Origin of the sequence: Flavobacterium magnesitis (assembly GCF_041729735.1) — a bacterium.
Lineage (GTDB): Bacteria > Bacteroidota > Bacteroidia > Flavobacteriales > Flavobacteriaceae > Flavobacterium > Flavobacterium magnesitis.
The window spans coordinates 57672-173014 of sequence record NZ_JBCFQK010000004.1 but is presented as its reverse complement, the minus strand read 5'-3'; the positions used below and the strand labels follow the sequence as shown (position 1 = coordinate 173014).

Annotated in this window: 101 protein-coding genes, 1 tRNA gene and 1 riboswitch (2 of these 103 cut by a window edge); of the genes, 41 read left to right on the top strand and 61 right to left on the bottom strand. The window is 33.7% G+C overall.

Features of this window, described 5'->3' with window-relative positions; translation table 11 throughout:
• The 13 genes from AAGV33_RS04725 to AAGV33_RS04665 form a co-directional block, all read right to left on the bottom strand.
• Positions 1-185 carry the start of a multicopper oxidase domain-containing protein gene (locus AAGV33_RS04725; protein ID WP_373390798.1) on the bottom strand. The gene continues 2338 nt to the left of window position 1, outside the view, so the window shows 185 of its 2523 coding nt (coding positions 1-185); its start codon is at positions 183-185; the stop codon falls past the left edge of the window.
• A gap of 5 nt (positions 186-190) precedes the next feature.
• On the bottom strand, positions 191-2578 hold the full coding sequence (locus tag AAGV33_RS04720) for a heavy metal translocating P-type ATPase (RefSeq protein WP_373390797.1): 2388 nt from the start codon (positions 2576-2578) through the stop codon (positions 191-193).
• Between the two features lie 85 nt (positions 2579-2663).
• Complete coding sequence (locus AAGV33_RS04715; RefSeq protein WP_373390796.1) at positions 2664-3224, bottom strand: AraC family transcriptional regulator; 561 nt, start codon at positions 3222-3224, stop codon at positions 2664-2666.
• A 105-nt stretch (positions 3225-3329) separates the two neighbouring features.
• Positions 3330-3932, bottom strand: coding sequence for a DUF3347 domain-containing protein (locus AAGV33_RS04710; protein WP_373390795.1), 603 nt, complete (start codon positions 3930-3932; stop codon positions 3330-3332).
• 24 nt (positions 3933-3956) lie between these two features.
• Complete coding sequence (locus AAGV33_RS04705) at positions 3957-4760, bottom strand: hypothetical protein (protein WP_373390794.1); 804 nt, start codon at positions 4758-4760, stop codon at positions 3957-3959.
• Positions 4761-5285: a heavy-metal-associated domain-containing protein gene (locus tag AAGV33_RS04700; protein WP_373390793.1), complete on the bottom strand. Its 525-nt coding sequence runs from the start codon at positions 5283-5285 to the stop codon at positions 4761-4763. It lies immediately after the preceding gene.
• A gap of 85 nt (positions 5286-5370) precedes the next feature.
• Positions 5371-5745, bottom strand: a complete 375-nt coding sequence (locus AAGV33_RS04695) for a heavy-metal-associated domain-containing protein (RefSeq protein ID WP_461782327.1) — start codon at positions 5743-5745, stop codon at positions 5371-5373.
• Between the two features lie 151 nt (positions 5746-5896).
• On the bottom strand, positions 5897-6265 hold the full coding sequence (locus tag AAGV33_RS04690) for a hypothetical protein (protein ID WP_373390792.1): 369 nt from the start codon (positions 6263-6265) through the stop codon (positions 5897-5899).
• 91 nt (positions 6266-6356) lie between these two features.
• Positions 6357-6698, bottom strand: a complete 342-nt coding sequence (locus AAGV33_RS04685) for a phage holin family protein (protein ID WP_373390791.1) — start codon at positions 6696-6698, stop codon at positions 6357-6359.
• Between the two features lie 103 nt (positions 6699-6801).
• Positions 6802-8718: a family 43 glycosylhydrolase gene (locus tag AAGV33_RS04680; protein WP_373390790.1), complete on the bottom strand. Its 1917-nt coding sequence runs from the start codon at positions 8716-8718 to the stop codon at positions 6802-6804.
• Between the two features lie 2 nt (positions 8719-8720).
• Entirely contained in the window at positions 8721-9827 is a 1107-nt protein-coding gene (locus AAGV33_RS04675) for a glycoside hydrolase family 43 protein (protein WP_373390789.1), read from the bottom strand.
• A 164-nt stretch (positions 9828-9991) separates the two neighbouring features.
• Positions 9992-10753: an alpha/beta fold hydrolase gene (locus tag AAGV33_RS04670; protein ID WP_373390788.1), complete on the bottom strand. Its 762-nt coding sequence runs from the start codon at positions 10751-10753 to the stop codon at positions 9992-9994.
• Positions 10754-10825: 72 nt separating this feature from the next.
• Positions 10826-11539, bottom strand: coding sequence for a pyridoxine 5'-phosphate synthase (locus AAGV33_RS04665; protein WP_373390787.1), 714 nt, complete (start codon positions 11537-11539; stop codon positions 10826-10828).
• A 115-nt stretch (positions 11540-11654) separates the two neighbouring features.
• On the opposite strand from AAGV33_RS04665, the gene AAGV33_RS04660 reads away from it, so the two are divergent.
• The 8 genes from AAGV33_RS04660 to murI all read left to right on the top strand — a co-directional run bounded on the left by AAGV33_RS04660 (position 11655) and on the right by murI (position 20109).
• Positions 11655-12311, top strand: a complete 657-nt coding sequence (locus AAGV33_RS04660; protein ID WP_373390786.1) for a CBS domain-containing protein — start codon at positions 11655-11657, stop codon at positions 12309-12311.
• Between the two features lie 5 nt (positions 12312-12316).
• The gene (locus tag AAGV33_RS04655; protein ID WP_373390785.1) at positions 12317-13201 is read left to right on the top strand and encodes an NAD kinase; all 885 of its coding nucleotides are present in this window, start codon (positions 12317-12319) and stop codon (positions 13199-13201) included.
• Positions 13202-13369: 168 nt separating this feature from the next.
• Positions 13370-14053 (top strand): type IX secretion system protein PorG, encoded by a 684-nt coding sequence (porG, locus tag AAGV33_RS04650; protein WP_373390784.1) that lies wholly within the window; start codon positions 13370-13372, stop codon positions 14051-14053.
• A gap of 3 nt (positions 14054-14056) precedes the next feature.
• Positions 14057-14797 (top strand): isoprenyl transferase, encoded by a 741-nt coding sequence (locus AAGV33_RS04645; RefSeq protein WP_373390783.1) that lies wholly within the window; start codon positions 14057-14059, stop codon positions 14795-14797.
• Positions 14730-17447 (top strand): BamA/OMP85 family outer membrane protein, encoded by a 2718-nt coding sequence (locus tag AAGV33_RS04640; protein WP_373390782.1) that lies wholly within the window; start codon positions 14730-14732, stop codon positions 17445-17447. The genes AAGV33_RS04645 and AAGV33_RS04640 overlap by 68 nt, the downstream gene beginning before the upstream one ends.
• A gap of 33 nt (positions 17448-17480) precedes the next feature.
• Entirely contained in the window at positions 17481-18698 is a 1218-nt protein-coding gene (locus tag AAGV33_RS04635; protein ID WP_373390781.1) for an OmpH/Skp family outer membrane protein, read from the top strand.
• 25 nt (positions 18699-18723) lie between these two features.
• Positions 18724-19224, top strand: coding sequence for an OmpH/Skp family outer membrane protein (locus AAGV33_RS04630; RefSeq protein ID WP_373390780.1), 501 nt, complete (start codon positions 18724-18726; stop codon positions 19222-19224).
• A 111-nt stretch (positions 19225-19335) separates the two neighbouring features.
• Positions 19336-20109 (top strand): glutamate racemase, encoded by a 774-nt coding sequence (gene murI, locus AAGV33_RS04625; RefSeq protein WP_373390779.1) that lies wholly within the window; start codon positions 19336-19338, stop codon positions 20107-20109.
• Between the two features lies 1 nt (position 20110).
• On the opposite strand, the gene AAGV33_RS04620 is transcribed toward murI, so the two are convergent.
• Together AAGV33_RS04620 and AAGV33_RS04615 are read right to left on the bottom strand one after the other, a co-directional pair.
• Complete coding sequence (locus tag AAGV33_RS04620) at positions 20111-21352, bottom strand: aromatic hydrocarbon degradation protein (protein ID WP_373390778.1); 1242 nt, start codon at positions 21350-21352, stop codon at positions 20111-20113.
• Positions 21353-22678: a DUF4270 family protein gene (locus AAGV33_RS04615; protein WP_373390777.1), complete on the bottom strand. Its 1326-nt coding sequence runs from the start codon at positions 22676-22678 to the stop codon at positions 21353-21355.
• Between the two features lie 263 nt (positions 22679-22941).
• Here AAGV33_RS04615 and AAGV33_RS04610 point away from each other — a divergent pair, with 263 nt between their 5' ends.
• The 5 genes from AAGV33_RS04610 to AAGV33_RS04590 are packed head-to-tail and all read left to right on the top strand — an operon-like array spanning position 22942 to position 26928.
• Positions 22942-23757: a hypothetical protein gene (locus tag AAGV33_RS04610; RefSeq protein ID WP_373390776.1), complete on the top strand. Its 816-nt coding sequence runs from the start codon at positions 22942-22944 to the stop codon at positions 23755-23757.
• A 15-nt stretch (positions 23758-23772) separates the two neighbouring features.
• The gene (locus tag AAGV33_RS04605) at positions 23773-24777 is read left to right on the top strand and encodes a Kelch repeat-containing protein (protein WP_373390775.1); all 1005 of its coding nucleotides are present in this window, start codon (positions 23773-23775) and stop codon (positions 24775-24777) included.
• A gap of 46 nt (positions 24778-24823) precedes the next feature.
• The gene (locus AAGV33_RS04600) at positions 24824-25123 is read left to right on the top strand and encodes a DUF4907 domain-containing protein (RefSeq protein ID WP_373390774.1); all 300 of its coding nucleotides are present in this window, start codon (positions 24824-24826) and stop codon (positions 25121-25123) included.
• Positions 25124-26215: a sensor histidine kinase gene (locus AAGV33_RS04595; protein WP_373390773.1), complete on the top strand. Its 1092-nt coding sequence runs from the start codon at positions 25124-25126 to the stop codon at positions 26213-26215.
• Complete coding sequence (locus AAGV33_RS04590) at positions 26212-26928, top strand: LytR/AlgR family response regulator transcription factor (protein WP_373390772.1); 717 nt, start codon at positions 26212-26214, stop codon at positions 26926-26928. The genes AAGV33_RS04595 and AAGV33_RS04590 overlap by 4 nt, the downstream gene beginning before the upstream one ends.
• Before the next feature lies 1 nt (position 26929).
• Here AAGV33_RS04590 and AAGV33_RS04585 read toward each other — a convergent pair whose 3' ends face one another.
• Positions 26930-27448, bottom strand: a complete 519-nt coding sequence (locus tag AAGV33_RS04585; RefSeq protein ID WP_373390771.1) for a gamma carbonic anhydrase family protein — start codon at positions 27446-27448, stop codon at positions 26930-26932.
• An 11-nt stretch (positions 27449-27459) separates the two neighbouring features.
• Entirely contained in the window at positions 27460-28458 is a 999-nt protein-coding gene (locus AAGV33_RS04580) for a PorP/SprF family type IX secretion system membrane protein (protein ID WP_373390770.1), read from the bottom strand.
• A 147-nt stretch (positions 28459-28605) separates the two neighbouring features.
• Here AAGV33_RS04580 and AAGV33_RS04575 point away from each other — a divergent pair, with 147 nt between their 5' ends.
• The gene (locus AAGV33_RS04575; RefSeq protein ID WP_373390769.1) at positions 28606-29505 is read left to right on the top strand and encodes a NifU family protein; all 900 of its coding nucleotides are present in this window, start codon (positions 28606-28608) and stop codon (positions 29503-29505) included.
• A gap of 77 nt (positions 29506-29582) precedes the next feature.
• On the opposite strand, the gene tsaB is transcribed toward AAGV33_RS04575, so the two are convergent.
• Genes tsaB through AAGV33_RS04560 form a run of 3 tightly spaced genes read right to left on the bottom strand, consistent with a single transcriptional unit; the run spans position 29583 to position 32987 of the window.
• Positions 29583-30254: a tRNA (adenosine(37)-N6)-threonylcarbamoyltransferase complex dimerization subunit type 1 TsaB gene (gene tsaB / locus AAGV33_RS04570; RefSeq protein WP_373390768.1), complete on the bottom strand. Its 672-nt coding sequence runs from the start codon at positions 30252-30254 to the stop codon at positions 29583-29585.
• Between the two features lie 59 nt (positions 30255-30313).
• Entirely contained in the window at positions 30314-31609 is a 1296-nt protein-coding gene (locus AAGV33_RS04565; protein WP_373390767.1) for an efflux RND transporter periplasmic adaptor subunit, read from the bottom strand.
• A gap of 7 nt (positions 31610-31616) precedes the next feature.
• Positions 31617-32987 carry a TolC family protein gene (locus AAGV33_RS04560; protein WP_373390766.1) on the bottom strand — a complete coding sequence of 457 codons (1371 nt, stop codon included), beginning with the start codon at positions 32985-32987 and terminating at the stop codon, positions 31617-31619.
• Positions 32988-33166: 179 nt separating this feature from the next.
• On the opposite strand from AAGV33_RS04560, the gene AAGV33_RS04555 reads away from it, so the two are divergent.
• Entirely contained in the window at positions 33167-34573 is a 1407-nt protein-coding gene (locus AAGV33_RS04555) for a DUF4403 family protein (RefSeq protein ID WP_373390765.1), read from the top strand.
• Here AAGV33_RS04555 and AAGV33_RS04550 read toward each other — a convergent pair whose 3' ends face one another.
• From AAGV33_RS04550 to AAGV33_RS04410, 29 genes are all read right to left on the bottom strand, one after another.
• A complete protein-coding gene (locus tag AAGV33_RS04550; protein ID WP_373390764.1) occupies positions 34574-34729 on the bottom strand; it encodes a hypothetical protein in 156 nt (51 codons plus the stop codon). It lies immediately after the preceding gene.
• A gap of 154 nt (positions 34730-34883) precedes the next feature.
• Positions 34884-35426: a DUF420 domain-containing protein gene (locus tag AAGV33_RS04545; protein ID WP_373390763.1), complete on the bottom strand. Its 543-nt coding sequence runs from the start codon at positions 35424-35426 to the stop codon at positions 34884-34886.
• Between the two features lie 3 nt (positions 35427-35429).
• A complete protein-coding gene (locus AAGV33_RS04540) occupies positions 35430-36116 on the bottom strand; it encodes an SCO family protein (RefSeq protein ID WP_373390762.1) in 687 nt (228 codons plus the stop codon).
• 11 nt (positions 36117-36127) lie between these two features.
• Entirely contained in the window at positions 36128-36769 is a 642-nt protein-coding gene (locus AAGV33_RS04535) for a hypothetical protein (RefSeq protein ID WP_373390761.1), read from the bottom strand.
• Positions 36770-36843: 74 nt separating this feature from the next.
• Positions 36844-37194, bottom strand: a complete 351-nt coding sequence (locus AAGV33_RS04530; protein WP_373390760.1) for a cytochrome C oxidase subunit IV family protein — start codon at positions 37192-37194, stop codon at positions 36844-36846.
• Between the two features lie 19 nt (positions 37195-37213).
• Positions 37214-38191 carry a cytochrome c oxidase subunit 3 gene (locus AAGV33_RS04525; protein ID WP_373390759.1) on the bottom strand — a complete coding sequence of 326 codons (978 nt, stop codon included), beginning with the start codon at positions 38189-38191 and terminating at the stop codon, positions 37214-37216.
• Positions 38192-38233: 42 nt separating this feature from the next.
• Positions 38234-38821, bottom strand: a complete 588-nt coding sequence (locus AAGV33_RS04520; protein ID WP_373390758.1) for a cytochrome c oxidase subunit 3 — start codon at positions 38819-38821, stop codon at positions 38234-38236.
• 2 nt (positions 38822-38823) lie between these two features.
• On the bottom strand, positions 38824-39726 hold the full coding sequence (gene cyoE / locus AAGV33_RS04515) for a heme o synthase (RefSeq protein WP_373390757.1): 903 nt from the start codon (positions 39724-39726) through the stop codon (positions 38824-38826).
• Between the two features lie 116 nt (positions 39727-39842).
• Positions 39843-40994 carry a PepSY-associated TM helix domain-containing protein gene (locus AAGV33_RS04510; protein WP_373390756.1) on the bottom strand — a complete coding sequence of 384 codons (1152 nt, stop codon included), beginning with the start codon at positions 40992-40994 and terminating at the stop codon, positions 39843-39845.
• Between the two features lie 2 nt (positions 40995-40996).
• The gene (locus tag AAGV33_RS04505; RefSeq protein ID WP_373390755.1) at positions 40997-43312 is read right to left on the bottom strand and encodes a TonB-dependent receptor; all 2316 of its coding nucleotides are present in this window, start codon (positions 43310-43312) and stop codon (positions 40997-40999) included.
• A 236-nt stretch (positions 43313-43548) separates the two neighbouring features.
• Positions 43549-45669 carry a gliding motility protein RemB gene (locus AAGV33_RS04500; RefSeq protein WP_373390864.1) on the bottom strand — a complete coding sequence of 707 codons (2121 nt, stop codon included), beginning with the start codon at positions 45667-45669 and terminating at the stop codon, positions 43549-43551.
• An 18-nt stretch (positions 45670-45687) separates the two neighbouring features.
• Positions 45688-46431, bottom strand: coding sequence for a deoxyribose-phosphate aldolase (deoC, locus tag AAGV33_RS04495; RefSeq protein WP_373390754.1), 744 nt, complete (start codon positions 46429-46431; stop codon positions 45688-45690).
• A gap of 149 nt (positions 46432-46580) precedes the next feature.
• Complete coding sequence (locus tag AAGV33_RS04490) at positions 46581-46970, bottom strand: VanZ family protein (protein WP_373390753.1); 390 nt, start codon at positions 46968-46970, stop codon at positions 46581-46583.
• Positions 46963-47343 (bottom strand): glycine cleavage system protein GcvH, encoded by a 381-nt coding sequence (gene gcvH, locus AAGV33_RS04485; protein WP_373390752.1) that lies wholly within the window; start codon positions 47341-47343, stop codon positions 46963-46965. Before gcvH ends, AAGV33_RS04490 begins: the two co-directional genes overlap by 8 nt.
• A gap of 82 nt (positions 47344-47425) precedes the next feature.
• Positions 47426-54649 carry a T9SS outer membrane translocon Sov/SprA gene (sov, locus tag AAGV33_RS04480; RefSeq protein WP_373390751.1) on the bottom strand — a complete coding sequence of 2408 codons (7224 nt, stop codon included), beginning with the start codon at positions 54647-54649 and terminating at the stop codon, positions 47426-47428.
• 21 nt (positions 54650-54670) lie between these two features.
• On the bottom strand, positions 54671-55252 hold the full coding sequence (gene ruvA, locus AAGV33_RS04475) for a Holliday junction branch migration protein RuvA (protein WP_373390750.1): 582 nt from the start codon (positions 55250-55252) through the stop codon (positions 54671-54673).
• 14 nt (positions 55253-55266) lie between these two features.
• Entirely contained in the window at positions 55267-57558 is a 2292-nt protein-coding gene (locus AAGV33_RS04470; RefSeq protein WP_373390749.1) for an NADP-dependent malic enzyme, read from the bottom strand.
• A 154-nt stretch (positions 57559-57712) separates the two neighbouring features.
• Positions 57713-58147, bottom strand: a complete 435-nt coding sequence (locus AAGV33_RS04465; protein ID WP_373390748.1) for a CBS domain-containing protein — start codon at positions 58145-58147, stop codon at positions 57713-57715.
• A 90-nt stretch (positions 58148-58237) separates the two neighbouring features.
• Complete coding sequence (queG, locus tag AAGV33_RS04460) at positions 58238-59179, bottom strand: tRNA epoxyqueuosine(34) reductase QueG (protein ID WP_373390747.1); 942 nt, start codon at positions 59177-59179, stop codon at positions 58238-58240.
• A gap of 2 nt (positions 59180-59181) precedes the next feature.
• Positions 59182-59535 (bottom strand): four helix bundle protein, encoded by a 354-nt coding sequence (locus AAGV33_RS04455; RefSeq protein WP_373390746.1) that lies wholly within the window; start codon positions 59533-59535, stop codon positions 59182-59184.
• 110 nt (positions 59536-59645) lie between these two features.
• Positions 59646-60668: a Holliday junction branch migration DNA helicase RuvB gene (gene ruvB / locus AAGV33_RS04450; RefSeq protein WP_373390745.1), complete on the bottom strand. Its 1023-nt coding sequence runs from the start codon at positions 60666-60668 to the stop codon at positions 59646-59648.
• Positions 60669-60819: 151 nt separating this feature from the next.
• Positions 60820-62616 (bottom strand): cytochrome c oxidase subunit I, encoded by a 1797-nt coding sequence (locus tag AAGV33_RS04445; RefSeq protein ID WP_373390744.1) that lies wholly within the window; start codon positions 62614-62616, stop codon positions 60820-60822.
• A 28-nt stretch (positions 62617-62644) separates the two neighbouring features.
• The gene (locus AAGV33_RS04440) at positions 62645-63799 is read right to left on the bottom strand and encodes a cytochrome c oxidase subunit II (RefSeq protein ID WP_373390743.1); all 1155 of its coding nucleotides are present in this window, start codon (positions 63797-63799) and stop codon (positions 62645-62647) included.
• 19 nt (positions 63800-63818) lie between these two features.
• Positions 63819-65186 (bottom strand): quinol:cytochrome C oxidoreductase, encoded by a 1368-nt coding sequence (locus AAGV33_RS04435; RefSeq protein ID WP_373390742.1) that lies wholly within the window; start codon positions 65184-65186, stop codon positions 63819-63821.
• Positions 65187-65213: 27 nt separating this feature from the next.
• Positions 65214-65759, bottom strand: a complete 546-nt coding sequence (locus AAGV33_RS04430) for a c-type cytochrome (RefSeq protein ID WP_373390741.1) — start codon at positions 65757-65759, stop codon at positions 65214-65216.
• 7 nt (positions 65760-65766) lie between these two features.
• Complete coding sequence (locus AAGV33_RS04425; protein WP_373390740.1) at positions 65767-66291, bottom strand: DUF3341 domain-containing protein; 525 nt, start codon at positions 66289-66291, stop codon at positions 65767-65769.
• Complete coding sequence (gene nrfD, locus AAGV33_RS04420; protein ID WP_373390739.1) at positions 66284-67687, bottom strand: NrfD/PsrC family molybdoenzyme membrane anchor subunit; 1404 nt, start codon at positions 67685-67687, stop codon at positions 66284-66286. The genes AAGV33_RS04425 and nrfD overlap by 8 nt, the downstream gene beginning before the upstream one ends.
• 29 nt (positions 67688-67716) lie before the next feature.
• Positions 67717-70770 (bottom strand): TAT-variant-translocated molybdopterin oxidoreductase, encoded by a 3054-nt coding sequence (locus AAGV33_RS04415; protein ID WP_373390738.1) that lies wholly within the window; start codon positions 70768-70770, stop codon positions 67717-67719.
• A 32-nt stretch (positions 70771-70802) separates the two neighbouring features.
• Positions 70803-72125 carry a cytochrome c3 family protein gene (locus AAGV33_RS04410; RefSeq protein ID WP_373390737.1) on the bottom strand — a complete coding sequence of 441 codons (1323 nt, stop codon included), beginning with the start codon at positions 72123-72125 and terminating at the stop codon, positions 70803-70805.
• Between the two features lie 217 nt (positions 72126-72342).
• Here AAGV33_RS04410 and AAGV33_RS04405 point away from each other — a divergent pair, with 217 nt between their 5' ends.
• Positions 72343-72732, top strand: coding sequence for an SPOR domain-containing protein (locus AAGV33_RS04405; protein ID WP_373390736.1), 390 nt, complete (start codon positions 72343-72345; stop codon positions 72730-72732).
• A 187-nt stretch (positions 72733-72919) separates the two neighbouring features.
• Here the strand turns inward: AAGV33_RS04405 and AAGV33_RS04400 are convergent, their stop codons facing one another.
• The 4 genes from AAGV33_RS04400 to rimP all read right to left on the bottom strand — a co-directional run bounded on the left by AAGV33_RS04400 (position 72920) and on the right by rimP (position 78639).
• Positions 72920-73576 (bottom strand): hypothetical protein, encoded by a 657-nt coding sequence (locus AAGV33_RS04400; RefSeq protein ID WP_373390735.1) that lies wholly within the window; start codon positions 73574-73576, stop codon positions 72920-72922.
• Positions 73577-73920: 344 nt separating this feature from the next.
• Positions 73921-76857, bottom strand: a complete 2937-nt coding sequence (gene infB / locus AAGV33_RS04395) for a translation initiation factor IF-2 (RefSeq protein ID WP_373390734.1) — start codon at positions 76855-76857, stop codon at positions 73921-73923.
• A 49-nt stretch (positions 76858-76906) separates the two neighbouring features.
• Complete coding sequence (nusA, locus tag AAGV33_RS04390; RefSeq protein ID WP_373390733.1) at positions 76907-78160, bottom strand: transcription termination factor NusA; 1254 nt, start codon at positions 78158-78160, stop codon at positions 76907-76909.
• 14 nt (positions 78161-78174) lie between these two features.
• Entirely contained in the window at positions 78175-78639 is a 465-nt protein-coding gene (gene rimP, locus AAGV33_RS04385; RefSeq protein WP_373390732.1) for a ribosome assembly cofactor RimP, read from the bottom strand.
• Positions 78640-78813: 174 nt separating this feature from the next.
• Between rimP and AAGV33_RS04380 the strand changes: the two genes are divergently transcribed.
• Positions 78814-79641: a universal stress protein gene (locus AAGV33_RS04380; protein WP_373390731.1), complete on the top strand. Its 828-nt coding sequence runs from the start codon at positions 78814-78816 to the stop codon at positions 79639-79641.
• Positions 79642-79705: 64 nt separating this feature from the next.
• Here the strand turns inward: AAGV33_RS04380 and AAGV33_RS04375 are convergent, their stop codons facing one another.
• Both AAGV33_RS04375 and AAGV33_RS04370 read right to left on the bottom strand, forming a co-directional pair.
• Complete coding sequence (locus tag AAGV33_RS04375; protein WP_373390730.1) at positions 79706-81976, bottom strand: acyl-CoA dehydrogenase family protein; 2271 nt, start codon at positions 81974-81976, stop codon at positions 79706-79708.
• 190 nt (positions 81977-82166) lie between these two features.
• Positions 82167-82237: transfer RNA gene (locus tag AAGV33_RS04370), tRNA-Gln, on the bottom strand.
• Positions 82238-82453: 216 nt separating this feature from the next.
• Here AAGV33_RS04370 and AAGV33_RS04365 point away from each other — a divergent pair.
• Complete coding sequence (locus AAGV33_RS04365; protein ID WP_373390729.1) at positions 82454-85732, top strand: glycosyltransferase family 117 protein; 3279 nt, start codon at positions 82454-82456, stop codon at positions 85730-85732.
• Between the two features lie 93 nt (positions 85733-85825).
• Entirely contained in the window at positions 85826-86476 is a 651-nt protein-coding gene (locus tag AAGV33_RS04360; protein ID WP_373390728.1) for a polysaccharide deacetylase family protein, read from the top strand.
• Between the two features lie 4 nt (positions 86477-86480).
• On the opposite strand, the gene AAGV33_RS04355 is transcribed toward AAGV33_RS04360, so the two are convergent.
• Positions 86481-86777 carry a thioredoxin family protein gene (locus AAGV33_RS04355; RefSeq protein WP_373390727.1) on the bottom strand — a complete coding sequence of 99 codons (297 nt, stop codon included), beginning with the start codon at positions 86775-86777 and terminating at the stop codon, positions 86481-86483.
• A gap of 75 nt (positions 86778-86852) precedes the next feature.
• Positions 86853-88085, bottom strand: a complete 1233-nt coding sequence (locus AAGV33_RS04350) for a metallophosphoesterase (protein ID WP_373390726.1) — start codon at positions 88083-88085, stop codon at positions 86853-86855.
• 325 nt (positions 88086-88410) lie between these two features.
• On the opposite strand from AAGV33_RS04350, the gene AAGV33_RS04345 reads away from it, so the two are divergent.
• Entirely contained in the window at positions 88411-89022 is a 612-nt protein-coding gene (locus tag AAGV33_RS04345; RefSeq protein ID WP_373390725.1) for a hypothetical protein, read from the top strand.
• A gap of 61 nt (positions 89023-89083) precedes the next feature.
• On the top strand, positions 89084-91927 hold the full coding sequence (polA, locus tag AAGV33_RS04340; RefSeq protein ID WP_373390724.1) for a DNA polymerase I: 2844 nt from the start codon (positions 89084-89086) through the stop codon (positions 91925-91927).
• 63 nt (positions 91928-91990) lie between these two features.
• On the opposite strand, the gene AAGV33_RS04335 is transcribed toward polA, so the two are convergent.
• The gene (locus tag AAGV33_RS04335) at positions 91991-93040 is read right to left on the bottom strand and encodes a LacI family DNA-binding transcriptional regulator (RefSeq protein ID WP_373390723.1); all 1050 of its coding nucleotides are present in this window, start codon (positions 93038-93040) and stop codon (positions 91991-91993) included.
• A gap of 350 nt (positions 93041-93390) precedes the next feature.
• Between AAGV33_RS04335 and rplM the strand changes: the two genes are divergently transcribed.
• From rplM to tsf, 4 genes are all read left to right on the top strand, one after another.
• A complete protein-coding gene (gene rplM / locus AAGV33_RS04330) occupies positions 93391-93846 on the top strand; it encodes a 50S ribosomal protein L13 (RefSeq protein WP_373390722.1) in 456 nt (151 codons plus the stop codon).
• Positions 93846-94232 carry a 30S ribosomal protein S9 gene (gene rpsI, locus AAGV33_RS04325; protein WP_024980376.1) on the top strand — a complete coding sequence of 129 codons (387 nt, stop codon included), beginning with the start codon at positions 93846-93848 and terminating at the stop codon, positions 94230-94232. The genes rplM and rpsI overlap by 1 nt, the downstream gene beginning before the upstream one ends.
• 172 nt (positions 94233-94404) lie before the next feature.
• Positions 94405-95178, top strand: a complete 774-nt coding sequence (rpsB, locus tag AAGV33_RS04320) for a 30S ribosomal protein S2 (RefSeq protein ID WP_373390721.1) — start codon at positions 94405-94407, stop codon at positions 95176-95178.
• A 127-nt stretch (positions 95179-95305) separates the two neighbouring features.
• Complete coding sequence (gene tsf / locus AAGV33_RS04315; protein WP_373390720.1) at positions 95306-96268, top strand: translation elongation factor Ts; 963 nt, start codon at positions 95306-95308, stop codon at positions 96266-96268.
• A gap of 55 nt (positions 96269-96323) precedes the next feature.
• On the opposite strand, the gene AAGV33_RS04310 is transcribed toward tsf, so the two are convergent.
• Positions 96324-97355 carry a LacI family DNA-binding transcriptional regulator gene (locus AAGV33_RS04310; protein ID WP_373390719.1) on the bottom strand — a complete coding sequence of 344 codons (1032 nt, stop codon included), beginning with the start codon at positions 97353-97355 and terminating at the stop codon, positions 96324-96326.
• 184 nt (positions 97356-97539) lie between these two features.
• On the opposite strand from AAGV33_RS04310, the gene AAGV33_RS04305 reads away from it, so the two are divergent.
• From AAGV33_RS04305 to AAGV33_RS04240, 14 genes are all read left to right on the top strand, one after another.
• Positions 97540-100134, top strand: coding sequence for a TonB-dependent receptor domain-containing protein (locus tag AAGV33_RS04305; protein WP_373390718.1), 2595 nt, complete (start codon positions 97540-97542; stop codon positions 100132-100134).
• Between the two features lie 86 nt (positions 100135-100220).
• Positions 100221-101519 (top strand): MFS transporter, encoded by a 1299-nt coding sequence (locus AAGV33_RS04300; protein ID WP_373390717.1) that lies wholly within the window; start codon positions 100221-100223, stop codon positions 101517-101519.
• Between the two features lie 4 nt (positions 101520-101523).
• Complete coding sequence (locus AAGV33_RS04295; RefSeq protein WP_373390716.1) at positions 101524-102702, top strand: glucosidase family protein; 1179 nt, start codon at positions 101524-101526, stop codon at positions 102700-102702.
• Position 102703: 1 nt separating this feature from the next.
• Positions 102704-103627 (top strand): carbohydrate kinase family protein, encoded by a 924-nt coding sequence (locus AAGV33_RS04290; protein ID WP_373390715.1) that lies wholly within the window; start codon positions 102704-102706, stop codon positions 103625-103627.
• Positions 103628-103779: 152 nt separating this feature from the next.
• Positions 103780-104427 (top strand): queuosine precursor transporter, encoded by a 648-nt coding sequence (locus AAGV33_RS04285; protein WP_373390714.1) that lies wholly within the window; start codon positions 103780-103782, stop codon positions 104425-104427.
• A gap of 1 nt (position 104428) precedes the next feature.
• Positions 104429-104989: a DNA-3-methyladenine glycosylase I gene (locus tag AAGV33_RS04280; RefSeq protein WP_373390713.1), complete on the top strand. Its 561-nt coding sequence runs from the start codon at positions 104429-104431 to the stop codon at positions 104987-104989.
• Positions 104990-105079: 90 nt separating this feature from the next.
• A riboswitch (TPP riboswitch) is annotated at positions 105080-105175 on the top strand.
• Positions 105176-105240: 65 nt separating this feature from the next.
• Positions 105241-105447, top strand: a complete 207-nt coding sequence (thiS, locus tag AAGV33_RS04275) for a sulfur carrier protein ThiS (protein ID WP_373390712.1) — start codon at positions 105241-105243, stop codon at positions 105445-105447.
• Between the two features lie 101 nt (positions 105448-105548).
• Complete coding sequence (thiC, locus tag AAGV33_RS04270) at positions 105549-107372, top strand: phosphomethylpyrimidine synthase ThiC (RefSeq protein ID WP_373390711.1); 1824 nt, start codon at positions 105549-105551, stop codon at positions 107370-107372.
• A 76-nt stretch (positions 107373-107448) separates the two neighbouring features.
• The gene (locus AAGV33_RS04265; protein ID WP_373390710.1) at positions 107449-108048 is read left to right on the top strand and encodes a thiamine phosphate synthase; all 600 of its coding nucleotides are present in this window, start codon (positions 107449-107451) and stop codon (positions 108046-108048) included.
• On the top strand, positions 108021-108776 hold the full coding sequence (locus AAGV33_RS04260) for a hydroxymethylpyrimidine/phosphomethylpyrimidine kinase (protein ID WP_373390709.1): 756 nt from the start codon (positions 108021-108023) through the stop codon (positions 108774-108776). The genes AAGV33_RS04265 and AAGV33_RS04260 overlap by 28 nt, the downstream gene beginning before the upstream one ends.
• A complete protein-coding gene (locus AAGV33_RS04255; protein ID WP_373390708.1) occupies positions 108769-109407 on the top strand; it encodes a thiamine phosphate synthase in 639 nt (212 codons plus the stop codon). The genes AAGV33_RS04260 and AAGV33_RS04255 overlap by 8 nt, the downstream gene beginning before the upstream one ends.
• A complete protein-coding gene (locus AAGV33_RS04250; protein ID WP_373390707.1) occupies positions 109388-110164 on the top strand; it encodes a thiazole synthase in 777 nt (258 codons plus the stop codon). The genes AAGV33_RS04255 and AAGV33_RS04250 overlap by 20 nt, the downstream gene beginning before the upstream one ends.
• A 187-nt stretch (positions 110165-110351) precedes the next feature.
• A complete protein-coding gene (gene thiH / locus AAGV33_RS04245) occupies positions 110352-111473 on the top strand; it encodes a 2-iminoacetate synthase ThiH (RefSeq protein ID WP_373390706.1) in 1122 nt (373 codons plus the stop codon).
• A gap of 26 nt (positions 111474-111499) precedes the next feature.
• Positions 111500-112210 carry a HesA/MoeB/ThiF family protein gene (locus AAGV33_RS04240; RefSeq protein ID WP_373390705.1) on the top strand — a complete coding sequence of 237 codons (711 nt, stop codon included), beginning with the start codon at positions 111500-111502 and terminating at the stop codon, positions 112208-112210.
• Between the two features lie 119 nt (positions 112211-112329).
• Here the strand turns inward: AAGV33_RS04240 and aat are convergent, their stop codons facing one another.
• On the bottom strand, positions 112330-112971 hold the full coding sequence (gene aat / locus AAGV33_RS04235; protein WP_373390863.1) for a leucyl/phenylalanyl-tRNA--protein transferase: 642 nt from the start codon (positions 112969-112971) through the stop codon (positions 112330-112332).
• Between the two features lie 91 nt (positions 112972-113062).
• On the opposite strand from aat, the gene AAGV33_RS04230 reads away from it, so the two are divergent.
• On the top strand, positions 113063-113794 hold the full coding sequence (locus AAGV33_RS04230) for a phosphatase PAP2 family protein (RefSeq protein ID WP_373390704.1): 732 nt from the start codon (positions 113063-113065) through the stop codon (positions 113792-113794).
• Positions 113795-113847: 53 nt separating this feature from the next.
• Here the strand turns inward: AAGV33_RS04230 and AAGV33_RS04225 are convergent, their stop codons facing one another.
• Positions 113848-114213: a DUF3127 domain-containing protein gene (locus AAGV33_RS04225; RefSeq protein ID WP_373390703.1), complete on the bottom strand. Its 366-nt coding sequence runs from the start codon at positions 114211-114213 to the stop codon at positions 113848-113850.
• Positions 114214-114537: 324 nt separating this feature from the next.
• Here AAGV33_RS04225 and AAGV33_RS04220 point away from each other — a divergent pair, with 324 nt between their 5' ends.
• Positions 114538-115343: the 5' portion of an ATP-binding protein gene (locus AAGV33_RS04220; protein WP_373390702.1), read on the top strand. It continues 343 nt past the right edge of the window; only the first 806 of its 1149 coding nucleotides appear in the window; its start codon is at positions 114538-114540; its stop codon lies off the right edge, out of view.

Below are 115343 nucleotides of genomic sequence, written 5' to 3'. Positions count from 1 at the left end.
TTAGCTTTCTTAGCTTTTACTTTCACCAATGCCATTCCACATTTAGGACAATCTCCGGGTTTTGCTTCGTGAATTTCAGGATGCATAACACATGTATAATAAAAATCTTGAGCTAATTTTTTTTCTTGAGCATTTACAAACTGACCAATAGCAAAAAAACAAAGTAGGTATAATATCTTATCCATGATTTCTAAAATTTTAAAGTTCTTAATCGCAACGCATTCGCAATTACTGAAACTGAACTAAAACTCATTGCCAGAGCAGCAATCATTGGCGAAAGCAAAATCCCGAAAAACGGATATAAAATCCCAGCAGCAATAGGAATTCCCAGCACATTATAAAAAAATGCAAAAAATAAATTCTGACGAATGTTTTTCATCACCGCATGACTCAGTTGTTTGGCTTTTACAATTCCTTGCAAATCGCCTTTAACCAAAGTAATCTTGGCACTTTCAATCGCTACATCGGTACCCGTTCCCATTGCAATCCCGATATCGGCTTGCGCCAAAGCCGGTGCATCGTTAATTCCGTCTCCCGCCATCGCCACAATCTTACCTTCAGCTTGCAATTTCTGAATAAATTTAAGTTTGTCTTCTGGCAAACAACCTGCCTGAAATGAAGTCAAATGCAATTGATCTGCCACCGCCTGAGCTGTGTTTTTATTATCTCCAGTAAGCATTATCACTTCAATTCCCTGATTCATCAAGGTTTTAATTGCAACTGAACTACTTTCTTTTATTGCATCAGTGATCGTTACAAATCCCACAGCAGTTCCATTCACAGCAATATAAGAAACTGTTTTACCAAGTTTTTGTTCTGCAATAATTTGGTTTTCCAATGCGTCCGAAACTATAGCTTTCACTTCTTCCATTAATTTTTTATTTCCCAAAGCCACTTTTTTATGAGCTACCGTTCCCAAAACTCCTTTTCCAGTAATCGATTCAAAATCTTTTACTTCTAATAAAGTGGTGTTTTTCGCTTTCGCAAAATTTACTACGGCTTGTGCCAAAGGATGCTCACTATACTGATTGAGTGAAGCAATGTTTTGCAACAAATCATCCTCTTGATTAGTAGACGAAAAAACTTTTTCTACCGAAGGCATTCCTTCAGTAATTGTCCCTGTTTTATCGGTAATTAAAACATTTACCTTATCCATTTTTTCTAAAGCTTCCGCATTTTTTATCAACACTCCAGATTGTGCACCTTTGCCCACACCCACCATAACCGACATGGGCGTTGCTAATCCCAAAGCACAAGGACAGGCAATTATTAAAACCGCCACAGCATTGATAAATCCATAAATTAAGGCGTTTTCTTCGGGGCCAAATTTTGCCCAAATAAAGAATGTAATTGCAGCTATCCCAACTACAATTGGCACAAAATATTTCGAAGTACTATCGGCCAATTTTTGGATAGGCGCTCTGGAACGACTGGCATCATTCACCATTTGAATAATTTGCGAAAGCAAAGTTTCCGAACCTACTTTTTCAGCTATCATCACAAACGATTTAGTACCATTTATAGTTCCTGCAACGACCGAATCATTTATTTTTTTATCCACTGGAATCGGTTCACCAGAAATCATCGACTCATCAATGGTACTTTCTCCTTCGGTAATTTTTCCGTCTACCGGAACTTTATCGCCTGGTTTTACACGCAACAAATCGCCTTTTTTTATATCCTGAATTGAAATAACGGTATCTATTCCATTGAATACTAAAATGGCTTCCGTTGGCGCTAACTTTAATAATTCTTTAATCGCACCGCTGGTTTGATTGTGCGCTCTGGCTTCTAATAACTGTCCCAACAAAACCAAGGTCAAAATCACCGTAGTCGCTTCAAAATACAAACCTACATGCCCCGAATGGTTTTTGAATTCATGCGGAAAGATTTCTGGAAAAAATAATCCCACTAAACTGAATACGAAAGCTACTCCCGAACCAATTCCGATCAGGGTAAACATATTCAGATTCCAGGTAATTATGGATTTCCAAGCGCGTTGAAAAAACATCCAACAAGCGTAAAAAACTACAGGAAGTGACAAAATAAATTGTACCCAATTCCATGTTTTCATATCCAGCACATGCATCAAAGGATTATTTGGAATCATATCTGACATGGCAATAATGAAAATAGGAATGGTAAACAACAATGCAATTTTCATTTTGTGTACTAGATCCAGATAGCTTTTGTTTTCTTCTTCTCCAGTAGCTTCAATTGTAACCAAATCCATTCCGCAAACGGGACAACTTCCTGGTTCGTCATAGACTTTATCGCCTTCGCAAAACATTGGACAATAGTATTTCCCAACTGCATTTGGTGGCGGTGTTGGAGCAACTGTTTCAGTTGCTTTTAATTTTAAATCATTGGGATTAAAAACCTTTATCGTATAATTTCCAGCCGAAGTAATTACTTCTTGAAATTGTATAGTTTGAATGGGTTTTTGCATCGAAATTTCAGCTTTTGGAGGATTTAAACTGACCTCAGCTTCTACTCCTTCAATACTATTAAGTGCATTTTCAACTTTAGTTCGACAAGAATTACAATGCATTCCATTTATAGTGTAGGTATATTTCATTTCTTAAGACATTTAATTTACATTCCAAATTTCGAAATAAAAACAACCAATAAGATTACACAATTATGGAAACGATTTGCATCATTTATAATTCATCTATCTGTTTTCTTTTTTTGTCTTTCAGTTGTTTGAATTGTGTGGGCGTTATTCCCGTAGTCTTTTTAAATTGATTACTCAAATGAGCTACGCTACTGTAATTCAACTGAAAAGCAATTTCGCTCAAACTAAGCTCGTTGTAAATCAATAATTCTTTTACTTTTTCTATTTTTTGAGCAATAAAATAATGCTCGATTGTAATTCCTTCGGTTTCCGAAAACAAATTACTCAAAGCACTATAATCCTGTTTTAAATCTTCGACAATATGACTAGACAAATTGATTTTTAGTTTTTCATTTTGATGATGAACCAAATCAACAATTAAGTTTTTTATTCGCTCAATGGTCTTACTTATTTTATCATCTAATAATTCAAAACCTAAAGCTTTTAGGTTTTCAGATAGCAGTTGTTTTTCTGTTTCTTCTAAATTTTTCAAAATTTCAACTTCTCCTAATTGTATCGAAAGTATCGGAATTTCCATTTTTTCGAATACTGTTCTCACTGCCATTTCGCAGCGACTACAAACCATATTTTTGATATAGACTTTCATTTTAAAATTATTTTTGAGCGATTTTTTAACAAAAAAATCCTAACTTAAAATGAAGCTAGGATTTTGATGAAATCAATTTTCGGGAATAAATAAATCGAAAAAAGATTATTTGATTTCTTTAATCATACCGCCACAAGTTAGCATTTCAGAACCATAATATGGGTTTCTGATTTCTTTTATTTCGCTAATCCAATAGCCGTTTTTCCCTTCATTGTACATTGGGCAATAATCCTGATATAATTTCTTGCTAGTTCCAAAAGTAGCAATCAAACTCGTTATATCTTTACTTAAAACAGCAAAGTACATTCGTTGTTGAACAATTTTCCCATCATTTGTAGCAATCAAACCGGCTTGTTTTTTAGCACTTTCGGTAATCGTTGTATATTTATCAACTAGTTTTGAATCTATTTTACTAGAATTAGTAGCCGAAACTGCTTTTTCAAAATCGTTAGCAGCTGCTGTAGCCTCTTTTGATTTGTCGTTTGCCAAAGCATTTTTTATTTTCAAATACCCATTAATAATTGCTTCGGTAGAAATGGATGCTTTTACGGCATCGCTAACAGGAACAATTTCTTCAGCAGCTTCGGTTTCTTCGGTTTTTGTTACTGTTTCTACTTCTGGATTTGGTGTTTGCTCCTCTTTGTTTTTTTGGTTACAACTTACCAAAACAACAGCTAATAAGATAGAAGAAAGGATTATTTTTCTCATTTTTAAAATTTTAAATAGTTAAATCTAATTGGTTACATTAAAAAAAGTGTACTCTAATTTCAGTAAAATGCTATTGGTACTTATTCGTTCCATGTCGCTATATATTTGGCGTCTGTATCCTAAATCGATTCGAGCCTGACTGTTTATAATAAACTGAATCGAAGGTACAACATCTAAATAAGATTTCCCATTTTGGTTCAATCGTTGCCCTAAAAATTCTAACATTGCATTGATATTCGTTTGTTTAAAACTAGTATATTTTTTAGGATACATCAATTGTCCAATCGAAAAAGTATAGTTCATTGCACTGTTGCTCCATTCGTCTGGAAAAATATTTCCCTGATTATTCAATGCTCTTTCATAACTAACCGTTGCACTTAAAGCGGTTTTGTTTATCAATTGAGTGGCAACAGCTCCAATTTCGTAACCCGAATTCATTCCCATTGTTTCTATGTCTTCCTGATGAATCTCGGCATTACTCGTACTTATTCTTCCATAAGCCGCTAGTCTAAAATGACTATGAAGATCATCAACCGAGAAAAAACGGTACTTAGCATACAAACTCCCTCCTTCAAGCATTAGATCCCCTTGCCTATTGCTCAAAAATGCCGAAGCATGAATCATCCAGTCTTTGTTAACGCCCCACATTAATTCGGGCATGTTATGGTAATTGTATCCATCAGTTTTCTTCAATGCAAATAAACTCATGTCTCTCACTCCTATTGAAGATGTGGGCATATTACTTGCAGGCTCGGTCATTACAAACAATTCTTGTGCATTGATTTGAAAGGACAATAAGCTTAATGAAAGTATTAGAAAATATCTCATCTAAATTGTTTTTACATAATAAGTTCCTTCCTGAGTGCCAAAACCAATATATTTCGAAAGCATCTTAGCTGACTTTTTATACTCTTTTTTCGTCACAAAACCACTATTCAATACTTTAAGTCTCAATTTTTCATTGACCGATTTTTCATCAGGACTTACAAAAATATAAGTGCCACTTGCATTTTTAAAACTGCTATTGTCTTTTGGCTCTACCTTATTAGCATCCATAGTTAAAATCATAGATCCCACAAAAAAACCTGTTTTTTCAATATTCAGTCGCAAGGCTTCAGGCGTAATTTTACTATTCGCTTTTAGGTTAACCACAAAAGTATTGTTGTTCAAATCAATCATTACTTTTTCTACTTCGGGCATTGCTTTCAATTGTTTGTTAATAGCATTCGAACACATCGAACAAGTTAAACCTGTAGCAATAATTTCAGCTTTCGAAATTTGAGCATACGAACTTGTAATGCCTAATAACATTACCAAAGCAATGAATCTTTTTAATACTATATCTGTTTTCATCTTTTTAAATTTTGAAATTTATCATTTTACTACAGTCTTTTGGAACACAAAATGACCAAAAGACCGTAGTAATAAAATGGAAAAATTAGTGCTTGTGCTCTTCTTTTTTAGCCGCTCCAGTAGCTTCTCTATCATATTGACAACAAGTATGCAGCTTTTTGTATTGTTCTTCAGTTGCTAAAAACTTATCACTATCATAACCCGCTTTAGCAATTCGGCTCAAAATTTCATCTGGATTTGTTTTGGACGAATCGTAAGTTAGTTTTGCTATTTTAGAATTAACATCCCATTCTACAGCAGCTACTTTTTTAATACTTCCAGCTGTTTCAATTTTCTTTTTACACATTTCGCAGTTCCCAGATATTTTTACGGTTTCCGTCTTTTTGTTTTTAATTTGTGCATTAACACTTATTGATAGCAATACCACAACTGCTATCATTATCTTTTTTAATGATTTCATGATTTTATATTTTTTAAATGAAAGAGTTAATTAATAACAGTAACATAGTCATAACAACTATCGCTCTTTTTAAATTAACCGAAAAAATGAATGAATTTGTAAAGCAAATTTGCTTTGAAACGGATATACCAATGGCTATCACGAAAGGAATTTAGCCTATTTTAGGTATCAACCAAAGACTAACATATCCATCAGAAGGGAAGGATACAGAATGAGAGAAATTTTGTTTTTGTTCTGAAAAGCTAAAGATAGCATTCGGAATTTCATAATGAATAGCTGTAGCAATTCCAATATTTACTGAAGAAACACTACACATAGATTGTCCGCATTTGCCAGAACAACTTTTGTCTTTTGATTCTTGAGATTTTGATTTTTTACTGCAGCAATCTTTTGTTTTTGTTTTGGAAGACATTTCCATTTTACAAGAATCATTTCCTGAACTCGATCCACATGCATACGCTGCACCAGGCATCAGGAAGAAACCCAGTAAAACAATTAATATGATGTAGATTTTATTCATTTTAAATTCTTATGAAGGACAAAATTAATGATTTTACTGCTTCAAAAGCAAAATCAGTTTTCATTTATGATTTTTTTATAGATTACTTTTTCTATTTATCTCCTAAAACAAGATTCACAAGAGACTGTGATACCGATAAGATGATACTAAATAACAAGGCGGTGAAAAATGTATCTACATCAAAACCACCCACAATATTATCACATAATATAATAATCAATCCATTAATGACTAACAAAAATAATCCAAGTGTAAGAAAGGTAATTGGCAAAGTAAATAACACCAAAATAGGTTTCACAAAAATATTAAGCAACCCTAAAACAATAGCGACAAAAAGTGCTGTAGTAAAACTGGCCACATGCACTCCTGTCATAAAATGCGAAATCAACAGAACTAAAATAGCTGTAACTAAAACTCTAACAATTAATTTCATTTGCGTTTGTATTTATTGCTTCAAAAATACTATTATTTTAAATTATACCCATTGGTTTAAACAAAGAAATTATTTCAATTCGAGAAAACCAACATTCTAAAATTTATTTTGTAACTCCTTCGGTAGTCATTACCACTCGTTTTATAGTTCCATCTGGATTGTATTCTAACTTATCAATACAAACTGATCTGCTGTAGCTTGAACCATTAGTTTGTATGGCTCCATTGTGATAAATAAAATAAGGTTGGCCTTTAAATTCTAAAATTGCCTGATGATTAGTATTGCTATTTCCTGCAATTTCATTTAGAATTCCTTTGTATTCATAAGGTCCTTCTATGTTATCTGCCATAGCATAAGCGATTTTTTCAGGAAAACCACTGGCGTAACTAAGGTAATATTTCCCATCCTTTTTATGAATCCAAGGCGCTTCGGTAAATTGAAATCCTTCGAAATCAATTTTCTTAATTGGACCGTCAATTTCAATCATGTTTTCTTTCAGTTTTGCGTAATAGCAAACTCCATTACCCCAAAACAACCAGGCTTGTCCATTATCATCAATAAAAACCGCAGGATCAATACAAGTCCAGGAATGCGTAGAAGCAAAACAATCGGCATTAGTCAATAAAGGTTTTCCTAATGCATCTTTATATGGCCCTTGTGGCTTATCGGCAACTGCGACTCCAATTCCGGAACCATTCGTACTAATGTACCAATAATACTTTCCGTTTCTTTTAATGGTTTGTCCCGCATAAGCATCATTGGTTTTATCCCATTTAAAATCTTCAATTTTTAATGGCACTGGATATTCCGTCCAATTTTTCAAATCAGTTGTTGAAAAAACCAACCAATCTTTCAATTTATACCCTTTTTGTCCTCCTTCAAAATCATGTCCGGTAAACAACCACAAGGTATCTTTTTCAACAAAAGCAGCTGGATCAGCCGTGAATTTATGTTTGATTATTGGATTTCCTTCTGCTTTAAAACGAAATGTTCCATCTTTAGCAGTCAATAAACTTTGAGGAACGCCGCCCCATTTTTCTTGTAATCTTATTGCTTCTTCTGTTGTAATTCCTAAAACGCTTCCATGTCTTGGAAAGAAATCTTTAGTAAACGATTCTGTTTTGGCTGTAAAATGATACAAATCTTTAGAACGTTGAAATTCATAACGTCCACTGGAATACAAATCATACATTAAGATATATTCGTCGCTGTTATTCAATTTAAAAACCGAAGAACCTTCTACATTTGTGTTTGTATCAGCATAAGCATCTAGATATTCGAAACTTTCTTTCCAAGGTCCCTGAAGCTTCTTACTCGTAGCCTGTTTGATACCGTTTTGGATTTCCTTTCCAGTTTCGTCTTTTGTATTTCCTTTGTAGAAAAAATGATAAGTACCATCTTTAAGAATAATATCGCCATCGATAGCACCATCTTTTGGACTAAACATTAGTTTTGGTTCTTGTTCAAAACCAGTAAAATCTTTATTGGCATAAGCACAATAGAAATCCAATTTTGAATTATAATTAAAACGAACTGTAAAATAAACCAGATACTTTTTTACTTTGGCATCATAAAAAGTCTGTGGAGCCCAAACCCATTTTATGTCTTTAAATTTCTTAGGATATAATTTCTCCAAATCAATTACTGATGATTTCCAATCCAAAAGATTTTTGGAATGCATCAAAACAATTCCCGGATTGTAATCCCAGCCATTTTTCTTAGTATTCATATCGGTAGCAACCATATAAAAACTGTTTCCATCTGCACTTCTAAGGATATGAGGATCACGAATCCCGCCAGTTTTTGAAATATCTTTTGATGGTATTATTGGTTCATTATTATTTAGCGCTTTCCAATTCACAGCGTCATCGCTTACAGCAAAACGCAATTGCTCTTGTTTTTCGGCTGGACCTTTGCCTTCAAAATAGGCAAAAAGATACCCTTTTAAATCTTTCTTTTGAGCACTTAAACTGAACACGCACAAAATGCTGAGTAACGCTATTTTAAATATCGACTTCATGTTTATTTTTTAGTATCAAATGAGAAATTAGTATTCCAATGTTTCGCTAAACGAAGTGCTTCTTTTTTAGTCAAATGAATCACTGAACCATGTTTTTGAACCGAAAAATTAGTTCGTTTCATCACGCCCTGATCAAAATGTCCAAGGTTAGTAAACGTTTTAAAATCGGTGGTTTCTGCAAAACCAAAATTATGTGGATTGACACTAAAAATATCGTACATCAAAACCCATTTATCTTCGCCAATACGTTTAAATACATTGGGAGCTTCGCATGATTTTTTTTCGAAATCAATTTGCTCAGGCTGGTATACATAACCGCTGTTTATTTTATCCGAAAATGCCATTTTAATGCCTCCCGGATTTTCCTGTGCTACATACATCATACAAAATCTTCCATCAGGCAGTTTTGTAATATCAGCATCTAAAATCTGCTTTGTACTATCCGGATATTCAAAAAGAATTTCTGGAGTTGTTTCTAATGCTGTAAAATCTTTATTCATATATCCATAATACAATTTCGTACGCCCTTTGCCTTTACGCATCGTAAAATAAATCATGATTTTTCCTTTCACTTCATCATAAATCAATTCGGGTGCCCAAACACAACCCACATTCAGTTCAGGATATACCTTATTGACATCCAAAATAGAATGTGACCAATGAATCAAATCTTTTGATTTCATCAACACTAAACCCCTGTTGTTTCCCCAATCATATTTCTCTTGCGGACGTTCCCATTCGGTATCTCTGTAACCTTTCTGTTTTCCATAAATATGCAAATCAGTCATTGCCATGTAAAAATAGCCATCATTACCACGCATAATATATGGATCACGAATTCCTTTTTGCTCAGCAATAGTATCTCCAGCAACAACAGGATTTCCAGAATTAACATCAGTAAATGTATAACCATCATTACTCAATGCAAAATACAATCCGTGGGTATCATCTTTGAAATAAGTCATTAAATAAGCACTCATTTTCTCTTTTGAAGATTGGTTATTTTTTACAGCACCACAACTTTGCAAAAGAAGAATTGTTAATAAACACAAAACAACTCTTATGGGGGCTATACGTTTCAAGAAATCAGGACAAACAGTAATAATCATTTTATTTTGGTTTGGTGGTTAATTACTTTTTTAATCTAAAAAAAATATCGGTTTCAAAGAACACAAACATAAGTGTTTTTTATACATTTATCAAGAATATAATTTTAAAATTTCTTCATAAAAAAACAGCAACTCGAAAGTTGCTATTTTGTAGTATTTGAAAACTAATTTAAAAACGAAATGACCATTTGATAAAACAAAGCTGGATTTTCGGCATGAAGCCAATGTCCGGCATTTGGAATTGTTTCTAGTTTCATTAATGGAAAATGAACGGCTATATCTTCAACATCCGAATCTAAAATATAATTGGAATTTCCACCACGAATAAAAAGTGTCGGTTTTTCAAAAACCAATTCTGATGGTAAAGCCACTCCTATTTCTTCAATTTTCTCATTAAAAACGGATAAATTAAAACGGAATGCCAATTGCCCTGGCTCCTGCCAATACAGGTTTTTTAGCAAAAATTGTTTTGTACCAAAATCAGTGATGTATTCACTTAAAGTGGCTTCCACATCGGCGCGACTTGGTTTAACCGAAAAATCTACAGCATTCAATCCCGCTAAAATAGTTTGATGATGTTGAGGATAAAACTTAGGACCAATATCGGCTACAATTAATTTCTCCACCATTTCTGGATATCGGGTTGCAAAAAGCATCGCAACTTTCCCACCCATTGAATGTCCCAGAATATTGATTGTTTGCAGAGCATGACCTTGACAATAATCAAAAACATCCTGAACCATTAATTCATAACTAAATGCTGAAGATTGAACACTTCGTCCGTGATTACGCATGTCAAGCAGGTGAACCTGAAAACCTTCATCAGCAAATTGCTGTCCTAAGGTTTTCCAATTGTCTGACATACCAAGAAATCCATGTATGATTAAAAATGGTTTTCCTTCTCCTTCTATTTTTGAATACAACATTTGATTTTAGATTTTAGATTGCAGATTTTAGATTGCAGAAAAAATCTCTGCTCAACCTTCAATCAATTGATATTATTTTAATTTTTGCAAATACATATTGACTACGTTTTCCAAGCCAAGGTACAAGGCTTCAGCAATTAAAGCGTGACCAATAGAAACTTCTAATAATCCTGGAATATTTTGCTTAAAAAACTGAATGTTATCTAAACTCAGGTCGTGTCCAGCATTGATTCCTAAACCCAATTCGTTTGCCAAAACAGCTGATTCCACATAAGGAGTAATTCCTTTTTCGTTTCCTAGGCTGTATTGATGTGCAAAAGCTTCAGTGTACAATTCGATTCTGTCCGTTCCTGTTTTTTTAGCCCCTTCAATCATTTCTAATGTGGGATCAACAAAAATAGAAGTTCTAATTCCGTTGCGTTGAAACTCCTGAATCATCTCCGTTAAATATGCTTGGTTTTGTATAGTATCCCAACCAGCAGAAGAAGTTATGGCTCCAATAGCATCCGGAACTAAAGTAACTTGTTCTGGCTTGCATTCGAGAACTAAATCGATAAAATTATGTTGTGGATTGCCTTCGATATTGAATTCGGTGTAAACAATTGATTTCAAATCGCGAGCATCCTGGTAACGAATGTGACGCTCATCGGGACGCGGATGAATGGTGATTCCTTGTCCTCCAAATTTTTGAATATCGGTGGCTACTTTTAATAAATCAGGAACATTACCTCCACGGGCATTACGTAAAGTAGCTATTTTATTGATATTTACACTTAATTTTGTCATTGGAATGCTTTTTGATTACGAAAAACTATAATTTGGTTACAAAAATACAAAGTAAAAGCTAGGCGATTTTGCCTTTTTTTGATTATTTTGCATAAAAATTGAGGACTCATACAAAATGGAAATTTCAAACTACATCACTACTGATTTCAAACCTATTGACAGCCAAGAGACTATTGGAACTGTTAGGGATTTTTTGGTCGATTTCAATTTTTCTCACTTTCCTATTGTTGAAGATGGTGTTTATATAGGAAGTATTTCTGCTGAAGATGTCGAAACTTTTGAAGAACATAAAAAAGTATCGGATTACAAATACAGCCTGGAAACGTTTTTTATCAGAACCTATTCGCTTTGGTTAGAAGTTTTAGAAGTTTTTGCTAAAAACCATTCTAATTTGATTCCGGTTTTAGACGAAAACAATAAATATGTTGGCTATTATGAAATGGAAGATATTATCAACTTTTTCAATCAAACTCCTTTTATAAAAGAACAAGGAGCGATTGTAAAGGTGAGTAAAGGAATCCTAGATTATTCGATGAGCCAAATTACCCAAATTGTAGAAAGCAACAACGGTAAAATATTAGGATTGTTTATTTCAGAATCCGATATCAGCACTGTAGAAGTTACGATAAAAATAACTTCAGGAGCTATCAATGAGATCATTCAGACTTTTAGAAGATACAATTACGAAATTATATCCGAACACCACGAAGACTCTTATATTACTAATTTAAAAGAACGTTCTGACTATTTAGACAAATATCTTAACATGTAACCCCAATGAAAATAGCCATTTACGGTCAATATTATCAAAATAGTACAGAACCAATTATAAAAGACATCTTTGTGTTTTTCAATAGAAATAACATCGAAATTGTCATCGAATCTCATTTTTTAGCTTTAATCCAGGAAAAAAAAATCATCGAAAAGGAATACAAAACCTTTTCATCTCATAGCGAATTAGATTCTAGTTTTGACATGCTATTAAGCATTGGCGGAGACGGAACTATTTTAAGAGCAGCAACTTTAGTTCGGGATTCGGGCATTCCTATTTTAGGAATCAATGCGGGAAGATTAGGTTTTTTAGCAACGGTACAAAAAGAAAATATTGATGAATTTCTACAAGTTGTTATTGATAAAAAATACACGCTTTCTAAACGAACGCTCTTAAGTTTAACTTCGGCACCAGAAAATGAAGCTTTAAACGATATTAATTTTGCAATGAATGAAATTTCGGTAAGCCGAAAAGATACTACTTCGATGATTACCATTGACACTTATCTTAATGGAGAAATCCTGAATTCTTATTGGGCTGATGGTTTGATTATTTCGACACCAACGGGTTCTACAGGCTATTCCTTAAGTTGTGGCGGTCCTATTTTAACTCCAGATGTAAAAAGTTTAGTGATCACTCCTATTGCTCCTCATAACCTTAATGCAAGACCACTTGTAATTCCTGATGAAACAGAAATTATGTTAAAAGTTTCTGGAAGAGAAGAAAACTACTTGGTTTCATTAGATTCCAGAATTACTTCGGTTAGAAATGAATCGGTTTTAACCATAAAGAAAACTCCATTTCAAATTAATATGGTCGAAATACCAACAGAAACTTTCTTAAAAACCCTAAGAAGCAAATTGCTTTGGGGAGAAGACAAAAGAAATTAATCTTTTTAAACTCCTCTCATACAATACAATCTAACTTTTCCGTTTAAGTAGAACAACACGAAGTCCCATTAAAATAAATTGACTATTTTTTTAAAAAAAGTAGATTTATTCTAATGGGCATTGATTCGTATTGATAATTATTATATTTGCAAGCAATTTTCTATGAAAATGAAAAAATTTTTAAGCACAATAGTCTGTTTATTTCTTGGCATAAGCCTACAAGCACAAATACATGAAATAGGAGTTTTTCTTGGCGGGAGCAACTATGTTGGCGACGTAGGAAAAACAACCTATATAGCTCCTAATGAGCCTGCTTTTGGTATTTTATACAAATGGAATAAGAGTCCTAGACATGCTTGGAGAATATCCTATTCTCAGTCAACCATTACTGCAAACGACCGAGATTCGGAAGAAGCAAGTAGAAGTCTGAGAGGCTATCATTTTGAAAATAGTATAAAAGAACTATCTTTAGCCCTTGAATTCAACTTTTTTGACTTCAATCTTCATACATTGCACCAAAAATTCACGCCTTATGTGACTTCTGGAATTAGTGCTTTTAGGTATGATGATTTGTATGTTGAATTAGGTGAAACCAAGAAAAACAAAGGAAAAAACTCCATTGCAATCCCAATGATTCTAGGAATAAAATCAAATATTTCTAGCCGACTTGTTTTAGCAGCCGAAGTTGGAGCTCGCTACACCTTTACTGACAATCTTGACGGAAGCAATCCTAAAGAAGAAAGTTTAAGTGCATTGCGATTTGGAAATTTAAATAATAATGATTGGTATGTCTTCTCTGGTATAACATTAACTTATACCTTTGGCGAAAAACCGTGCTATTGTGCAGAATAAAAAATGAGCTTACTAGATACTATAAATAAAAACAATTTACCCAAACACCTAGCCATTATTATGGACGGCAATGGCAGATGGGCAAAACAACAAGGCTTCCTTAGAGCCATAGGTCATGAAAACGGTACTAAATCAGTACGAGTTATTATAGAAAGCTGTGTTAAATTAGGCATCGAAAACCTTACTTTATATGCTTTTTCTACAGAAAACTGGAACCGACCTAAATTAGAAGTAAAAACACTAATGAAATTATTGACAAGTTCTTTGCAGAAAGAATTAAATACATTTCAGGAAAACAATATAAAACTCAATGCTATAGGAAACATTGAACTGATGCCTAAGTCAGCTCAAAAACAACTTTTAGAAGTAATTGAAAAAACAAAGAATAATTCTCGAATGACCTTAACATTAGCCCTCAGCTATGGTTCTAGAGAAGAAATAGTTAGTGCAGTAAAGAAGATTTCTGATAAAGTTAAAAATAATATAATTTCAATAGACGCTATTGACGATTCAATTATAAATGAGCATCTTTACACGCAAAATTTACCTGATGTAGATTTATTAATTAGAACAAGTGGAGAACACAGAATAAGCAATTTCTTACTTTGGCAAATTGCTTATGCTGAATTATTTTTTTCTGAAGTTATGTGGCCTGATTTCAGAGAAGAGCACCTTTATGAGGCGCTTATTAGTTATCAAAAAAGAGAACGTAGATTTGGAAAAACAAGTGAACAAATTAAATAATTTTTTAGTGTTGGATAAAAGTATCAAAGTATTACTTACCCTAGTATTTTTGGGAAGTTTTTCACAAATTAAGGCACAAGACAGAGTACCATTCGACCAAGGTAAAAAATACATTTTAGCTAAGGTTGAATTGACTAACAAAATCAGTTTTAACGACCAAACTGTAGTCACTTTTGCGGGCTTACAAAAAGGGCAAGAAATCACTGTACCAGGAGAAGAAATTAGTTCGGCGATTAAGAAACTAGGAAAACTAGGTCTTTTTGATGAAATTGCATTTTATGTTAATCGCATAGAAAATGACAGTATTTATCTGGATCTCGATATTATTGAACTACCTAAATTAAACGATGTAAAATTTGTAGGTGTCAAGAAAAGCAAAACAGAAGCTTTAATTAAAGACAATAGCTTAACAAAAGGAAAAGTAGTAAACGAAAACTTAATTACTACCACTAAAAACTACATTGAAAACAAATACAAAAAAGACGGTTACTACAATACTAAAGTAAACATCAACACCGTAAAAGACACAGCAACTATCAACCAAGTAAATATGGTGGTAAGTGTTGATAAAGGAGATAAAATTAAAATTAGTAGTATTGATTTTGTAGGCAACAGCAAAATTTCAGACAAAGCTTTGCGTAAAGCAATGAAAGATACCAAAAAAAAGAATCCTATTCGATTATTAAAAGCTTCAAAATTCATTAAAGAAAAATACAAATCTGATTTAGAAAAAGTAATTGAAACCTACAAAGAAAAAGGATATCGAGATGCCCGAATTGTTTCAGATTCTGTAGCTTACAATAAAAACAAAAACACTTTAGCTATTAAAATAAATGTTGAAGAAGGAAACAAATATTATTTTGGAAACATTAAATTCTTAGGAAATTCTGTTTATCCTGACCAATATTTGAATCGAATGATTGGTATTAAAAAAGGAGAAACTTACAATGGAGTTTTACTTGAAAAAAGAATTGCTGATAAAACAAAACCTGACGGGGAAGATATTACCAATTTATACCAAAACAACGGATATTTATTTTCTAATATCAATGCGGTTGAGGTAAAAACAGCTAATGATACTATTGATTTCGAAATAAGAATTACTGAAGGACCTTTGGCTTATTTCAATCATATTACTGTAGTAGGAAACGACAAAACGAACGACCGTGTAATCTATCGTGAATTAAGAACTAAACCGGGTCAAAAATACAGTAAAGAAGAACTAGTAAGAACCGTTCGTGAAATTGGACAATTGGGTTATTTTGATCCTGAATCAATCGATCCAAAATTTAAAAATGTTGATGGTGCGGCTGGAACAGTTGACATTGAATACAACCTTGTAGAAAAAGGTTCTAGCCAAATTGAACTTCAAGGGGGTTACGGTGGAGGTGGTTTCATTGGAACACTTGGACTTTCGTTCAACAACTTCTCGGCCAGGAACATCATGAACAAATCGGCTTACAAGCCACTTCCTATGGGAGACGGTCAAAAAGTGTCTTTACGTTTGCAAGGAAGTACGTATTTCCAAACCTATAGTGTTTCGTTCTCTGAACCTTGGTTTGGACAAAAAAAACCAGTACAATTTAGTTCATCTATTTCATACAGTAAGCAGTTCTTAAACAACTTTATTACATTTGACGTAGATAAGTCTAGAAGTTTTAACATCTTAACTTTATCTGTAGGTCTTGCAAAACGTTTGACTGTTCCTGATGATTTCTTTGTATTGTCTCAATCTATCAGTTACCAACATTATGATTTAAATAATTACAATACAGGTTTATTTACTTTTGGAAATGGAGCTTCAAGAAACTTATCTTATACAGTAGGTCTTTCTAGAAACAATAAAGGGGTAAATCCTATTTTCCCAACTTATGGTTCTGAATTTAGTCTTTCTGCAAAAGTGACGCCACCTTATTCATTATTTAGTAATATTGATTATGATGCATTAGGAGAACAAGACGAATACAAAAGTAGAGCTACAGAAGATGTAATAGATAATTTTGGAAATATAACTGTACCAAAAGGATCTTACATAGACGCTAATGGAAATGCTACAACAGCAGATGAAGCAGCTGTAGATCAAGGAAAAATAGACCAGAAAAAATTTAGTTGGTTAGAATATTATAAAGTTAAATTCAAAGCGGATTGGTATACCAAAGTTTATGGTAAATTTGTCTTAAGAACATTAACTGAGTTTGGATTTCTTGGTGCATACAATCAACAAAGAGGTTTAGTACCATTTGAAAGATTTTTTGTAGGTGGAGACGGAATGCAAAACTTCGCTATGGACGGTAGAGAAACCGTTCAATTAAGAGGATATCCTAATAGTTCATTGACACCTCTAGAAAATGGAGTACAAGTAGGAGCTACGGTATACAATAAATTTTCTGTGGAATTGCGTTATCCTATAACATTGAAAGCAGCAGCATCTATTTATGCACTTGGTTTTCTGGAAGCGGGTAATTCATTCAACAATTTCAAAAGCTACAATCCCTTTGAACTTAAACGTTCAGCAGGAGTTGGTTTAAGAGTATTTATGCCAGCATTTGGATTATTAGGAATTGATTTTGCACATGGATTTGATTCCCTACCAGGATTATCAACTCCAAATGGATGGGAAACTCATTTCATTATTGGACAACAATTCTAAAAAATTGGTACTGATTTTCTAATACGTTAAGTTATGAGAAAACATTTTTTATTTCTACTTTTAGCCGCAATTGCTGTAAATAGTATTCATTCGCAAACTCGAGGAAACCGGGTAGGTTACATTGATATGGAGTACATTTTACAAAATGTAAACAGTTACAATGAATCCAATTTGCTACTAGAAGAGAAAGCTGAAAAATGGAAACAAGAAATAGAAGCCAAAAAATTAGAAATTAATAAAGTTAAGGAAGCGCTTACGGCAGAAAAACCACTTCTAACAAAAACATTAATAGAAGAACGTGAAACCGAAATTACTTTTCTTGAAAATGAATTATTAGATTTGCAGCAAAAGAGATTTGGTCCAAATGGCTTATTAATGAGTCAAAAAGCATTATTAGTAAAACCAATTCAAGACCAGGTATTCACCGCAGTTCAAGATATTGCTGAAGCAAAAAAATATGATTTTATTTTTGACAAATCCTCTGATTTAACCATGCTTTTTGCTGACAAACGATTTGATATTAGTGATCAGGTATTAAGAGTAATCAATCGTACAGAGAAAAGAGAACAGCTAAGCAAAAAAGAATTAGCTGCTGAACAAGAGAAAGAAAGTAAAGAAGACGCTATAGCTGACAATCCAAATCTTGCGGAAAGACAAAAAATCTTGGATGAAAGAAAAGCAGCAAGAGATAAAATATTAGCCGACAGAAAGTTGGCACAAGAACAAAAGAAAAAAGATTACGAAGAAAGAAGACAACAAATTTTAGACGATAGAGCTGCTAAAAAAAATGGCACGGTTTCTGGAACAACTAAAACAGAGGTTCAAAAAGTTGCAACAGATGACTCTCCAAGTGAAACAGAATTAGCCAGACAAAAAGCAACAGATGCTAAAGCAAAAGCGCAAGAAGAAAGAAACAAAATTATTGAAGATCGTAAAAAAGCTCTAGAAGAAAGAAGACAACAAATTCTTAACGACAGAGCTGCTAAAAGCAATAGTCCCGTTTCGGAAACAGCTAAAAAAGCAGAGTCTACAAATACCGTTAAAACCGAAGTAGAAAAAACTGTAAATGAAGATGCTCCATCAGAAGCTGAAGTAGCCAAACAAAAAGCAGTCGATGCTAAAGCAAAAGCACTAGAAGACAGAAACAAAATTATTGAAGACCGTAAAAAAGCCTTAGAAGAAAGAAGATTAAAAATAATTCAACAACGAGACTCTATCAAAAGTGCTAGAGAAGAAAAATTAAAACAATAAATTAATTACTTAATATTTTAAACCAATGAAACAAATTAAAACTTTATTAATTGCCGCTCTTTTCGTTTTTGGAGCAAATCAAACTATCAGTGCTCAAGCAAAGACAGCCCATGTAGATGTAAGTGAACTTATGGCAAAAATGCCAGCTATGCTAGATGCTCAAAGTCAATTAGAAAAATTAAGCACTACATACGATGCAGATTACAAAAAAATGATTGAAGAATATCAAGCAAAGTTGAAAAAATACGAAGCTGAAACTACAACTGTAACTGATGCTGTAAACACTGAACGTGCTAAAGAAGTTCAAGACATGCAAAAAAGAATTACTGATTTTAGAGAGAATGCACAAAAAGAATTACAACAAAAAGAGTCTGACATTGTAAAACCTCTAATGGAAAAAGTTAGAAATTCTATCCAAAAAGTTGGAAAAGCTAAAGGATACCAATATGTTTTAGACGGTTCTACTCTTTTATTAGCTGATGGTCCAAACATAACTGCTGATGTTAAAAAAGATTTAGGATTCTAATATTTATTCTAAGTAAAATTCAAAAAACCGCTCAATTTCTACACAGAATCGAGCGGTTTTTTTATACATTATTTTTAGGAAAATTAATCCATAGCTATTAAATTTGTTTCGATGGATAACAAACAACCCATAGGTATTTTTGACTCTGGTATAGGAGGAACTTCGATTTGGAAAGAGATTCACAATCTTTTACCTAGCGAAAAAACCATTTATTTAGCCGACAGCAAAAATGCCCCTTATGGCGAAAAATCCAAAGAGGAAATTATTCGATTAAGCATGAAAAACACTGACTTTCTGCTTAACATGAATTGCAAGCTAATTGTTGTAGCCTGCAACACCGCAACTACTAATGCCATAAGAGAATTAAGAGCTCATTATGACGTTCCTTTCATTGGTATTGAACCAGCTATAAAACCCGCTGCCATACATTCTAAAACACAAATAATTGGTATTCTGGCTACCAAAGGAACCCTGAACAGCGAGCTTTTTAATAAAACCACTGAAATGTTCTATCATACTAAAATTATAGAACAAATAGGCTACGGACTGGTAGAATTAATTGAAGATGGGCAAATGGAATCTCCAGAGATGACGCTATTGCTTCACTCCTATCTTAAACCAATGATTGATGCCAATATTGATTTTCTTGTACTGGGCTGCAGCCATTATCCGTATCTTATCCCTCAAATAAGAAAAATTATCCCCAATCATATTCAGATAATTGATTCTGGTTTGGCCGTGGCAAGACAAACGCATTACATATTACAAGAAATCGGTTTTAATCCGGATAACAACAGCAAGCCCATTTTTTATACCAATACCAACCCTAAAGTTTTAGAAACTATTCTAGGCAATAAGTATAATGTACAAGAAAAAGATTTTTAGACTATTCGATTTTTCTCTTTACAAACCAAATTCCGTCCAAAGACAAATTAACCGACAATTTATGGTAATTCTCTTTGATTAATCCGTTGCTAATTCTTCCTCTTTGTCCATAAGAATAAGAAATATTAAGTAGCGAAAATGTATTTTCAACAGGTAAAGAGACACCAAAAGAAATAGCTTTATTCTCAATTCTTTTATTATCTATTTCTAGAAAACCAGTATCATAATTTAATCCTGTGGAGAACTGGATACGGTCAAAATAACTTCTCATGTTTTTCTCCTTTCGATATGAAAAACCCAATTTAAACTTCTCTTGATTTAAGTAACTACCATACAAATCGGCTTGTTTTGTACTTTCCCAAAAAGCCTTTTCATAATCCATGCTTACACTCAAATTATTCTTGAATTGCTTATTTAATCCCACCGAAAATTCGAATGGCAAATAATAATCATCTGTATCCGAATGCGCTTCTGATTCTATAGTATTTGAAGCTTCTAAATCGGCATTATAGGTTATTACCGATTGCACTTTTGTCGCATTAATTTTAGCTGGCGATTTTAAATTGGCACCAATTGTAAAAGTAGAATCTACTTTAAATTGGCTTCCTAAATTAAATCGGGCACCACTATAAGACGACTCTTTATCGATAGTAGTTACCGAATTTGAAATTATATATTCTCTTGCATCTTTAGTACTTCCAAAAAGCACAGAAGTAGATAATCCCAAAGACAATTTCTTTCCTAATCGGTGTCCATAAGAAATATCAAAATTATTCAACCCTCCAGTTCCCGTTGCACTCAACGTATATTCCTCGTTACTATCTTGAATAGGCAATTTATAATCGGATATTTTAAAACCAGCACTGGAATAAGGTTTTAAAGCAACACTAACCGCTGATTTAGCACTCACAGGAAAAGCAAAAGCGATATGTGAAAATTGGACATTATTGCGATCTTCTTTTCTGGACACATCTTGATATGAAGTTTGAATTGCATTCCCTCCTACATCAAACATAAAATGATTTTGAGACATAAACCCTAAAGAAGCGGGATTTAGATTATTGATAAATCGAGCAGAAGGCAAAGCCACTCCTGAAGAACCTATAGCTGGAATGGAACCAAAATCAGATTCGTACAAACTCCCTAAACCATAAATGGAATAAGGAGAGCTCGATAAACTTTGTGAATAGGAGCTAAAAGAAACAAAAATCAAGAAGCTTATTATTGCAATTGTATTTTTCATCTAATAAGAGATATAATATATTTTCAACTGAACTTTGTTTCCCGTGTTCCTTTGGTTTCCTAAGACCAAACGATTGACTGCTTTTGAAATATTAGGAATGGTAAGAATCAAAGCCGACTTAGAATCAGAAATTTTAACCATTTCATTTTGCATAAAAGTACCCAGCGGAATAGTATATCCAATGTTTTCATCAAATTCATCTTCAGCTTTATTGAGTATAGCATAAATGGGGCTACCTGTTGCTGAGTTGAGCGTACCCGACAATCTGTTTAACTGATCGGCAACATAAACATTTAGAGAATCAGCAAGCGGATAACTTTTAGAATAGGTATTATTTACGGGTCTAATAAGCAATTGAGCATCCACAATAGCTCCTTTTTCGGTAATGTATTTGAGTTCTTTAATATTGGGAAAATCAATCCTGCAAGCCAATCCAGTTCCAGATTGAATAAAGGATTTATTTTCGGTCAAATTGCTCGATAATCGTCCAGTAGTTCCTGGCAAATCCTTAACAATAGTTCCTGTTCGATCTAAGGAAATTCTATTGTATTGCTTCGAAATATCATCAATAGAAAATTCTTTTAAAATGGATGTCTGGTCATCGGTTACTTTTTTCGAATAATACAATTGAAGCAAACTGGTAACTTTAAAACCTAAAACTGAAGAAGTATTGGTTGAAGTTGACCGGATAACTAAACCTTTAAAATATTCTATAAACTCATCAGTTGTAACAATTTCACGCTTTTTTAATTTTTGAAAAAGGGCATCACCAAAAACATCATCCATTTTCACAAAAACAGTGTCTTGCCTAAGCGGTTTTGGTATAAAAGAAGCCGTACCAATATTCACAGCATCATAGTTCAAATTCGAATTGTTATAAAAACCCTCATCATTTTCAGCATTTTGCTTTACTTTTTGCAACAAACGATGTATACTCACCGACTGTACTTGCGTAGTATCGCCATAATAATATTTATCTGGTAACAAAACCATTCTAATGGAATCAAAAACATAATTGGCTCCTTCAGTATCGGAACTGGTGGTTTGCAAATTGTAGCTAGAAGATGAAAGTTGGAAATAACTATCAGAACTTACTTTTCCAAAAATAGGATCGTCATAATTTCCTAAAAGAATACGACTTTGTCCTGAAGTTACTAAGGAATCAAAGTTAATTGTCGAAACTTCAACAGTAACGGTATCAATTAATACAACCTTATTATTCACAGCTAAATTATCTGAACCTACTACAAATTCTCCCGCATCTACATCAGAATCACACGAAGTCAGCATAATCCCGAAAAACAACACTATAAATAATCTATACATAAAATATTTTTGAACAAATATAGCAGAGCGCTATCTAGAATGCCTAACAACATATACAATCAAGGATTTTGCATCTATAAAAAGGCATTTTCAATCTATATAATCCATTTCGGGTTTAATAATCCATTCGACGGAACAAAAAACCAATTTGTCTATGAAAAAGAGCCGTCTATATATCTTCTTTTTTTAAAATAGATAATGAGTATACTTTTGGTGCAATAAAAAAATAAATGAAATTAAAATATTTTACAACTCTAATTCTTATGATTTCAATTCTTAAAATAACTGCTCAAAGTGGTTATTCGCTAGAACTGAATGCAAATACGATTCCTACAGAAGAAATAACCAAAAATGAAACTAGAATTGGATTTTCATTTTACTCGAATTTGGATTCAAAAAATAAAATAACAAACAGTATTAATTATAAAAATAGTGGTCTAAAATTTAATCTGGACAATTACTATTCAGCAGATAATAGAAACAATTACAATCTCATCGAATACAAGCTAGAGTTCCAACATCAATTGAATAAAAAAGTGGGGCTAGATTTTGAGTTTAAAACCATAGCTGCTTTTGAAAATAGTTTAGGATTATCAGACGTGGGTTTCTTTGGCGGAGCTGGAATCCATTATTCTTATGCTGAAAAAAGCAGTATTTATTTGGGTTTAAAAAGAATAACATTGTTTGGAAAAGCCGAGGTACTTCCTGCGATTGCTTTTAACAGTCAATTGAATGCTAAAACAGATTTAACAGTGGGATTTCCCTATTCTAAAATTCAATATTCAAATAATGAACGTAATGTTTTCAGTTTGAGAAATACTTTTGATGGCGAATATTACCAACTCGATCAAGCAAAAACAATCAGTTCAAATATAAACGCTTCCAGAATGAGTTTTTCTCAAATGACAACCATTTTAGAATATGAAAGAAATGTGGATGGCAACTGGTTTATGAGCTTTCAAGGAGGACATCAATTCAACAAAAAATACAGATTAACAGACAATAGAGGAACAACAAAATTTAATTTCGACGCTAATGATGGATATCTCTTTAACATTGGCATAAAATACAAACCGTAACAAATAAATAAAATTATGACTATTTTAAAAAGAAGAACACTAATTACCATGTTATTAATGGGATTAATATTTGTAAGTTGCAGCAATGATGACGATGAAGAATTGTTAGGTAACTGGATTAGAAAATCTTCATTTGATGGCCCGGCAAGATCAAGTGCAACGAGTTTCGTTATTGGTTCTTATGCTTATGTGGCTACAGGATATACTGGAGATGAATACCTGAAAGATCTTTGGGCTTATAATTCTGACGGAGATTATTGGGAACAAAAAGCTGATTTTACTGGAATTGCAAGAAGTTCGGCTTCTGGATTTGAATTAGATGGAAATGGATATATGGGTCTTGGATATGACGGAACAAACAGATTGAAAGATTTTTACCAATACAATCCAGACACCAATATATGGACTCAAAAAGCTGACTTCGCTGGAAGTGCACGCTACTCAGCAGTGGGATTTCAAGTGGGCGGAAAAGCTTATTTTGGAACTGGATATGATGGTAACTTCCTGAAAGATTTTTATCAATATGAGGCAGGTTCTGATTCCTGGACTCAGGTAAATGGTTTTAGTGGAAATAAAAGACGAAATGCTTCGGTTTTTACTATTGATGACAAAGCTTATTTAGTTGCAGGGATTAACAACGGAATGTATCAAGTTGATTTTTGGATGTTTGATCCAAGTACCGACACCTGGACAAAAAAACGTGATATTGATCAAGACGATGACGATGATGAATCCTACAACGATGATTATGTAATTGTTCGTTCGAATGCTTCAGCTTTTTCAATGAATGGATTAGGATATCTTGCTTGCGGAGAAAGTTCAAAAACCATTTGGGAATACAACCCATCAACTGATGTTTGGGAAGAAAAAACAGCCTTAGAAGGTTCTGGAAGAACAGATGCTATAGGTTTTTCTATCAACGAAAGAGGATTTGTTTTATTAGGTAGATCTGGCTCTTCTTACTATGATGATGTATGGGAATTCAAACCACAAGACGAACAAAATGATGATGATAATTAATACAAACCCTAAATTCTTCTGGACAAACATCCAGAAGAATTTTTCCATGAATAAAATAAGAACACTTATTCTACTCTCTATTTTAATGTTTCTTTTCGCTTGCAACAAAAAAGACGAATTAAGCTTAGAATCAATTAAAACACAAACTGGCTGGGGATATGTAATTAAAAATAATGACAGAATAATTATCAAACAATCCATAATTCCAGTGATTCCAAGTCAAAAATCATTTGAAAACGAACAAGAAGCACTAAAAGTAGGCAGCTTAGTCTTGCAAAAATTGAAAGACAAAACATCACCTACAATTACAAAAAAAGATTTAATTTTATTGTCAATTAAAATCTAGATGAACTTAGAGGGAATTACAAACAACAATTCAAACAAAATACTGATACACAGTATCATTTGGTGCTTTTTAATAATTGCCTCCTTGTTGCCATTTTATCAAAATTTCACTAGCATTGATGCTGAATTTTACGTGCAATGGTCCAGTGGTATTTTACTTTTCTATGCTAATTATTTCTATTTTGTACCCAATTTGCTTTTGCAAAAAAAATATGCTGCTTACTTAGGAATTATTTTTGCCATAATTGCTGTTTTTACTTGTATAAAAATATTTTATTTCACCCCAGATTTTCACAATTTTCCACATGAAAAACTTTTTGATGCCAATGGAAAAGAGTTCATTCCAGAGAAAAGATTTCTAAGAGAACCACCACCGCGATTCTTCAAATTTTTTCCATCTCTTTTTTATTTGTTTATCATTACGATAAGTACCGTTATTAAAACGCTTTCTGAATTTTATATCAACCAACAAAACAAATTAATTTCTGAAACACGCAAAACAACAACGGAATTAAACTATTTGAGAAAGCAAACCAATCCACATTTTTTATTCAACGCCTTAAATAGTATTTATTCCTTGGCTTATAAAAAATCAGATTTAGTTCCAGATGCCATTGTAACTTTATCGGAAATGATGCGTTACATGCTCTACGAAACCGACAATAAAGCAGTATCCTTAGAAAAGGAAATCAACTATATTAAAAACTATATTGAATTACAAAAATTACGATTAAACAATATAGAGAACATTTTCATCAACATTCACGGCGAAACAAGGAACAAATCCATTGAACCACTATTGCTAATTTCGTTCATCGAAAATGCCTTTAAATATGGAACCGATTATAAAGGAACTACCTTTGTAAAAATTAAAATTAGCATTGAAGATAACATCTTAGATTTTTGGATCGAAAATAGGATTGAAAACCAAATTAAAGATCCAAATAATTCTGGAATTGGTTTAACCAATATTAAAAACCGACTCAATATTTTATATCCAAATGCACATCAATTGACGATTACGCAAACGGATAATAAATACAGCGTTCATTTGAATTTAAAACTAGAACCATTAGAAAACGAAACAAAATGAAGTGTGTAATTATAGATGACGAACCTTTAGCGGTTGATTTAATCAAAGAATTTGTTAGCAAAGTAGAAAGTCTCGAACTTATCAATACCTTCAATAATGCTATTGATGCTATTGCTGTAATTAACAATTCGAATGTTGATTTGATTTTCCTGGACATCGAAATGCCGCATTTTTCAGGCATTGATTTTCTAAAGGCAATTGATAAAAAACCACTAATTATTTTTACTACTGCTTATTCTGATTATGCTGTAGAAGGATTTAATCTGGGTGCAGTTGATTATTTGGTAAAACCAATTCCTTTTCATCGTTTCTTAAAATCGGTGATGAGAGCACAACAATTGTTTCAATCTCAAAACTCAACTTCAACTGTTACACCTAAAATAGTAGCACCAGAAATGGAACCTGATTTTATGTTTGTGCGTTCGGAATATGAAAATGTAAAAATCAATTTTTCGGATATTTTATTTATCGAAGGTTTGAAAGATTATGTCAAAATTTACACTACTGACAATAAATTCACATTGACATTAATCAGCTTGATAAAATTGGAAAATACACTTTCGTCCAAAGGTTTTTCCCGAATTCACCGCTCTTATATTATTAATATAAAATATGTGAAATCCATCCAAAAAAACAAAGTATTAATTGCAGATAAACGTATTCCTATTAGCGAAAGCTATAAAAATGCTTTCTTTGAAAGAATCAATTTATAGACTACTCTTCTTCTTTAAACCAGCTGGAATACATGAGATAATTCTCGGCAATGCGTTCAATTTCTCCAGCAAAACTGGATTGATTTAAGTCTTTTACTTTTTTAGCAGGAACTCCTGCCCAAATAGAACCCGAAGTAATTGTGGTATTTTGAGTAACCACTGCTCCTGCTGCAATAATAGAGTTGCTTTCTACAGTACAATTATCCATTACAATAGCGCCCATTCCTATCAAAACATTGTCATGCACTACACAACCATGAACAATAGCATTGTGTCCAATGGAAACATTATTTCCTATAATAGTTGGATATTTTTGATACGTACAATGAATTACTGCTCCGTCCTGAATATTAACTTTATTACCAATTTTTATAGCATTGACATCACCTCTAATTACCGCATTAAACCACACGCTACAAGAAGTTCCTAAAGTAACGTCGCCTACAATGGTAGCATTTTCAGCTACAAAACAATCTTCAGGAATTGAAGGAGATTTTCCATTAACCGATTTTATCAACATAATTTAAATCACTAATTAATTGCAGGACAGTTACATTCGTATTTTTCACGTTTACAGAACAGGTTCAAACCTAAAGTAATCTGGTGAAAGCCACCCGTTCCAAACTTTACATCTCCCCCTAAATGAGAATAAGTGTAAGCAAACATTGCATTTTTAAAGTTCACACCCACTATTGGAGAAAGTGATTGATATCTTTGTTTTGAAGTCCCGTTTCCATTATTGAATTCAGCACCATCAAAACTACTTCTATAAGACAAACCTCCCCATAAAGTACCAAAATCTAAATTTTTATACGCTTTCAAATTCAGGTCGATTGCTTTTTCAGTAGTTTGTTCAGTATATTGAAACAATACCGAAGGTTCCAATAGAATTCTGTTTTTATCTCCAAAAATGTAACCCGTACTCAAAATATATTTTCTCAAATTATCGCTTTCATACTCTGTATAAATTTCGCGTCTGGTTTCAATTGCATTTTTAACCGTACCATGTACATAAAAATCCAAATAGTTATAAGACATTCCAAAATCAACATTAAAATAAGAATCTTTTTGAACAATAGTTCCGTTAACCGTTGGATCAAAATCACCTGATTGCAAAAAAGAAGTTTCGTCTAAATTATTCTGAATTAAGCCTCCACTGATACCAAAAGACAGCTGATTCAAATCAATCTCATCTCTGGAAAACATCAAATGATACGCATACGTCAACTTCACGCCTTTTTGAGAATGATATCCATTTTTATCATTAAAAAGTATGATTCCAGCACCTGCTTTTTCGCCTACTCTTCCGTTAAGACTCAAGGTTTGAAGCGCAGGAGCATCTTCCTGATCAAACCATTGTTTTCGGGCAGTTAATCTTAGTTTGGTACAATTAGAAGCTCCAGCCATTGAGGGATGCAGCAAATAATAATTATCCGAAAGATAATCGGAATATACAGGGATTCCTTCCTGAGAATAGGACCACAAACCAATAAAAAAACAGATTGCAAAGTATCTAATGTTGGTATACATTTAAAAAAAATATTAATCAAGATGAATTAAAAAAATGAAAGAAACTTTGCCCAAAAACTAAAGTTAAGTTAATTTATTCATTAATAATTCAAATATAGTTATTCATAGAAAATAACTTTACTAAATTTGTAAAAATTTACAAACACCATGACAAAAATAACCGTTAAAGAAACGCAAAACCCTACTATATTAAAGTTTGAATTTGAGGATTTTATCACTAAAAACGAAAGTTTTGAGTTTAAAAATATAGATGAAGCCAAATCTTCTCCGCTTGCACAACAATTATTTTATTTACCATTCGTAAAAACAGTTTATATCTCCGGTAATTTTATTGCTATCGAAAGATTTAGTATTGTAGAATGGGATGATGTAAAAGAAGCTGTTGCTGAACAAATTGAAAACTTTGTAAACAAAGGCGGAACTATCATTGAGATTGATGATAACAAACCTAAAAAACAACCGATTACTGTTTATGGAGAAACTACTCCTAACCCATCGGCTTTGAAATTTGTGGTAAGCAGAATGCTAACAAAAAATGCAGTAGAGTACAAAAACATTGACCAAACTAGTTCTTCTCCATTAGCAAAAGAATTGTTTAAATTTCCTTACGTAAAAGAAATTTTCATTGACGAAAATTATATTTCGGTAACAAAGTACGAATTAAATAGTTGGGATGAAATTACGCTAGAACTTAGAACTTTTATCAAACAATACATTGAAAATGGTGGAATTGTTCTTGACGACAGTGTAGTAATCAATGCCGAAAAACAAGAGCAAATTAAGACTGAAGAGTTCGATAAACTCGATGTTACTTCCCAACAAATTATCAATATCTTAGAAGAATATGTAAAACCAGCAGTTGCTGCCGATGGTGGAAATATTGCTTTTGAATCTTATGATGAAGAAAGCAAAATTGTAAAAGTGATTCTTCAAGGTGCTTGTAGCGGTTGTCCCTCTTCTACTTTTACTTTAAAATCAGGAATCGAAAACATGTTAAAAAGCATGTTGAATGACGAGAAAATTCAAGTGGAAGCAATAAATGCTTAAGACAAACTCACTATAAAACAAGAAAGCGTTTCAATTGAAACGCTTTCTTGTTTTATATCTATATCAAAATAGTTTTATTATTTTTTTGAAGTAGTTATCATAAAATCTTTTAGGTAATAAGGCTCAAAATAAGCCACATCTACAAAGCCTTCTTTTAAGTATTTTTGATAACTCAAAGCACTCATTTGGTTCGCCGAAGGATATTTTATGCCTTCTAAAAAAACAAAATTAGGCTTGGTTAACACTTCTTTACATTTATCGGCACAATCGCCTACAAAATATAAAGTTTCATTGTATTCCTGAAAAGAATCTTCTGTTATTACTTCGGCAAGAATGTTTCTTTGAGATTCTAAATTACTTGAAAAAACAGCGCTATACACTTCCATTCTTCTTGCGTCAAGCATTGGAACAATTAAACCATTTTCAATAGTTGCCTGAGCTGCCAAAGATTGTAAAGTATCCACAGCTATCAACGGAATTTCAAGAGCAAAACACAGTCCTTTTGCTGCCGAAACCCCTATTCTAAGTCCTGTGTAAGAACCCGGTCCCTGACTCACAGCAATAGCAACTAAATCTTTAAAACTAATTCCAGCTGCTGCAATACTTTCTTCAATAAATACATGCAAACGTTCGGCATGAGAATAACCTTCTTCGGCAATTTCATTACAAACAATAGTTTCGCCATCTTTAGCAATGGAAATGGAACAATTTTTTGTAGCCGTTTCTATATTCAGTATATAATTATTCAATGGTATTTTCTTTTTTCAAAGGTCTAAAAAAATTAAAAGATTATGCTAAAATACACTGCTTATTTCTTAACATTTTCTGATTTCACCGTTACTTTATCTCCAGAATTTAGCTCTTTACTCACAACCGTATAAGGCCCTACAATTACGTTGTCGCCACTTTTAACTCCGCTTAGAATTTCAATATTGGTATCGTCTTGAATTCCTGTTTTAACAATCTTAATTTTGGCTTTGTCACCTACTTTTACAAAAACACATTCAAATTTCTTGTCGCTTTTTGGAGCTTCATTTTTGTTATCTTTTTCGTCAGGTATTTTTTTATCAGCAATAGAAACAGCCGTTGTATCCGATTTTACAACAACAGCACTAATTGGCACTGCCAAAACATTTTTCTTAGTTTTGGTAATAATATCCACCGTTGCAGTCATTCCTGGTCTAAATGGCGAATAGGTTTCTGGCTTACCTTCTAGCAAATCTTCGTAAGATTCTTTTAAAATTCGAACCTTTACTTTAAAATTAGTTACCTGATCAGCTGTCAATGTAGAACTAGCCGAATTAGAAATACTGGTAACCACTCCTTGAAATTTTTTCTTCAAATAAGCATCGACTTCAACATTAGCTAAATCGCCTACTTTAATTTTTACAATATCATTTTCGTTTACATCTACTTCTACTTCCATGTTGTTCAAATTGGCTACTCTTAAAAGTTCCGTTCCAGCCATTTGTTGTGTCCCTAAAACACGCTCGCCCAACTCTACATTCAATACCGAAATAGTTCCGTCTGCCGGAGCATAAATTGTTGTACGCCCCAAGTTGTCTTTTGCCTCATTAACCGATGCCACAGCACTCTGAACATTATAATAAGACGATTGTCTTGTTGCTTTTGCTACTTCAAATGAAGCGATTGACTTATCCCAATCTGATCTTGAAATTACTCCTTTATCATACAAGGTTTTGTTTCTTTCGTAGTTTGCTTTGGCTTCTTTAAAACTAGCTTCAGACTGTGTCAAACCTGCTTTTGTTCCAGACAAATTAGAAACTGAACGATTGTAACTTGAGGTATATAAATCAGGATTTATTTTTACTAACAAATCGCCTTTTTTAACTACCTGACCTTCTTTTACATTCAATAAAGTAATTTCTCCCGAAACTTCTGGTGCAATTTTAACTTCAATTTCAGGCTGAATTTTTCCTGTTGCCGAAACGGTTTCAACAAGAGTCATAGGAACCACTTTTGCAATTTCTATTTCTTTACCGTCTTCTTTATTTCCAAAAACACCCTTTTTTCCGAAGTATAACAACGAACCAATTACAACTACAAAAACAGCAGAAAGGATATAAATATTTTTCTTTGACATAACTTATTTAATTTTTTATGATTGGAATTCCAAAATAGAATTCTAAAATTTTAGTTTTAAAAATATAATCGTATTTCGTTCTTATCAATTCAGATTGTGCGTTTGCCAACAAGGTTTGAGATTGACTTAATTCGAATGCGTTCATTAAACCTACTTCAAATTTTTCTTTAGAATAATCATACGATTGTGATCGAGCATCCAAAGCTTCAATTGCCGATTCATAAGATTTCAAAGCTCCTTTTACATCAGTAAATGCGGTGTATACATTACGCTCTAAATCTAATTCCTGTTGATCTAAAGCAATTTTAGATTTTTCTAAACTTACTTTATTTCGTTCTACATTATTGCGTACTGAAAAACCGCTAAAAATAGGAATATTTAATTGCGCTCCAAAAGATTGTCCTTTGTTGTCATTAAATTGATCCATAAATCTAGGCGCCGATTGTGTTCCAATAATTGCTCCTGTAGTATTGTCTCTTAAAGCAACATCGGCATAAGAAACACGACTATTAAAATTATAAAAACCTCTTAAAGTAGGTTGGTAAGCAGCTCTGGCAATAGCAACATTTTTCTCTGCAATTTCAAGATTCGTTTGAGCAATTTTCAATTCTGTACGTTGTAGTTTAGCCTTGTCATATATTGAAGTAGGCGTTTGAGACAAAAGTTCCTGATCCATTTGAAACTCACTAGAATCATCTACATCAAAATCATCAAAACTATCCAGTTGTAATAATTGGGCTAAACTTAACTTAGAAATCAACAAAGCATTTTCTGCACTAATAACCTTTTGATTATCGGAAGCAATAGTCGCTTTTACATCTAATAAATCGCCTTTAGGCAAATTTCCTGCATTGACTAATTCTTGTGTTCGATTCAATTGTTGGTTATCAATTGCCAATTGTTCGTTTTGAACTTTTAGATTTTCTTTGTTAAAAAGCACTTGCAAATAGGCATCAGCAACATTTAGCGCAATATCTTCTTGCATTTTTTGCAATTGGTATTTGGCCGCTACAATCGAAAGATTCGCTCTTCTTAAAGTATATAAGTTTTGCAAACCTTTGTAAATATCAATACCCACACTAGCTCCTGCTGAAGTAAACTGAGTAGTTTGATTTTGTAAAATTCCAGTAGTAATATCCTGATTCAAACCAATGTTCCAGGAATGAGAAGCACTAGCCGATACATTAGGCAAAAAACTACCGAAAGCATCTTTCTTATCAATTACTGCTGTTTGAGTATCTAAATCCGATTGTCGAATGGAAATATTGTTATCTAAAGCATATCTTACACACTCTTCTAAAGTCCATTTCTTAGATTGTCCATTGGAATAAAAACTTAGCAATAAGAGCAGTAAACTAAAATATTTTTTTGGGTTCATACCATTCGAATAAATTGAAGTAAAGTTACTACACAAAAATAAGTTTTTCTAGTTAAGAACAATCACATCTGATAAAAACATTTCAAAATTTAGAAACAAAAATAATAAGTAATTTAACTCTTTCTTTTTTTAACAAGAAATCAAAGCTTTTTCTAATTTTACAGCTTTAAATCAATCGGATGAAAAAAATTGTATTATTCCTTGTTACTGCCAGCATAATCACTATTATGGGCTGTTCTTCTTCTCAAAAAATCGCTACGTTAAAACCTGAGCCAGACGACGCCACTCCTATTGTTTACAATAACGTTCCTTCGTTTATTAATTTACCGGTAAAAATCAAACTAAAAGATATCGAAAACCAAACCAATAGCCTTTTAAACGGTTTGATTTACGAAGACAACATCATTGAAGATGACGATATCGAAATGAAAATTTGGAAACTTGCTCCTATTACAATCAAAAGCAGTAATGCTTTAAATGCTGATAAAATCACCACAATATTACCTTTAAAAGCTACAATTAGATACCGAATTGGAACAAAAACCATGGGAGTTTCGCTTTATAACACCAAAGAATTCAATCTTAACGGAATTGTAACACTCAATAGTAATGTGAGTTTAAGCAACTGGAAACTTAAAACTCAAACCGAATTGAGTTCTTTAGACTGGAAAGAAAGTCCAACAATGACCGTTTTTGGCAAAAATATGCCTGTAACTTATTTAATCAATCCTTCTATCAAATTGTTTAAATCCAAAATAGAAAAAAAGATTGATGCGGCGATAGAAAAATCAATGGATTTTAAACCGAATGTTCTTGCGGCTTTAGAAAAAATCTGTACGCCTTTCCAAATGAATGAAGCGTATGAAAGTTGGCTCAGAATTGTTCCAGTCGAAATTTACTCAACAGCGGCACACTTAAAAAACGATTCGTTTGTATTACAAATGGGAATGAAATGCAATATGGAGACCATTATAGGTCAAACTCCTGAATCTAAATTTGACGCTAACAAAATTGCACTTAAAGCAGTAACTAAAATCCCAAATCAAATTACAGCAAATATTGTTGCGGTTTCCAGTTACCAAGACGCGTCCAGAATCATGAAAAAAAACTTTACTGGCGAAGAGTTTAGTTCTGGCACTCGAAAAGTAAAAGTACAGGACGTGAACATTTGGCACAAAAGCGGAAAAATGGTTATTGCCTTAGATTTAATTGGTTCGCTGAATGGAACTATTTACCTGGCGGGATTGCCAAAATACAATTCGGAGAAAAAAGAAATTTATTTTGACGATTTGGATTATGTATTGGACACCAAAAACAAATTAATGCGTACTGCAAACTGGCTGGCTCAAGGATTAATTTTAAGAAAAATTAAAGAAAGCTGTCGTTATTCTATAAAGACCAACTTAGACGAAGCAAAAAAAACCATGTTGGACTACCTGAATAATTATTCGCCAATGCCAGGTGTTTTTGTAAATGGAAAAATGGAAGACATTCAGTTTCAAAAAATTGAACTGAGTCAAAATGCTATTATTGCATTTGTAAAAGTAAATGGAGAAATCAACATTACTGTTGATGGCTTCAAATAATTATTGCGTTTTGGATTTGTTTTTCTTCATTCGATAAATCAAAAATCCAATTATAGCTACTAGCAAATAAGGGATTACCATCAAATAAACAATTCCATCATTGACTGCTTCAGCCTGAGCTGTATTTGCATCACCAGTTAAAGCGGCTCTACACATAGCACATTGAGCATAAGAAGAAATTTCAAAAAACAAAAAACAAATCCCAAAAAACAGTTTTTTGAATTTGGACCCGAGCGCTAGCGAATTGGCGAAGCAATTTGGAATTTGAGATTTATTTTCACTTCCAACTTCTAACTTCTGACTTCTGACTTTAGTGCACATAGTAAGGAGAAATCATTAAGTACACAACAACACCAGTAACTGCAACGTACAACCAAATTGGGAAAGTAATTCTGGCTATTTTTTTATGCTTATCAAACACTTGTGCCAAAGCACGAACATAAGTTATTAAAACTAATGGAATAATAATTATCGAAAGAATAATATGAGTAACCAATATAAAATAATACACATATTTGATAATTCCTTCTCCTCCAAATTTAGTAGAATCAGAAGTCATGTGATACGCTACATACATCGCTAAAAAAGCAACAGAACACGCTATAGCCGTTTTCATCAAATACTCATGTACTTTTACATTTCCGTTTTTTATAGCTCTTACAGCCAGAATTAAAACAATGGCAGTAATTCCGTTTACAGTAGCATAAATAGGAGGCAAAAAAGAAAGCGGTTCTACATCATACCCTAATTTTCTTAAATTCACACCAAAAAGAAGTGCCACAACTAATGGAATAGCTATAGATAAGCTTACAATCCACTTATTATATTTCGTTTCTAAATTTTGATTTTCCATGATTTACTCTGCTAATAAAATACTTATATCCTGTTGAATATCTCTAACACCTGCTTTTTCTAATCCATCATAATACAAGATTGGATTACCAAATTCATCTTTTCTACAACGAATATCTCCGTTTTTATCTATTAAAGCAAACATTCCTGAATGTTCAAAACCTCCGCTTACTTTACTGTTTTCTCCAGCATAAAGATTGAAACCTTTGTTAGCCAAATCAAATATGGTTTGTCTGTCACCGGTTAGAAAATTCCAATTGGATGATTTAACTCCTAATAATTCGGCATGCTCTTTTAATACTTCTGGCGTATCGTGTTTTGGGTCGATTGTTATAGTAACAATTCCGAAATTAGGATTTCCAAAGAATTTCTTTTCCAGAACCAACATACTTTGATTCATTTTTGGACAAATAGACGGACAAGTAGTGAAAAAGAATTCCAGCACATAAACTTTTCCTTTATAGGAATCATTATTGATTGTTTTATTGTCCTGATTTGTTAATTCAAATTTTGGAGCAGGCCCAATTTTTACCAAACTACCTTCCGCATCTGAAGTTGAAGAAACCTTATCTAAACGATCGGCTTTTACAACATCACTATTTTGAATACGAGAAATTATTTTTGGAACTGCGTAAATTCCGAAAATTAAAATTATAAATGAAATCCCGATGTATGACTTATTTTTAAACATAGAAATGGTATTTACAGTTGTTTTGAAGCATTACGATTTTTTTTAAGAGCCGCACGATATTCGTAAAGAATAATCTTAAAATCATCTAACATTTCATTACTCAATTCTGATGGATGAAAAGTATTGTAGCCTTCTTTATATTCTTTCTCTTCATTTCGGCCTCTTAAATTTCTTTCCTTATCTATAATATAAACATTAGGAGTTCCCGCATTAGCATCTAGTTTCCCAACTAATTTCAGTTGGTTGTAATACGTTTGAATTTCTTCAGGAGAAGCAAAAACAAAATGCCATCCAGAAACATCCGTAAAATCATCAAAAGCATCCAGAATGTTTGTAATATCTTTTTCAGTTCCTAAAGGACAAATCATAACAAACTGTAAATCTTTGAAGCCATGATACCTTTGATAGATCTTTTCGTTTAGGTTAAACAGATTCCCTCTGTTTTTTAAAATTTCAGTACCTGAAAATCCTAAGATGGTAATTTTATTATCTAAACTTACCTGCTCTCCTCTTAAAGATTTCCAATTTCCTAAATCGGCAACTTTGGGTGTGATAACGGGTAGTTTTGTAAAACTATTGACTCCTGAAGCAAAAAAAAGATATGCAACAATGGGCAAAACGAAAAGTACAAAAAGAACAATATTTTTTTTCATCAGAGAAAATAATTTTAAATGCAAAAATAAAAAAAGGCACGCAATGCGTGCCCTTTTTTTGAATTAATATAGTGTTAAAAATTCCATTTAATAATTGAATCTTTAAAAACCCCATAAATATAATGCCCTTCAGTCAACAGAATGAAAAGTAAGTATAAGACAAGAAAAATAACTGTTGAAACTATAGACCATCTAAGACTTGCAGTTTCACCTTCAAGGTGCATGAAAGACCATACAATGTAATATGCTTTGTATAAAGTAAGCGCATAAAAAATCCAGTTTAATAGATTCATCCCCAACAAGTTATTAAAAAGCAAAGACTCAGGCTTATAAATACCTAAAATAACTTCTACAATAGTAACTGCTGATAAAATTCCGAATACTTTCCAGATTTTAGCTGTGTTTGATACGTGTGCGTGTGACATAATAAATATTTTTAAAAAATTAAACCAGATAGAAAACTGTAAATACAAATACCCACACTAAATCAACAAAGTGCCAGTACAATCCAACTTTCTCTACCATTTCGTAACTTTTTCTTTTCTCGTAAGTTCCAAGTAATACATTAAAAAAGATAATGATATTAAGTATCACTCCAGAAAATACGTGAAATCCGTGAAAACCTGTAATAAAGAAGAAGAAATCAGCAAATAATTTATTTCCGTATTCATTTCTAATTAGGTTTGCTCCTTCAACAACCAAAGCTGCTTCGCCTAATCTTTGCTCAGATTCTGCTCTAGAAAGAATTGTTTTTTGTTTGTTTTCGTTTATAACCTCAGTTCTAATTAACAAATCAGGATTTGCTTTGAAACCAGCTTGAACTTCAGCCACACTGTAAGTTGGTAAAGCAGCTTCTTCCATAAACCAAGTTCCTTCGTTTCTGGTTAATTGTTTTCTTTCCCCAGGTAAATGTGCTGCAAAATCAGCAAGAGCAACACGCTTTCCGTCTTTATCAACAAACTGTAATAAACTACCACCTTTTGTTTCAATTGCTCCGTACTCCCCTTTAATGAAATTTTTCCACTCCCAAGCTTGAGAACCAACGAAAATTAAACCCCCGATAATGGTTAAAAACATATATACAATTACTTTGTTTTTCTTCATTTGGTGACCAGCATCAACAGCCAAAACCATTGTTACAGATGAGAAAATCAAAATAAAAGTCATTAATGCTACATAATACATAGGAGCAGCTACTCCATGTAAAAATGGGAAGTGAGTAAACACTTCATCGGCCAATGGCCAAGTTTCAATAAATTTAAATCTAGAAAAACCATAAGCCGCTAGAAATCCAGAGAACGTTAAGGCATCTGATACGATAAAAAACCACATCATCATTTTACCATAACTTGCGTTCATAGGCTCATTGCCGCCTCCCCAAGTTTTTTCTTCACTATTTGCAGTAGTAACTGTCGCTTCCATAAAAGTTATTCGTTAAAAAGTTCCCAAATTTACGTTTTTTTCTTATTTAAAGAAATATAAAAATAAAAATAATAAAACCCATAGCAGGTCTAGAAAGTGCCAATACATTGCACCTAGTTCTATACCAAGAGTTTGAGTCGAATTGTATTTTTGTTTAAAATGATTATAAATTATAATTAAAAGTGAAATTAGCCCTCCAGCCAAGTGTAATAGGTGAACAAATGCAATTATATAAAGAAAAGTCACCGTAATTGAACTCCCCTGACCAGTCATATAATAGCCACTTTCTATAATTTGATTAAAACCTGCAAACTGAGAAATTACAAATAAAACCCCCAAAACTAAAGTAGCTAAAAGCATCATTGTAGTTCTGTTCTGATTGTTTTTTTCAATTGCTTTTTTAGCCAAATAAAAAGTCACACTACATCCGATAATTACAATTGTACTAATATAAAAAGCCGTTGGCAATTCAAAATCTTTTAACCAATCTACTCTTGACTTACTTACCACAAAAGCACTAGTCAATCCGGCAAACATCATAGTCATACTAATCATAGCAAACAACAAAATCAACTTATAGGATCTCGCTGTTCTCTCTTTTTGCTCTTCAGCTGTCATTGTAACTTCCATAACTATCTTAAAAATTTATCAATTATATAAACCAATTGCAACAATGAAATATAAGAAACACTCACTAACATCAATGTTCGCGCTGCTTTTGCTGTTTTAATTTTATAAAGTCGAACTGCATAATACAGCATCCAAATCCCCATTAAAAACACAACAACAGCTGCAATAGGGGAAATAAACAACTTTCCTGTATACCCAATTGACGGTAATAACGAAGCAATAATTAACCAAACGGTATATAAAATTACCTGCAAAGCCGTTCCCTTATCTTTTTTACCTGTTGGCAACATAAAAAAACCTGCTTTTTCATAGTCTTCATACAAAAACCATCCAATTGCCCAAAAATGGGGAAATTGCCAGAAAAACTGAATCAAAAACAAAGTTCCAGCTTCAATTCCGAAATCACCTGTAGCAGCAACCCATCCCAACATAAAGGGAATAGCTCCCGGAAAAGCCCCCACAAACACTGACAAAGAAGTTATTGTTTTAAGCGGCGTGTACACACTAGTATACAAAAATATTGAAATTGCCCCAAACATCGCTGTTTTAGGGTTAATCATATACAATAACGCAAGCCCTATCAAAGTAAGTAAACTAGCCACCAATAAAGCAACACTAGGTGACATTCTTCCTGAAGGTACTGGACGATTTTTAGTTCGATCCATCAAAGCATCTAAATCCTTTTCAATCACCTGATTAAATGCATTCGAAGCTCCTACCATACAATAACCACCCACACAAAGCATCAACAAAACCGACCATTGGAAAGGTTGTTCTTCATTAAAACCCAACAAATATCCAGCAATAGACGAAAACAACACACTAATAGCTAATCCAGCTTTGGTGATTTCTTTAAAATCTGTAAAAATCGCTTTAAAGGAAAATGTATTTGTAGTTGTGCTCAATGCAGTTTTTATTAAGTTTTATAAAACTGCTGCAAAAGTAACGCAACAAAAGGGATTTGGCAAAAAACTAATCATAAAATATTGTTGAAGAAAAAATTAGATAAAAAAACAATTATTTATGATTTTCTTAATTTTGATTTCTTGTATTTGTTTAACCAAATTATAAATCCCGTAATAGGCAAAGAAGCACAAACAAGCGAAGCCAAAAAAGCTAAAATTTTAGTATAAATTCCGCCAATACTCCCCACATGCAAATCGTAATTTAAAGAAGTGACCCGACTTCCTAGCTGTAGATTATTCGAAGATTTTAGTTCTGTTATTTGTCCGTTTTTTTGATCGAAATAATACCAATAAAAAACACCCGTTCTATTTTTTTCCATTCTTACCTGAACGCCTTGCGGTTCAGCAATATCTTTTTCTAATCGAATGGAAAGCTGGTCGGCATTAGGGTGAGTTGCCAAAACATAATCTAATCCATTATCTAAAACTGTAGTAGCTTTTTGTGGTACAAAAGGAAATGAAAGCTTTTGCGGTTCTTTGTTATCCAAAGAATTCAATTGATTAGAAATTATTTTCTTGAAAACTGGAAAGGCAAATACCAAACCTGTAAAAGCAAACAACAATGCAAAAAACAAACTGTAAAAGCCCAAAACATTATGCAAATCATAATTAAGTCTTTTGCTTTTTGCTTTAAAATTGATCGAAAAACTATTCTTTATTGTTTTAGGTTTCCATTTTTTAGGCCACCATAAAACAATCCCAGTGAGTGACAAAACAGCAAAAAAGATTGTTGAAAAACCTACCAGAACATGACCATATTTTTTCCCTAAAAGTAAATTCATGTGCAACTGAAGCACAATTTGGAAAAAATTTTCTTTGGTATTTTCAACAACTTGCACATTTCCAGTATAAGGATTTACAAATACTCGTTTGTAATAAGTAAAATAATCAGAGTAGAAAAAATCATCTTTATTTATTTTTATTGCTCTAAAAATCCAAGTTCTGTTTTTTTCAGGAAAAACTTCAACACGGCTTATCAGTTCGCCTGAATTTAATTTTGCTTCAGCAATACCAATCAGTTGGCTTAGTGGAACAGTTTTAGAAGGCTGCAGATTTTGCTTTTCAGTATAAAATTTCTCAGGATGAGTCATCAGCTGTATCTCATCCTGAAAAACCGTAAGACATCCGGTAAGGCTGACAATCAAGACCACAAGTCCTGAAATCAAACCCAACCATTTGTGCAACCATAATAGTTTTTTTTTAACCATTATTAAAATTTATATCGCAAATTTAAAGTTGTTGTCATACCACTTCCAAGTACATATTCAGCGGGTAAAGCTCGGTACTGACTTACAGTTGGATAATAATAATTATTCAATAAATTTTCTACTCCTAAATTCAATGACCAGTTTTCATTGAATGAATAACTTCCTGCAAAGTTCACTAAATTCACAGTCGAAATAGGCCCTTCACTATTATTATATCTTCCACTACTATTCAATTCAAAACGGTCACGACAACCTGTATTCACCCATGACAATTGTAAATTCCAGTCGGAAGTAGGTTTATAAGTAACAAAACCAGTGGCTTTAGGCGGAGCAATACGAGAACCGTTAAGGTAAACCTTGCTTCCATCATCAAATTCAGCTTTTCCTTCTACATATGAATAACTTCCGCCAACGTTAAGCTTATTAGAAAATCTATAATCTAATGTTATTTCATATCCATGAACTTTTTCAGGTTCACGTTGTGCTACTAAATAACCACCTACATCAACCAAGTTCGCTCCTAATTTTGAAGTACTAATATAATAAGCTGCGGTTAAATTAAAATTATAGAACTTACTTGAAAAACCAGCTTCATAATTATTAGTAATAATCGGATCGGTTTCTAAACTTTCAATTGTATTTTCGTCAGCTCTTCTTAAAATTCGACCTAATTCATTAATAGCAAATGCCTGAGAAAAACTCACAAACGGATTAAAAACTTCATATTTATTAAAACGTAAACCAGCATTAAACATCGTTGCATTGTATGGAATTTTCCCTCCTTCTACAAAAATACTTCCTGCATTTCCTTCTCCAGTAGCAAGCGTATTATAATCTTTAACACGAACTGTTGCGTTTTCGTAACGAATTCCCCCTTTAAAAATCAAGTTTTCTAAAACATCCATTTTCAATTGCGCATAAGGAGCAATGTTTACCATATTCATTTTAGGGATATAAACGCGACCATCTACCAAATCCTGAAAAGTAACATCATTCAAAACATCAATACCATAAGTAATTTCAGAAGACAATGAAGCAATGGTGAAAGGTGTATTCATATTGATTCGAATTCCTTTTTTATCTGAATTAATCATCGTTTGTCCTGGACCATACCAACCAGAAGCACTAGCTACATAACGATTCATAGATTGAAACGAATTTAAGTAAGCCGAAACGTCCAATTGAGTTGTTTCGAATAAATTATTCTTCGAAAATGTCAACATAAAATTATGATTGTAAGGTGTACCCGCTTTTTTGCCTGGTTCTGTACCCCGAACACCAATAGTTGGAGCTTGTCCATAAACACCCGCCTGACTAATATATTTGGCCTCCTGAGTGCTTCCGTAAAAATTATATAATAAGTTAAGACTTGTATTTTCGGTAAAATCGTACCCTAATTTGGCAAAAGCATTGGCTTGATACGAGTTTGACAATCCATCCGTTTGCCCCAACGCAACGCCTTTAGCATCTCTTTGCAAGCCTGTAGCATCATAAGATCCTCCCAGAACATAACTAAATTTATCTTGTCTCCCATTAAAAAATTGAGACACACGATAACCAAAAGTTTCTTTACTATGAAGCGGGTTAAAAGTTGTACCTACAGTTGTCACACCTTGAAAACTATTATTCAACGGACTTTTTTTAGTAATATAATTGATAATTCCACCTCCTGAACCATTTCCATAAATAGAAGTAGCTCCTTTAATAACTTCTATACGTTCAATTGCATTTGCGTCAATAGTACGTATATCACGAGCACCATTCATCAAGGGTGTTGATTGCGGAATTCCGTCCAGCAAAACTAAAACTTGTCTTCCACGCAACGTTTGCCCTGAGTTGGTTGCCTTATTTGTTGCTGTTCCTAATCCTGGAATAACGTTTCCTAAAATAGACGACAAATTGCTATTAATACTACTTTGTTGTTCTATTTCTTTCCGACTCATTATTGTTATTGAAGAAGGAATCGTATTAATATTTTCTTGCTTTCTCCCCGCTGTAATGACTACTTCATCAAGTTGAGTTTCCTTATTTAAAACAATTGTAACAGTATTTTGTTCTTCCAAATCAGTGAAAATATAAGAAAGCGATTGGAAATCTGGAGCCGAAATCAAAATAGTATTATTCTCAATTTCAGCATTCAATATTGAAGCTTCTCCTGAAAGATTTGTTGTTCCAATTATTTTATTATTTGAAGAAATGGAAGCATTAGCAACTGGTTTTTTTGACTCATTTTCAATTTTTAAACGAAGCGATTGTGCATTCAAATTAACTGTAAACAATACAAAAAGAGGCAAAAGAAAAAGTAATTTCGAATTCATTTTTAAAGCTTTTAACAAAGATACCATCTAACTATTTTTATTTAGATTCATTCTCAGCAAAGATAATGTTATTCTATTTTTATTCACAACAAATAGTTACGAAATCTTTTTTATCTGTATTTTCGCTCTCAGTTGTAGCTGTATTTTCGAAAGCAAAAACGCCACAACTCAACTGAATTGTGACGTTTTATTTTAATGTAATTTTTCTAAACAAACAATCAAGTCTTGACTGTTTTCTAATAATCAAAATACCAATTAAAAATATCTGATCGTAATCCTATTGAAAACCAATTGGTACTTTCCTTGAAAACCGTAGTTGTATTTTGCATCGGATTAAAATCTCTGTAAATATAACTCGCAAAAAGCTTCAAATTAGTGGATGGATTAACCAAGTAACCGCCTTGAATGTCAGCCATAAAAAAATCAGTTTTATTTCCTTGCCCTACTTTTACGCCAGAATCAGCAAAACGTCCCTCATCATAATCTCTATAGATATTTCCACCGTAATTAGAAGTATCTCCAGAATCAGCAAAATCAAACCCTCGTAATCCAACTGTAAATTTAGCATCAGCAAAAAGCCTTCCTTTATGATAACGTGCAATAGCTAAAAACTCACTGAAATTTCCACCCCATTGATGACCCAAACTTTGATTGTTGTGCCCGTAATTCGTAATTGGATCAGAATGAGAATACACATAAGGTCGCACTCTATTATATTCTACTTGCAGTAATAAATTAGACACATTAAAAGCATTGTAATACTTAGCTCCTAATTGGTATCCGTATTTGTTTTTCCAACTATTATCTCTTCTTTTAATATCACCCAAGGAGAATTCATCTAGAATAAATTGTCCGTAAAAATTAATTTGGTTGTCCCATTTGTATTTAAAAGTCAATCCCAAAACGGCATTTCCTGATCTTGAAGAAGAAGCAAATTCTACCGAACGGTAAAAAATAATTGGGTTGATAAAACTGGCATCAAAACCTCTGTCATTCGAATTGTTCCAAATCACCGATTCGAAGAAACCTAAATTCAATTTATTAGAAACATTCCAGCTCAAATAATGATTCGCCATAAACTTAGTCGCATAGGTTCTATCCACAGTTACTTCCGGACGCACATCTTTAAGCCACGTAAAAGTATTAGTATATTTTAATTTCCAAAACGTAGTATTCAACTTGAAATAAGGATACGGACTAGCACCATCACTTTCTAATAAAGAACGATAACCATCTCCAATAAAATTTCTACCATAACCCAATTGCAAATCCAAAAATTTACTGGGAGCAAAAGTCAAATTGGCTTCAGCCAAAGGCAAATCATAGCCATCAGTTTTAAAATCTTTAGCAATTCCTACTCCTGGAATAATCGCTGGATTTCCTCCAGAAGGTTTTAATGATTCAGCATAACGATTAAAGTAGTCTGCAAAACGTCCTTGACTTTCGAAAATAGTAGTCGAAAAATTCAATTTTTCCCCTAAACCTCCTCTAAAATTAATGGCGCGCGTATTTACATAAGTATTAGTCGAATTATTTCCAGAAGATCTACCCACTTGCAAATCCAATACCGGATTTACAGTAAACCAATAATCTTCGCCTCGAATCTCCACCGTATTTTCATTCCATAATTTTCTAGTCCACCAGCCCGAAGTTTTTTTCTTCAGTTTTTCATTCTCTTGCTTGAAATTGTAATATTTAGCTACTTCGGCATACGAAAATGGCTTAGAAGCCGTATGGTTATTACTTCCAACTTGATTTATAGCCGAATCAAATTGCGCATAATAACTGTGCGAAAAAGGAATATTCAAATGACTTTCAAATTCTGGATTATTGTATTTTTTATACACAATACTATCCAATTCGGTCAATTGCGGAGTGGTATTTCTAAGAACATCTGCTTTTGCCAAATTCTCGGCTGCTAAAGCTGATGGACTTTTTAGCGGAATGGCGATGGTAATATTGTATTTAGAATATTCTGGCTTTCCATTATAAGTAGCGGCAGTAATTTTTGGAAATTTTGCAAAAACACGTTTGGTTTCGGTAATCAACTTTTCATCAACAGCGTTGACATAAATTACTTTAAAAACACCATTTTCATCTACTTCAAATAATACTTTTACGTTGCCTTGAAAATTATTTTGCATCAAATCTTCAGGAACAACAAAATTTTGAAAAACAAATTCTTGCACTTCATTATAAAAACAATTTTCTAATGTCTTTCCTTCTAGACTTTCGCAATTTGGAAAAACTGGAAATCTCTCGGCAGTTAGCGCTACTCTTGCATTCAAATCATTATCCTGAGCGAAAGTCAAAATGGAACCGAAGCAGCAAAATAAAATTAGCAGGCTTTTATTCATATTGTTATTCATCTTTATTTAATAGTCATTTTGGTTGTTTGCTCCTTTTAAAATTGCTTTTGCTGATGAAGTTCCTATTCGTTTTACTCCTAATTTTATCATTGCCACAGCATCTTCATAATTTCGAACTCCGCCAGCTGCTTTTACCGGAAGAGGCGATGCATTTTCTAACATCATAATTATTGACGGAATTGTAGCGCCATTGGGTTCATTATTTTTTGTTTTATAAAATCCCGTAGACGATTTTACAAAAACAGCTGCATAATCATCTTCTTTAAAATGAGTAATCACAACATTTTTTATCAAAGCCGACAACTGAATAATTTGCTTATCCGTTAAAGCAGCCACTTCAATAATCCATTTGATTATTTTATTGTTTTCTAAAGCCAATTGCGTTCCTCGAAGAATTTCATCTTTCACCAAATCTATTTTACCATTTTTAAAAGCCTGATAATTGCAAACAAAATCCAATTCGTCAGCACCATCAATGATTGCCTGATGGGCTTCTTCTAATTTTTTTTCAATACTGGATTGTCCTTCTGGAAAATCAATTACGGTTCCTATTGCCAGATTAGAATCCGATGGCGAAATCATTTGTTTTGCCAGAACAACCATTTCGGGACGAATCATAATTAGTTTAAAACCTTCCTCGATAGCTTCTGTAATAAAAGTTTCTACTACAACCTGGTTCTGACTTTCGTCAAGTTCTGCTTGAAGAGCTGTTTTTAAATAAGTAGAATCTATAAATGATCGAATATCCATGGATTATTGCTTTAGCATTGGTGCTTTGCCCACAAAAATACATTTAAATTTTAAATGCACTATGGTTCTCTTTTTTGATTCGACAGCAATTTTATAATGTTACTACAATTTTGTTTTAATAAAAAATCCCGCCGAAGCAGGATTTCTATTTATTTAGAGATTTTACTTAAAAAATCTTTTTTATCTAAAAGAATAATAACAAAAATAGCCAACAAAGAACCGCTTGTATTTGCTATAACATCCAGAACATCTCCATTTCTATATGTGGTAAGATAGTTTTGAAATAGTTCTATTGCAATTCCAAAAAACAGCGCTAGAAAAAAAACGATCATTAAAAGTTTGGCTCGTCTTTGTTTGTTAAAATAAAAACGAAGTGCATAAAACCACAATAAGCTAAATAAAAAATAAAAAAAAGCATGAACGATTTTATCGACATAAGGAATTGTTATTGCAGGAAGCTCACTCATTCGAACTAAACACAGGCACAGAATAATCCCTGTCCATATGAAAGCGGCTCCTAAACAAATTTTCTTAAGCACCTATTAGTTCTTTATACCCTTCAGCAGTTAATAAAGTGTCAATTTCAGCTAAATCTGAAACTTTAATTTTTATCATCCATCCCGCTCCATAAGGATCTGAATTTACTAACTCAGGATCATCTTCTAGTCCAGTATTGAATTCAATAATTTCTCCAGACAAAGGAAGAAACAAATCAGAAACAGTTTTTACTGCTTCTACCGTACCAAAGACTTCATCTTTTTCAAGTGTTTGATCTAAAGTTTCTACTTCAACATAAACAATATCACCTAACTCTTTTTGAGCAAAATGCGTAATTCCTACTGTTGCAATATCGCCTTCTAGGTTTACCCATTCGTGGTCTTTAGTGTACTTTAAATCTGCTGGTATACTCATAATAATAGTAATTGATGTATGATAATTTTTTATTCTGCAAATGTAACAATCTTCAGTTTAAATTTGGTTTAGATTTTGGAAATTAATTCCCAAAATTATATCGAAGTGTAAATCCTGATCGAATATTAGTTATTGGAAACGAAGTAGATATTACAGCTTGAGAAAACGAATGATCATAATAGAAAATAGCCGTAAGGTTTTTACTGAACGAATAATCGGCAGTTACTTTCAAAGACCATAAATTTTGCCCACCTGCCAATTGATTGTTATCATAATCTAAGTAACGTACAATGGTTTGGTTATTTCTATACGATAAATCGGCTTTCATATTAATATCTCCTTTTATCACTCCTGTAGGATTATCAGCCAATCTTGAAGAAAAAATAACATTCTTAAAGCGATACCCTAAACCTACTACATATTCAAGTCCTTTTACTTCAGTCAATAAATTATTATCAAAACTCATTGATAAAGCTCGGTCTTTTTTAATCTCTGTTAGTACTTTTAATGAATTTTTCAATTCGAAATCCATTCGAACCAATGGGCTGAATTGTTCTACTAAATTGACATTCGAAATAAGTGTTTTGTTATAAAAATTCCCACCATCATCCGTCCCCGAAGGATTATTATCATAATCAAAATTAGATCTGAATTGGTTAATCGTGTACGAAGCTCTATAAGCGTGTTGCAGAGAAAAACGTCTGAAATTCTTTTTAAAGATACCATAACGCATCAAGCCGTTATACTTTAACGTCCAGTTAGGAATAGGAAAACTTCTAAAAATTCCTTTAGAAACACTTTCGACATCTGTTCCCGTATAAGCCGCAACAAAGGCTGGCAACAATACCGATTGATTGTTTTTTCCAAATCCTAACGGATAACCAGCATTAGAAGTATATATCTCTCTTTTCTTTTTATCAGGATCATTATTAGGATCAACAGCAGGTGCTGGAATAGGATTCAAATCATCTCCATATCTAGGAATTGGATTTCCTGCTCCGTAATAATCTTGAGCTAAACGATTGGCAATGGTTAATCGATTGGCTCTAAAATCATCAAAAGCTGCAGACTGAGTTTCATCGCTAGTGGAGAATGATGTTTTGATTAATACAGTAGAAATAGAAAACATTCCATAATTATAAGGAGAACGCGAATTGTAAGTTCCATCAGAAGAAACATCATATTGCTCTGAATAGTTTTCAGAAAATGATCTGTCCATCGTTAAATCGATTTTTAAATCCGGAAACAAATCTACATTAGCAGTAGCTCTCAACTCTTTGTTAGTTACCTCAGTATAATTTTGATTGAATTCCTGATAATTAGTCAACCAACCGCTCTTGGCTGCTTGATAGCGTACATCATCCTGACTACCAAAAATAAACCCTAATGTTGGTCTAGAAGAACCTAAAAACCCTACACTTGGTGTATATCCAGGTAATAATGTTCCGCTATTTTCGGTGTAATTAATTTGGATATTCTTAACGCTAGTCAAAACTCCCATTAAACCATCAACAAACACATTGCCTTGTGCTTGTGGTTTAACTGGCGTATTAGTAATTTTTTGTCCTGGTTTTGGGGCAGCAGCTGGCGTTGGTCTCGCTGCTGCTTTAGGTTTTTTGGACAAACCTAAATATTTGTACAACATATCCATATTGAAAGTAGTATTCAAATTATTGGTACGCGCATTTTGAACTGTATTTCCTAAATTAAAAGCTGTTCCATTGACTTCTATTTCAGACAAAGCATTGGCTGATTTTTGCCAACTGTAATCTCCCGTGTATGAATAATTTGATTTCACAAAACTAAACAGCGGAATCTTATTAATAGGCAAATCATAGTTTAAAACCAATTGCTGTGTATGTCTATTTGGATCTCCAATATCCCAATAACTGTCCCAGATAGAGAAATCTTCCATTGGCAAATCATCTTGATCTAGATAGTTTTTAACAATATTATTGGCTGTAGCTGCATAGCTAAATTTCAATGATTTTGTCAAATTATAGTTAAAACCATAGTTGTAATTAAAACCAAAATTTCTTCGATACAAAGGATCCAGTTCAAGTCCGGGAACATTATCTACTTGTCTAAATTGTTGGCGGTTGTACTGTCGGTTAATATTGGTATTGAAAGTAACATTAGAAGGTAAATAATTAAAATTAAAATCACTTAACATCTTCCAATAACTGCTTTTTTTCATGAATTGCGTTTTCTTAAAAGGCTCTACAGGTTTATTTTCAAAACTGTAAGCATAATCCACTGATGTAGTTGCTTGCTGATCTAAATAATCTTCAATTTCATAATCATGACGTTCCACTTTATTGAATGATTGCGAAAAAGTAAAATTCTCTGGATCGTAAATATGTGGTTTTTGTTCTGCTCCTCTTTGCTTTCTTACTCCAATAAAATTAATACTTGTTCGTTTTGTATAATCTATAGCACGGTTTCTTAAATTAGCTCTTTCATCAGCATCATCGGTTTCGCTTAAAAGTTGTTTTAATTTGATATCCTGATTAAACGGGTCGTATTCTGGCTTGATAGTTTCTTCTCCTACACTGTAATTAAAAGGCAGGTTAATTCCCCATTTGTTAGGCAATAATTGTCCTAAATTAAGATTAGTTACAATATTATACTGCTGAATATCCTCTCTGCTTCTTTCATTTGGTCCTTGTTCAATAGTACCAAATCCAACGGTGCTCATTTTTCCTGTTGCAGAAATTGTAGCAAAATCGGCAAAATTTGTATCTACATTTAATACTGCCGCCATTCCGCCTTTGTTATCCATTTCAGACAAACGAAGTTCATTGAACCAAACTTCTCCTTTAATATCTTTATGAGTTACATTACTCTTAATCCCGACCATCAAAGTACGAACCAACCCGAAATTTGGATTTCCTTTAATCCCTAATCGCAGTTTATTAATTTTATTAGCTAAACTGCCGTCCAATTCATCTTCGTTTCTATAATAAATCCCGTCCAGTGGCAATGTACTTGGATCTACTCCTTTGGCTTCAATTTTTAAACTAGTCAATAATGATAAAGCCAAATCAATCTCATTGGCTTGAGGCCAAACTTCATCAGCAGTGTATGTACAATTACCAGATGTTGTTTTTGTTGTTTTTAATGGAATTTCAATTTGATAGAAATTTTGCGTAAAATCATTACCAAAACGGATAAACCCAACCATTTCATCATCATCAATAGCAATCTCACCTGGCAAAGATTCAGCATGCAAAAACATTTTCAATTTTTTAAACTGACGCATGTCTACGCTTACATTTTTAAAAACGGCTCTGGCATCTTCTGGCTCTAAACCATCTCCCGAAACCCGTAATGATAAGGATTGTTCGTTTTGATTAATCAACGTATTGTTATTATACAATTGCTCTCTTTGAACACCAGGAGGCGTGATGTAATTTACTGGACATCTTTCGTCATTCTCCTGAACGTTTACTGCTAAAACGGCTAATTCTGTATTATCATCATCAACATTAGTATCATTAGGATCTAATGTGTTGGTATACCTTCTCCAATCGCCTCGTACTAAATCTAAAGCTCCAAAACGCACTGTTACTTCGTCTTCAAATCCTGTCATAAACATTCGCATAAAACGAATAGATCTAAAATCAGAAATATTACCAATAGTATTTTCTGGCGATGAAACTGGAATTTTAAACTGAACCCATCTTGCATCAGTCACATCACCATTGGGCAAAGTAGCCTGAATTTCTCTAACATCAGTTACATAATTTTCTCCAGGAACCATGTTTGGTCTCATGTCAATACTGTATTCATAATACGCATTGATGGTATTCATGGTATTGTCTCGATTGATATCTTCAACATCTGGAAGTGTAGTAGCTCCTCGATTAGGATCATTAATATCAACTGCTGAATTATTTTCTGTACCGTTATAATTTTTATAACGATCTAAAACTCCTCCGTTTGTATTTAAATAAAAGGTGTAATCATCGGCTGCTGGATCTGGTTCAGAAGCAAAATTGTCATAAATAGCGCCTTCAGCACTACTAGGCAAACCATCTAATCCTACATCCTGATTTCTTCTATTATTGGGATCAGTATCAAAAGCATAAATTAACGATTGCGAAGCAGGAACATCTCCCCAAATGGGTTGTGGATTTACCTTTACCTGATCGGGTCCTAATCCATTTTCAAATTGTTTTCTCCCGTCTTTTAAGATGTCTTCAGATATTTCTCCAAGATTAAAATAGATTTTACCTGTGTTAGTAGATTCAGCTCTTCCATTACCTACATAAGGATCTAAAACCCAAAACTGAATGTACTCTACATTTCCTTGTTCGAAATTAGTAGAACTTAACGAACGCATTATTCCTCCAAAATTTTCTCTTGGAGTTAAACTAAAATTAGAGTTATTATTATACGGTCCTCTTTCGGTTGGGAAGTAGGTTAAATCTAAGGTGCTAATTACTTGTGTTTGCCCTTGAGCAATATCTAATAAGGGATATAATTCTTCACTAAAAATTCTTCTGGTTGAATTTAACGAAATATCATCATTAGAAATTCCAGATGGTTTTTGAACATAAAAAACGGGATCTACGGTGTACCAAGCTAATTTTGCTCTTTTATAACCATAAGTCAAATCATTATTTTTAGCATTAAAGTTATAGAGACTATTTGTATTTTCTTCTGGTGTTGATGCCAAACTCCAAGAATAAGCCGAACGCATATCGATGGTAGATTGCGAACCTTCAAAATCATCTATATACAAAGTTGACTCGCCTTGAAATTGATCTGCTTTTGGGACATCAGGCTTTAAAAATGCAATTTCTCCTCTTAAAGATAAATTCGAAGGTACATCGGTATCAATATTAGGAAGCATATTTACTAATCTGGTAAAAAAGGGAACCTCAGTTGAGAAATTAGTATTGAATCCAAAAATAGTATTGTTAACCGATTCCTGACCGTAACTGGATTTTTGAGTAAATGGTCTTTCGGTCATTTTTAAAAAAGTTCCACCTAAAGTAAAGTTATCCGAAAATTTATGCTCCACATTTACTCCCATAAATCTTCTGGTTTGTTGACCAAAAATAGAATTGTTTTCGAGTGAAACATTAATTGGCGTATTTGATGCCTGCAATGAAGGATCTAGAATTTGAACTCTACCTAATTGATAATTTACACTATAATCAACCCCTTCCACTAAAACTCTTCCTCCTGCGGTAACTACAACAGAACCTTGCGGTACATTGAAAGCACCAATTGGAATTCCATCTCCAGCTGAAGATTTGAATTTTCCTCTTAACAAGAATTTATTCTTATCACTATCTTCCAATGCTTTTGCCTGAGTTACCCGGTACATACTACTAAAAACATACTTGTTTTGATTCGCATTATAAGTAGCAGGACTATTATAATCTTCAGTAGAATTTGGATTGGATAATTTATTAAATAATAATTCTCCAAAAGGCTCTTTAGTGGTAAAAATAATGCGCCCGTTTTGAGGATCGACAGTCAAATTTGGAACAAAATCAAAAAAACCATCTCCACCCACTTGACGATCGTTGTTGAAATTTAATTTATCCAAATTAAAAACATTCAATAATGGTGTTTCAGCCACTCTGTTTTCTGCTGATGGACTCGTTGGAAAAGGATTTCCAGTTACTGGTGTAATGTAATTTAAAGGCGAAGGGTCTGTATAAAGAATATTGAATCTAAAATCTTCTTGTTTGATTTGGTAAGCTCCAGGAATTTGATAAATATTTTTCATCATCAAGTTCCAAACTGGATTTCTTACATTTGTTAAATTACTTTTCAGCATTTTCAAAATCAAACTTTGTGTAACTACTGCCTGAGTCGATTGTTGCGTTCCTGTAACTAACGTGGCATCAACACCATCATTACCAAATTCCCCCACTTGATACACCTGATCTCCTATGGTATATTCGAAAGAAACTGCTAAAATTTCATCATTCGACAATCTTTGTTGCAAGGAAATATAACCCAATTGAGGATGATACGTATATTCATTAGTTGTCAATTTTCGAGCATTTTCTAGTTTCGAATAATCCTGACCTTCAATTACGGTGCTATTGAATCCAGAACTCGACGTTGCCATTTCTCGAATATTAGAATTCAACAATCCACTACCCGATTGAATTTGTGCAGGATCGTATTTATTATTCGAATTGTCCGAAGGCGAATTGACAGGATTATTAAACATTCCTGTTGACGGATTTAAAACCACCACTTCGCTATCAGCTAACCCTGAGAGTTGAGCTTCTCCTAAATCCTGAATTGCTATAACATTTCTAAGATTATTTGATGTGGTATTAAGACGCGTTTGTTTATTAGTAACCCAAACTTCAATTCGGGTAATTTGCACTCTACTATCGATAAAAGGATAATTTCTTAATGCAATGTCGTATCTGTTTCTAAAATACTGAGATAAAAAGAAGTGTCTGTCTGTATCATAATCCAATGCAAAAATATCATAATCTTGCACTGTTCCTCCACCCTGAGAAACGACAGTTTTAGTTTGCGATTTTTGTTCGGAAAAAACACCTGTAACCATTGTCTTTCCAAATTGCAATTGCGCTTTTACACCAAATAAACTCTGTGCTCCTCTAATTAGTGAACTGTTTAAAGGCATGCTCACATTTCCTATTTCAATTTTCTGAATAATATCATCCTCGGTGGGAGCATATTCTAATTTTAATAAATTTTGAAAAGCAAAAGTAGATTGGGTATCATAATTAGCATTCACATTGAGTCTGGTTCCTACTTTCCCCATCAAACTCATACTAATCCTTTGGTCAAAATCAAAAGCGAGATTGGATCTATTTCTTGGAGAAAATGAAGGATTGTCTTGTCTTGTAAAACGAGCTCCCATGTCCATTTCTACCGAACCTGTAGGTTTTACATCGATGGTATTGCTTCCAAAAATAGATTCAAACAAACCTGATTTTATGTAATATCTAGGCAACAAATCCTTTTTATCTTCCTCACTTCCTTGTTTTTTTCCGTCAATTGCATCCGATTTCTTTTTGAAATAATCTTTCATTGATTCTTTCAAAACTAAACTTTCATATTCTTTTGGAGTCAAAATTATGGGATACTTAATTGAAAATCCATCAACAGAATTAGTGTAAATATACCGATCCGTTTTGGGATCATAAGTATATGCAGCCAAAACACTCTTAGGATCTTTGATTTGAACTTTTCCTAATGAATATCCTTTTTTTGTTGTATCCTGAACTGATTCGTTTACTTGTGCCAAGGATACAAAACCACATAATAAAAATGCCAAAACAATACAAATTTCATGCATACAATTGGTTTTTCCGTGCTTTTATAAGCTTTTTAAAGCTTGCTTAATAATGGATTCTACAGATGCATCTGGATCCTCTTTTACAATTTTATCTATTACTTTTTCTGAAGCTTTTTTAACAAATCCTAAAACTTCTAATGCAGATAACGCTTCATCTCTATTCGTATTGCTTTGTGATATAGAAACTTCGTCCAAATCGTACAATTTTAATACTTTTTCTTTTAAATCTAAAATTACTCTTTGTGCCGTTTTACTCCCTATCCCTTTGATTGACTGAATTGTACCTACATCGCCAGAAGCTATTGCATTAGTAATTTGTTTTGGGTCTAATGAAGATAACATGGTTCTTGCAATACCCGCTCCAATTCCGGAAACAGATAACAACAATTTAAAAATCTCTCGTTCGGATTTTTCAACAAAACCAAAAATAGTATGTGCATCTTCTTTAATTTGAAGATAAGTGAATACTTTTATAAAATCAGAAGTAGGAAGCAAGGAATAAGTATGTAACGAAATATGAACCTCATAGCCTACTCCGCCACAATCAATAACAAGCTGTGTTGGCGATTTTTCAACAAGCTTCCCTTGTAAATGTGCAATCATCTGGTAATAATATATTATTTATTTTGAATTGTATTTTTAATCTCTTTTTCTTGAGCATCAATAACCGTAATTGTTGCCATATTAACCATTTCTTCTACACTAGCTCCTAATTGAAAAATATGAACTGGTTTCCCCATTCCCATCATAATAGGACCTATCGAACCCGTTTTGTACAATTCTTTCATTAATTTATAGGTAATATTAGCCGAATCAAGATTAGGAAAAACCAAAGTATTTACTTTTTTTCCAGCCAATTTAGAGAACGGAAATTTTTGGCTCAACATTTCAGGATTCAAAGCAAAATCCGCCTGAATTTCTCCATCAACAATTAAATCAGGATGATTTTCATGCAAATAAGCCACGGCATCTCTTACTTTTGATGCTTTTTGATTAATTGAAGAACCAAAATTAGCATAAGAAACCATTGCGATAACAGGTTCTACTCCAAAAATTCTAGCTGTTTTAGCCGTCATCAATGCAATTTTAACCAAATCTTCAGCCGATGGATCAATATTAATTGCCGTATCCGATAAAAACATAGGGCCTCTGGAAGACATCATCATATTAGTTGTAGCAACAATCGATGCATCAGAATCCTTATCAATTAGTTGCAACATGGGTTTGATTACAGTAGCATAACTTCTGGTATAACCTGTTACCAATCCATCAGCTTCTCCAGTGTTCACCATCATCGCGGCAAAATAATTGCGTTCTCGCATTAGTTTTTGCGCATCTAATAAAGTGATTCCTCGTCTTTTTCTAGATTGCCAGTAAGTAGTTGCATATCTATTTCTTCTCGAATTTTCTTCAGCTGCTTTAGGATCAATAATTTCGATATCAGCATCAAAACCCAATTCCGCTTTTAACTCCTGAATAATTTCTTTATCTCCCATCAAAATAGGAAACCCCACTCCTTCCTCATGAACAATTTGGGCTGCTTTTAAAACATCCAAATGATCTGCTTCTGAAAACACAATTCGTTTAGGAGCCATTTTAGCTCGATTGGTAATCAAACGAACCATTTTATTATCATTACCTAATCGCTCTGTAAGCTCTTCTATGTATTTATTCCAATCCGAAATAGGATTCAAAGCTACACCCGAATCCATTGCTGCTTTGGCAACAGCCGGAGAAACAACACTAATCAACCTAGGATCAAATGGTTTAGGGATAATGTATTCTTTTCCAAAAACTAATTTGGTAGCACCATAAGCCACATTTACCTGTTCTGGCACCGATTCTTTAGCCAAAGAAGCTAATGCTTTAACCGCTGCCATTTTCATTTCTTCGTTAATCTTGGTAGCACGAACATCTAGTGCGCCTCTAAAAATATAAGGAAATCCAAGAACATTATTCACCTGATTAGGATGATCTGATCTTCCTGTAGCCATAATTACATCCTTGCGGGTTGAAATCGCCAAGTTATAATCAATCTCTGGATTAGGGTTTGCCATTGCAAAAACAATCGGATTACTAGCCATACTCGCCAACATTTCTGCTGTCATAATATCCCCAGAAGACAATCCAATAAATACATCAGCATTATTAATTGCCTCTACTAAACTAATAGCTTTAATATCCTGAGCATACTTTTGTTGTAAAACAGAAAGCGAAGGATTGTCTTTTGTCAAAACACCTTTGCTATTAAACATTAAAATATTTTCTTTTTGAACTCCAAGCAAGACATATAAATCAGCACAAGCTAAAGCAGCAGAACCTGCTCCAGAAATGACCATTTTAATATTTTCTGGTTTTTTAGCGGCTAATTCCAATGCATTGATTAAAGCAGCTGCCGAAATAATGGCAGTTCCGTGTTGATCATCGTGCATTACAGGAATATTCAACTCTTCTACTAACCTGCGTTCAATTTCAAAAGATTCTGGCGCTTTAATGTCTTCCAAATTAATTCCTCCAAAAGTGGGAGCAATATTTTTTACTGTTTGGATAAACTCTTCAACATTTTTAGTATTGACTTCAATGTCAAATACATCAATATCTGCAAAAATCTTAAACAACAAGCCTTTACCTTCCATTACTGGCTTAGAGGCCTCGGGTCCGATATCTCCAAGTCCTAAAACAGCAGTTCCATTGCTAATTACAGCAACCAAGTTTCCCTTAGCCGTATATTTATAAACATTATTAATATCCTTTGCAATTTCTAAACAAGGTTCAGCCACACCCGGAGAATAAGCTAATGACAAATCTCTTTGAGTAGCATAGTTCTTTGTTGGTACAACTTGAATTTTACCAGGAGTTGGTTCGGCGTGGTATAATAAGGCTTCTTTTCTTTTGCTATCTTTATCCATTATGGCAGTTTTATCTTATACACAAAGATAGAAGTCTTAACTTAAAAAGTTAACATTTTCATAATTCTTTTATAAAAAACTAATTATTAGTCACATAAAAAAAGCTGCAAAGAACTTGCAGCTTGAATATATACTTTAAAACTGAAATTAAAACTTAAGATTGGGTTCCGTTAATGTAAGAATCGAGGAGTTGAATTGTTTCTTTTTGCTTTTCTATAATCGATTTTACCACATCTCCAATAGAAATTAATCCTATTACTTTATCATCTTCAACCACTGGTAAATGTCGAATTCTTCTTGAAATCATCATTTCCATACAATAATCCAAATCATCTGTAGGCTGAACTGTAATTACTTTACTAACCATAATTTCGTTCACCAAAGTATTTTTGGACGATTTCCCTTTAAGGACAATTTTTCGAGCATAATCTCGCTCAGACAAAATACCTTTTAATTGGCCTTCTTCAATAATTAATATTGCACCAACATTTTTCTCTCCCATTACCTTAATAGCATCATAGACGCTAATAGAAGAAACAATTGAATACACATTGCTTCCTTTTGTGCTTAATATTTGATTTACAGTCATATTGATAATTTTTTAAGAACTATAAATATATAAAAAAAAGTTAAAAAAGCAGAAATAAATAATTTATAATTTCGTTTTACAACTGTTTTTTTATTGCTTCAAAAAATTGACATTTCGCTTCAAGCCTTCGAATTTGGTTCTTTTAACGGGCGAATCTTTAAAAACAATTTTAAAAGTTTCTTCAGTCATTTCTTCCCAATCCTTTTTAGTCATCGAAAGTAAAGCCGGATTTGGATTAAACAAAGGTTCATTATGACTTTTCGAAAATCGATTCCATGGACAAACATCCTGACACGTATCGCAACCAAAAACCCAATCATCAAAATGACCTTTCATTTCGGCAGGAATATTTTCTTTAAGCTCTATAGTAAAATACGAAATACATTTACTTCCATCTACAATATATGGAGCTACAATGGCCTGTGTAGGACAAGCGTCAATACAAGCAGTGCAGCTTCCGCAGTGATCTGTTGTAGCATAATCATATTCTAAATCCAAATCGATAATTAATTCAGCTATGAAATAAAAAGAGCCTACTTTTTGTGTCAGCAGATTGCTATTTTTCCCAATCCAACCCAAACCGCTTTTAGCAGCCCAGGCTTTGTCTAAAACTGGAGCAGAATCAACAAAAACACGACCTGAAACTTCTCCGATATTTTCTTGAATAGAGAAAAGCAATTCCTTTAATTTTTCTTTGATTACAAAGTGATAATCCTTACCATAAGCATATTTCGAAATTTTGAATGAATCCTGAATTTGCTCTTTTTCGGGATAATAATTAAGCAAAAGCGACACCACACTTTTAGCATCATCAACCAGCAATGTCGGATTGAGGCGTTTGTCGAAATTATTCTCCATATACGCCATTTGCCCATTATGGTTTTTATTCAACCAATTTTCTAATCGAGGAGCTTCTTCTTCCAAGAAACCTGCTTTAGATATACCACAAGACAAAAATCCGAGGCGTTTGGCTTCGGATTTTATGAATGAAGTATAGCGGGAAGCTTGAAGTTGGGAGCTGGAAGAAGCCATTATTATTTAAATTTCGTTTTGAATGCAATAGTCATGTTCATCAAATCAAACGAGTCTTTATATAATTTATCAAAAAACTCATTACTAATATAACCTCTTCTTTTTGCTTTATATAAACAAGTAACAACTTCAGCTAACGATCGAACGGAATAGATCAAAAACCTACTAAATTCAGGATTAGACTGTTCGATAGCTCCTTCAGAAATATTTAAAGCAACAGAATCCGAAGCTCTTAACATTTGAGACGAAAGATTATACATTTCATGCTTAGGAAAGTCTTTAATAATAGAATTAATCTCTTCTCCAAAATCCATAGATTTCTGCCAGATAATTAATTTTTCGAATTTAAAACTCATGATTTTATTTTTATTGTGGGAAGTTGGAAGTAGGGAGTTAGAAGTTTAAAAGAGGGGTTTCTTAATTGTGGATTACTTCCAACTCCCTACTTCCCTCTTCCATCTCCTCACTAAAACAATCCTCCTTGAATATTATTTCTAACTTTTCCTAAATGTTTATAAGCCTTATCGGTCACTTCACGACCACGTGGTGTTCGCATAATAAAACCTTCCTGAATCAAAAATGGTTCGTATACTTCTTCGATAGTTTCGCTACTTTCAGAAACAGCAGTTGCCAAAGTACTCAATCCTACAGGACCACCTTTAAACTTATCGATGATGGTATTTAGTATTTTATTATCCATTTCGTCTAATCCGTGTGCATCTACATTCAAAGCTTGTAATGCATATTTCGAAATTTCAATATCAATAGTTCCATTTCCTTTTATCTGAGCAAAATCACGAACCCTACGTAATAATGCATTGGCTATTCTAGGCGTCCCTCTGCTTCTACCAGCAATTTCAATTGCCGCTTCCATAGAAATAGGCATTTTTAAAATAGAGGCACTTCTTTGTACAATGGTAGTCAACAATTCTACTGTATAATATTGTAGTCTTGATGAAATTCCAAAACGAGCACGCATTGGAGCAGTTAAAAGTCCTGAACGAGTGGTTGCTCCAATTAAGGTAAAAGGATTCAAGTTAATTTGAACCGTTCTTGCGTTAGGTCCCGATTCAATCATGATATCAATTTTAAAATCCTCCATTGCCGAATACAAATATTCTTCAACTATAGGGCTTAAACGATGTATTTCGTCAATAAACAAAACATCTCTTTCTTCAAGATTAGTCAACAAACCAGCTAAATCTCCAGGCTTATCCAATACTGGACCAGAAGTTATTTTGATTCCTACTTCTAACTCATTTGCTAAAATATTAGCCAATGTAGTTTTCCCTAATCCTGGAGGACCATGAAACAAAGTATGATCCAAGGCTTCGTTTCGTTGATTTGCGGCAGCAACAAAAACCTTAAGATTTTCTAAAACCTGATCTTGACCAGCAAAATCATCAAAACTAAGTGGTCTCAATCTTTTTTCAAGATCAAGTTCTTCAGGATTGTATCCCTTTGTTGTTGGGTCTAAATTTTCATTCATGTAACAAAGATAGAAAATACAATTAAATACCAATTTTTAAAATTCCAAAATGACACTGAGTCTTTTTGGAATTTGGAATTTTTTATTTGGAATTTCTTAACTCTATAAAACAAAAAAGACCCTCTTTTCAGAAGGTCTTTTGTAAAATATTTTAGTGGTGTAAAACTGATTCACCTGGTTTCATTGGAACCGTTTGAGGCACGAAATCATCTTCGTGTTCTGGGTTACTGTAATCGTAAGCCCAACGGTGAACTTCTGGAATTTCTCCTGGCCAGTTACCATGTATGTGTTCTACTGGAGTTGTCCACTCTAATGTAGTAGACCTCCATGGATTTTGAACTGCTTTCTTACCGTAGAAAATACTACTAAAGAAGTTATACAAGAATATCAATTGGAAAACTCCACCTACTAATGCAAAAACAGTAATCAATACGTTTACGTTTTGTAAATCATCAAATAATGGGAAGTTCGTATTTGTATAATAACGTCTTGGTAAACCAGCTAATCCAATAAAGTGCATTGGGAAGAAAACTCCATAAGCACAAACTGCTGTAATCCAAAAGTGTACATAACCTAAGTTCTTATTTAACATTCTTCCAAACATTTTAGGGAACCAGTGGTAAATACCAGCAAACATTCCGTAAAGTGCAGAGATACCCATTACTAAGTGAAAGTGAGCAATTACAAAATAAGTATCGTGAACGTTAATATCTAAAGTACTATCTCCTAAAATGATTCCTGTTAAACCTCCAGTGATGAAAGTTGAAACCATTCCGATAGAGAACAACATCGCAGGATTCAATTGTAAGTTACCTTTCCATAAAGTTGTAATCCAGTTAAACGCTTTTACAGCAGATGGAATTGCAATCAATAATGTTGTAAAAGTAAATACAGATCCCAAGAAAGGATTCATACCTGAGATAAACATGTGGTGACCCCAAACAATAGTTGACAAGAATGCAATTGCAAGAACTGACATGATCATCGCTCTGTAACCAAAAATTGGTTTACGAGAGTTTGTTGCCATAATTTCAGAAACAAGTCCCATTGCAGGCAAGATTACAATATATACTTCAGGGTGTCCTAAGAACCAGAATAAGTGTTCAAATAAAACAGGAGACCCTCCTTGGTAATGTAAAACTTCTCCAGCGATATAAATATCAGATAAGAAGAATGAAGTACCAAAACTTCTATCGAAAATCAATAATAAAGCTGCTGACAACAATACTGGAAATGAAATAACACCAATAATAGCTGTTACAAAAAATGTCCAGATTGTAAGCGGAAGTCTAGTCATAGACATTCCTTTAGTTCTCAAATTGATTACAGTAACAATATAATTTAAAGATCCCATTAATGAAGATGCAATAAATATAGCCATAGATACTAACCAAAGTGTCATACCTGTTCCTGAACCAGGAATAGCTTGTGGTAATGCACTCAAAGGAGGATAAATTGTCCACCCTGATGAAGCAGGCCCAGATTCTACGAATAAAGAGAATAACATAATTACAGCTGAAATAAAGAACAACCAATAGGATATCATGTTCATAAATCCAGATGCCATATCTCGTGCACCAATTTGAAGTGGAATAAGTAGGTTACTAAAAGTACCACTTAAACCGGCTGTAAGTACAAAGAATACCATTATCGTACCGTGAATTGTCACTAAAGCAAGATAAACATCATTAGCCATTACTCCTTCTGGAGCGAATTTATCACCTAATAAAACATTAAATATTTTAAAAGATTCTTCTGGCCAAGCTAATTGCATTCTAAAAAGCAAAGACATACTAATACCAATAACCCCCATAATAATACCTGTAATAAGGTATTGCTTAGCAATCATTTTGTGATCAATACTAAATATGTATTTAGTAATGAATGTCTCTTTATGGTGGTGTTCGTGTTCGTGATCGTGAGCGTGATCGTGACCTTCTGCTGACATATATTATACTTTAAATTTTCTTAATAAATTATTTCATAACAACTTTCTCAGCTGCTACTGTATCAATTGGTTGTTCTGTACCTTCAGTTGCTGCTGGTTCTTCAGCAGGTTTTTCTAATGAAGCTTTTACTTGACTAACAAGTGATGCTTGACTAGCTAACCATTTTTTATAATCTTCAGGTGTATCAACTATAATTTTCATTTGCATGTTATAGTGAGATGCACCACAAATTTTATTACAAAGCAACAAGTAATCAAAAGTATACGGATCTAAACCTGATTCTCCTTTTGCAATTAACTCAGCACTTTTCTTTGCTCTTAAATCATTAATATGAGAAACTTTCTCAATCATATAAGGCAAATCTCTGTATTCAGCTGTAGTGTAAATTGGCGTAAAAGCAAATTCAGTTACCATACCAGGAACACAGTTCATTTGAGCTCTAAAGTGAGGCATATAAGCCGAGTGCAAAACGTCTTGAGAACGGAACTTGAAATGAATTTTTTTCCCTTTAGGAATATGTAATTCACTAACTACGATATCATCTTGAGCATTTGGATCAGCTAAATCAACTCCTAAAGTATTTACTCCTTGAATATAACGAACATTAGCTTTACCTAAAACATTATCTTCTCCAGCTATTCTTGCAGTCCATTTAAATTGTTGTGCGTAAACTTCAATTTCAATTACTTCTTCGTCTTCATCAACAAACATAATATTTGTCCAAGCATACAATCCGTAAAGAATCAAACCAGCCAAAACTACTGCAGGAATAATACTCCACAATGCTTCTAATTTATTATTATCCGCAAAATATAAGGCTTTTTGATCTTTTTTACCTTTGTATCTAAAAGCAAAATAATGCAATAAAACTTGTGTAATTGCCTGAACTGTAAAAATTAAAATCCAAGTAATATTCATCAAATTATCTACTTGTCCTCCGTGTTCTGAAGCTGGTGTATGCAGAGGTAAATTCCCCCAAGCAATCAAACCATATATTGTAAAAATATATAAGAATGCTAAAAACCCAAACATCAAATACCCTTGTACATTATTATCTTTATCATTAGCCACTTGAGAACTATCTGATGTAGAACCTACTTGAGTAAGGTCGAATATTTTAGTCAATTGCCATAAAGCAACAGCTAATAAAACTAAAACTATAATTACCAACAAACTTGTCATCTGTTTATCTCTTTAAAAATTAATAATGAAAATGTTTACTTTCTTCGATATAAGGATTTCTTTTTGCTAATAAAGGAACTTTAGTTAATGCTGTAAATACAGTAAAAATAAACAACCCAAGGAAGAAAAGAACTGATGAGATTTCAGAAACACCAATAAACCATTGATCACCAACTGTTGCAGGCATAATCATATTAAAGAAATCAACATAATGACCTAATAAAATAACAGTTCCAGCCATTACAATTACCCATGAAATTCTCTTGAAATCAGTATTTAAAAGGATTAACAATGGGAAAACAAAATTCATAACAACAGCTCCAAAGAAAGGCAAGTTATACAATTCTATTCTTGTAATGAAATAAGTGATTTCTTCAGGAATATTAGCATACCAAATCAACATAAATTGAGAAAACCATAAGTAGGTCCAAAAGATACTGATACCAAACATGAATTTAGCTAAGTCATGAATATGACTTGTATTTACATATTCTAAATATCCTTTAGATTTTAAATAAATAGTTACCATAGCAATCAATGTGATACCACTTACAAAGAAACTTGCAAATACATACCATCCAAATAATGTAGAGAACCAGTGAGGATCAAACGACATAATCCAGTCCCAAGACATAATAGACTCAGAAACGATAAAGAATACTAAGAAACCTGCTGATATATTAAAGTTCTTTTTATAAAAACTATTATCATTTGCTTCATCTTGTGCTAAACAGTTTTTTCTTGAAAAATGACGGTAAACATTCCATCCAATTAAGAAAATAGCAGCTCTAACAATCCAGAAACCAAAATTTAAATAACCTGCTTTACCAGCAATCAATTTATCATAATTAGCACTTGTAGGATCTGTTACTCCATCAGCCATCCATGTAAAAAGATGATTAAAATGCAAACCACATAAAACTAATAAAATAAAAAATAAAACTGAACCATAAGGAAGGTAAGCTGTTATACCTTGCATAACTCTAAATAAAACTGGAGACCAACCTGCTAGTGCTACTTGTTGAATAGCGTAGAAAACTAAAGTTCCCATTGTTATTAATAAGAAGAAAATACAAGCAACATATAAAGCAGCCCATGGCTTATTTTGCAATTGGTGCAAAACGTGAGTCAAATGCTCTTCGTGTTCAGCATGTGCATCAGCTTCACTTTCAGCAGCATGTTTTGTTGTTGCGTGATCTGCTTCATGAGCTGGTTTAGCTTCTTCATGATGTGCTTCACCGTGACCACCGTGTGATGATGCAGAAAGGATATTCTCAACTTCATGAATATCTTTAGGTGCGTTAAAAAAACCATAACCTATTCCTAATATACCAACGGCCATTAAGATAAAAGAAAAAGTTTTTAATTTACTTGAAAATGTATACATATCTATTACGATCAGTTTGTTCAACAATTATAATTGGCTTCTAAGTTTTAGAACGTAGTCAGCAACTAACCAACGCTCATGACTACTTAATTGATTTGCATGAGAACCCATCGCATTTAAACCATACGTCTCAACATGAAAAATACTTCCCTCAGTGATTTCTCTATCTTTATAACTAGGAACCCCAAGAAATTTTTCTCTCTCAACTAATTTTCCTTTACCATTACCAGTTGCACCATGACAACTGACACAATAGATATCATAAAGTACTTTTCCTTTGTCAGAATTTCTATCTAATGAATCTAGTGGTGATTTTAAATTAGCTTTAGCCAATTCATATCCAGCAGTAGAGTTTTCATATTCATAAGGTTCAAAACCTCTATTAATACTACCTTGAGCAGGAAGTTGACCTTCTTGACCATTTGCGAAAGCTTTAGACTCTGAATAAGTTTCATAGCCTACTGACTCATACATATTTGGAAAATACTGATAATTCGGCGCTTTATCATTATGGCATGAAGCTACTAATATAGTAATGCCTAACAATAGTGTTATTTTATATACCCTTTTCATATCTAAATTAATTCTTTTCTATTACTTTAACTTCTACAGCACCTGTATTTTTGAAAAAAGAAACCAATTCTTCTTCATTATCTTTAATAGCAATTTCCATTAAGAAATGATCATCTGTAGTTCTAACATCTGGATTTTCAGCTTTCTTAAAAGGCCATAATTTACTTCTCATATAAAAAGTAATTACCATTAAGTGGGCAGCAAAGAATACAGTCATCTCAAACATAATTGGTACAAAAGCCGGCATATTTTGAATATAACTAAAACTTGGTTTACCTCCAATATCCTGAGGCCAATCATGAATCATAATATAACTCATCATGAAAGTTGCAAAAGAGATACCAACACATCCATACAAAAAGGCGCAAATTGCTAATCTTGATGGTGCTATTCCCATAGCTTTATCCAAACCGTGTACTGGGAATGGAGTAAAAACTTCTTCAATATGATGATGAGCTGCTCTGGTTTTCTTAACCGCATTCATCAATACATCATCGTCATTATAAATGGCGTATATTACTTTATTACTCATGGTGTGAATCTTTATTTGCTTCTCTTTCTCTTATGTAATTATCTCCTGTTGCTTTTAATATTGTTTTAACCTCTGCCTGTGCAATTACTGGGAAAGTTCTAGAATACAATAAAAATAATACAAAGAAGAAACCTATTGTTCCAATGAAAATTCCAATATCAACAAATGTTGGCGAGAACATTGTCCAAGAAGATGGTAAGTAATCTCTATGTAGAGAAGTTACAATAATTACAAATCTCTCAAACCACATTCCTATGTTTACAACAATCGAAATCACAAATGAAAACATAATACTTGTTCTTAATTTTTTAAACCACATAAATTGTGGAGAAAAAACGTTACAAGTCATCATTGCCCAATATGCCCACCAGTAAGGTCCAGTAGCTCTATTCAAGAATGCATATTGTTCGTATTCTACACCTGAATACCAAGCTACAAATAACTCAGTGATATAAGCAACACCTACAATAGAACCTGTAATCATGATGATAATATTCATCAATTCTATATGTTGTAAAGTAATGTAAGCTTCTAGATTAGATACTTTTCTCATAATGATAAGCAAAGTATTTACCATTGCAAATCCAGAGAAAACCGCTCCAGCAACGAAGTAAGGAGGAAAAATTGTAGTATGCCATCCTGGAATTACAGAAGTAGCAAAGTCCATAGATACAATTGTATGTACAGAAAGTACAAGAGGAGTTGCTAAACCAGCAAGTACTAAAGATACTTCTTCAAAACGTTGCCAATCTTTTACTCTACCGCTCCATCCAAAACTTAAGATAGAATATACTCTTTTATTAAATGGAGTTATCGCTCTATCTCTAAGCATTGCAAAGTCAGGTAACAGACCAGTCCACCAGAAAACTAGCGATACTGATAAATAAGTTGAGATTGCAAATACATCCCAAAGCAATGGCGAGTTAAAGTTAACCCATAATGAACCAAATTGATTTGGAATTGGCAATACCCAGTAAGCTAACCAAGGACGTCCCATGTGAATGATTGGAAACAAACCTGCTTGAACTACAGAAAATATTGTCATTGCTTCTGCCGAACGGTTAATCGCCATTCTCCATCTTTGACGGAATAACAATAATACTGCAGAAATTAAGGTTCCAGCGTGACCGATACCAACCCACCAAACGAAGTTAGTGATATCCCAAGCCCAACCAACTGTTTTATTTAATCCCCATGTTCCAATACCAGTAGACACGGTGTAAACGATACATCCTATTCCCCAAAGGAAGGCTGCTAAAGCGATTGTAAACACAATCCACCAATGTTTATTCGCAACACCTTCAACAGGCGCCGCTACATCTACTGTTACGTCGTGATAAGTTTTATCACCTATAACTAAAGGCTTTCTAATACTAGAGTCGTATATATGAGACATATTCCTTTATATTGATTTTAAATTTATTTCTAAGTGTTTCTAACTTTTACGTGATAAACCACATTTGGTTTTGTTCCTACATGCTCTAATAAGTGATAAGATCTTTCATCAGCGGCTAACTTAGCTACTTTACTTTCCTTATCATTTACATCTCCAAAAATCATTGCTCCACTAGAACAAGCAGCTGAACATGCCGTTTGAAACTCACCATCTACAACTTCTCTTCCTTCTTTTTTAGCATTCAAAATAGTAGCTTGTGTCATTTGGATACACATAGAACATTTTTCCATAACTCCACGAGAACGAACGTTAACATCTGGATTTAACACCATACGCCCTAAATCGTCATTCATGTGATAATCAAACTCGCTATTTTTATTGTACAAGAACCAGTTAAAACGACGTACTTTATAAGGACAGTTGTTAGCACAGTAACGAGTACCAACACATCTGTTGTATGCCATGTGGTTTTGACCTTGACGACCATGAGAAGTAGCAGCAACTGGACAAACTGTTTCACAAGGTGCGTGGTTACAGTGTTGACACATTACTGGTTGGAAAGCAACCTGAGGATTATCTCCTGCTTTTTCCATTTCATTAAAAGTAGACAATGAACTAGACAATCCAGCAATACCTTCTTTTCTTTCATTATCTCCTTCAAAAGTACTTTCAGAAGAATAGTATCTATCAATACGCAACCAGTGCATATCACGGCTTCTTCTTACTTCTGATTTCCCTACTACAGGAACATTGTTTTCAGCATGACAAGCAATCACACAAGCTCCACAACCTGTACAAGCATTTAAATCGATAGAAAGATTAAAGTGATGTCCTACAGAACGATCAAAAGATTCCCATAAATCTACCGAAGTTGCTTCAACTTCTTTGTGATCTAAAGATACTTTTGGAGTTTCGTTCCAAATTTTAGAATCCTTAGTATTAAAGATTTCTAATGAAGTTTCTTTAATAATATCACCTCTACCCATCAATGTTTTTTGACCTTGAACACAAGCAAACTCGTGTTCTCCGCCAGCTTCAACTAATTCAACTGATTGAACGTCGTTAAAACCTTTATATAAAGCATAAGCATTAATACCTACTTGCATTTCTTCTTTTAAAGCCGCTTTACGACCATATCCTAAAGCTAAACCTACTGTTCCAACAGCTTGACCTGGCTGAACAATAACTGGTACCTTTTCTAATTTTGTACCATCAGCAGCTGTAATTGTAACATAGCTACCATTCAAACCACCATTTGCAACAATTTCATTAGATAAACCTAATGTTTTTGCATCAGCATTAGAAACCGTTACATAGTTATCCCAAGATACTCTTGTAATTGGATCTGGAAACTCTTGCAACCAAGGGTTATTTGCCTGTTGACCATCACCCATACCTGTTTTAGTATACAATACTAATTCTAATCCAGCAGCAACTTTAGACTTAGCTAATTCTGCAGCTGCAGAAGCATAATCAGCAGTACCACCTGACAAGGCTTGAGGAGCACCTACAAACACACCATCGTGTAATACTTTATTCCAAGTTGAACCTGCAATAAATGATGATGAATAAGATTTTAAATAATCGTAGTATGTTCCAGTAAGACCACTAATAGACATCAAAACATCTTGAAATTGTTTTGTGTCGAATAACGGACGAATTGTTGGCTGTGTTAAGCTATAAGTTCCTTTAGTTAAAGCTAAATCTCCCCATGCTTCTAAGTAATGAGGAACCGGAGCAGCAATAGTTGCAATTACAGCAGTTTCATCTTCCTTAATAGATAAAGCAACAGAAGTTTTTACTTTCTTTAGCCCTTCAACAAAAGAAGCCGAATCAGCTAAAGTATAAACAGGATTAACTCCACTCATAATCAAAGTATGAACGCTACCTGCTTTCATATCATTAACTAACTGAGCTACTTTTTCATCAGAACCTTTTCTTATTTGTCTTGATCCAACTAAAGTAAAAGCTTCACTAGCTAAAACCTGGTTGATTGCCAAAACTAATAATTGTGCATTTTTATCTTGGATACCCGAAACCAAAAGCCCTTTAGAACCCGCAGCTTTTAATTGCTGAGCGGCTTTAGTAACTTCTGCTTTAAATTCAGGTGCCAGGTTTACATTAACTGCTGAACCTGTAATTACATTATATATATGTACTAATGCTTGTTTTTGATTCGCAACCGACATCGGTAAACGCTTATCAGCAGCAGCACCAGACAAAGTCATATTAGCTTCTAATTGGAAATGACGAGACATTTTTCCGTTTTTCGGAATTCTACCTTGTGCATATCCTGTGTCATATCCTCCACCTTGCCAGTCTCCTAAGAAATCAGCTCCAACAGAAACGATAAGAGAGGCTTTTGAGAAATCATAATCTACTAAAGCTCTTTCTCCATATACTGCTTCAAATGCATCCAAAGCTGCTGATGAAGAAACTGCATCATAAACTACATGTTTTGCATTTGGATTTGCAGCAATAAAATCTGCAATTAATTTTTCAGTAGAAGGACTTGCTAAAGTATTTGTCAATAAAACTACTTGACCGCCTGTAGCTTTTGCATCAGCAATACTTGATTTAATTCTTGAATCAACTGCTGCCCAAGAAGAAGTTTTAGCATCTACTTTTGGCGCTTTCAAACGCATATTATCATACAATGACAATATTGAGGCATGAATTCTAGCATTTGCAGCAAATTTAGCTCCAGCAATAGTATTATTATCTATTTTAATAGGACGCCCTTCACGTGTTTTAACAAGTAGATTTGCAAAATCAAAACCGTCAAAAACAGAAGTTGCATAATAATCAGCTACTCCAGGAATGATTTGCTCTGGCTGTAATACATAAGGAATCGACTTGTTCACAGGACCTTCGCATGCTGCAAGTGTAGCTGCTGCAGTACTAAACCCAACGTACTTTAGAAAATCACGTCTTGAAGTTGAAGAAGATGACATCGCATCGGCATTCCCTAAAAATTCATCCGTAGGAATAGCTTCAACAAACTCGTTATTTCTAAGCGCCTCAACAATAGAACCATTTTCTAGTTCCTCAACACTTTTCCAGTATTTTTTGTTTGATGACATTGTATATATATATTAAAATCTTAATAATTTGATTAATAGTGGCATTTTCCACATTCTAAACCTCCCATTTGTGCTTCAGTCAATTTCTCCACACCATATTTCTTAGAAAGTTCTTCATGTATCTTAGTGTAATACCCATTCCCCTCCATTTTAACGTCAGTTTTTCTGTGGCAATCAATACACCAACCCATCGTTAATGGAGCAAATTGTTTTTGAATTTCATAAGTTTCAACAGGACCGTGACAAGTTTGACACTCAATTCCTCCAACAGTTACGTGTTGTGAGTGATTGAAATAAACAAAATCAGGTAGATTATGAATACGAACCCATTTAACAGGTTGTGTTTTTCCAGTATAGGCTTGAGTTGTTTTATCCCAACCCACTGCATCGTATAATTTTTGGATTTGTGCATCGTAGAATGCTTTACTGTACTCAGGAGTAGCAGTAGCATCAGCAACTTCAGAAATATTTTTATGACAGTTCATACAAACATTTAAAGAAGGAATACCTGCATTTTTACTAACTCTGGCTGCAGAGTGACAGTATTTACAGTTGATCTCATTATCACCAGCGTGGATTTTATGAGAAAAATGTATTGGCTGAATTGGTTGGTAATTTTGATCAACACCTACTTGCATGAAGTAACCATAAACAAAATAACCACTAGCTAATAATAAGAAGATAGAAGTAACCAATACTAAAAATTGGTTTTGAACAAAAGCTTTCCAGATTGGAGTACGCTCAGCTTTAGGAGCAACTTCAATACCATTTGCTTTAGCTACTTTTGTTAATACATTATTAACCATTACTAGCATTACAACTAACACTACTAAAACTAATGCAAGAACTCCTAATATTACATTATTAGAACTTCCACTTCCCTCAGCCTGAGGACCAGTTGGCAACACAGCAGTTCCTGCAGCAGGCTCAGCTTTAGGCTCTGAAGTATAAGCTAAAATATTATCAATATCTTCTGTTGATAATTGAGGAAAAGAAGTCATTACTGATTTATTATTTTCTTCAAATATTTTAACAGCAACAGGATCTCCCGACTTAATCATGTCAGAACTATTATGAATCCACTTATAAAGCCATTCTGTATCGTGTTTTTCAGCAACTCCTCTAAGAGCAGGACCTGTTGACTTTGCATCAAGCTTATGACACGCAGCACAATTAGAATTAAAAAGCGCCTTACCTTTTACAGGGTCACCACCAGCTGTTGCAGCTGCCGGAGCCTCGGTTTCCGCTGCAGGAGCAGCATCTTGCGCAAATGAAGAGAAGGAAAAAGCCAGCATTAATGCTAAACTTAAAAATATTTTCCTTGAGTTCGAATTATGGTTACCCACCTTTTTCATAAAGTATAATGATTATCTACTAAAAATTGGCACAATTTTTTATACTACAATTCCATATAAAAACGTCCCTTTATTTTAAACTTCGACAAAAATACGACTTAAGAACTATTCTCAAAACCCTAAAACAACTCAAACAACAATTTATATTTATTCTAAATAACTTTTTTATTTCACATTCAATGAATAAATATTAATTTTACTCAAAAATCTTCACATTATGAGAATTTTAACTATTCCAAATCACATTTTTCACATTGCAGTGCTTTCACTTTGTTGCTTTAAATTGAGCGCTCAGGAAGCAAAAATTAACATTCAGCAAAATCCAAAATTCGAACAACTATTAAACGAAAAAAGAAAAATAAACGCCTCAATAGCTGTAAATGAACGATATAAAATTCAAGTTTTCACTGGTAACAGCGAAAAGGCTAAAAGCACGTTAAATGAATGCAAACAAAATTTTCCAGACTTAGATGCTACTATCGTTTTCAACACTCCCAACTATAAAGTTTGGGTAGGTAATTTTAGAAACCGCATTGAAGCCGAAAGAAATTTAGTGGAAATAAAAAAAATGTATGCTAATGCTTTTTTGATAAAGCCTAAAAAATAAAAATTTAACACTATTTATTATAAAAAAAAGAGCCTAAAAAAGTACAATATTACTTTTTTAGGCTCTTTTTTTATCGGCTAAATCAATTCAAAAAGTCAAAAACTAAACTTCCTTTAAATATCATAATTATGGAATAATTTAAAAAAGTAAAAATTCTAAAAAAAGCAACTACTATTATTTTATACCACTAAAGCATATTTAAAATTTTAATAATTAGAAGTGCTGAGAAAATAATCAACCCAATAATAAAAATATTTTTACCGTTCTTTCGATCCTCTTCTTTATAAGAATAAATCCGCTCACCATTAGGTAAAGTTTTTTTTGAAGTCCATAAAGAATAACCTATAAAGATTCCAATTCCACCACCGAGAATAGAAAACAAATAACCAGCTATAATCCAAGACTTTTGATTTTCTTCTGGTTTAGCCAAAATCTTCAAACGCTCATTTTTCAAAAAAATCAACATTTCATCATCAACCTTTCTTCCTCTATTAATTAATATTTTTTGAGATAATTTATAATCAAAAGCATTCCATTCATCAGACTTCATAAGAATTTCATACAATTCTTCATCTGTAAAACTAAATAAATAATAATCCTCATCTATATCTTCTAAAGCATTTACCGCTTCTTTTTCGAGAATAGATTCAGCTTTTTCAAAATTGAATGGACTAATTTTTACTTCATATTGATTATGTAAAGTACTTCCTGAAAACATAACATCAACTGGCGCTATATTATCGCCCAAAACTGTATCAATATTATTTTCATTAAGCAAAACTTCAAGTTCCTGAGCTTGCGTCAAAGTGGAGAAACTTCGAAACACATTAAAATTTTCAATCATATTATTTATCAATTTTTCAAAACTATTCCTAGTTACATTATCACTAAAAAACTACCAAAAGAACGACTTTCTATTTTATGCAATCCCTCAATAAATCACAAAAACAGATCATCCTTAGATCTAAAATGACAACTATTTAGTCAATCTATTTTTATCTTTCCCTCATCAGTACAACCTGCTAAACTTTTGCTTAAAACAACAATCTATTTACTTTATTAAAACAAATAAAAACATTATAAACACCCATTAATGTCTCTTTCTAAAATAATATTACAAAACAAAAAGTCTAAAATACAAAAAATCCCGACGAATCGGGATTTTCTTATAAAATTAGAACTGAAATACTATTTCAATTTTTTCTTGATAGCTACTTCATGGTAGGCTTCAATAACATCTCTTTCTTCAATGTCGTTAAATCCTTTTACTTGGATACCACAATCATAACCTTTAGCAACTTCTCTTACATCGTCTTTGAAACGTTTCAATGCAATTAATTCACCTTCATGAATTACTACGCCATCTCTAATGATTCTGATTTTACCATTTCTAGTAATTTTACCGTCCATAACCATACATCCTGCAATAGTACCTACTTTAGAAATTTTGAACAACTCTCTAATTTCAGCAGTTCCTAATACTTCCTCTTTCATTTCCGGAGCAAGCATTCCTTCCATTGCATCTTTTAAGTCGTCAATTGCTGCGTAGATAATTGAGTAGTAACGGATATCGATTTCTTCTTTATCAGCCAGTTGTCTTGCGTTTCCAGCAGGACGAACGTTAAATCCGATAATAATCGCATCAGAAGCAGAAGCTAACATAACGTCAGTTTCAGTAATTGCTCCAACACCTTTATGGATAATATTAATTTGAATTTCTTCAGTAGACAATTTAGAGAACGAATCAGATAATGCTTCAACAGAACCATCCACATCTCCCTTAAGGATCACGTTCAATTCTTTAAATTGACCTAATGCAATACGACGACCAATTTCATCAAGAGTAATATGACGTTGCGTACGTACTGATTGTTCACGCATTAATTGAGAACGTTTAGCAGCAATTTGTTTTGCTTCTTTTTCGTCTTCAAAAACATTGAATTTATCCCCTGCAGTTGCTGCACCATCAAGACCTAAAATAGATACTGGCGTTGAAGGTCCTGCAACAGTAACAATATTACCACGTTCATCATGCATGGCTTTAATTTTACCATGATGTTTACCTGCTAATAAGTAATCTCCAATTTTTAATGTTCCGTGTTGTACTAATATGGTAGAAACATATCCTTTTCCTTTATCTAAAAACGCTTCGACTACAGTACCCTGAGCTAACTTATTAGGATTAGATTTTAACTCTAAAACTTCTGCTTCTAATAATACTTTCTCTAACAACTCTTTTACACCTGTTCCAATTTTTGCAGAAATATCATGAGATTGGATTTTTCCACCCCAGTCTTCTACTAATAAATTCATACCTGCCAAACGCTCTTTGATTTTCTCAACATTGGCATTTGGTTTATCAATTTTATTGATGGCAAATATAATTGGCACTCCCGCAGCTTGTGCGTGAGAAATAGCCTCTTTAGTTTGTGGCATGATATCATCATCCGCGGCTACAACAATAATTGCAATATCAGTAACTTGAGCTCCACGTGCACGCATCGCGGTAAACGCCTCGTGACCTGGTGTATCTAAAAATGCGATTTTTTGACCATTATCTAAAGTTACTCCATAAGCACCAATGTGCTGTGTAATACCTCCAGATTCTCCAGCAATTACATTTTCTTTACGAATATAATCCAGTAAAGAGGTTTTACCGTGATCGACGTGACCCATTACGGTAACAATCGGTGCTCTTACTACTAAATCTTCTTCTTTATCTTCAATTACTTCGATAGCTTCTTCGATATCTACAGTAATAAATTCAACATCATAACCAAATTCATCAGCAACAATAGTTAATGTTTCCGCATCCAAACGTTGGTTTTGCGTAACCATGATACCAAGTGACATACAAGTTCCAATTACTTTATTAATTGGCACATCCATCATGATAGCAATTTCACCTACAGTAACAAATTCAGTAACTTTAATAGTTTTACTTCCTTCGTCTAAAGCTCTTTGCTCCTCATCTGATTTTTGACGGTGCGTATCTCTCTTATCTCTTCTATATTTAGCCGCTTTAGATTTACCTCCTTTTTTACCTTGAAGTTTTTCTAAAGTCTCTCTAATTTGATTTTTAACTTCCTCTTCTGTTGGCTCTACTTTAGCCACAATAGCAGGACGGTTTCCTTTTACAAATCCAGGTCTTGCACCTCTGTTGGCATTGAATCCTCCGCCACCAGTATTAGGTGTGATTTTGTTAGGATTAGGAGTTCCAGGAGGCCTAGGTGTGCTTGGCGTATTAGTTGTACCCGGTTTAGGAGCAATTCTTTTACGTTTGTTTTTGTTAGCATTTGCACCAGCAGCTCCAGGAGCACCTGGTTTATTAGGAGTGATTTTAGGATCCTCCTTTTTCTTTTTAGGCTTATTAAATTGAGACAAATCAATAGTTTGTCCTGTTAATTTAGCTCCAGAAAGTTTTTGATATTGAGTTGCAATGGCTTCTTCAGCAGGAGCTTCATCAGTCTTAGCTGCTTCTTCCGTTTTCTTAACAACTTCTTTTTCTTTAGCTACAGGAGCAGCAGGAGCTTGTTTTTCCTCTTTTGCCGCTTCTTTCACAACCTCTTTTTCTTTCTTAGGTGCTGCATTTTCAACAACAGGTTTAGGAACTTCAGCTGCAACAGGTTTTTCTTCTTTTTTGTCTGATTCGATTTTCTCTGGAGAACTAATTTTAGCAGCCGGTTTTTCTTCGACAACTTCAGGCTTAGGAGCAGCAGCTTTTTCCTCAACCGCTGGAGGAGGCGTAGCTTTTGAAGGATTCAAATCTATTTTTCCAACTTGAACAGGCCCTGAAATTACGGCTCTCGCCTTAATTACTTCCTGCTGTTGTCTTTGTATTTCTTCTTCTTGCTTACGTTTATCTTCAGCTTCTCTATCGCGCTCGATACGTAAAGCTTCTTTTTCTTTTCTCTTCTCTTCGCTTACTTCTTTCGAAGCCTCTTTTTTCCCTCTGTCGCCCGCAAACTGACCGCACAAGACATCGTATACATCATTAGAAATTTTTGTGTTTGGATTGGACTCAATCGCAATCCCCTTATCTTTAAGATAATCCACAGCTCTTTCCAAAGAAATATTCAATTCCCTTAAAACTTTGTTTATTCTTATTACTCTCTCTTCAGACATATAACCTTTTTATTATTACCTATTTTGTTGTGTTGTTAGAAGCATAGAACTAACTATCGAACTCTTCTTTCAATATTTTCATTACATCTAGAATCGTTTCTTCTTCTAAATCTGTTCTTCTTACTAAGTCTTCTACATCATGCTTCAAAATACTTTTTGCAGTATCTAAACCAATTTTTGCAAATTCTTCTATAATCCATTCTTCAATTTCATCTGAAAATTCTGTTAATTCAACATCATCCTCATCTGCAGTTGCTCCGGCAACATCTCCTTCTCTAATAACATCTAATTCATAACCAGTTAACAAACCAGCTAATTTAATGTTATGACCTCCTCTACCAATTGCTTTTGAAACTTCTTCTAATTTCAAGAACACATCAGCTCTTTTTGCTTCTTCATTAATTTTAATCGAAGAAACCTTAGCAGGACTCAAAGCTCTTGTTATAAACAACTGGATGTTGCTTGTATAATTGATAACATCAATATTTTCATTCCCTAATTCACGAACAATTCCGTGGATACGAGATCCTTTCATTCCCACACAAGCACCTACTGGATCAATTCTGTCATCATAAGAATCTACAGCCACTTTTGCTTTTTCACCTGGAATTCTTACTACTTTTTTGATGGTAATCAAACCGTCAAAAACCTCTGGAATTTCTTGTTCAAACAATTTTTCTAAAAACTTCTCAGAAGTTCTAGACATAATAATTTGAGGTTTATTTCCTTTTAGTTCCACGCTTTCAATAATTCCACGTACGTTATCTCCTTTACGGAAAAAGTCAGATGGAATTTGTTTTTCTTTTGGAAGCACAATTTCATTTCCTTCATCATCCACAAGAATTACTACTCTTGGTCTCACATGGTGTACTTCGGCGGTGTAAATATCACCTATTAAATCTTTAAATTGCTTGTAAAGATTCGTGTTATCATGCTCGTGTATTTTTGAAATCAAATTTTGACGCAAAGCTAAAATAGCTCTTCTTCCTAAATCAATCAATTTTACTTCTTCAGAAACCTCTTCACCAATTTCAAAATCCGCTTCAATCTTTCTAGCCTCTGTCAAAGTAATCTCTTCATTTTCGAAATCCAAATCTTCGTCGGCAACGATTACTCTCCTTCTCCAAATTTCCATATCTCCCTTATCAGGATTAATAATGATATCGAAATTATCATCTGAACCGTATTTTTTCTTCAATGCATTTCTAAATACATCTTCTAAAATTGCCATAAGCGTTACACGATCAATAAGTTTATCATCTTTAAACTCTGAAAATGAATCGATTAATGCTAAATTTTCCATGCGAATTCTTTAAATTAAAATGTTACTGTAACAACCGCCTCTTTGATTTCTGTATAAGGGATTTGTTGTTCTTTCTGTACTGTTTCTTTTCCTTTTCCTATTTTTTTAGGCTCTCTTGCTTTCCAAGACAAAATTATGAAATCTTCATTAGCATCAACTAATTCAGCTTCAATTTTTTCAGTATTTGTGGTCACAATCAAAGTTCTACCAATATTTTTTTTGTATTGACGAACCAATTTTAGCGGAGAACCCACTCCTACCGAAGCCACTTCTAGTGAAAAATCCTGCTCTTCTCTGTCTAAATTGCTTTCTACTGCACGACTTACATCAATGCAATCCTGTAAAACCACTCCATTGTCATCATCTAAGGTTACAATTACCTTAAACGCATCAGTAATAGTCAAATCAATCAAAAAAAGTGAAGGCCTTTCTTCAAGAGCTTCCTGCAATAATGTATTTACTTTTTCTTTAAATGTCATATTTTTTATAAAAAGAGGGGACATTTAGTCCCCTCATTATCTAGATTTTAATAAATAACGGCACAAATATAGTGTTTATTTTTATAATCCAAAAATAATTGATTGCTGTAAAATTATTCCTTACCTTTATTACTAGAGCAAAATACAATTCTAAACTACTCTCAAATCTTAAAAATGATGAAAAAAATATTAGTCCCTACCGATTTTTCAATTCAGGCCGAAAACGCATTAAAAGTTGCCGCTCAAATAGCCAGAAATAACAATTCGGAAATCCATTTATTGCACATTTTAGAAATTCCCAGCCAGATGAATGATGCCATTACCGGAGCTACTCCTATACCCGAAGTGGTGTTTTTTATTCAAAAAGCAAAGGAAACCATGCGTTTTATAAAAGAGAAAAGTTTCCTTAAAGACCTTACTGTGATTGACTCCATCAAAATTGAGAAAGCATCACAAGCCATCATTTCCTACAGCAAAGAAAATAATATTGATTTAATATTAATGGGTTCCAATGGCACTTCAGGAATTGAAGAAATCATCCTTGGTTCTAACACCGAAAAAGTAGTTCGCTTATCCAATGCTCCTGTATTGATTATCAAAGAAGAAATTACTGAATTTAACCCAAAAAACATTGTTTTTGCTTCCGATTTCTCTGAAGAAATAAAAAAATCGTTCGGTAAACTTCTTGACCTAGTATATGCTTTCAATGCACATCTTCATTTAGTAACTATCTGCACACCGAACAGCTTTAAAACCACAGCTTTGACTAAAAAAATAGTACAGGAATTTATTAGTAATTTTGACATAAAAAACTATTCTACACACATTTACAACGATACCAATGTAGAAAAAGGAATAATTAATTTTTCAAACCACATTAATGCCGACTTAATAAGTCTTTGCACACATGGTCGAACGGGACTTTCGCACTTTTTCACTGGAAGTATCAGCGAAGATTTAGCCAATCACGCCTCAAAACCACTTATTGTATATAAAATTTAAACAAAAAAAGCTCTAAATATTTCAATTAAAATATTTAGAGCTTTTTTTTTGCTTAAGAACTATATCACTTATCATACCCAACAACAATTGGTGCCGCAAGACAAGAATCTGGAATCGCAAAAGCATTCACCAAGGCAACTGCATCCGGACGAACATCCCAACAAAGCTGATTAACTATTTTACGAATCGCTTTCGTTTTTACCGGTTCCATATAACCGTCTTCTAAATACCAGGCTTTGTTTTTTTCTATTTGTGAAAGTGCAAACAATTGATTCAATTTCGTTAAAATAGCCTTACTTTTTTCATCTTCAACAGCTGCAATAGCAATTTGGAATTGTTCCAAAACCACTCGATCTAAATAGGCTTCTGCCACATCTATCATTTGGTGCTGCACCACATTAAAAGCATCATATACTTCTAAACCATTATCAATTAATTTTTTGATACGCTTAGCGGCCGAAGCCAAAATGGTTTTTTCCCGATGTTGAAAAGCTTGCAAATGAAATTCACTATCCAATAAATGTTCTTCATCTGTTTTCCGAATCACTAACGGATTTTTCTCAGCAATGGCTGATTTGGCATTTTCATACACATAATTGATAATCCCAAAAGAACCCATTTCACCAAAGGATTTTCTAAACTCCGCCAAACGATTTTTAGCTACTAATTGCATCAATACGGTATTATCTCCTTCAAAAGTGGTATAAATTTCGGTATCATTTTTCAAAGCATCAATTCTGTTTTCAGACAAATACCCTTTTCCTCCACAGGCTTCGCGGCATTCCTGCAAAATTGCCGTTGTACTCCAGGTTGAATACGATTTCAATCCTGCAGCCAAAGCTTCAATCTCTTGCATTTCAGTTTCCGATTTATCAATAAAACGCTGTGTGAGGTATTGCAAAGCAAAATGTATGGCATAAGTTTTAGCCAGCGGAATCAACAACCTGCGCTGGTGCATTCGGTAATTCAAAATCGGAACTTCCGCACCACCTTCGGGACCAAATTGCTTGCGTTGGTCACTGTATTTTATAGCAATTGTCAATCCGCTTTTGGCAGCAGCCAAAGCCGAACGCGGAATTCCAATTCGACCTCCAACCAAAGTTCCCAACATCGTAAAAAAGCGTCGGTTATCACTCGGAATCGGGCTTTCAAATTTCCCTTTATCATTTACTGATGCAAAACGATCCAGCATATTTTCTTTTGGAATCACCACTTGATCAAAACGAATTGTACCATTATCCACTCCATTCAATCCCATTTTATGACCGCAATCCCCTATGATAATTCCTTTTAAAACCACGCCATTTTCATCACGCAAAGGCACCACAAAAGCATTCACGCCATGATCCTGTCCGGCAATAATGAGTTTCGCAAAAACAGTTGCCATTTGCCCATGAACCGCTGCATTTCCAATATATTCTTTTTGCGCTTTTTCGTGCGGCGTATGAATCGTAAAAGTTTGGCTTTCGTGATTGTAAGTAGCCGTTGTTTCTAATCCTTTTACATTCGAACCGTGATGCGTTTCGGTCATAGCAAAACAACCTGGCAATTTTAGCGTACCAATGTCTTTTAGATATTTAGCATAATGTTTTTCGGTTCCTAATGACTGAATGCTCATTCCCCAAAGTCCAAATTGCACTCCAAATTTAATCACCAAACTCAAATCATGATAACTCAAAGTTTCCATAATCGAAAAATAATCAGCTATGTTTTCGCCGCCGCCATATTTTTTGGGATAAGCCATATTCCCGAGGTTTTCATCGGCTAGAATTTTACACCACTCCAATACTTTTTGGCGATAAACACTTATATCAGTTGAAGTTTCGTATTCAAATTCAGGTCTCGAAATAACCGATTTTACTTTATTGATAATAGGCGCTTGTTCTCCATCTAAAATGGCTGTAATTTTTTGAACATCAAAGCTAGTTTCTGTATGCGAATTGACGGTATGGGATTTTGCTTTGGTTTTGAAATTACTAACAGCTTCTTCACCCAGAATCCCTAAATCATTTTCGAGTTTTACAAAAGCAATTTCCATACTCTGAATTACAGCATCGTTTTCAGAAAGCGCCATCGCAATTTCAAAAATAGATTTTAAAGCAGGATGTTCCTGAATGCTTTGTTCAATTTTATTTTTCCAGTTGGTAATATCCTGACGAGACGGCGGATTAGTAATTGTTATTTTCGAAAATAAAAATTCTTTCTCTTCTGCCGAAAGCCAATCTTGCGAATCAATAAAACTTTGTAAGGTAGCAAACTCTTTTTTAGTCAATAAATCATCTGACCACACAATATAGAACAGCGGAATGAAAGCTTGTAATTTGGTGTTTTTCATAAACAAGTATATTTCAATTTAGAAATCCATTTTTATAACAGATTATGAAAATACAGATTATGATTTATAATTGATGTTAAGATTCTGGTAATTTTAGAATGGAGAAAAATTTATTCCTACGCATTTCACTACGCCACAAAAAACAAAACCCCGTAAACTTAACGTTTACGGGGTTCTTTTAATTTGCTAGTTGGTCTACAAGGACTCGAACCTTGAAAGACTGCACCAAAAACAGTTGTGTTACCATTACACCATAGACCAGCAGTGCTTTATTGCGAGTGCAAATTTACAAGCTTTTTCAGTTTACACAAACTTTTTTATATATTTTTTCAAAAAAAGTTTCAAAAAAGAAAAACCCACCTCATAATCAACACCTTAAAAAAGACAATAGTTTTGTAGAAAATTTTGTTAATGGCTATATCCTTAAATAAAAAAACATTTTCTTTGTAACTCGAAAAATTAACTAAAATTTACTACATGAATAAGGAGTCTTTCAATTTCAAAAAATGGAATACTATTCTAGGATGGATTGCATTTGGAATCGCATTAATAACCTATTCTCTTACTGTTGAGCCCACAATGAGTTTTTGGGATTGTGGAGAATACATTGCCACAGCAGCTAAATTAGAAGTAGGCCATCCACCTGGAGCTCCTTTGTTTCAAATGATTGGTGCTTTTTTTGCCATGTTTGCCACTAGTGTAGAACATATTGCTTTAATGGTTAATATGACTTCCGTTTTTTCGAGTGCCTTTACTATTCTATTTATGTTTTGGTCTTCTACTATAATTTTGAGAAAAATTGTCAATAGTTCAGAAGAAGCAAACAAAAGCAATGATATTGTTATTTTAGGAAGTTCGTTTGTAGGCGCTTTAGCTTATACTTTTTCGGATAGTTTTTGGTACAACGCTGTGGAAGCCGAAGTTTATGCTATGGCATCCTTGCTTATTGCATTGCTTTTCTGGCTTGGATTACGCTGGGAACAAGACATGGACAAACCAAGAGGAAACAAATGGCTGTTAATCATTTCTTTGGTAACTGGTCTATCATTTGGAGTTCACTTTATGGCATTGTTAACCATTCCTGCAATCGGATTTTTATATTATTTTAAAAATTATAAAACGGTAACCATTAAAAATTTCATTATTGCCAATGTAGTTGTGGTGTCGGTTTTATTATTTATTTTTAAATTATTGCTTCCTTTAACGATGGCGTTTTTCGCAAAAACAGAAGTTTTTACCGTAAACAGCCTCGGAATGCCATTTGATTCAGGAACTATTTTAGCTGCATTAGCCTTAATAGCCGCTTTCTACTTTGGATTAAAATACACTAAAGAAAAAGGATTAGTTACTTACAACACGCTTATTCTTTGCGTCTTGTTTATATTAATTGGATTCTCAACCTGGTTAATGTTACCTATTCGTGCCAATGCCAATGTAATTATAAACGAAAACAGACCATCGGATGCCCGTGAGGTTTTGGCTTATTACAACAGAGAACAATACGGCTCTAATCCGTTGTTTTACGGTCCGCAATACACAGAAACTTTTGCTGGATTAGACCCAAAAACACCTTATCGTGACAAAGCGCCTAACTACGAGAGAGATTACAAAACAGGGAAATATGTTATTGTAAACAACTACAAAAACGCTGAACAAAACAGTGATGATGCTCAAAAAACATTCTTGCCTAGAATGTGGAGTACAGATCATATTGCTAATTATATCAATTTTACCAATCCGCCTCAATTTACAATCAACCCTAATTATCCTTATGAGAATGATTTGGCTAAATACGGAATTGATGCTAGTCAATTATCTGAAGAAGATTACAATAGAGCAACAGCACAATTAAGAAACGAGGTTGAAAAAACCATTGGCGAATTCAGAAAAGCTTATGCTCAAAAACAAATTGACAACGAAGGCTATGTAAAATTCTTAAGAAGCTACGGCGATTACCTAATCATTGAAAAACCGACTACTGTAGACAACCTTAGTTTTATGGTAGAATACCAGTTTGGTTACATGTACTGGAGGTATTTAATGTGGAATTTTGTGGGACGTCAGAGCGACAACCAAGGAAGGTACGGCGATCAGGACGGAAACTGGTTAAGCGGAATTTCATTTATTGATAACATCCATTTAGGTTCACAAGAAGATTTGCCTAGTGACGCCTTAAACAACAAAGGCCGTAATGTGTATTATTTTATCCCTTTTGTTTTAGGACTTATTGGATTGATGTACCATGCAAGCAAAAACTTAAAAAGCTTTTATGTATTATTAGTTTTATTTCTTTTTACTGGAATAGCATTAAAAATATACCTCAACGAAAGACCTTTCGAGCCTAGAGAAAGAGATTATGCCTTAGTGGGTTCATTTTATGTATTTGCCATTTGGATTGGATTAGGAGTTTATTCCTTGTATGAAAGTGCCAAAAAATATTTGTCTCCAAGAATTGCTGGTCCAGTAATTATTGCAGCTACATTATTGAGCGCACCTGTTTTAATGGCTTCGCAAAACTGGGATGACCACGATCGTTCTGGAAAATATACTGCCTTAGCTATGGCAAAAGCCTATTTGAATTCTTGTGACCCTAATGGTATTTTATTCACCATTGGAGATAACGACACCTTCCCGCTTTGGTATGCACAAGAAATTGAAGGCATTAGAACCGATATAAAAATCGTAAATACGAGTCTTTTCATGACGGATTGGTACATTGACCAAATGAAAACCAAAACTTACGAATCAGACCCATTACCTATTTCGTTTACACACGATCAATATGTGGGTGACAAACTGGATTATGTGGTCAGTATTCCAAAGACAAAAAGCCGTTGGAGTGTAAAAAGTCTTATGGATTTTATCAAAAACCCAAAATCAACTGTTGAAATGCAAAATGGACAAACCATTCATTTCTTTCCAACAAATCAGGTTAGAATCCCAGTTGACAAAAACACCATCATCAAAAACAAAATTGTTGCTGAAAAAGATTATGATTCTATTGTCCCTTACATCGATATTGACATCAAAGGAAATGCCTTATACAAAAACCGTTTAATGATGTTGGATTTGGTTGCCAATAACAACTGGAAACGACCAATCTACTTCAGTGGTGGAGCATTCGACGATGAAGAATACTTATGGATGAAGGATTATCTTCAACTAGACGGTATGGTTTACAAATTAGTTCCTATTAGAACTACTATTCCTAAAGATGGAAATCCAATGGAAATGGGACAAATTGATTCTGAAAAAATGTACAACATTATCATGAAATGGGATTGGGGCAATAGTGATGGAGACATCTACCACGATCCAGAAACGCGTCGTGAGAGTATTACCTACAGAACCAATCTTTCCCGATTGATGAATCAATTAATTGCAGAAGGAAAAATAGAAAAAGCGAAGAAAGTGATCAATTTGGCAATGGAAAAAATGCCAGTTGACAAGTTTGGTTATTACTCTTTACTTGAACCGTTTGCACATGGTTATTACAAAGTAGGCGAAGCAGGTAAAGCTCATGAACTTTTGGACAAATTAATAGTTAAGTACCAAGAAAACCTGAATTATTACAGCAAAATGAGCGCCGATGAACAATCGTATGTTGTAATAGACATTGTAACTGATATTGAACGTTACAGAGCATTATTAGAAGTGATGAAGGCAAACAGTGACAATGCTTTCTATCAAAAACACAGAGGCACTTTCAATACCTATATTGATATTTTCGCACGTTTTGAACGTGACAAAGAATAGTAAAGTATAAACATTGATTTCATAAAAAATGTAGCAATCCCATCAAAAAAGATTGCTACATTTTTTTTATCTTTAATTTCAAATGATTTTCAAATGAAAGCCTATTGGGTCAAAACACACCGCATCATCAAAAAACTATTTCCGAATTACGTTTGGGATATTCCTAATAATGACAACAAAATCTATCTTACTTTTGATGACGGACCAACACCCGAAATAACACAATGGGTTTTAAATCAATTAGAACAATACAACGCCAAAGCTACTTTTTTTTGCATTGGCAAAAACATAGAACAACATCCTGAAATCTTTAATGAAGTAATTAAAAAAGGACACGGCATAGGCAATCACACCCAAAATCATTTGAATGGATGGAAAACCATTACTAATGAATACCTGGAAAACATTGAGACCTGTGAAACCACTATTTCAAATCTGAAATCTGAAATCTCAATTCTGCAGTCTAAAACCTTCCGTCCACCGTATGGCAAAATAAAAGCCGCCCAAGCTAAAAAACTCAGACAACAAGGCTATAAAATAATTATGTGGGATGTGCTTAGCGCTGATTTTGACCAAAGCATTACTAAAGAAGAATGTTTGAATAATGTACTTTCCAATACGCAATCAGGAAGTATTATCGTATTTCACGACAGTCTAAAAGCGTTTAAAAATCTAGAATATGCGTTACCTAAAGTGCTTCAACATTTAGCTGAAAACCACTTTTCTTTCAAAACAATAAAGTAATGAATTAAAGTTGTTCTTGCACAATAGTAATAAGCGAATTAGCATCTAATTCTCCTGATTGTCTCCACACCATCTGACCTTCTTTGTAAACCATCAAAGTAGGCAATCCTTTAATTCTTAAAGCTTCGGCTAGTTCTTGATTTTTATCCACATCAATCTTTATCACCTTTGCTTTATCGCCTAAAGCAGCAGCAACATCTCTAATAACATCATGCATAGCAACCGAAGATTCATTCCAATCTGTGTAGAAATCAATTAACACAGGTACATGTGCACTTATAAGTTCTCCAAATTTTGACATAAAACCAAGAATTAATTTTTTTAAATCTAAGAAAAATAAAGTTTCTTCACATACAAATGTAGCATTTTTAACGAATTATGTTACTTTATCTCCTCTTTTTAGTTCGATAACTGTAATTTCAGGCATAATTCCTACTCTACCAGGGTAAGCATGAAAGCCAAAACCTCTATTTACATACACATAACGCCCTAAATGTTCATACAATCCTGCCCATTGTGCATAGACATATTGTGCCAAACTCCATTTAAAATAACCCGGAATTTCAATTCCAAACTGCATTCCGTGCGTATGTCCCGAAAAGGTTAAATGAAAATTCTTCTCGTGCTCTTTTATCTCAAGATCCCAATGACTCGGATCGTGACTCATCAATATTTTAAAATCTTTATCTTCTAATGCTTCCGAAGCTTTTTTCAAATCTCCAGCTTTCTTAAAATTATTTCCCCAGTTTTCAACACCTACTAAGGCTATTTTATCGTTTCCTTTTTCTAAAAACTGATGTTCGTTCAACATCAACTTAAAATCAATTTGTCCGTACAACTCTTTAATTTCCTTAAAGTTTTGTTCTTTCTCCGCTTCCGTTGGCCAGTTTACATATTCACCATAATCATGATTCCCTAAAACCGAATATTTACCGTATTTATGCTCTTTAATTCGCTTAAAAGTTTCAATCCACGGATGCATTTCATTGGCGTGCGTATTCACAATATCACCTGTAAACAAAATCATATCCGAATTTTGCTCATTAATCAAATCAATAGCATAATTTATTTTATCCGGGTTGTCAAAACTCCCCGAATGTACATCTGAAATTTGAGTAATCGTAAAACCATCAAAAGCCTCTGGCAAATCAGGAAAAAAGATACGCTGTTTGATTACTTTATAATTGTATTTCCCAATGGTTACTCCATAAAGCAAAGACAAAAACGGAATCGCAGCCAAGCCTAGACCCAGTTGACTTACAAATTTTCGTCTCGAACCTAAAAAACCTTCGTTATCGTATTCTACAAAATAATTCACGGAGCCCATTATCACTCTAAAAATATCTTCGCACAACAAGACAATTCCCAAGATAATTTTAGGAACATACACCACCAGCATCAAGCCCATTGTAAACATCATCCCTCGCGTTTGCCCCACCGAACGGTCAAAACTAAAAAAGCCGTAAACAATATAAACCAAAATAGCCAAGCTCAGCACACCGTATGCTACTAAAAACCATTTGTCTTTTAGAACTGTTTTAAAAGCCTGAAAAGCATAGAGTTCCACCACCAAAAGAAACACTATAAAAAACAACAACCTAAACCCCATCTTAATACATTTTTACACAAAATAACAACATCTGACTCTTATTTTAGAAAATCTTAAACAAACTTTAACTTGATAAGCTTGATTTTTAGGAGCAGAACGATAAAAACGTAATAACTTCCTCATCTACTCTTCGCTACCTTTCTCTACTGAATATATGGAAATAGTTACTTCATATTACTCTATAGAAATGGAGAAATCAAATTATTTAGAAGAAAAAAACTATTCCTCCGTTACAAATTTTGTCACTAGTAACAACTGTTGTCACACTTTTGTAAATCTCCATATATTGGAATAAATTTGCAAAACATTTAAAAACCAACAAATTATGCAAAAATTAAAAGAAGGAGACTTCGTGAATTACAAGTTCAGAAACAATCATTTAACAAGTGGCACAATCGTAGAAATAATAAAAATTCCTGAAGGAGAAAGACAACTAATCAACCAAGAGAATAACAAGATAATGAATGTTCCTAATTGCTATTATCAATTATTAAGACTTGACATAGATGAAAGTGTTTCGATACATAAAGATGAATTTTACAGAAACTGTAGCACTATCGAAATTGAAAATCAGCATTTCATCGAACTAAAATCTACATTAAAAGAGCAAATAAAACCACTTAACAACGAAACTATCAACTTCTATGAATGGCAAATAGAACATCTATCATTTATACAAATTATCCATATAACTCAAAAATATCCGAGTATAAACATAATAGGATCATATTATTTAGTAGATAACAAAGCTACTCATAATCAAGATTACTTTGACTTTTTTTTCAAAAAGACAAAAGGCTTATTTGGCCTTAATGAAGACTTAGAAAAAATCCATCATATAAATCAATTATTTGACAAACTCGATTCAATCAACTATCACTACAATAAAAAGAAAATAGCAAACCTAAAACAGGACAGAAATCAACAAAGCAATTAGAAATAATCATAAAGTAAATTGAATTCTATATTTTTACATTTTAAATTCAATTTACACTTCAATGTCACAAAAACGTCTTTTTCTACTAGATGCCTATGCTTTAATTTTTAGAGGCTATTATGCCTTTATTAAAAATCCAAGAATCAACTCTAAGGGTATGGATACATCAGCCATTATGGGATTTATGAATTCGTTGATGGATGTAATTAAGCGTGAAAAGCCAGACCATCTGGCGGTAGCTTTTGACAAAGGCGGCAGCGATTTACGCAACGAATGGTTTCCTGAATACAAAGCCAATCGTGATGCGACACCCGAAGCCATCAAGATTGCCGTTCCTTACATTCAAGCCTTATTGAACGCCATGCACATTCCAATTATTGAAGTGGCAGGCTATGAAGCCGATGATTTGATAGGAACGATTGCCAAACAAGCCGAAAAACAAAACTACAAAGTCTATATGGTTACGCCTGACAAGGATTTTGCCCAATTGGTTTCGGAAAATATCTTTATGTACAAACCCGCTCGTATGGGCAACGGAATTGAGATTTGGGGAATTCCTGAAGTATTAGAAAGATTTGAAATCGAAAGACCGGAGCAAGTAATTGACTACCTGGGAATGATGGGCGATTCTGCCGATAATATTCCTGGATTACCCGGTGTAGGAGAAAAAACAGCTAAAAAATTCCTGGCTGAATACGGTACAATCGAAAACTTATTGGCTAATACGCACCAACTTAAAGGCGCAATAAAAACTAAAATTGAAGCCAATGCCGAACTGGGATTGTTGTCGAAAAAACTAGCTACTATTCTGTTAGATTGTCCAGTTGTTTTCAATGAAGAAGACTATGAGCTTTCGACTCCTAATGTAGAAAAAACAGATGCTTTATTTAACGAATTGGAGTTTAGAAGAATGGCAGAACAGTTTGATGCCATTTTTAAAAGTCCATCACAAGCTTTCAGTAATGAACAAGCTCCTGTGGACGATGCTAAACTGTACAAAAAACCGCAAGCGAAAAACCAAGAGCAATTCGACCTTTTTTCAAGTACACTGCCTACTCATGAAAACGAAGTATCGCACTTGCAATTTTACAGCACGCTGGAAAACACGCCACATTCGTACCAAATTATTCAAGGCGATTTAGGAATTAAATTGCTATTGCAAAACTTACAAAAACAAACTTCGGTTTGCTTTGATACCGAAACCACTGGACTGGATGCTTTGCATGCAGAATTAGTGGGAATTTCATTTTCTTACGAAAAAGGAAAAGCCTTTTACGTTCCGTTTCCGGAAAACCAAGACGAAGCTCAAGCTTTGGCAGAAAAATTCGTTCCGTTTTTCGAAAATGTAGCTATTGAAAAAATTGGTCAAAACATTAAATACGACTTAAAAATATTATCGAATTATGGCATTCGCGTAGCTGGAAAATTATTCGACACCATGATTGCGCATTATTTGATTAATCCTGATATGCGTCATAATATGGATATTTTATCAGAGACTTATTTAAAATACTCGCCAAAATCTATTGAAGACTTAATTGGAAAGAAAGGAAAAAATCAGAAATCAATGCGCGACGTAGCATTGGAAGACATTAAAGAATATGCTGCTGAAGATGCCGACGTTACCTTTCAATTAAAAGAATTATTTGCTGTAGAATTAGAAAAAACAGCCACTCAAAAACTATTTGACGAAATCGAGATTCCACTTGTTCCTGTTCTTGCAGCGATGGAAACAGAAGGAATCAACTTAGATGTTCCATTTTTGAAAAGCATGTCAGTAGAAATGGCGCTCGAAAGCAAGGCGCTGGAACAAAAAATATATGAAACTGCTGGCGAAAAATTCAATTTGGCTTCGCCAAAACAGCTCGGCGATATTTTATTTGACAAAATGAAAATTGGCGGTGCCAAACAGAAGAAAACCAAGACAGGACAATACGCCACTGGCGAAGAAGTGTTAAGTTACCTGGCTAACGAACACGAAATTGTACGCGATATTCTGGAATGGCGCCAAATGGTGAAATTACAAAGCACCTATATTGATGCTTTACCAAACCAAGTCGATGCAAAAACGGGACGCGTTCATACTGATTATATGCAAACCGTAGCTGCAACAGGACGTTTGAGTTCGAATAATCCGAACTTGCAAAACATCCCTATTCGTACCGAAAGAGGGCGATTGATTCGTAAAGCATTTATTGCTCGTGATGAAAATTACACTCTAGTTTCTGCCGATTATTCTCAAATAGAATTGCGTGTAATTGCAGCTTTAAGTGGCGAAGAAAACATGATTAAGGCTTTCCAAAATAATGAAGACATCCACAGATCGACTGCTTCTAAGGTTTTTAATGTGCCGCTGGAAGAAGTGACTCGCGAACAACGTAGTCATGCAAAAACCGTAAACTTCGGAATTATCTATGGGGTTTCGGCATTTGGGCTTTCGAATCAAACCAATCTTTCCCGCTCAGAAAGTGCTGAACTGATTGAAGCTTATTACAAATCGTATCCAAGGTTGAAATCGTATATCGGCGAGCAAATTGATTTTGCCCGAGATCATGGTTATGTGCAAACGGTTTCAGGTCGTCGCAGGTATTTAAAAGATATCAATTCACAAAACGCTATTGTTCGCGGTGGTGCTGAACGTAATGCAGTTAACGCTCCTATTCAGGGTTCGGCGGCTGACATTATCAAAATTGCAATGATTAACATTCATAATAAATTGATTTCCGAAAACTGGAAATCGAAAATGTTATTGCAAGTACATGATGAGCTTGTGTTTGACGTTCACAATTCGGAATTAGAAAAAATCCAACCCATGATTAAAGCCGAAATGGAAAATGCTTTTAAACTAGAAGTGCCTTTAGTAGTCGATTTAGGAATGGGAAGAAACTGGCTAGAAGCACATTGACACATTTGACAACTTTTAAAAAGTTGTCAAATGTAACTAGTCAAAACAAAAAAATCCATCTCTTTACTTTTTAGAAATGGATTTTTTTTTGGTTCTGGAAGATTCTCTTTCTTTTAGATTGGTTTTGATAACCACCGTTTGATAAGGTAATTCATTTTCTTCATCGGCTTCTAAACGCTGAATTAGCAATTTGGCAGCTACTTCCCCAATTTCTACTCCATGTTGACTTACTGTACTTAAACTTGGTGTTAATCGTCTGGAAGCTAAAATTCCGTCAGCAAAACCAATGATAGATAACTCTTCAGGAATTTTATAACCTTTTTTAATTCCGACTTTCAATGCGGCAACCGAATCACGTTCGTCTAAAGCAAAAACACCATCGATGGTATTATTTTCGAAAACAGCTTCGATTTTTTTCTTCATATCATCTTCAGAACTGGTGCGAAGAATAATATTTTCATTTACTGAAATTCCATTATCCGCCAAGGCTTTCAAATAGCCTTCGGTTCTTAGTTTTCCCACACTTAAATCATCTACCGATGAAATCAACGCAATGTTTTTACAACCTGTATCAATTAATCGTTGGGTAACATTTAATGCCGAATCGTAATCGTCCACCACTACTTTATCACATTCCACTTCATCAGCAATGCGATCAAACATGACGATAGGCGTTCCTTCATTAATAATATCAATAAAATGAGAGTAATCTTGGAGTTTTTGAGCTTCCTGCGAAACCGATAAGATAAAACCATCAGTAGTTCCATTGCTCAACATTTCCAGAGTATTAATTTCTTTAACAATGGATTCATTCGAAATACAGGTAATTACGTTATATCCTTTTTCATCGGCAACTTTTTCGATTCCGCTAAAAACTTTGGCAAAAAAAGAATTCAAAATATTCGGAATAATGACTCCTATGGTTTTTGTCTTTCTGTTTTTTAAATTTAAACCAATGATATTGGGTTTGTAATTTTTGAGTTTAGCATACTCTTTAATCTTAATCTTAGTTTGACTACTAATCTCCGGACTATCATTCAGCGCTTTAGAAACTGTAGAAACAGAAACATTCAATTCTTTGGCAATTTGCTTCAGTGTTGCTTTAACTTTCATAATGAATTAGTGTCTTAGTATTAGTGGTTTATTAATAGAGATAAGGCAAAATGTTGTAAAACACACTTTACTATACCTAAAAGATAATAGCAATTATCTCCCTTGTTTCCATCGCAAGATTGCAAGATAATCAAATTATTTTTCAAATCAAATGTAAGATAAATTTAGGACCAAAGCACCAACTGGAATTATAAAAAAGAAGCTCTTTAAAGCGCTATAAATATCCAATTGATTATCAGCACAAAAACCCGAAAAAATTATTCATTTAAGGTATTTGGTTTTAAAATAATTAATTGTACTTTTGCAACCCCTTTATTGGGGATGGAATGTTTAATTAAAAAATTTTTATTGTGAACGCATTAAGCTACAAGACAATTTCAACTACAAAGGCAAACTCTACTAAAGAGTGGATCGTTGTAGATGCAGAGGGTCATAACTTAGGACGTCTTGCTTCTAAAGTCGCTATGATTTTAAGAGGAAAGTACAAACCAAGCTATACCCCACACGTGGACTGTGGAGATAACGTAATTGTTATCAACTCAGAGAAAATCAACCTTACAGGTAACAAAATGGACGAGAAAATTTACATGCGTCACACAGGTTATCCAGGAGGACAAAGAACTTTAACTGCTAAAGTATTGCAATCTAAAAACCCTGCAGCTTTAGTTGAAAAAGCAGTAAAAGGAATGTTGCCTAAGAACAAATTAGGAGCTGAACTTTTCAGAAATTTAAATGTTGTTGTTGGTTCTGAGCACAAACAAGCTGCCCAAAAACCAAGAACTGTTAACCTAAACGATCTTAAGTAATGGGAGTTATTCACAAAATCGGTAGAAGAAAAACCGCTGTTGCACGTGTTTATGTTTCAGAAGGAACAGGAGTAATCACTGTAAACAAAAAAGAATTTGCAACTTATTTCCCTACAGCTACTTTACAGTACAAAGTAATGCAACCAATGTCTATGACAGAAAACGCATCTAACTTTGACGTAAAAGTAAATGTTTACGGAGGTGGTGTAACTGGTCAGGCAGAAGCTGTAAGAATGGCAATCGCTCGCGCAATGTGTGAAGTAAATGCTGAAAACAGAGGTGTTTTGAAACCAGAAGGTTTATTAACAAGAGATCCAAGAATGGTTGAGCGTAAGAAATTCGGTCAGAAGAAAGCTCGTAAGAGATTCCAATTCTCTAAACGTTAATATTACCTGTCTTGTTCACAGGAGCAAGACTTTATTGAATTTATTATTGAATTTAAACAATGTTGTTGTTGTCTCACTGAGGTGAGAAATTAGTTTAGCATCTAAATGCATTTAGCCGAGAAATCGCCATTTATGCATTGCTTACTCAACAGAACGTAAACTAGTACAAAAAATGTCAAACAAAGTAGAAGTAAAAGAATTACTAGAAGCAGGTGTTCACTTTGGACACATGACTAGAAAATGGGATCCAAACATGGCTCCTTACATTTATATGGAGCGTAATGGTATTCACATTATCAACCTATATAAAACTGCAGCTAAAATTGAAGAAGCTAACGAAGCTTTGAAAAAAATTGCTGCATCAGGTAGAAAAATATTATTTGTTGCTACCAAAAAACAAGCAAAAGATATCGTTGCTGAAAAAGCAGCAGCTGCAAACATGCCTTACATCACTGAAAGATGGCCTGGTGGAATGTTAACAAACTTTGTTACTATCCGTAAAGCAGTTAAAAAAATGTCTTCTATTGATAAAATGAAGAAAGATGGTACTTTCATGACGTTATCTAAAAAAGAGCGTTTACAAGTAGATCGTCTTCGTGCTAAATTAGAAAAAAACTTAGGTTCAATCGCTGATATGTCTAGACTTCCAGCTGCATTGTTCGTAGTAGATATTAAAGCTGAGCACATCGCAATAAAAGAAGCTCAAAAATTAAACATTCCAGTTTTCGCAATGGTTGATACTAACTCTGATCCACGTGAAGTAGATTACGTTATCCCAGCCAATGATGATGCTTCTAAATCAATCGATAAAATTTTATCTTTAGTAACTGCTGCAGTTATCGAAGGACTTTCTGAAAGAGGTTCTGATAAAGAAACTGTTGAAGCAACAACTACTGAAGAAGCTCCAGTAGCAGCTGAAACTGCCGCTCCAGCAACTGAAGAATAAATAAACTTTTAAATTCCAAATTTTAAATTCCAAATTCCAAAATTAGATTTTTAACGATCTGATAACGTTGGGATTTGGGATTTGAAGATTGGAATTTTTACTTTTAACATTAAAACACAGATATATTATGGCAACAATTACTGCTGCAGACGTAAATAAATTAAGACAAACTACAGGTGCCGGAATGATGGACTGTAAAAAAGCTTTAGTTGAAGCTGACGGAGATTTCGATAAAGCTATACAAAACCTTAGAGAAAAAGGACAAAAAGTTGCTGCTAACCGTTCTGACCGTGAGTCTTCTGAAGGAGCTGCTGTTTCTTTTGTTAATGCTGACAAAACTAAAGGAGCTATCATTACTTTAAACTGTGAAACAGATTTCGTAGGTAAGAATGAAACTTTCGTAACTTTAGCTAAAGAATTAGTTGAAAGAGCAATCAATTTCACTTCTAAAGAAGAATTTTTAGCTTCAGATTTCAACGGAATCACTGTTGCTGAAAAATTAATCGAGCAAACTGGTGTTATTGGTGAAAAAATCGAAATCGGTGGTTTTGAAATTTTAGAAGGCGCTTTCGTTGGATCTTATGTTCACGTGAACAAAATTGCTGCATTAACAGCTATTTCTGCTCCAATTGCTAATGGTGAGGTTTTAACTAAAGACATCTCTATGCAAGTTGCTTCTATGGGAGCTGATACATTATCTTACAAAGATTTTGATCCTGCTTTCGTTGAATCTGAACTTGCTGCTCGTATTGCTGTAATCGAAAAAGATAATGAAGAAGCAAAACGTTTAGGAAAAACTTTAAAAAATGTTCCTAAATATATTTCTTACTCTCAATTAACTCCAGAAGTTTTAAAACAAGCTGAAGAAGATGCTAAAGCTGAATTAAAAGCTGAAGGGAAACCAGAACAAATTTGGGACAAAATTATTCCAGGAAAAGTACAACGTTTCATTTCTGACAACACTACTTTAGATCAGGAAAAAGCTTTACTAGACCAAAACTTCATCAAAGATGATAGTAAAAAAGTGGGTGATTATGTTAAAGGATTCAATGTTGAAATTTCAGGTTTCAAAAGAGTTGCTTTAGGTTAATTCTAAACTTCTTTAATAAATTAAAAAGCGATTTGAAAATTTCAAATCGCTTTTTTTATTGTCCATTTTTCATAGTTGACTCCCTCACAATCACTCCTGTTTTTAATTCAATTATCTTAGGTTCAAATACCTTCCCTTCTTTTCGACAAAGGATTTCTTCTAGCAATAAAGCAAATGCTGCAACGCCCATTTCATAACTCGGTTGATCAACAGTACTTAATTTTGGCGTGATCACCTGAGACACGAGCCAGTTACTAAAACCAATTACCGCAATTTGATTAGGCACCTGAACTCCTTTTTCATTAAAATAAGCCAAAACACCAACTGCAACCAAATCTGTGATAACAAAAACACCATCAATACCCTTATCCTCTTCTAAAATTTGTTTGGCAAATTCGACTCCTTGTTCAAAAGTGATGCTTTTACAAGAATAAACCAATTTAGAATCAAAAGGAATTCCATTCTTTTCCAAAGCTTTTTTGTACCCCAGAAAACGATCTATAGAATTTTGCGGATTTTCAAGACCACGAATATGAGCAATTTTTTTACAACCCATGTCAATTAAATGCTGAACCGCTTCCATGGCTGCTTTTTGATCATTAATAATAACTTTTGAACTAGGAATCAATTTCGAAATTTTATCAAACTGCACAAAAGGTATTTCTTTTTGAAGAATTTCCTTGATATGAGCATCATTATTTGACTCATTAGACAGTGACATGATAATCCCATCTACTCTTTTGTTAATTAACAGCGCTACTTGTTTTTTTTCTAATTCTAAGGATTCATTAGACTGAAGAATAATTACCAAATAGCCATGCTTCTCAGCCTCTGCAATAATTCCATTAACAACGCCAGAAAAAAAATGATGTACCACTTCAGGAATAATAAGACCAATAGTTTTAGATTCTTTGGTTCTTAAATTTACAGCAAAGCTATTAGGCATATAATGCAATTCCTCAGCAAGTGCCACAACAGCTTTCCTTGTTTTTTCACTAACATCCGGATAATTTTTTAAAGCTTTTGAAACAGTGGTAATCGATATACCTAAAGTAGTTGCTATTTCTTTTAAGGTGGCTTCTTTCATAAAAACAAATATCGTAAAAAAACTTTGTAAAATCGAAAACGTTTTCGGTGTTTCGAAAACGTTTTCGATTAAAATTTTATCTATTTTTAATCTAATAAAATATAGTTTTGATAAAAAATAACCAAATAAATTACTAACTAAACAAATTAAAACTATGAAAACAGAGAATTCATTGTTAAAAAAAATGGGGCTATTAATCGCATTATTGCTGGTTAACATCTCGTTTTCTCAAAATTCAATTTTATCAGGAGTTGTAACTGATGCAAGCGGCTCTCCTATTCCAGGAGTTAACATCACTATCAAAAACACTCCAAAAGCAATTGCTACAGACTTTGATGGAAAATATACTTTTACTAATCTTAAAAACGAAACGGTAGTTATCATCGCTTCTTATATGGGATTCAAAACGGTAGAAATGAATGTTAAAATAAATGGAAATACAGTTCAAAATATTTCATTAGCAGATGATGCAAATGTCTTAGATGATGTAGTGGTAACAGGTGTTGTAAATCCAAAAGCTAAAATTAAATCGAGTGTTTCTATCACCTCACTTGATACCGAACAAATTACACAATCGGCACCAAGATCAACTGCAGAGATATTTAGAACCGTACCCGGTATTCGTTCAGAATCCTCTGGAGGGGAAGGAAATTCAAATATTTCAGTACGTGGAGTACCTATTTCTTCTGGTGGTTCTAAATATTTACAAATTCAAGAAGATGGTCTCCCAGTATTATTATTTGGTGATATTGCATTTGCTACAGCAGATATATTTACAAGATTTGATGGAAATATAGCCAAAATCGAAGCGATTCGTGGTGGATCGGCATCAACATTATCTTCGAATTCTCCTGGGGGAATTATCAATTTTATCAGTAAAACAGGTAAAACAGAAGGCGGAAATATTAGTACAAGTTTTGGATTAGATTATAATAATTTTAGAACAGATTTAGATTACGGAACACAAATTGGCAAAGACCTTTATTTTCATGTAGGTGGTTTTTACAGAGCCGGAGAAGGAATTAGAAAAACAGGATTGACATCTAATAATGGTGGACAATTTAAATTTAACATCACAAAAGAATTTGAAAATGGTTCAGTAACAGTTTATACCAAATTTTTAAATGATAGAGCAGCAGCATATATGCCAATGCCAGTTGCTGTGTCAGGAACAAATGACAATCCAAACTGGGGAAGTATTTCTGGTTTTGATGCTAAAAATGGTGCTTTACAATCGATTTACTTAAATCACAATGTAGGATTGGGAGCAGATGGTTCTTTAAGAAGACAAAAAGTAGCAGATGGAATGAATCCTATCTCAAAATCAATTGGTGTTAATGCTAAATTTGATTTAGAAAACGGATGGAAAATAACTGAAAGCGGACGCTATTCGGCTAATAGCGGTGGTTTCATCTCTCCATTCCCTGCCGAAGTAGGAACTGCAGCTTCTATTGCAAATTCTTTTGGAACTGGAGCAACATTAAGTTATGCTGACAATGGAGCTGCTTTTAATAATCCAAACGGATTAGTATCAAGAATACACATGTTTGACTCCCAATTGAATGACATGAGTAACTTCATGAATGATTTAAGAATTACAAAAAAATTCGATAAAATTGGAATTACAGCAGGATATTTCAAATCAATTCAAAACATTTCTATGTCTTGGCTATGGAATTCATACTTACAAGAAGTATCAGATAACAATCCAAGGTTAATAAACGTAAGTAATGTATCTGGAAATTTATTATCTGAAAATGGATTATATGCTTATGGCACTCCAGCTTGGGGAAATCTAGCCAGAAACTATGATACACAATACAACACTTCTGCTCCATATATCAATATTTCTGTAGATGCAACTGACAACCTTTCTTTTGAAGGAGGAGTACGTTATGATAAAGGAAAAGTATCTGGATCATTTGCAGGAGGAACATCAACTGAATATGACATTAACAATGATGGCGTAATTTCAGTACCAGAACAAAATGTTTTTGCTATAAACACAACCGCTGAAACTCCAGTAAATTATGATTATGACTATGTGTCTTATACCATAGGCGCTAACTACCTTTTAACTAGCAGACAATCGGTATTTGCCAGATTAAGTAAAGGTGCTTCGGCAAAAGCTGATCGAATTTTATTCTCAGGATTAGATTATCTTGATGGAGATAAAATCAATTCTCTTGACTTTTTAACGCAAGCAGAATTGGGTTACAAACAAAAATTCAATGCTGGTTATGTATATGCTACTGTTTTCCACTCTAAAACAGACGAAGAAGGTGGTTTTGAAGCTACTTCAAACAACATCATTAAAAACAACTACAGATCGTACGGATTAGAATTAGAAACAGCTTATAATGTAAATAAAGATTTAAACGTACGTGGTGGTTTAACCTATACAAAAGCCGAAATTACTTCAGGCAGCACCAATGGAAACGAACCAAGAAGACAGCCTAAATTAATGTATAATTTCATCCCAACTTATAAATTTTTAAATAACAAAAACACTTTAGGATTGAGTTTCATTGGTCAAACTAAAGCCTTTACTCAAGATTCTAATGAATTAGTAATGGACGGATTTGTTATCGTAAATGGATTTGTTGAAGTTGGAATCACAAAAGGATTGTCTCTAAATGTATCTGGAAATAACTTATTCAATACGTTAGCAATTACAGAAGCTGAAGAAGGAAGCATTACAGCAAATACAGTAAATTATGTAAGAGCAAGACCAATGCCAGGAAGATCAATTTCCATGACTCTTGCATACCAATTTTAATAATTAAGTTCATAAATGTTGTTGGTTACCAATTCCTGTACTTTTATAGTACAGGAATTGATTTTTAAAATTTAAAAAATACAATTATGACTTTCTCAAAACCTAAGCTTAGTTTTTGGCAAATTATAAATATGAATGTTGGTTTTTTTGGTATCCAATATAGTTTTGGTTTGCAACAAAGTGCCGTAAATCCTATCTATGATTTTCTAAACGCAAGTCCAGATCAAATTCCGATATTAAATCTAGCAGGACCATTAACTGGATTACTAATCCAGCCTATAATTGGAGCAATGAGCGATAAAACCTGGCATCCAAGATGGGGAAGAAGAAAACCTTATTTTTTTATAGGTGCTATTATCTGTAGCATTGCATTATTTCTTTTTCCGTTTAGTAGTTCGCTATGGATGGCTGCAGGTTTACTTTGGATATTAGATATTGGTAACAACACAGCTATGGAACCGTATCGTGCCTTTATTGCTGATAAACTTAATGAAGAGCAGCAACCCATAGGTTTTCAGGCACAAAGCTTTTTTACTGGCTTTGGTCAGTTCTTATCTTATATTTCTTTGTTTCTGTTCCCAATTGTTTTTGTTGGCTATACAGGACATTTACCCAACTGGATTTACGCCTCTTTCTTTCTTGGAGCAGTGCTTTCTGTATCCTCAATTTGGTGGAGCATGAAAAAAACAACTGAAATCCCGCCAACAGAAGAAGAGATAATAAAAATGAAGTCAGAACCATTAAACATCTTTTCGCCATTTGTAGACACCTATAAAGCTGTTCTAGAAATGCCAAAAGTAATGTGGCAACTCTTTTTAGTTTATCTATTTCAGTGGTATGCGTTAATGTGTTTTTGGCAAAACAACTCAAAAAGTATTGCTTTATCCGTTTGGAATCTTACCCCAATTAATAAAACAGGCTATGAAAAAGCAGTCGAATGGAATGGTTTGATAGGTGCATTTGGTTTTATAGTTACCTTTTCAGTTGCTTTTTATTTAGCCAAATTAGCCAAACAATACAGTCCTAAAATGGTTCATTTTGTTTGTCTTTTATTGGGATCTATTTCTTTTTTCTTTTTTCCAATAATCCAAAATCAGTATTTGTTCTTTGCAGTGATTATTGGCTACGGAATTGCATGGGCAAGCATGATGGGGATTCCTTATCTCATGGTTGTTTCTAATATCCCTAAAGAACGTTACGGTGTTTATATGGGTATCATCAATATGATGATTGTAATTCCAATGATTATCCAAAATCTTTCCTTTGGATTTGTTTTGAAAAATTTCTTAAATAACGATCCTCGCTTGGCAATAACTTTTGCAGGAACATTATTATTATTAGGCTCCCTAAGTACATTATTAATTAAAGTAAAAAAACCAAATTAGTATTATGAATACTGATATCACATACATAAAAGCAATTGAATTACTTCAAAAATCGTCATCTTCGGAAGGATTTTTAGCAAGTGCACAAAACATCTCCAACTACAAAAGAGTCTGGGCTCGCGATGGTGTAATTTGCGGATTGTCAGCATTAGCTTCAGGAGAAAAAGATTTAATTGACACTTTCGAAAAAACATTAGAAACTTTAGCAAAAAATCAACATTCCAACGGAACTATTCCTTCTAATGTGATGACAAATGATTTAGAAACAAAAGTCAGCTATGGCGGATTAGCAGGAAGAGTTGATGCAATCACCTGGTTTATTATTGGAATTTGCCAATATGCTTTTTACAAAAAAGAGCCTTCATTTGTTGAAAAACACAAACCAAATATTGAAAAATGCTTATCGCTGATGGAAGCTTGGGAATTCAACAACAATCATCTTATGTATGTCCCTCTTTCTGGAAATTGGGCTGACGAATACATTACAGATGGCTATGTTTTATACGATCAATTGCTTCGCATTTGGGCACTTCGCAGTTACAATCATTTTGTTAAAGATGATGCTATTGCAATTAAAATCGAAAAGATAAAAGAACAAATAGAACTCAATTTCACTCCTAATTCAAAAGGTGAAAAATACCACGAAAGAACCTATAATGAAATCGAATTCGACAATTTTATGCCTTGCTCCTTTTCACCAGCTGGCTATAAATTACAATTTGACGCTTTCGCAAATTCATTGGCTCTACTTTTAAATATTGGTTCTGAATCCTTTCAGCAAGCTACAATTCAACATGCTGAAAAAATTAGAAATAAAAAAGGTTTAAAATTAATTCCCGCTTTCTGGCCACCAATTACAGAAACAGATGCCGACTGGAACTTATTAAAAAACAATTTCAAATACGAATTTAGAAACCACCCAAATGAGTTTCATAATGGAGGAAGCTGGCCTATGGTGAATGGCTTTTATGGTTTAGCCTTACTTGCAAAAAACCAAAAAGAGCAAGCCAAAGACCTCCTAAATGCCATAAATACTTCCAATCAAAAAGAAGCATTTAGTTTTTACGAAAATTTCAATACGGAAACGGAGAAACCAAATGGAGTTCCTTTTTGTGCCTGGAGTGCCGCAGCAACAATTCTGTTAAACCAAAGCATTACTACTAATTTTAAATTACTAATTTAAAGTGGAAAAGACAATCGACATTATTTGTATTGGGGAATTACTCATTGACTTTATTGGCAATGAAATCAATTTACCCATTTCTAAAATAGAAAATTACCATCGTTTTCTAGGTGGTTCACCTACGAATGTAGCAATAAACGGAGCTAAATTAGGACTAAAAACAGCCTTAGTAGCTACATGTGGCAAAGATGGTTTAGGCGATTTCATGGTAGAAGAATTAACCGAAAATCATGTTATTACTTCTTATATCAAAAAAACAGAACAGCAACCTTCATCGGTAATATTTGTATCTAAATCCAGTGAAACACCAGAATTTATTCCGTACAGACAAGCTGACTATCACATTGAGAACTCACAAGTTCCTGACAAATTACTGGAAAGTGCTAAAATATTCCATACGACCTGTTTTGCTCTAAGTAAAAATCCGGCACGTGAAACTATTCTGGAAAAAGCAAAAAAAGCACATCAATTGGGTTTACAAACCAGTATTGACTTGAATTATTCTGAAAAAATATGGCCTAATAGAGCCGAAGCTAAAGAGGTACTTGCTGAATATTTAGCTACAAATCCCTTAGTGAAATTGAGTGATGATGATTGTTTTCGATTATTTAACGAAACAAAAGCTGACGACTATATTTTTGATTATTTTCATAAACTTGGCGCAGCAACCATTTGCCTGACAAAAGGAAAAAATGGAGTGGTATTATCTGATTCAAAATTAGGAACCATTAAAGAAAAGGCTCTTTTTGTCGAAAACATTAAAGACACTACTGGAGCTGGCGATGCTTTTTGGACTGGATTTTTATATGGCAAATTAAATAAAAAAGAATCCTTAGAATGTGTGAATATTGCGCAAAAACTAGCCAGCATAAAACTACAACATCTAGGTCAGCTTCCTGACAACATTCAAATAGAAAAAGCGTAAGAGCAAACTACAAACCCTAAACATGACTATGATTAAGTTCCATTTTAAATTTCTAAAGTGGAACTTTTTTCTTTAAATATAGCCTACATCCATTCTAAAGAATCTGTTTTTAAAAATAAAAAACTAAATTTGGTTGAATCAAATGTAGACGTATGTTTCAATCCAAAAAAGACACGGTTTATCTAATTCTTGCTGGAATATTTATTACCAATGCTGTTGTAGCCGAATTAATTGGTGGAAAACTCATTTATATAGGACCTTATTTAATGAGTATTGGAATTCTACCCTGGCCCATTGTTTTTTTAACTACTGATTTGATTAATGAATATTTCGGTCAAAAAGGAGTAAAAAAACTCTCCCTGATAACCGCCTGTCTCATCGCTTATTGTTTTATATTATTGTACTTCGCCTTAAAAATTCCTGCCGTAAAAGGAGAAGGACTTGTTACGGATGCCCAATTCAATGGTGTTTTTGGTCAAAGCCTGTGGATTATTGTTGGTAGTATCACCGCTTTTTTGATTTCTCAATTAATAGATGTTAGTATTTTTCATTTTGTTAAAAACAAAACTGGCAATAAAATGATTTGGTTGCGAAGCACAGGTTCCACAGTAATTTCACAATTGTTCGATTCTTTTATCGTTCTCGGAATTGCATTCTGGATGACAGGAAAAATATCCACTTCCGATTATATTGCTTCAGCATTTACTGGTTATTTTGTAAAATTAATCATTGCTATTTCGCTCACTCCGCTAATATATCTTGGACGTTCAATAATAGAAAAATACATTCACAGTAAATAATATGGAAAACAAAATACGTTGCGCCTGGTGCGAAAAAGACGATTTATATAGAAAATATCATGATGAAGAATGGGGAATTCCAGTTTATGACGACCCAACATTATTCGAATTTTTAATCCTCGAAACCTTTCAAGCAGGCTTAAGTTGGTACACAATTTTATCCAAAAGAGAAAATTTCCGCAAAGCCTTTGATAATTTCGATTACAAAAAAATAGCTCAATATTCTGAAGATAAAATCCAAGAATTGCTTTTAGATGCAGGCATTATTCGAAACAAACTCAAAGTATATTCTGCAGTTTCGAATGCTATTGCTTTTATTAAAATTCAGGAAGAATTTGGTAGTTTTTCCAACTACATTTGGGACTTTGCAGATGGCAAACCTATTGACAATAAAATCCAAAGTCTCAAAGACATTCCTGCCACTACGCCACTTTCGGATACTATTAGTAAAGACTTAAAAAAGCGCGGTTTTAAATTTGTTGGTTCCACTGTAGTTTATGCACACATGCAAGCCACAGGAATGGTTAACGACCATATAGCTAATTGCTGGACAAGAAGCTAGTCAGCAGTGTTCAGTATTTTAGTAATCAGCAAAATTTTGTTAAACTTCCAACTTTGAACTTCTAACTTCCAACTTTTTCCATACATTTGTAGCTCACTTTAGGGGTGTCTACAAATGTAGGCTGAGATTTTACCCTCTGAACCTGATCTAGTTCATACTAGCGTAGGGAAAAGTAAGATGACTTTCATAGTCCCATTTTTTGGGCACTCTGTAGCCATTCCTAAAGTAATTTTATCTAAAAAATTAAAGGAATGGAACTAAAAATCAACAATCAAATCAAACAATTTCAAGCAGATGTGCTAAGCATTCAAGCCTTGCTCGATATTGAAATTCCCCAAAAACAAACTGGCATTGCTGTAGCCATAAACAGTAACGTAATTCCAAAATCCAATTGGAATAGCCACCTCCTATCCGAAACTGACGATATTTTAATTATTTCTGCAACACAAGGAGGATAGTCATTTTTAAATTCCAAAAATTAAACTCCAAATTCCAATTTATTCCTAGAAACTAGAGAATACTAGAAAACGCATAACACATAACTTATAACTTCATAAATATGAACAGCGAAGAAAAAATATCAAGACAGCCCTTCCCGAATTCGACAAAAGTGTATATCGATGGTGAAATCCACCCGATTAAAGTGGCCATGCGCGAAATTCATTTATCTGACACTAAACTTTCAAGAGGCGGTGTCGAGCACAATCCTCCAGTAACTGTTTACGATACTTCTGGTCCATACACCGATCCAAATATCGAAATCGATGTTAGAAAAGGATTGCCTCGTATCCGTGAGCAATGGATTTTAGACCGCAATGATGTTGAAGAATTAGCCGAAATATCATCTAATTATGGCAAAGAACGCTTGACTGACGAAAAGCTAAATCATTTGCGTTTTGAATATTTACACAAACCAATGCGCGCTAAAAAAGGAGCGAATGTTTCTCAATTGCATTATGCGAAAAAAGGAATTATTACTCCCGAAATGGAATACATTGCCATTCGTGAAAATCAACGCATTGAGCAATTAGAAAATCAAACCAAAGCCATGCAATGCCAACACGCAGGACATAGTTTTGGAGCCAATACACCAAAAAGCAAAATTACAGCCGAATTTGTTCGCAGCGAAATCGCAGCTGGACGTGCTATTATCCCAAACAACATCAATCACCCTGAAAGCGAACCGATGATTGTGGGACGTAATTTTTTGGTAAAAATCAATGCCAATATCGGAAACAGTGCAGTTACTTCATCTATCGAAGAAGAAGTAGAAAAAGCAGTTTGGGCTTGCCGTTGGGGAGCCGATACCATCATGGATTTATCAACTGGAAAAAATATCCATGAAACCAGAGAATGGATCATCCGTAACTCTCCTGTGCCAATTGGAACTGTACCAATTTACCAAGCATTAGAAAAAGTAAATGGTGTTGCAGAAGATTTAACCTGGGAAGTTTTCCGTGATACCTTAATCGAACAAGCTGAACAAGGAGTTTCTTATTTCACTATTCACGCAGGAGTACTTTTAAGATACATTCATTTAACAGCTAATCGTGTTACGGGAATTGTTTCCCGTGGTGGTTCGATTATGGCAAAATGGTGTTTGTTTCACCACAAAGAAAACTTCTTGTACACGCATTTTGAAGAAATTTGCGAAATCATGAAGCAATACGATGTGGCTTTCTCTCTTGGAGATGGTTTACGTCCAGGTTCTATTGCTGATGCCAACGATGCAGCACAATTTGCTGAATTAGAAACCTTAGGCGAACTGACAAAAATCGCCTGGAAACATGATGTTCAGGTTTTCATTGAAGGTCCAGGTCACGTACCAATGCACATGATTAAAGAGAATATGGACAAACAATTAGAACACTGTTCTGAAGCACCATTTTACACTCTTGGACCATTAACTACTGACATTGCTCCGGGTTATGACCACATTACGTCAGCTATTGGAGCAGCAATGATTGGTTGGTATGGATGTGCGATGTTGTGTTATGTTACACCAAAAGAGCACCTTGGTTTACCTAACAAAAAAGACGTTAAAGACGGAGTAATCACTTATAAAATCTCAGCTCACGCTGCCGATTTAGCCAAAGGACATCCAGGAGCACAATACCGCGACAATGCGTTGAGTAAAGCGCGTTTTGAATTCCGTTGGGAAGATCAATTCAACTTATCATTAGATCCGGATACAGCAAGAGAATTCCATGATGAAACTCTACCAGCTGATGGAGCCAAAGTAGCGCATTTCTGCTCGATGTGTGGACCAAAATTCTGCTCAATGAAAATCTCACAGGAAATTCGTGACGTTGCCGAAGCCGAAAAAGGAATGCAAGAGAAATCAGAAGAGTTTGTGGAACAAGGAAAAGAAATTTATATCTAAAAAGTGGGAAGTGGGAAGTGGGAAGTAAACACTTCTGGTAATTTCCAACTCCCCACTTCTAACTTCTAACTTAAAAATGATAGTCATTTCCAATCCAACTGCAATAGCAAACGAAATCAACACCATTCATGCACTTTTTGATCGTGGATTGGAATTGTTTCACGTTAGAAAACCAGAGTTTTCAGCAGAAGAAATCAAAACTTTTGTAACTGCAATTGGCTTGAAATATAGAAATAAACTGATTTTACATAGTCATCATCATTTGGCAGAAGATTTAGGAATGAATCGACTTCACTTTTCTGAAAAAATGAGGAAACAAATCGATTCCGAAACTTTGTATCATTACAATGAAAAAAGGATTCATTTATCGACCTCTATTCATACTACAGAAGCGTTTAACGATTTAAGAATCTTTTTTCAATATGCGTTTCTAAGTCCTGTTTTTGCTAGTATATCAAAATCGAATTACCAATCGGATATTGATTTATTGAAAGCAATAGAAAACCGAACCAATTTCAACACAAAACTTGTGGCTTTAGGAGGAATCGAAGCTCAGAATATAAAAAAAACACTAGATGCTGGTTTTGATGATGTAGCCCTTTTAGGTACTATTTGGAACACCAACCAGCCCATAAAAAATTTCGAATTATGTCAACAAATCGTCCTTTTGTACTAAGCATTGCTGGTTTTGATCCTTCGGCTGGCGCTGGAGTTTTGGCAGATATTAAAACTTTCGAACAACATCAGGTGTATGGTTTTGCCATTAATACGGCAAACACAATTCAGACTGAAAATGAGTTTGTGAGCATTCAATGGACAGCGCTCGATTTTGTGTTGCAATCTATCGAAACGCTATTCAAAGCCTATGAAATCAAAGTGGTTAAAATTGGCATTGTTCCTTCGTTAGACTATTTGAAATCAATTGTTTTTTTGATGAAAAAGCTTTCGCCAAAAACTCAAATTGTTTGGGACACCGTTTTAAAATCCACCACTGAATTTGATTTTTTGAGAATTGAAAATCAAAAGGATTTAGTTGCTGTTTTAAATGAGTTAGAACTGATAACTCCCAACTATTATGAAATTTTAAAATTAGATTCTAAAGAAAAATCAGTTGAAAATATTACTGAAAAACTATCCAAAAACTGTGCTGTTTTATTAAAAGGAGGACATCATCCCACGGAAATTGGTACCGATTATTTGCATACATCAAATCAATTTTTCAGACTGGAGTCTAAGAATGGGAAAACACATCAAAAACACGGTTCGGGCTGTGTTTTATCGGCAGCAATTACCGCTAATTTGGCATTAGACCAAGAGCTTTTAACAGCCTGTAAAAATGCTAAAAGTTATACTGAAAACTTTTTATTGTCAAACCCAACTCAATTAGGAAATCATTATGTTTAATCGTTTACAATACATATCACAAGGAAATACAGTTGAAGAACAATTGTATAACATTCACCAAGCTTTGGATCACGGTTGCGATTGGATTCAAATGCGTTTCAAAAATGCTACTTCCGAAGACACTTTTACTTTGGCGGAAGCCGTAAAAATCTTGTGTCAGGAATACCTCGCCACTTTTATCATCAACGACAACGTAGCATTAGCAAATGAAATTGATGCTGATGGCGTTCATTTAGGATTAAACGATATGGGAATAGCTAAGGCCCGAGAGATTTTAGGAAATTCAAAAATCATCGGCGGAACAGCCAACACCTTCGAAAACATTCAAAATCATGTACAAAATGGTTGTGATTATATTGGTTTAGGTCCTTTTCGTTTTACAAAAACCAAAGAAAAATTAAGTCCGATTTTAGGTTTAGAAGGTTACCAAAACATTTTGAATCTATTAAAAGAACACCAAATAAAAACACCAATTTACGCCATTGGAGGCATTTTGACTGAAGATGTAGAGTCAATTATCAAAACAGGAATTCATGGTATTGCCGTTTCTGGATTGATTACAGAAAGTAATAATAAAACAAAATTAATAACCGCACTTAACGAAAAATTATATGGAAACGTCATTGTTTAAAATTGGCGACAAAGAACTGCAATCGCGTTTGTTTTTAGGAACAGGGAAATTCGGTTCGAATAGCCAAATGGAAGAAGCTATTTTGGCTTCTGGAAGCGAATTAGTTACAGTTGCCTTAAAACGTGTCGATTTAGAAACCGATACCGATGCTATTTTATCGCATTTAAAACATCCTGGAATCCATTTATTACCCAATACTTCAGGAGCCAGAAATGCCAAAGAAGCCGTTTTTGCAGCACAACTGGCAAGAGAAGCACTGGAAACAAATTGGCTAAAACTAGAAATTCATCCCGATCCAAGATATCTTTTACCAGACCCGATTGAAACCTTAAAAGCTACCGAAGAATTAGCAAAATTAGGATTTATCGTTTTGCCTTACATTCATGCCGATCCTGTTTTATGCAAACGCTTGGAAGATGTAGGAACAGCAGCAGTAATGCCTTTGGGTTCGCCTATTGGAAGTAACAAAGGCTTAAAAACAATTGATTTTTTAGAAATTATTATCGAACAGTCTAAAGTTCCTGTAATTATTGATGCTGGAATTGGAGCACCTTCGGATGCAGCAAAAGCAATGGAACTAGGTGCTGATGCCGTTTTAGTCAACACCGCAATTGCAGTAGCTGGAAATCCGAAGTTGATGGCAGAAGCATTCAAAGAAGCCGTAATTGCTGGAAGAAAAGCATTTGAAGCCAAACTAGGACAACAATACTCGCATGCAGTAGCATCGAGTCCTTTGACGGCGTTTTTATATGAATAATCATTTAACCACAAAGAGTTTTTTTACCGCAAAGTTCGCAAGGTTTTTTCGCAAAGTTCACAAAGCTTTGCGAACTTTTTAGTCAGAAATAAAAACCTCAGCTTAACAAACTTTGCGTAAATCTTAGTTCCCTTTGCGGTGAAAAAAATTATAGGTAAAAACTCTTTGTAGTGAAAAACTAAATCCAATGACAACATTTAAATCAGTTTTTGAACAATACGACTGGGAAACCATTAAAACTAAAATATTCAGTACTTCTACTTCAGATGTAGAACGTTCTTTAGGGAAAAGCAAAAGAAATCTCGATGATTTTCTGGTATTGATTTCTCCTGCTGCTCAACCGTATTTGGAACAAATGGCGCAGCTAAGTCATGAATTGACCAAAAAAAGATTTGGGAAAACCATCCAAATGTATGCTCCACTGTATCTTAGTAACGAATGCCAAAACATTTGCACCTATTGTGGTTTTAGCTTAGACAATAAAATCAAACGAAAAACACTTAGCGATTCAGAAATAAAACTCGAAGTTGAAGCCTTGAAAAAAGCAGGATTTGATCATGTTTTGTTGGTAACCGGAGAAGCTAATTATACTGTAAACATCAATTATTTTCTAAATGCTATTGAACAAATCAAAAAGGATTTTTCAATTATCTCCGTAGAAGTACAACCACTTTCTCAAGAAGAATACGAACGTTTGCATGAAGCTGGAGTATATTCTGTTTTAGTGTATCAGGAAACCTATCACAAAGAAGTTTACAAACAATATCATACTAAAGGCAAAAAATCCAACTTTGATTTCCGTTTGGAAACACCAGACCGAATTGGGAAAGCAGGAATTCACAAAATAGGTTTGGGCGTTTTATTGGGATTGGAAGATTGGCGTACCGATAGTTTTTTCAATGCTTTACATTTAGATTATTTGCAAAAAACCTATTGGCAAACCAAATACTCCGTTTCATTTCCAAGATTACGTCCTGCCGAAGGAATTATTGAGCCCAATTTTATCATGGACGACAAAGACTTAACCCAGCTCATTTGTGCCTATCGCTTGTGGAATGAAGATTTGGAAATTTCGATTTCGACTAGGGAAAACGAAAAATTCCGAAACAATATTATCCCGATTGGAACTACTAGTATGAGTGCTGGTTCTAAAACTAATCCAGGAGGCTATGTCGTAGATCCACAATCATTGGAACAATTTGAAATTAGCGACGAACGCACTTCTTTTGAAATTGCAAATATTATTTCAAAAACCGGATACGAACCCGTTTGGAAAGATTGGAATAGAACTTTTGATTCTAGATTTTAGATTAACGATTTTAGATTGCAGATATAATGAGCATAATACAAGATTTCTTAAGATACAATCGCCAAGTTATTTTACCTGAAATTGGCGATGAAGGACAGGGAAAATTAAAAAAAGCAAAAGTTTTAGTAATTGGTGCTGGCGGTTTAGGCTGCCCTATTTTACAATACATTGCTACCGCTGGAGTAGGAACAATTGGTATTGTTGATTTTGACAAAATAGAAATTCATAATCTACATCGCCAGATTTTATATACCGAAGACCAAATAGGATTACCAAAAGCGACAACAGCAAAAGCGACCGTTGAAAAACTAAATCCATTAATTACAGTTCAGGCTTTTGAAGAAAAACTAACCACAGAAAATACTTCCAAAATAATAGCTGATTTTGATATTATTGTAGATGGTTCTGATAATTTTAGTACCCGTTATTTAGTCAATGATACCTGCGTGACTCTTGGAAAATCGTTGGTTTATGGCAGTATTTTAGGTTTCGAAGGACAAATTGCTGTTTTCAATCATCAGGGAAGTAAAAATTTACGTGATTTATTTCCTGAACCGCCTAATCCTAAAGATGTGCCTAATTGTAGTTTTAATGGCGTGTTAGGGACTTTACCTGGAATGATTGGAACCATGATGGCACACGAAACTTTGAAATTAATTATTGGTTTACCCAGTTTAAAAAATGAATTGATATTATTTAAAACTTTGGATTGGAGTTTTGTGAAGTTAAATTTTTAGCAATAACATTAAAAAAGAACACGGACTTAAGAAATTCAAAAAATCTTAAAAGATTCTTTGTGTGATTCTTTGTGATTTCCTTAGCGAATCTTTGCGAAAAAACTTTTCATACTTTGCGGTTAAATACTATTTTCAAGTATCGACATAAACTCTTCGCGCTCAATTTCGCGACAACCTAGACTTTCTAAATGAGAATTATAAACCTGACAATCGAGCAGTTTGTAATTCTCTTTTTTTAATTGGTTAACTAAGGAAATAAAAGCCACTTTAGAAGCATTCGAAACTAAAGAAAACATACTTTCGCCACAAAAAACATGTACTAAATCGACACCATACAAACCGCCTACGAGTTCGTTGTCTTGCCAAACCTCAACAGATTTAGCGATTCCTAATTCATTCAGCTTACAATAAGCCTCGATCATATCATTGGTAATCCAGGTTTCGTTTTGACCCTCGCGTTTTACTTTTTGGCAGTTTGAAATGACTTCTCTGAAATTTTGATTGAAAGTGACTTTAAAAATATTTCTATTTAAAATGTTTCGCATGCTTTTAGAAACGACCAATTCGTCCAGAAACAAAACCATCCTTGGATTAGGCGACCACCATGTAATAGGTTCCCCATCTTCAAACCAAGGAAAAATGCCGCTTTTATAAGCCAATTGCAATCGCTCAGGAGACAAATCACCTCCTAGCCCAATTATTCCAGAAGAATGAGCTAAATGAACTGGTGGAAAAAACAAATCTTCAGACAAATAATACATAACTTTTATAGTAAAAAGACATACGTTTACATTTGACAAAAGTAATTTACTTTATTTGGTTACTTTAGCAAAAGTTTCAATTTTTATTTACATGAGAAAAATATTGTTTGTAATAATGCTCTTTTTTTTGATTCCAAAAACAAATGGACAACTGCTTGATTCGGTTGCAAATCAAAAAAAGCTTACTTATAAATCACTTATTATCCCTACTGCTTTGATTGGTTCTGGGGTCTTGTTGTTCCATACCCAACTCAATAAAGACATTCAAAAAGATTCACAATCTTTTTTTGGTTCGAACTTTAGTACTCGTGCAGATGATATCACTCTTTTTATTCCTGCTTTACAAATCTATGCCGGAAAATATTTAGGTTTTCAGCCTAAAAATACGTTTAAACATCAAACTATCGATTTGGCCACTGCAAATACTATTAGTTATATTGTAGTTACAGCGATAAAACATTCTGTAAAAGCGCATCGTCCTGATGGTTCCGATCGATTGAGTTTTCCTTCAGGACATACCGCTCTTGCTTTTACTAATGCGGCACTTTTATATCAGGAATACAAAGACTCAAATTTTTGGTACGCCAGTAGTGGTTTTATATTTGCAACGGCTACAGGAATCTTACGGGTGGCTAACAATAAGCATTATACTTCTGATGTTTTAACAGGAGCTGGAATTGGACTCGCTTCTGGAATTTTAGTTTCTTATTACAATCCGTTTCAAAAACTTTGCTTTGGTAAAAAGAATAAAACTTCTACATTTATTTATCCTCAAATAGGAAACCAAATAGGAATTGGCGCCATCATTAAACCTTCATTTTAAGCACAAAAAAAGCCTCGAAATGATCAAGGCTTGTTTTATTTTATGTTTTTGAATTAAAACGGCAAATCGTCTGGCTCGTCTTCGTTCAAGTTTGTAGCTGGTGCAAAAGCTGGAGCAGCTGGCATTGGTGCAGAAGGAGCTTCCGTAGCTAATTTTTCGATTCTCCAACCTTGGATACTATTAAAATATCTTGTTTCTCCTTGTGGATTTACCCATTCTCTACCTCTTAAATTGATAGAAACTTTTACCGCTTCGCCAATACTGTAATTGTTCAATAAATCACATTTGTCTTGTGTAAACTCAACCAATATATGTTGAGGATATTGCTCCTCAGTAGTTACAACTAATTCTCTTTTTCTAAATGATGCACTAACTTGTTGCTCTGGATTAACGACTTTAATTTTTCCTGTAACTTCCATCTTCGTTATTTTAATTGTTATTTGATTATTATTTTCCCCAATAGTATTTCTTTAATAGAAACACATCATTTTCATTCAAGCCTTTTAACTTTAGAAAGCAAAACTCTTTTACAGAAAAATATTGAATATACAAATATAGTAACTTCTTCTATCTGACAACAACGTTTGTTTTACAATTTCATTTTTAATTTTTAATTCCTGTCAAACAAGGAAGTTCGAAGACTGGTAGAAATACTTTTGCAGCACGAATTAACTCTAAATCTTAAAAAAAACTAAAATAATACTACTACTATTTCGTTATATTTATAGCTCAAAATATCATTTATGCAATTTTCTGACAAAAGAAATACAGGACGATGGATTCTTATTTTTGCTTCATTCCTTATCATTTCCTTAATTCTTTGGAACACTTATACTTTTTTTCAGATTTTTAAAAATGAAGAACGTCTGAAAATGAATCTTTTGGCAAAAGCCCAAAAAACGCTTATCAATGCCGATGAAAATACCGATGTGGAACTTCCGCTTCAAATTTTTAAGGACAATACTTCTATTCCAGTTATTCTTACCGAAAATGACAGCATTATTAATACTATTAATATTGACGAAAACATTGTAAACGATAAAGAAAAAGCTAAAAACTTTTTATCCAATTTAGAAAGGGAAAATGAACCGATTATCATTGAATATGCTCCAAAAAAATTCCAAAAATGGTATTATGGTAATTCGGCTTTATTGAATAAACTGAAATATTATCCTATAGCTTTACTGTTGATTATTTTCTTGTTCTCGGCATTGATTTATTATTTCTATCGCAGTACAAAAATTGCTACTCAAAACAAACTTTGGGCAGGAATGGCTAAGGAAACGGCACACCAAATAGGTACACCGCTTTCTTCATTAATTGGTTGGGTCGAAATTTTAAAAACCGAAAATATTGACGAATCTACCACTTCAGAAATTGAAAAAGACATTGACCGATTGCAAACCATTACGGATCGTTTTTCAAAAATAGGTTCGGAACCCGTTTTAGAAAAAAGCAATATTATTGAAGAAACGCTACAAACTTACAACTACCTTCAATCGCGATTTTCTAAACAAATTGAATTTTCTTTCGAAAGTCCAACACCCGT

What these genes read in the sequence shown, in the direction of transcription:
- AAGV33_RS04720 (WP_373390797.1), bottom strand. Translation starts at nt 2,578, where the DNA reads ATGAAATATACCTACACTATAAATGGAATGCATTGTAATTCTTGTCGA.
- AAGV33_RS04715 (WP_373390796.1), bottom strand. Translation starts at nt 3,224, where the DNA reads ATGAAAGTCTATATCAAAAATATGGTTTGTAGTCGCTGCGAAATGGCA.
- AAGV33_RS04710 (WP_373390795.1), bottom strand. Translation starts at nt 3,932, where the DNA reads ATGAGAAAAATAATCCTTTCTTCTATCTTATTAGCTGTTGTTTTGGTA.
- AAGV33_RS04705 (WP_373390794.1), bottom strand. Translation starts at nt 4,760, where the DNA reads ATGAGATATTTTCTAATACTTTCATTAAGCTTATTGTCCTTTCAAATC.
- AAGV33_RS04700 (WP_373390793.1), bottom strand. Translation starts at nt 5,285, where the DNA reads ATGAAAACAGATATAGTATTAAAAAGATTCATTGCTTTGGTAATGTTA.
- AAGV33_RS04695 (WP_461782327.1), bottom strand. Translation starts at nt 5,745, where the DNA reads ATGAAATCATTAAAAAAGATAATGATAGCAGTTGTGGTATTGCTATCA.
- AAGV33_RS04690 (WP_373390792.1), bottom strand. Translation starts at nt 6,265, where the DNA reads ATGAATAAAATCTACATCATATTAATTGTTTTACTGGGTTTCTTCCTG.
- AAGV33_RS04685 (WP_373390791.1), bottom strand. Translation starts at nt 6,698, where the DNA reads ATGAAATTAATTGTTAGAGTTTTAGTTACAGCTATTTTAGTTCTGTTG.
- AAGV33_RS04680 (WP_373390790.1), bottom strand. Translation starts at nt 8,718, where the DNA reads ATGAAGTCGATATTTAAAATAGCGTTACTCAGCATTTTGTGCGTGTTC.
- AAGV33_RS04675 (WP_373390789.1), bottom strand. Translation starts at nt 9,827, where the DNA reads ATGATTATTACTGTTTGTCCTGATTTCTTGAAACGTATAGCCCCCATA.
- AAGV33_RS04670 (WP_373390788.1), bottom strand. Translation starts at nt 10,753, where the DNA reads ATGTTGTATTCAAAAATAGAAGGAGAAGGAAAACCATTTTTAATCATA.
- AAGV33_RS04665 (WP_373390787.1), bottom strand. Translation starts at nt 11,539, where the DNA reads ATGACAAAATTAAGTGTAAATATCAATAAAATAGCTACTTTACGTAAT.
- AAGV33_RS04660 (WP_373390786.1), top strand. Translation starts at nt 11,655, where the DNA reads ATGGAAATTTCAAACTACATCACTACTGATTTCAAACCTATTGACAGC.
- AAGV33_RS04655 (WP_373390785.1), top strand. Translation starts at nt 12,317, where the DNA reads ATGAAAATAGCCATTTACGGTCAATATTATCAAAATAGTACAGAACCA.
- porG (WP_373390784.1), top strand. Translation starts at nt 13,370, where the DNA reads ATGAAAAAATTTTTAAGCACAATAGTCTGTTTATTTCTTGGCATAAGC.
- AAGV33_RS04645 (WP_373390783.1), top strand. Translation starts at nt 14,057, where the DNA reads ATGAGCTTACTAGATACTATAAATAAAAACAATTTACCCAAACACCTA.
- AAGV33_RS04640 (WP_373390782.1), top strand. Translation starts at nt 14,730, where the DNA reads ATGAGGCGCTTATTAGTTATCAAAAAAGAGAACGTAGATTTGGAAAAA.
- AAGV33_RS04635 (WP_373390781.1), top strand. Translation starts at nt 17,481, where the DNA reads ATGAGAAAACATTTTTTATTTCTACTTTTAGCCGCAATTGCTGTAAAT.
- AAGV33_RS04630 (WP_373390780.1), top strand. Translation starts at nt 18,724, where the DNA reads ATGAAACAAATTAAAACTTTATTAATTGCCGCTCTTTTCGTTTTTGGA.
- murI (WP_373390779.1), top strand. Translation starts at nt 19,336, where the DNA reads ATGGATAACAAACAACCCATAGGTATTTTTGACTCTGGTATAGGAGGA.
- AAGV33_RS04620 (WP_373390778.1), bottom strand. Translation starts at nt 21,352, where the DNA reads ATGAAAAATACAATTGCAATAATAAGCTTCTTGATTTTTGTTTCTTTT.
- AAGV33_RS04615 (WP_373390777.1), bottom strand. Translation starts at nt 22,678, where the DNA reads ATGTATAGATTATTTATAGTGTTGTTTTTCGGGATTATGCTGACTTCG.
- AAGV33_RS04610 (WP_373390776.1), top strand. Translation starts at nt 22,942, where the DNA reads ATGATTTCAATTCTTAAAATAACTGCTCAAAGTGGTTATTCGCTAGAA.
- AAGV33_RS04605 (WP_373390775.1), top strand. Translation starts at nt 23,773, where the DNA reads ATGACTATTTTAAAAAGAAGAACACTAATTACCATGTTATTAATGGGA.
- AAGV33_RS04600 (WP_373390774.1), top strand. Translation starts at nt 24,824, where the DNA reads ATGAATAAAATAAGAACACTTATTCTACTCTCTATTTTAATGTTTCTT.
- AAGV33_RS04595 (WP_373390773.1), top strand. Translation starts at nt 25,124, where the DNA reads ATGAACTTAGAGGGAATTACAAACAACAATTCAAACAAAATACTGATA.
- AAGV33_RS04590 (WP_373390772.1), top strand. Translation starts at nt 26,212, where the DNA reads ATGAAGTGTGTAATTATAGATGACGAACCTTTAGCGGTTGATTTAATC.
- AAGV33_RS04585 (WP_373390771.1), bottom strand. Translation starts at nt 27,448, where the DNA reads ATGTTGATAAAATCGGTTAATGGAAAATCTCCTTCAATTCCTGAAGAT.
- AAGV33_RS04580 (WP_373390770.1), bottom strand. Translation starts at nt 28,458, where the DNA reads ATGTATACCAACATTAGATACTTTGCAATCTGTTTTTTTATTGGTTTG.
- AAGV33_RS04575 (WP_373390769.1), top strand. Translation starts at nt 28,606, where the DNA reads ATGACAAAAATAACCGTTAAAGAAACGCAAAACCCTACTATATTAAAG.
- AAGV33_RS04565 (WP_373390767.1), bottom strand. Translation starts at nt 31,609, where the DNA reads ATGTCAAAGAAAAATATTTATATCCTTTCTGCTGTTTTTGTAGTTGTA.
- AAGV33_RS04560 (WP_373390766.1), bottom strand. Translation starts at nt 32,987, where the DNA reads ATGAACCCAAAAAAATATTTTAGTTTACTGCTCTTATTGCTAAGTTTT.
- AAGV33_RS04555 (WP_373390765.1), top strand. Translation starts at nt 33,167, where the DNA reads ATGAAAAAAATTGTATTATTCCTTGTTACTGCCAGCATAATCACTATT.
- AAGV33_RS04550 (WP_373390764.1), bottom strand. Translation starts at nt 34,729, where the DNA reads ATGTGTAGAGCCGCTTTAACTGGTGATGCAAATACAGCTCAGGCTGAA.
- AAGV33_RS04545 (WP_373390763.1), bottom strand. Translation starts at nt 35,426, where the DNA reads ATGGAAAATCAAAATTTAGAAACGAAATATAATAAGTGGATTGTAAGC.
- AAGV33_RS04540 (WP_373390762.1), bottom strand. Translation starts at nt 36,116, where the DNA reads ATGTTTAAAAATAAGTCATACATCGGGATTTCATTTATAATTTTAATT.
- AAGV33_RS04535 (WP_373390761.1), bottom strand. Translation starts at nt 36,769, where the DNA reads ATGAAAAAAAATATTGTTCTTTTTGTACTTTTCGTTTTGCCCATTGTT.
- AAGV33_RS04530 (WP_373390760.1), bottom strand. Translation starts at nt 37,194, where the DNA reads ATGTCACACGCACACGTATCAAACACAGCTAAAATCTGGAAAGTATTC.
- AAGV33_RS04525 (WP_373390759.1), bottom strand. Translation starts at nt 38,191, where the DNA reads ATGGAAGCGACAGTTACTACTGCAAATAGTGAAGAAAAAACTTGGGGA.
- AAGV33_RS04520 (WP_373390758.1), bottom strand. Translation starts at nt 38,821, where the DNA reads ATGGAAGTTACAATGACAGCTGAAGAGCAAAAAGAGAGAACAGCGAGA.
- AAGV33_RS04510 (WP_373390756.1), bottom strand. Translation starts at nt 40,994, where the DNA reads ATGGTTAAAAAAAAACTATTATGGTTGCACAAATGGTTGGGTTTGATT.
- AAGV33_RS04505 (WP_373390755.1), bottom strand. Translation starts at nt 43,312, where the DNA reads ATGAATTCGAAATTACTTTTTCTTTTGCCTCTTTTTGTATTGTTTACA.
- AAGV33_RS04500 (WP_373390864.1), bottom strand. Translation starts at nt 45,669, where the DNA reads ATGAATAAAAGCCTGCTAATTTTATTTTGCTGCTTCGGTTCCATTTTG.
- deoC (WP_373390754.1), bottom strand. Translation starts at nt 46,431, where the DNA reads ATGGATATTCGATCATTTATAGATTCTACTTATTTAAAAACAGCTCTT.
- gcvH (WP_373390752.1), bottom strand. Translation starts at nt 47,343, where the DNA reads ATGAGTATACCAGCAGATTTAAAGTACACTAAAGACCACGAATGGGTA.
- sov (WP_373390751.1), bottom strand. Translation starts at nt 54,649, where the DNA reads ATGCATGAAATTTGTATTGTTTTGGCATTTTTATTATGTGGTTTTGTA.
- ruvA (WP_373390750.1), bottom strand. Translation starts at nt 55,252, where the DNA reads ATGATTGCACATTTACAAGGGAAGCTTGTTGAAAAATCGCCAACACAG.
- AAGV33_RS04470 (WP_373390749.1), bottom strand. Translation starts at nt 57,558, where the DNA reads ATGGATAAAGATAGCAAAAGAAAAGAAGCCTTATTATACCACGCCGAA.
- AAGV33_RS04465 (WP_373390748.1), bottom strand. Translation starts at nt 58,147, where the DNA reads ATGACTGTAAATCAAATATTAAGCACAAAAGGAAGCAATGTGTATTCA.
- queG (WP_373390747.1), bottom strand. Translation starts at nt 59,179, where the DNA reads ATGGCTTCTTCCAGCTCCCAACTTCAAGCTTCCCGCTATACTTCATTC.
- AAGV33_RS04455 (WP_373390746.1), bottom strand. Translation starts at nt 59,535, where the DNA reads ATGAGTTTTAAATTCGAAAAATTAATTATCTGGCAGAAATCTATGGAT.
- ruvB (WP_373390745.1), bottom strand. Translation starts at nt 60,668, where the DNA reads ATGAATGAAAATTTAGACCCAACAACAAAGGGATACAATCCTGAAGAA.
- AAGV33_RS04445 (WP_373390744.1), bottom strand. Translation starts at nt 62,616, where the DNA reads ATGTCAGCAGAAGGTCACGATCACGCTCACGATCACGAACACGAACAC.
- AAGV33_RS04440 (WP_373390743.1), bottom strand. Translation starts at nt 63,799, where the DNA reads ATGACAAGTTTGTTGGTAATTATAGTTTTAGTTTTATTAGCTGTTGCT.
- AAGV33_RS04435 (WP_373390742.1), bottom strand. Translation starts at nt 65,186, where the DNA reads ATGTATACATTTTCAAGTAAATTAAAAACTTTTTCTTTTATCTTAATG.
- AAGV33_RS04430 (WP_373390741.1), bottom strand. Translation starts at nt 65,759, where the DNA reads ATGAAAAGGGTATATAAAATAACACTATTGTTAGGCATTACTATATTA.
- AAGV33_RS04425 (WP_373390740.1), bottom strand. Translation starts at nt 66,291, where the DNA reads ATGAGTAATAAAGTAATATACGCCATTTATAATGACGATGATGTATTG.
- nrfD (WP_373390739.1), bottom strand. Translation starts at nt 67,687, where the DNA reads ATGTCTCATATATACGACTCTAGTATTAGAAAGCCTTTAGTTATAGGT.
- AAGV33_RS04415 (WP_373390738.1), bottom strand. Translation starts at nt 70,770, where the DNA reads ATGTCATCAAACAAAAAATACTGGAAAAGTGTTGAGGAACTAGAAAAT.
- AAGV33_RS04410 (WP_373390737.1), bottom strand. Translation starts at nt 72,125, where the DNA reads ATGAAAAAGGTGGGTAACCATAATTCGAACTCAAGGAAAATATTTTTA.
- AAGV33_RS04405 (WP_373390736.1), top strand. Translation starts at nt 72,343, where the DNA reads ATGAGAATTTTAACTATTCCAAATCACATTTTTCACATTGCAGTGCTT.
- AAGV33_RS04400 (WP_373390735.1), bottom strand. Translation starts at nt 73,576, where the DNA reads ATGATTGAAAATTTTAATGTGTTTCGAAGTTTCTCCACTTTGACGCAA.
- infB (WP_373390734.1), bottom strand. Translation starts at nt 76,857, where the DNA reads ATGTCTGAAGAGAGAGTAATAAGAATAAACAAAGTTTTAAGGGAATTG.
- nusA (WP_373390733.1), bottom strand. Translation starts at nt 78,160, where the DNA reads ATGGAAAATTTAGCATTAATCGATTCATTTTCAGAGTTTAAAGATGAT.
- rimP (WP_373390732.1), bottom strand. Translation starts at nt 78,639, where the DNA reads ATGACATTTAAAGAAAAAGTAAATACATTATTGCAGGAAGCTCTTGAA.
- AAGV33_RS04380 (WP_373390731.1), top strand. Translation starts at nt 78,814, where the DNA reads ATGATGAAAAAAATATTAGTCCCTACCGATTTTTCAATTCAGGCCGAA.
- AAGV33_RS04375 (WP_373390730.1), bottom strand. Translation starts at nt 81,976, where the DNA reads ATGAAAAACACCAAATTACAAGCTTTCATTCCGCTGTTCTATATTGTG.
- AAGV33_RS04365 (WP_373390729.1), top strand. Translation starts at nt 82,454, where the DNA reads ATGAATAAGGAGTCTTTCAATTTCAAAAAATGGAATACTATTCTAGGA.
- AAGV33_RS04360 (WP_373390728.1), top strand. Translation starts at nt 85,826, where the DNA reads ATGAAAGCCTATTGGGTCAAAACACACCGCATCATCAAAAAACTATTT.
- AAGV33_RS04355 (WP_373390727.1), bottom strand. Translation starts at nt 86,777, where the DNA reads ATGTCAAAATTTGGAGAACTTATAAGTGCACATGTACCTGTGTTAATT.
- AAGV33_RS04350 (WP_373390726.1), bottom strand. Translation starts at nt 88,085, where the DNA reads ATGGGGTTTAGGTTGTTGTTTTTTATAGTGTTTCTTTTGGTGGTGGAA.
- AAGV33_RS04345 (WP_373390725.1), top strand. Translation starts at nt 88,411, where the DNA reads ATGCAAAAATTAAAAGAAGGAGACTTCGTGAATTACAAGTTCAGAAAC.
- polA (WP_373390724.1), top strand. Translation starts at nt 89,084, where the DNA reads ATGTCACAAAAACGTCTTTTTCTACTAGATGCCTATGCTTTAATTTTT.
- AAGV33_RS04335 (WP_373390723.1), bottom strand. Translation starts at nt 93,040, where the DNA reads ATGAAAGTTAAAGCAACACTGAAGCAAATTGCCAAAGAATTGAATGTT.
- rpsI (WP_024980376.1), top strand. Translation starts at nt 93,846, where the DNA reads ATGGGAGTTATTCACAAAATCGGTAGAAGAAAAACCGCTGTTGCACGT.
- rpsB (WP_373390721.1), top strand. Translation starts at nt 94,405, where the DNA reads ATGTCAAACAAAGTAGAAGTAAAAGAATTACTAGAAGCAGGTGTTCAC.
- tsf (WP_373390720.1), top strand. Translation starts at nt 95,306, where the DNA reads ATGGCAACAATTACTGCTGCAGACGTAAATAAATTAAGACAAACTACA.
- AAGV33_RS04310 (WP_373390719.1), bottom strand. Translation starts at nt 97,355, where the DNA reads ATGAAAGAAGCCACCTTAAAAGAAATAGCAACTACTTTAGGTATATCG.
- AAGV33_RS04305 (WP_373390718.1), top strand. Translation starts at nt 97,540, where the DNA reads ATGGGGCTATTAATCGCATTATTGCTGGTTAACATCTCGTTTTCTCAA.
- AAGV33_RS04300 (WP_373390717.1), top strand. Translation starts at nt 100,221, where the DNA reads ATGACTTTCTCAAAACCTAAGCTTAGTTTTTGGCAAATTATAAATATG.
- AAGV33_RS04295 (WP_373390716.1), top strand. Translation starts at nt 101,524, where the DNA reads ATGAATACTGATATCACATACATAAAAGCAATTGAATTACTTCAAAAA.
- AAGV33_RS04285 (WP_373390714.1), top strand. Translation starts at nt 103,780, where the DNA reads ATGTTTCAATCCAAAAAAGACACGGTTTATCTAATTCTTGCTGGAATA.
- AAGV33_RS04280 (WP_373390713.1), top strand. Translation starts at nt 104,429, where the DNA reads ATGGAAAACAAAATACGTTGCGCCTGGTGCGAAAAAGACGATTTATAT.
- thiS (WP_373390712.1), top strand. Translation starts at nt 105,241, where the DNA reads ATGGAACTAAAAATCAACAATCAAATCAAACAATTTCAAGCAGATGTG.
- thiC (WP_373390711.1), top strand. Translation starts at nt 105,549, where the DNA reads ATGAACAGCGAAGAAAAAATATCAAGACAGCCCTTCCCGAATTCGACA.
- AAGV33_RS04265 (WP_373390710.1), top strand. Translation starts at nt 107,449, where the DNA reads ATGATAGTCATTTCCAATCCAACTGCAATAGCAAACGAAATCAACACC.
- AAGV33_RS04260 (WP_373390709.1), top strand. Translation starts at nt 108,021, where the DNA reads ATGTCAACAAATCGTCCTTTTGTACTAAGCATTGCTGGTTTTGATCCT.
- AAGV33_RS04255 (WP_373390708.1), top strand. Translation starts at nt 108,769, where the DNA reads ATGTTTAATCGTTTACAATACATATCACAAGGAAATACAGTTGAAGAA.
- AAGV33_RS04250 (WP_373390707.1), top strand. Translation starts at nt 109,388, where the DNA reads ATGGAAACGTCATTGTTTAAAATTGGCGACAAAGAACTGCAATCGCGT.
- thiH (WP_373390706.1), top strand. Translation starts at nt 110,352, where the DNA reads ATGACAACATTTAAATCAGTTTTTGAACAATACGACTGGGAAACCATT.
- AAGV33_RS04240 (WP_373390705.1), top strand. Translation starts at nt 111,500, where the DNA reads ATGAGCATAATACAAGATTTCTTAAGATACAATCGCCAAGTTATTTTA.
- aat (WP_373390863.1), bottom strand. Translation starts at nt 112,971, where the DNA reads ATGTATTATTTGTCTGAAGATTTGTTTTTTCCACCAGTTCATTTAGCT.
- AAGV33_RS04230 (WP_373390704.1), top strand. Translation starts at nt 113,063, where the DNA reads ATGAGAAAAATATTGTTTGTAATAATGCTCTTTTTTTTGATTCCAAAA.
- AAGV33_RS04225 (WP_373390703.1), bottom strand. Translation starts at nt 114,213, where the DNA reads ATGGAAGTTACAGGAAAAATTAAAGTCGTTAATCCAGAGCAACAAGTT.